The sequence below is a fragment of the Marinobacter sp. MBR-99 genome, assembly GCF_040547575.1.
Lineage (GTDB): Bacteria > Pseudomonadota > Gammaproteobacteria > Pseudomonadales > Oleiphilaceae > Marinobacter.
Genome location: NZ_JBEPPY010000017.1, coordinates 1 through 102,665, shown reverse-complemented (window position 1 = coordinate 102,665; position 102,665 = coordinate 1). Strand labels below are relative to the sequence as shown.

The 102,665-nt window shown below is 57.1% G+C and carries 95 protein-coding genes and 3 tRNA genes; 61 read left to right on the top strand and 37 right to left on the bottom strand.

From position 1 onward, the window contains the following. Nucleotides 1-171 precede the first annotated feature (171 nt). The 8 genes from ABIE59_RS14900 to ABIE59_RS14865 all read right to left on the bottom strand — a co-directional run bounded on the left by ABIE59_RS14900 (nucleotide 172) and on the right by ABIE59_RS14865 (nucleotide 11,532). Entirely contained in the window at nucleotides 172-852 is a 681-nt protein-coding gene (locus ABIE59_RS14900; protein ID WP_354448121.1) for a sensor histidine kinase, read from the bottom strand. Continuing rightward, on the bottom strand, nucleotides 849-2,492 hold the full coding sequence (locus ABIE59_RS14895; protein WP_354448119.1) for a response regulator: 1,644 nt from the start codon (nucleotides 2,490-2,492) through the stop codon (nucleotides 849-851). The genes ABIE59_RS14900 and ABIE59_RS14895 overlap by 4 nt, the downstream gene beginning before the upstream one ends. Beyond that, entirely contained in the window at nucleotides 2,489-6,007 is a 3,519-nt protein-coding gene (locus ABIE59_RS14890) for a PAS domain-containing hybrid sensor histidine kinase/response regulator (protein WP_354448117.1), read from the bottom strand. The genes ABIE59_RS14895 and ABIE59_RS14890 overlap by 4 nt, the downstream gene beginning before the upstream one ends. A gap of 27 nt (nucleotides 6,008-6,034) precedes the next feature. Then, nucleotides 6,035-6,541, bottom strand: a complete 507-nt coding sequence (locus ABIE59_RS14885) for a hypothetical protein (protein ID WP_354448115.1) — start codon at nucleotides 6,539-6,541, stop codon at nucleotides 6,035-6,037. Nucleotides 6,542-6,644: 103 nt separating this feature from the next. Next, entirely contained in the window at nucleotides 6,645-8,414 is a 1,770-nt protein-coding gene (locus ABIE59_RS14880; protein WP_354448113.1) for a sodium:solute symporter family protein, read from the bottom strand. Nucleotides 8,415-8,420: 6 nt separating this feature from the next. Then, the gene (locus ABIE59_RS14875) at nucleotides 8,421-8,684 is read right to left on the bottom strand and encodes a DUF4212 domain-containing protein (protein WP_058090360.1); all 264 of its coding nucleotides are present in this window, start codon (nucleotides 8,682-8,684) and stop codon (nucleotides 8,421-8,423) included. Nucleotides 8,685-8,894: 210 nt separating this feature from the next. Further along, on the bottom strand, nucleotides 8,895-9,602 hold the full coding sequence (locus ABIE59_RS14870; protein WP_354448111.1) for a 3'-5' exonuclease: 708 nt from the start codon (nucleotides 9,600-9,602) through the stop codon (nucleotides 8,895-8,897). Between the two features lie 13 nt (nucleotides 9,603-9,615). Further along, the gene (locus ABIE59_RS14865) at nucleotides 9,616-11,532 is read right to left on the bottom strand and encodes a putative nucleotidyltransferase substrate binding domain-containing protein (protein ID WP_354448109.1); all 1,917 of its coding nucleotides are present in this window, start codon (nucleotides 11,530-11,532) and stop codon (nucleotides 9,616-9,618) included. Between the two features lie 197 nt (nucleotides 11,533-11,729). On the opposite strand from ABIE59_RS14865, the gene smrA reads away from it, so the two are divergent. From smrA to ABIE59_RS14825, 8 genes are all read left to right on the top strand, one after another. Continuing rightward, nucleotides 11,730-12,311 (top strand): DNA endonuclease SmrA, encoded by a 582-nt coding sequence (gene smrA / locus ABIE59_RS14860; protein ID WP_354448107.1) that lies wholly within the window; start codon nucleotides 11,730-11,732, stop codon nucleotides 12,309-12,311. Nucleotides 12,312-12,356: 45 nt separating this feature from the next. Then, entirely contained in the window at nucleotides 12,357-12,560 is a 204-nt protein-coding gene (locus ABIE59_RS14855) for a hypothetical protein (RefSeq protein WP_354448105.1), read from the top strand. A 56-nt stretch (nucleotides 12,561-12,616) separates the two neighbouring features. Further along, on the top strand, nucleotides 12,617-13,105 hold the full coding sequence (locus tag ABIE59_RS14850; RefSeq protein ID WP_354448103.1) for a (2Fe-2S)-binding protein: 489 nt from the start codon (nucleotides 12,617-12,619) through the stop codon (nucleotides 13,103-13,105). A gap of 1 nt (nucleotide 13,106) precedes the next feature. Next, nucleotides 13,107-15,305, top strand: coding sequence for a xanthine dehydrogenase family protein molybdopterin-binding subunit (locus ABIE59_RS14845; protein WP_354448101.1), 2,199 nt, complete (start codon nucleotides 13,107-13,109; stop codon nucleotides 15,303-15,305). Nucleotides 15,306-15,393: 88 nt separating this feature from the next. After that, nucleotides 15,394-16,020, top strand: coding sequence for a methylthioribulose 1-phosphate dehydratase (locus ABIE59_RS14840; protein ID WP_354448099.1), 627 nt, complete (start codon nucleotides 15,394-15,396; stop codon nucleotides 16,018-16,020). Further along, nucleotides 16,017-16,577, top strand: coding sequence for a 1,2-dihydroxy-3-keto-5-methylthiopentene dioxygenase (locus ABIE59_RS14835; protein WP_354448097.1), 561 nt, complete (start codon nucleotides 16,017-16,019; stop codon nucleotides 16,575-16,577). Before ABIE59_RS14840 ends, ABIE59_RS14835 begins: the two co-directional genes overlap by 4 nt. Continuing rightward, nucleotides 16,574-17,266 carry an acireductone synthase gene (gene mtnC / locus ABIE59_RS14830; protein ID WP_354448095.1) on the top strand — a complete coding sequence of 231 codons (693 nt, stop codon included), beginning with the start codon at nucleotides 16,574-16,576 and terminating at the stop codon, nucleotides 17,264-17,266. Before ABIE59_RS14835 ends, mtnC begins: the two co-directional genes overlap by 4 nt. Nucleotides 17,267-17,277: 11 nt before the next feature. Further along, on the top strand, nucleotides 17,278-18,339 hold the full coding sequence (locus ABIE59_RS14825) for a DUF3080 domain-containing protein (RefSeq protein ID WP_354448093.1): 1,062 nt from the start codon (nucleotides 17,278-17,280) through the stop codon (nucleotides 18,337-18,339). Nucleotides 18,340-18,346: 7 nt separating this feature from the next. On the opposite strand, the gene tfpB is transcribed toward ABIE59_RS14825, so the two are convergent. Genes tfpB through arsC form a run of 4 tightly spaced genes read right to left on the bottom strand, consistent with a single transcriptional unit; the run spans nucleotide 18,347 to nucleotide 21,560 of the window. Beyond that, entirely contained in the window at nucleotides 18,347-20,140 is a 1,794-nt protein-coding gene (gene tfpB, locus ABIE59_RS14820) for a type IV pilus assembly ATPase TfpB (protein WP_502915374.1), read from the bottom strand. Nucleotides 20,141-20,180: 40 nt separating this feature from the next. Then, nucleotides 20,181-20,540: a DUF2069 domain-containing protein gene (locus tag ABIE59_RS14815; protein ID WP_152438420.1), complete on the bottom strand. Its 360-nt coding sequence runs from the start codon at nucleotides 20,538-20,540 to the stop codon at nucleotides 20,181-20,183. A gap of 41 nt (nucleotides 20,541-20,581) precedes the next feature. Then, the gene (wrbA, locus tag ABIE59_RS14810) at nucleotides 20,582-21,187 is read right to left on the bottom strand and encodes an NAD(P)H:quinone oxidoreductase (protein WP_354448091.1); all 606 of its coding nucleotides are present in this window, start codon (nucleotides 21,185-21,187) and stop codon (nucleotides 20,582-20,584) included. Between the two features lie 19 nt (nucleotides 21,188-21,206). Further along, on the bottom strand, nucleotides 21,207-21,560 hold the full coding sequence (gene arsC, locus ABIE59_RS14805) for an arsenate reductase (glutaredoxin) (protein ID WP_354448089.1): 354 nt from the start codon (nucleotides 21,558-21,560) through the stop codon (nucleotides 21,207-21,209). Between the two features lie 69 nt (nucleotides 21,561-21,629). Here arsC and ABIE59_RS14800 point away from each other — a divergent pair, with 69 nt between their 5' ends. The 17 genes from ABIE59_RS14800 to ABIE59_RS14720 all read left to right on the top strand — a co-directional run bounded on the left by ABIE59_RS14800 (nucleotide 21,630) and on the right by ABIE59_RS14720 (nucleotide 40,425). Next, nucleotides 21,630-22,121, top strand: a complete 492-nt coding sequence (locus ABIE59_RS14800; protein WP_502915372.1) for a TlpA family protein disulfide reductase — start codon at nucleotides 21,630-21,632, stop codon at nucleotides 22,119-22,121. A gap of 2 nt (nucleotides 22,122-22,123) precedes the next feature. Beyond that, complete coding sequence (gene dnaE / locus ABIE59_RS14795; RefSeq protein WP_354448087.1) at nucleotides 22,124-25,606, top strand: DNA polymerase III subunit alpha; 3,483 nt, start codon at nucleotides 22,124-22,126, stop codon at nucleotides 25,604-25,606. Nucleotides 25,607-25,708: 102 nt separating this feature from the next. Then, the gene (accA, locus tag ABIE59_RS14790; protein ID WP_354448085.1) at nucleotides 25,709-26,662 is read left to right on the top strand and encodes an acetyl-CoA carboxylase carboxyl transferase subunit alpha; all 954 of its coding nucleotides are present in this window, start codon (nucleotides 25,709-25,711) and stop codon (nucleotides 26,660-26,662) included. Next, a complete protein-coding gene (gene tilS, locus ABIE59_RS14785; protein WP_354448083.1) occupies nucleotides 26,646-27,983 on the top strand; it encodes a tRNA lysidine(34) synthetase TilS in 1,338 nt (445 codons plus the stop codon). The genes accA and tilS overlap by 17 nt, the downstream gene beginning before the upstream one ends. A gap of 88 nt (nucleotides 27,984-28,071) precedes the next feature. Then, complete coding sequence (pyrG, locus tag ABIE59_RS14780) at nucleotides 28,072-29,700, top strand: CTP synthase (protein ID WP_319635261.1); 1,629 nt, start codon at nucleotides 28,072-28,074, stop codon at nucleotides 29,698-29,700. 2 nt (nucleotides 29,701-29,702) lie between these two features. Next, nucleotides 29,703-30,548 (top strand): 3-deoxy-8-phosphooctulonate synthase, encoded by an 846-nt coding sequence (kdsA, locus tag ABIE59_RS14775; protein ID WP_354448081.1) that lies wholly within the window; start codon nucleotides 29,703-29,705, stop codon nucleotides 30,546-30,548. A 227-nt stretch (nucleotides 30,549-30,775) separates the two neighbouring features. Next, nucleotides 30,776-32,071: a phosphopyruvate hydratase gene (gene eno, locus ABIE59_RS14770; RefSeq protein WP_354448079.1), complete on the top strand. Its 1,296-nt coding sequence runs from the start codon at nucleotides 30,776-30,778 to the stop codon at nucleotides 32,069-32,071. A gap of 199 nt (nucleotides 32,072-32,270) precedes the next feature. Further along, a complete protein-coding gene (locus ABIE59_RS14765) occupies nucleotides 32,271-32,543 on the top strand; it encodes a septum formation initiator family protein (protein ID WP_022990067.1) in 273 nt (90 codons plus the stop codon). A 154-nt stretch (nucleotides 32,544-32,697) separates the two neighbouring features. After that, nucleotides 32,698-33,396 (top strand): 2-C-methyl-D-erythritol 4-phosphate cytidylyltransferase, encoded by a 699-nt coding sequence (ispD, locus tag ABIE59_RS14760; RefSeq protein WP_354448076.1) that lies wholly within the window; start codon nucleotides 32,698-32,700, stop codon nucleotides 33,394-33,396. A gap of 45 nt (nucleotides 33,397-33,441) precedes the next feature. Beyond that, a complete protein-coding gene (gene ispF / locus ABIE59_RS14755) occupies nucleotides 33,442-33,921 on the top strand; it encodes a 2-C-methyl-D-erythritol 2,4-cyclodiphosphate synthase (protein ID WP_354448125.1) in 480 nt (159 codons plus the stop codon). Next, nucleotides 33,918-34,985 carry a tRNA pseudouridine(13) synthase TruD gene (gene truD / locus ABIE59_RS14750; RefSeq protein WP_354448074.1) on the top strand — a complete coding sequence of 356 codons (1,068 nt, stop codon included), beginning with the start codon at nucleotides 33,918-33,920 and terminating at the stop codon, nucleotides 34,983-34,985. The genes ispF and truD overlap by 4 nt, the downstream gene beginning before the upstream one ends. 11 nt (nucleotides 34,986-34,996) lie before the next feature. After that, nucleotides 34,997-35,767, top strand: a complete 771-nt coding sequence (gene surE / locus ABIE59_RS14745; RefSeq protein ID WP_354448072.1) for a 5'/3'-nucleotidase SurE — start codon at nucleotides 34,997-34,999, stop codon at nucleotides 35,765-35,767. After that, complete coding sequence (locus ABIE59_RS14740; protein WP_354448070.1) at nucleotides 35,764-36,420, top strand: protein-L-isoaspartate(D-aspartate) O-methyltransferase; 657 nt, start codon at nucleotides 35,764-35,766, stop codon at nucleotides 36,418-36,420. Before surE ends, ABIE59_RS14740 begins: the two co-directional genes overlap by 4 nt. After that, nucleotides 36,420-37,397, top strand: coding sequence for a DUF368 domain-containing protein (locus tag ABIE59_RS14735; protein WP_354448068.1), 978 nt, complete (start codon nucleotides 36,420-36,422; stop codon nucleotides 37,395-37,397). The genes ABIE59_RS14740 and ABIE59_RS14735 overlap by 1 nt, the downstream gene beginning before the upstream one ends. A gap of 300 nt (nucleotides 37,398-37,697) precedes the next feature. Then, entirely contained in the window at nucleotides 37,698-38,462 is a 765-nt protein-coding gene (locus ABIE59_RS14730; RefSeq protein WP_354448123.1) for a peptidoglycan DD-metalloendopeptidase family protein, read from the top strand. A 192-nt stretch (nucleotides 38,463-38,654) separates the two neighbouring features. After that, the gene (gene rpoS, locus ABIE59_RS14725) at nucleotides 38,655-39,653 is read left to right on the top strand and encodes an RNA polymerase sigma factor RpoS (protein WP_354448066.1); all 999 of its coding nucleotides are present in this window, start codon (nucleotides 38,655-38,657) and stop codon (nucleotides 39,651-39,653) included. Between the two features lie 196 nt (nucleotides 39,654-39,849). Continuing rightward, nucleotides 39,850-40,425: a chalcone isomerase family protein gene (locus ABIE59_RS14720; RefSeq protein WP_354448064.1), complete on the top strand. Its 576-nt coding sequence runs from the start codon at nucleotides 39,850-39,852 to the stop codon at nucleotides 40,423-40,425. Between the two features lie 55 nt (nucleotides 40,426-40,480). Here the strand turns inward: ABIE59_RS14720 and nth are convergent, their stop codons facing one another. From nth to metG, 8 genes are read right to left on the bottom strand one after another with little or no spacing between them, the layout of a single operon-like run. Next, nucleotides 40,481-41,119, bottom strand: coding sequence for an endonuclease III (gene nth, locus ABIE59_RS14715; protein ID WP_354448062.1), 639 nt, complete (start codon nucleotides 41,117-41,119; stop codon nucleotides 40,481-40,483). A gap of 20 nt (nucleotides 41,120-41,139) precedes the next feature. Further along, on the bottom strand, nucleotides 41,140-41,856 hold the full coding sequence (locus ABIE59_RS14710; RefSeq protein ID WP_354448060.1) for an electron transport complex subunit E: 717 nt from the start codon (nucleotides 41,854-41,856) through the stop codon (nucleotides 41,140-41,142). Between the two features lie 2 nt (nucleotides 41,857-41,858). Next, nucleotides 41,859-42,560, bottom strand: coding sequence for an electron transport complex subunit RsxG (rsxG, locus tag ABIE59_RS14705; protein WP_354448058.1), 702 nt, complete (start codon nucleotides 42,558-42,560; stop codon nucleotides 41,859-41,861). Nucleotides 42,561-42,563: 3 nt separating this feature from the next. Then, complete coding sequence (gene rsxD, locus ABIE59_RS14700; protein ID WP_354448056.1) at nucleotides 42,564-43,616, bottom strand: electron transport complex subunit RsxD; 1,053 nt, start codon at nucleotides 43,614-43,616, stop codon at nucleotides 42,564-42,566. 21 nt (nucleotides 43,617-43,637) lie between these two features. After that, complete coding sequence (rsxC, locus tag ABIE59_RS14695; RefSeq protein ID WP_354448054.1) at nucleotides 43,638-45,455, bottom strand: electron transport complex subunit RsxC; 1,818 nt, start codon at nucleotides 45,453-45,455, stop codon at nucleotides 43,638-43,640. Next, nucleotides 45,455-46,033 carry an electron transport complex subunit RsxB gene (rsxB, locus tag ABIE59_RS14690; RefSeq protein ID WP_354448052.1) on the bottom strand — a complete coding sequence of 193 codons (579 nt, stop codon included), beginning with the start codon at nucleotides 46,031-46,033 and terminating at the stop codon, nucleotides 45,455-45,457. Before rsxB ends, rsxC begins: the two co-directional genes overlap by 1 nt. A gap of 15 nt (nucleotides 46,034-46,048) precedes the next feature. After that, nucleotides 46,049-46,630 (bottom strand): electron transport complex subunit RsxA, encoded by a 582-nt coding sequence (gene rsxA / locus ABIE59_RS14685; RefSeq protein WP_354448050.1) that lies wholly within the window; start codon nucleotides 46,628-46,630, stop codon nucleotides 46,049-46,051. A 24-nt stretch (nucleotides 46,631-46,654) separates the two neighbouring features. Continuing rightward, complete coding sequence (metG, locus tag ABIE59_RS14680) at nucleotides 46,655-48,691, bottom strand: methionine--tRNA ligase (RefSeq protein ID WP_354448048.1); 2,037 nt, start codon at nucleotides 48,689-48,691, stop codon at nucleotides 46,655-46,657. Nucleotides 48,692-48,871: 180 nt separating this feature from the next. On the opposite strand from metG, the gene apbC reads away from it, so the two are divergent. The 4 genes from apbC (at nucleotide 48,872) to ABIE59_RS14660 (ending at nucleotide 52,787) form a co-directional block, all read left to right on the top strand. Next, nucleotides 48,872-49,972 (top strand): iron-sulfur cluster carrier protein ApbC, encoded by a 1,101-nt coding sequence (gene apbC / locus ABIE59_RS14675; RefSeq protein WP_354448046.1) that lies wholly within the window; start codon nucleotides 48,872-48,874, stop codon nucleotides 49,970-49,972. A 315-nt stretch (nucleotides 49,973-50,287) separates the two neighbouring features. Beyond that, complete coding sequence (dcd, locus tag ABIE59_RS14670; protein WP_022990087.1) at nucleotides 50,288-50,854, top strand: dCTP deaminase; 567 nt, start codon at nucleotides 50,288-50,290, stop codon at nucleotides 50,852-50,854. Continuing rightward, nucleotides 50,851-51,450 carry a YjaG family protein gene (locus ABIE59_RS14665; RefSeq protein ID WP_354448043.1) on the top strand — a complete coding sequence of 200 codons (600 nt, stop codon included), beginning with the start codon at nucleotides 50,851-50,853 and terminating at the stop codon, nucleotides 51,448-51,450. The genes dcd and ABIE59_RS14665 overlap by 4 nt, the downstream gene beginning before the upstream one ends. 65 nt (nucleotides 51,451-51,515) lie before the next feature. Next, a complete protein-coding gene (locus ABIE59_RS14660) occupies nucleotides 51,516-52,787 on the top strand; it encodes a valine--pyruvate transaminase (RefSeq protein ID WP_354448041.1) in 1,272 nt (423 codons plus the stop codon). 23 nt (nucleotides 52,788-52,810) lie between these two features. Here the strand turns inward: ABIE59_RS14660 and ABIE59_RS14655 are convergent, their stop codons facing one another. The 3 genes from ABIE59_RS14655 to purM form a co-directional block, all read right to left on the bottom strand. Next, on the bottom strand, nucleotides 52,811-53,560 hold the full coding sequence (locus ABIE59_RS14655) for a DUF3108 domain-containing protein (protein ID WP_354448039.1): 750 nt from the start codon (nucleotides 53,558-53,560) through the stop codon (nucleotides 52,811-52,813). A 72-nt stretch (nucleotides 53,561-53,632) separates the two neighbouring features. After that, the gene (purN, locus tag ABIE59_RS14650) at nucleotides 53,633-54,295 is read right to left on the bottom strand and encodes a phosphoribosylglycinamide formyltransferase (protein WP_354448037.1); all 663 of its coding nucleotides are present in this window, start codon (nucleotides 54,293-54,295) and stop codon (nucleotides 53,633-53,635) included. Further along, nucleotides 54,292-55,356, bottom strand: a complete 1,065-nt coding sequence (gene purM, locus ABIE59_RS14645) for a phosphoribosylformylglycinamidine cyclo-ligase (protein WP_354448035.1) — start codon at nucleotides 55,354-55,356, stop codon at nucleotides 54,292-54,294. Before purM ends, purN begins: the two co-directional genes overlap by 4 nt. 191 nt (nucleotides 55,357-55,547) lie before the next feature. Between purM and ABIE59_RS14640 the strand changes: the two genes are divergently transcribed. Genes ABIE59_RS14640 through ABIE59_RS14620 form a run of 5 tightly spaced genes read left to right on the top strand, consistent with a single transcriptional unit; the run spans nucleotide 55,548 to nucleotide 59,305 of the window. Beyond that, entirely contained in the window at nucleotides 55,548-56,846 is a 1,299-nt protein-coding gene (locus ABIE59_RS14640) for a DUF8605 domain-containing protein (RefSeq protein ID WP_354448033.1), read from the top strand. Nucleotides 56,847-56,866: 20 nt separating this feature from the next. Continuing rightward, a complete protein-coding gene (locus ABIE59_RS14635) occupies nucleotides 56,867-57,427 on the top strand; it encodes a CDP-alcohol phosphatidyltransferase family protein (protein ID WP_354448031.1) in 561 nt (186 codons plus the stop codon). Further along, nucleotides 57,424-58,122, top strand: coding sequence for a DnaA regulatory inactivator Hda (gene hda, locus ABIE59_RS14630; RefSeq protein ID WP_354448029.1), 699 nt, complete (start codon nucleotides 57,424-57,426; stop codon nucleotides 58,120-58,122). Before ABIE59_RS14635 ends, hda begins: the two co-directional genes overlap by 4 nt. A 39-nt stretch (nucleotides 58,123-58,161) precedes the next feature. Next, nucleotides 58,162-58,959: a ParA family protein gene (locus tag ABIE59_RS14625; protein WP_354448027.1), complete on the top strand. Its 798-nt coding sequence runs from the start codon at nucleotides 58,162-58,164 to the stop codon at nucleotides 58,957-58,959. A gap of 10 nt (nucleotides 58,960-58,969) precedes the next feature. Further along, entirely contained in the window at nucleotides 58,970-59,305 is a 336-nt protein-coding gene (locus tag ABIE59_RS14620; RefSeq protein WP_354448025.1) for a YqcC family protein, read from the top strand. Nucleotides 59,306-59,323: 18 nt separating this feature from the next. Here the strand turns inward: ABIE59_RS14620 and nadC are convergent, their stop codons facing one another. Further along, nucleotides 59,324-60,163, bottom strand: coding sequence for a carboxylating nicotinate-nucleotide diphosphorylase (gene nadC / locus ABIE59_RS14615; RefSeq protein WP_354448023.1), 840 nt, complete (start codon nucleotides 60,161-60,163; stop codon nucleotides 59,324-59,326). A gap of 224 nt (nucleotides 60,164-60,387) precedes the next feature. Here nadC and ABIE59_RS14610 point away from each other — a divergent pair, with 224 nt between their 5' ends. From ABIE59_RS14610 to ABIE59_RS14595, 4 genes are all read left to right on the top strand, one after another. Continuing rightward, a complete protein-coding gene (locus ABIE59_RS14610; protein ID WP_354448021.1) occupies nucleotides 60,388-62,721 on the top strand; it encodes a DUF1631 domain-containing protein in 2,334 nt (777 codons plus the stop codon). 96 nt (nucleotides 62,722-62,817) lie between these two features. Beyond that, entirely contained in the window at nucleotides 62,818-63,438 is a 621-nt protein-coding gene (gene ampD / locus ABIE59_RS14605) for a 1,6-anhydro-N-acetylmuramyl-L-alanine amidase AmpD (RefSeq protein WP_502915373.1), read from the top strand. Continuing rightward, complete coding sequence (gene ampE / locus ABIE59_RS14600) at nucleotides 63,439-64,326, top strand: regulatory signaling modulator protein AmpE (RefSeq protein ID WP_354448019.1); 888 nt, start codon at nucleotides 63,439-63,441, stop codon at nucleotides 64,324-64,326. 115 nt (nucleotides 64,327-64,441) lie between these two features. After that, a complete protein-coding gene (locus tag ABIE59_RS14595; RefSeq protein WP_354448017.1) occupies nucleotides 64,442-66,472 on the top strand; it encodes a methyl-accepting chemotaxis protein in 2,031 nt (676 codons plus the stop codon). A 32-nt stretch (nucleotides 66,473-66,504) separates the two neighbouring features. Here ABIE59_RS14595 and ABIE59_RS14590 read toward each other — a convergent pair whose 3' ends face one another. From ABIE59_RS14590 to ABIE59_RS14570, 5 genes are all read right to left on the bottom strand, one after another. Then, on the bottom strand, nucleotides 66,505-67,062 hold the full coding sequence (locus ABIE59_RS14590) for a cob(I)yrinic acid a,c-diamide adenosyltransferase (protein WP_061332692.1): 558 nt from the start codon (nucleotides 67,060-67,062) through the stop codon (nucleotides 66,505-66,507). A gap of 23 nt (nucleotides 67,063-67,085) precedes the next feature. Then, nucleotides 67,086-67,970, bottom strand: a complete 885-nt coding sequence (locus tag ABIE59_RS14585) for a ketopantoate reductase family protein (protein WP_354448015.1) — start codon at nucleotides 67,968-67,970, stop codon at nucleotides 67,086-67,088. Nucleotides 67,971-67,974: 4 nt separating this feature from the next. Then, nucleotides 67,975-70,827 carry a valine--tRNA ligase gene (locus ABIE59_RS14580; protein WP_354448013.1) on the bottom strand — a complete coding sequence of 951 codons (2,853 nt, stop codon included), beginning with the start codon at nucleotides 70,825-70,827 and terminating at the stop codon, nucleotides 67,975-67,977. 377 nt (nucleotides 70,828-71,204) lie between these two features. Beyond that, nucleotides 71,205-71,714 carry a DNA polymerase III subunit chi gene (locus tag ABIE59_RS14575; protein ID WP_354448011.1) on the bottom strand — a complete coding sequence of 170 codons (510 nt, stop codon included), beginning with the start codon at nucleotides 71,712-71,714 and terminating at the stop codon, nucleotides 71,205-71,207. Further along, nucleotides 71,704-73,194 carry a leucyl aminopeptidase gene (locus tag ABIE59_RS14570; protein ID WP_354448009.1) on the bottom strand — a complete coding sequence of 497 codons (1,491 nt, stop codon included), beginning with the start codon at nucleotides 73,192-73,194 and terminating at the stop codon, nucleotides 71,704-71,706. The genes ABIE59_RS14575 and ABIE59_RS14570 overlap by 11 nt, the downstream gene beginning before the upstream one ends. A 225-nt stretch (nucleotides 73,195-73,419) precedes the next feature. Here ABIE59_RS14570 and lptF point away from each other — a divergent pair, with 225 nt between their 5' ends. Continuing rightward, nucleotides 73,420-74,523: an LPS export ABC transporter permease LptF gene (gene lptF / locus ABIE59_RS14565; RefSeq protein ID WP_354448007.1), complete on the top strand. Its 1,104-nt coding sequence runs from the start codon at nucleotides 73,420-73,422 to the stop codon at nucleotides 74,521-74,523. Then, nucleotides 74,516-75,577 carry an LPS export ABC transporter permease LptG gene (gene lptG / locus ABIE59_RS14560; RefSeq protein ID WP_354448005.1) on the top strand — a complete coding sequence of 354 codons (1,062 nt, stop codon included), beginning with the start codon at nucleotides 74,516-74,518 and terminating at the stop codon, nucleotides 75,575-75,577. The genes lptF and lptG overlap by 8 nt, the downstream gene beginning before the upstream one ends. 19 nt (nucleotides 75,578-75,596) lie before the next feature. Here lptG and ABIE59_RS14555 read toward each other — a convergent pair whose 3' ends face one another. After that, the gene (locus tag ABIE59_RS14555) at nucleotides 75,597-76,154 is read right to left on the bottom strand and encodes an RDD family protein (protein WP_354448003.1); all 558 of its coding nucleotides are present in this window, start codon (nucleotides 76,152-76,154) and stop codon (nucleotides 75,597-75,599) included. A gap of 159 nt (nucleotides 76,155-76,313) precedes the next feature. Here ABIE59_RS14555 and alaS point away from each other — a divergent pair, with 159 nt between their 5' ends. The 7 genes from alaS (at nucleotide 76,314) to ABIE59_RS14520 (ending at nucleotide 81,488) form a co-directional block, all read left to right on the top strand. Continuing rightward, the gene (gene alaS, locus ABIE59_RS14550; RefSeq protein WP_354448001.1) at nucleotides 76,314-78,944 is read left to right on the top strand and encodes an alanine--tRNA ligase; all 2,631 of its coding nucleotides are present in this window, start codon (nucleotides 76,314-76,316) and stop codon (nucleotides 78,942-78,944) included. 107 nt (nucleotides 78,945-79,051) lie between these two features. Then, nucleotides 79,052-80,290, top strand: a complete 1,239-nt coding sequence (locus ABIE59_RS14545) for an aspartate kinase (protein ID WP_138435531.1) — start codon at nucleotides 79,052-79,054, stop codon at nucleotides 80,288-80,290. A 172-nt stretch (nucleotides 80,291-80,462) separates the two neighbouring features. After that, nucleotides 80,463-80,660, top strand: coding sequence for a carbon storage regulator CsrA (csrA, locus tag ABIE59_RS14540; RefSeq protein WP_354447999.1), 198 nt, complete (start codon nucleotides 80,463-80,465; stop codon nucleotides 80,658-80,660). Nucleotides 80,661-80,784: 124 nt separating this feature from the next. Then, nucleotides 80,785-80,874, top strand: a tRNA-Ser gene (locus ABIE59_RS14535). A 58-nt stretch (nucleotides 80,875-80,932) separates the two neighbouring features. Then, nucleotides 80,933-81,009: transfer RNA gene (locus ABIE59_RS14530), tRNA-Arg, on the top strand. Nucleotides 81,010-81,029: 20 nt separating this feature from the next. After that, nucleotides 81,030-81,106: transfer RNA gene (locus ABIE59_RS14525), tRNA-Arg, on the top strand. A 190-nt stretch (nucleotides 81,107-81,296) separates the two neighbouring features. Next, complete coding sequence (locus ABIE59_RS14520) at nucleotides 81,297-81,488, top strand: hypothetical protein (RefSeq protein ID WP_354447997.1); 192 nt, start codon at nucleotides 81,297-81,299, stop codon at nucleotides 81,486-81,488. An 84-nt stretch (nucleotides 81,489-81,572) separates the two neighbouring features. Here ABIE59_RS14520 and ABIE59_RS14515 read toward each other — a convergent pair whose 3' ends face one another. Next, complete coding sequence (locus tag ABIE59_RS14515; protein ID WP_354447995.1) at nucleotides 81,573-82,109, bottom strand: DUF2058 domain-containing protein; 537 nt, start codon at nucleotides 82,107-82,109, stop codon at nucleotides 81,573-81,575. A gap of 104 nt (nucleotides 82,110-82,213) precedes the next feature. Between ABIE59_RS14515 and dbpA the strand changes: the two genes are divergently transcribed. From dbpA to ABIE59_RS14495, 4 genes are all read left to right on the top strand, one after another. Next, nucleotides 82,214-83,587, top strand: coding sequence for an ATP-dependent RNA helicase DbpA (gene dbpA / locus ABIE59_RS14510; protein ID WP_354447993.1), 1,374 nt, complete (start codon nucleotides 82,214-82,216; stop codon nucleotides 83,585-83,587). A 223-nt stretch (nucleotides 83,588-83,810) separates the two neighbouring features. Then, nucleotides 83,811-84,062, top strand: coding sequence for an OadG family protein (locus ABIE59_RS14505; protein WP_138435533.1), 252 nt, complete (start codon nucleotides 83,811-83,813; stop codon nucleotides 84,060-84,062). Nucleotides 84,063-84,103: 41 nt separating this feature from the next. Next, the gene (gene oadA, locus ABIE59_RS14500) at nucleotides 84,104-85,885 is read left to right on the top strand and encodes a sodium-extruding oxaloacetate decarboxylase subunit alpha (protein WP_354447991.1); all 1,782 of its coding nucleotides are present in this window, start codon (nucleotides 84,104-84,106) and stop codon (nucleotides 85,883-85,885) included. A 13-nt stretch (nucleotides 85,886-85,898) separates the two neighbouring features. Next, nucleotides 85,899-87,221, top strand: coding sequence for a sodium ion-translocating decarboxylase subunit beta (locus tag ABIE59_RS14495; RefSeq protein ID WP_354447989.1), 1,323 nt, complete (start codon nucleotides 85,899-85,901; stop codon nucleotides 87,219-87,221). Nucleotides 87,222-87,459: 238 nt separating this feature from the next. On the opposite strand, the gene ABIE59_RS14490 is transcribed toward ABIE59_RS14495, so the two are convergent. The 3 genes from ABIE59_RS14490 to imuA are packed head-to-tail and all read right to left on the bottom strand — an operon-like array spanning nucleotide 87,460 to nucleotide 92,689. Next, complete coding sequence (locus ABIE59_RS14490; RefSeq protein WP_354447987.1) at nucleotides 87,460-90,576, bottom strand: error-prone DNA polymerase; 3,117 nt, start codon at nucleotides 90,574-90,576, stop codon at nucleotides 87,460-87,462. After that, nucleotides 90,576-91,994 carry a Y-family DNA polymerase gene (locus tag ABIE59_RS14485; protein WP_354447985.1) on the bottom strand — a complete coding sequence of 473 codons (1,419 nt, stop codon included), beginning with the start codon at nucleotides 91,992-91,994 and terminating at the stop codon, nucleotides 90,576-90,578. Before ABIE59_RS14485 ends, ABIE59_RS14490 begins: the two co-directional genes overlap by 1 nt. 5 nt (nucleotides 91,995-91,999) lie before the next feature. Continuing rightward, nucleotides 92,000-92,689, bottom strand: a complete 690-nt coding sequence (imuA, locus tag ABIE59_RS14480) for a translesion DNA synthesis-associated protein ImuA (RefSeq protein ID WP_354447983.1) — start codon at nucleotides 92,687-92,689, stop codon at nucleotides 92,000-92,002. Between the two features lie 126 nt (nucleotides 92,690-92,815). Here imuA and ABIE59_RS14475 point away from each other — a divergent pair, with 126 nt between their 5' ends. Continuing rightward, nucleotides 92,816-93,151 (top strand): 4a-hydroxytetrahydrobiopterin dehydratase, encoded by a 336-nt coding sequence (locus ABIE59_RS14475; RefSeq protein ID WP_061332708.1) that lies wholly within the window; start codon nucleotides 92,816-92,818, stop codon nucleotides 93,149-93,151. Here the strand turns inward: ABIE59_RS14475 and ABIE59_RS14470 are convergent. Then, a complete protein-coding gene (locus tag ABIE59_RS14470) occupies nucleotides 93,148-94,134 on the bottom strand; it encodes an integron integrase (RefSeq protein ID WP_354447980.1) in 987 nt (328 codons plus the stop codon). The genes ABIE59_RS14475 and ABIE59_RS14470 overlap by 4 nt on opposite strands. 705 nt (nucleotides 94,135-94,839) lie before the next feature. Here ABIE59_RS14470 and ABIE59_RS14465 point away from each other — a divergent pair. From ABIE59_RS14465 to ABIE59_RS14450, 4 genes are all read left to right on the top strand, one after another. Next, on the top strand, nucleotides 94,840-95,328 hold the full coding sequence (locus ABIE59_RS14465; protein WP_354447979.1) for a hypothetical protein: 489 nt from the start codon (nucleotides 94,840-94,842) through the stop codon (nucleotides 95,326-95,328). Between the two features lie 547 nt (nucleotides 95,329-95,875). Beyond that, nucleotides 95,876-96,493: a LysE family translocator gene (locus tag ABIE59_RS14460; RefSeq protein WP_022993460.1), complete on the top strand. Its 618-nt coding sequence runs from the start codon at nucleotides 95,876-95,878 to the stop codon at nucleotides 96,491-96,493. A 90-nt stretch (nucleotides 96,494-96,583) separates the two neighbouring features. Next, nucleotides 96,584-97,207 (top strand): SagB/ThcOx family dehydrogenase, encoded by a 624-nt coding sequence (locus tag ABIE59_RS14455; RefSeq protein ID WP_031211402.1) that lies wholly within the window; start codon nucleotides 96,584-96,586, stop codon nucleotides 97,205-97,207. 492 nt (nucleotides 97,208-97,699) lie between these two features. Then, nucleotides 97,700-98,080: a hypothetical protein gene (locus ABIE59_RS14450; RefSeq protein WP_354447977.1), complete on the top strand. Its 381-nt coding sequence runs from the start codon at nucleotides 97,700-97,702 to the stop codon at nucleotides 98,078-98,080. Nucleotides 98,081-98,725: 645 nt separating this feature from the next. Here the strand turns inward: ABIE59_RS14450 and ABIE59_RS14445 are convergent. Next, nucleotides 98,726-99,019: a type II toxin-antitoxin system RelE/ParE family toxin gene (locus ABIE59_RS14445; protein ID WP_354447975.1), complete on the bottom strand. Its 294-nt coding sequence runs from the start codon at nucleotides 99,017-99,019 to the stop codon at nucleotides 98,726-98,728. Continuing rightward, entirely contained in the window at nucleotides 99,019-99,258 is a 240-nt protein-coding gene (locus ABIE59_RS14440; protein ID WP_354447973.1) for a type II toxin-antitoxin system ParD family antitoxin, read from the bottom strand. Before ABIE59_RS14440 ends, ABIE59_RS14445 begins: the two co-directional genes overlap by 1 nt. Before the next feature lie 508 nt (nucleotides 99,259-99,766). Here ABIE59_RS14440 and ABIE59_RS14435 point away from each other — a divergent pair. From ABIE59_RS14435 to ABIE59_RS14415, 5 genes are all read left to right on the top strand, one after another. Further along, entirely contained in the window at nucleotides 99,767-100,078 is a 312-nt protein-coding gene (locus ABIE59_RS14435) for a CPCC family cysteine-rich protein (protein ID WP_354447971.1), read from the top strand. A gap of 91 nt (nucleotides 100,079-100,169) precedes the next feature. Beyond that, entirely contained in the window at nucleotides 100,170-100,526 is a 357-nt protein-coding gene (locus ABIE59_RS14430; RefSeq protein ID WP_354447969.1) for a hypothetical protein, read from the top strand. Between the two features lie 91 nt (nucleotides 100,527-100,617). Continuing rightward, entirely contained in the window at nucleotides 100,618-101,010 is a 393-nt protein-coding gene (locus tag ABIE59_RS14425) for a hypothetical protein (RefSeq protein ID WP_354447967.1), read from the top strand. Between the two features lie 123 nt (nucleotides 101,011-101,133). After that, on the top strand, nucleotides 101,134-101,547 hold the full coding sequence (locus ABIE59_RS14420; RefSeq protein ID WP_354447965.1) for a GNAT family N-acetyltransferase: 414 nt from the start codon (nucleotides 101,134-101,136) through the stop codon (nucleotides 101,545-101,547). Nucleotides 101,548-102,093: 546 nt separating this feature from the next. After that, complete coding sequence (locus ABIE59_RS14415; RefSeq protein ID WP_354447963.1) at nucleotides 102,094-102,513, top strand: GFA family protein; 420 nt, start codon at nucleotides 102,094-102,096, stop codon at nucleotides 102,511-102,513. The last annotated feature ends 152 nt before the right edge of the window (nucleotides 102,514-102,665 follow it).

The window sequence follows — 102,665 nt, the reverse complement described above, 5'->3', positions numbered from 1 at the left end:
TGGTAGTGTGGTTCGCCCATGTGAGAGTAGGTCATCGTCAGGCTCCTAATACCGAAAGCCCCAGCATCTTTGATGCCGGGGCTTTTTTATTTGTGTTTTTGAAAGAGCATGTCTGGATGTTGAAAACAGCAGGCTGTCTTTACAGAAGGCTGTCGTTACAGGTAGAGGTATTCAGGGGAGCCAGATCTCAAAGACACCGCCGCCGTACTTCCCACCATTGTGCAGTTTTATTGAGCCGGTTCGATCGCCTTCTGTATGCAACCTGGCAACGGACGAGGCAAAGAAAAGGCCAAGGCTTGTGCTGCCACTCTTGAAGTCAAGGGATTTGAAGCTGAGGGTTCCGGTGTGCTGCATGCTCTCGGGATAGCCTTTGCCGTCATCCTCTACACCGACTATCAGATAACCGTCTTGCTCACGAGCGGTCAGTCGGATTCTGCTTTTGGTATAGCGGATGGCATTATTGATGGTGTTGTTAAGCACCCCGGTAAGCAGATCATCATCGAAGAAACCATTTATGTCTTCCGCTTCGATGGCGTACTCGATGCCCAGTCCATCAAGCAGTGGCACATGTCGTGCCATATGCTCGGAGAGAAAATCCGGAACAAAGTGTTCGTCAATGTGCGCTGACAGGTTGTTCTCACCCAGCCGATAGATACCCAGTAGTTGCACAAGGTCATTGTGCATCCGTTCGGCTTCGTACTGCAGCATATTGAACTTGCTTGAGCCGGCTAGCGTGCTCTCGTGCTCGGTACGGAGTTCATCGACGGTGTTCAGCAGCATGCCTAGAGAATTCTTCATGTCATGCACGGCGGACGCCAGTACCATTGAAAAGTCGATATTGTGGTCAGTCATGCATTCAGTCCTTTCAGTTTTCTGGCCAGTGCGGTGTACCGGCGGTACTGTCTGTGTTGCTCGGGCAAGCCTTCAAGCCGTTTCAGTCGCTCCTGGCAGGTGGCAATAAGGTTAAAGTCGGAGGGTGCCTGATCGTGTTTTCGCAGTAACACCTGAATCAGGTTGAGGTTCAGGGCTGCATGGTCTGGAACGATCGTCAGTGCATGATTGAAAGCCTCTACCGCGCCATCCAGGTCGCCAGATTCGAACGCTTTGATGCCTTCCCGGTTGTATCCGCGGGCCTCTATTTTCTGGCGGAAGCCGACGGGTTCATCAAGGAGGTTTTCGATTTTCTGAAGGGTGTCGGGATTATCGCCATAACGGGCAGCGAGATCGGAAAGCAGGGTCTTTGCCTCTTCATCCCGTCCCAATCTGAACAGGGTCTTGGCGTAATCAAGGCCAAGATCTGAGGGGATTTCCTCGAGCGTTTCCAATTCTGCCTTTAAACCGGTTAGTAGCTTTTCAGCGGCTTTCTGTTCACCCTGTCCGGCATGCACCCGGCACTGTACGATACGACTTTTCAGGGTGATGCCGTCTTCGTTCGAGAAGCGCTTTTCCATTTTTGAAAGGACACTCAGCGCCTCTGCCGCTTGTTCCGCACCTTCTGCTTCCGGGTGCCCTTCACTGAGATCGGAGAGGCTTTGGGCCAGGGACAAGTAATGCTCAGAGTTGTCGTGGATCGAGTAGGTTCCCAGTGTTACGGTCTGGCGCCAGGCCTGTGAAGCGGTATCGATGTCCTGATTGGTGCTGGCCAGTTGCGCCAGGTGTTTCTGGCGGAGTAGGGCGTTTGGTGAGTGTTCTGCCGCCTTTTCCAGGATTTGTTGTGCCTGTACGGATTTGCCTTGCTTTTCCAGCCCTTCGGCGAGCAGATCGTAGGCCTCCATATAATCAGGGTGTTTGGCGATCAGTGCTTTGAGGCCTTCCACAGACTCATCAAAATTTCGGTTGCCAAGCAGCACCTTGCAGCGGCCAAGTCGAGCCCAAGAAAGCTCCCGCTGCGCAAGTACCTCGTCATAAACTTTCAGAGCGTGTGAGAGGTCGCCGACGATGAAATACAGTTCGCCCAGGGTTTTCATCAGCCAGGTTTTGTACCTTGGTTGTTTGGGCAAAAGCTGCAGGCATTGCGAGATGGCCTCAGGGTAGTTCTCCCGGTCGATCTCACGGGTGATCGGTAGCAAAGCATTACGTTGCTGAACGAGTGCACCAAGGCGCTTCTCCAGCATGGCACGGTTCAGCGGCTTGGTCAGGTAAGCATCCGGCTGGTATTCACGGGCACCCATGACCATCTCTTTGGAGGTTTCAGCGGTCACCATCAAGAACAGCGATGAGCGGCTTAGCAGCTTCTTGTGACGGAGTTCTTCAAGGATATGCTGGCCGTTTTTGCCCTCCCCCAGGTTGTAATCACACAGGACAACGTCCACATGGTTGTAGGTGCAATACTGGATCGCCGGGGTAGCGTGGGCAACCAGTTCGATTCTATCGGCGCCACAGCTTCTGAGCATCTGGCGCATCGATAGACGGAAGTTCTCGAAATCATCAACCACCAGAAAGGTGAGTTTTCCAAAGGGGTTGATCGCGTCTTTCCTCTCGGTCTGGTTCATGCGCGCTTCTGTTTAAGTAGTTTGTTGACGAGCGCTCTCAGTGCGGCCGGTTTGACCGGCTTGTAGAGAACCTGATAGCCACGGTTTCCGGCGTCCTCGCGTACCTCTGGCGCCATATACCCGGTAATCAGGATGCCCGGTATGTCATGGTCAAGTTTTTCTCTGAGGCTGTCCATGGCATCCAGTCCATTACGATTGTCATCAAGCTGATAATCCGCAAGTATAATATCCGGTAGACGGTCTGCCAGTTTTTCCAGGGCATCTTCCAGGCTGATAGCTGCTGTTACATCGCATTTCCAGTTGCTCAGTAGTGCCGTCATGCCCTGCAGGATGGCCGGGTCATTGTCAATGCACAACACATGTAACCCACCCAGGCTAGAAACCCGCCGTGCGCTGGCACTGGGCTTGCTCGCATCGGCGCGGCTAAGATCCGGTGGCGCGAGTGGCACAGTAATACCAAAAACACTGCCTTTGCCTTGAACCGAGTGCACGGTGACCGGGTGGTTCAGCATGCCGCTGATCCGGTCGACGATGGCCAGCCCAAGTCCCAGCCCCTTCTTGTCTCGGCCATGCTGGAAGCGGCGGAACTCTTCGAAAACGTGGGTGAGCTGGTCCTCGGACATCCCGGGGCCGGTGTCCCAGATTTCAATGCGAAGGTAGCCTTTGAGTCTTCGGCAGCCCATCAGTATCTTGCCACTGGCGGTGTAGCGAATGGCGTTTGACAGGAAGTTCTGCACGACCCGGCGCAATAACTTGGCGTCAGATCGCACCCAGGCGCTGCTTGGAACAACGTGCAGGTCCAGCTCCTGGTCCTTGGCGATGGCAGAGAATTCCGTTGCCAGGTGGCGGAGCAGTTCGTTGACCGGGAACACACCGATATCCGGCTCCAATGCACCGGCGTCCAGTTTGGAGATGTCGAGCAAGGTGCTGATAATTTCCTCAGCCGCTCCCAATGAGCTGTCGATGTGCTCTACCAGTTCACGGGTATCACCTTCAATAACCTTGCCTGATAGGGCTGAGGTAAACAGTCGTGCTGCATTCAGTGGTTGAAGCAGGTCATGACTGGCCGAGGCAAGAAACCGGGTTTTGCTCTGGTTGGCCTGCTCGGCAACAGATTTGGCTTTCAGCATCTGTTCGTTGATCACCTGCAACTCCTGGGTTCGCTCCCGAACCCGTTGCTCCAGGTAGATATTGGTCTCCTTCAGTGCCTGCTCAGTGCGACGCATGGCTGTGATGTCCTGGAAGGTGGTGACATAGCCACCCCCGGGGATAGGGCTGCCATCCACCCGAACAACGGTGCCGTCCGGTCGCTGTCGTTCATAAGACATGGGCTTGCCGTCGCGCATACTGTTGCAACGGTTGTCGATGATGTCGTCTATACGCCTGGCTGAAAGGTTGGCGTTGGTCAGGTTGTAGCGCATGAGGTCTTCAACTGGTCGGCCAACCCGGACAAATCCTTTGGGATAATTGAACAGCTCGAGGTAGCGATGGTTCCACACCACCAGCTGTTGCTGATGGTTAACTACCGATACGCCCAGGCTGATGTTCTCAATGGCCGATTGCAGCAGTTCCCGGCTGAAGGTCATGGCCTGGGAGGCTTCGTCAACGATGCTGACCACATCTTCGATCTGCATATCCCGCCCGGTCAGAGTCGACTCCAGGACCACCCGGGCGGTGGAAGCGCCAATCACCGAGGCCAATTGGCGTTCGATGTATTTCATCAAGTGGGTGGAGGCAGGCCGGTGCGGGTATAGCCTGATGGCGTTGCGGCGCTCGTAATTACGGAAGACGCTCTCGGAGCGTTCCTCACCCATGAATCGATCGGTCAGGGCCTGGAGATCAGAGGTCAGAACCTCGCCCTGCCAGCTTTGATGCTGTGCACTTTCGGGTTTGGGCTGTGCCTCATGGAAGAAGGCGGCAATCTGGATCCGTTCACGGATGCGTTGTCGGGTCACCAGTGACAGCAGGATGTAGGTACCGGTGTTAATGCCAAGGCTCCAGAGAATGCCATGGCTGATCTGGTCCAGGTCAGAGCCGAACAGGGCGGTCGGGCGAGTCCAGTTGAGGCCGAACAGACCGTGTTCGATCAGGGTGTCTGAAATCCAGCCAGTGGACACGAGGGCCGGCAGCAGCAGGGTGTAGCACCACATCAGGAAGCCAAGACCAAGTCCCCAGGCGGCCCCGGTAAAATTGCCGCGGCGCCAGATAATGCCGCCCACGAGGGCGGGCCCGAATTGGGCCGCTGCGGCGAACGAGAGCAGGCCGAAGGCGGTAAGGCTGTATTCTGCTCCGGCCATTCGGTAGAAACCATAAGCGGTAAACAGCACCACAAAGATTGCTACCCGGCGAATGGTAAGCAGCAGAAAACTGAGGTCCGCTCTTCGGTTCATGCCCGGTCGGAAGAACCGTAATAGGCCGGGCATTATGATTTCGTTGCTGACCATGGTGGCAATGGCGACAGAGCACACAATAACCATGGCTGCCGCAGCCGAACCACCACCGAGGAAGGCGAGCACTGCCAACCACTGTTCACCCGCTACGATGGGCAGTTGCAATATGATGATATCGGGGTCGCCACCAGCCAGGCTGGAGTTGAGCAGCCCGGCCGCGGCAATGGGCAGTACGAACGCGCTGGCGATGACGAGATAGATCGGCATGGCCCAGCGCGCTGTCTCGAAATCCCGGGGGTCCGCGTTTTCTACCACCATGACGTGGAATTGCCTGGGAAGACAGACAATGGCCAGCATGGCGACCAGGGTTTGGGTAAGAAACGCCGGTGTCTCAAGAGAATTTGTGGTCAGGGTGCCGACCAGGTCGGCCTCTTTTACCCGGCTGAAGAGGTCGCCAAAACCGTTATAGAGACCGTAACCGACAAACAGTCCAACCGCGACGAAGGCGACCAGCTTGATCAGGGACTCAAAGGCAACAGCCTGAATCATGCCGCGATGGTGCTCGGTCGACTCGAGGTGCCGGGTGCCGAACAGCACGGTGAAAACGGCCAGGGCGAGGGTGATGTACCAGGCGGAATCGTTCCAGGCGGCGGTACTCAATTCCTGATAACTGACACCGCCCTCCGTCAGCACGTTAAAACCCAGCGCAATGGCTTTGAGTTGCAGGGCAATATAGGGAACGCTGCCAACAAGGGCAAAAATGGCCACCATGGCAGCCAGTACTTGGGACTTACCGTAACGGGAGGCGATAAAGTCAGCAATGGAAGTGCTGTTGTTGCGTTTGCTGATAAAAATGATACGTCGCAATAGCGGCGCAAAGAACAAAAATACCAGCAGGGGCCCCAGATAGATGGGCAGGAAGGCGAAGCCTTCCTGGGTCGCCCGCCCGACCGCGCCGTAGAATGTCCAGGAGGTAAAGTAGACCGCCAGTGACAGGCCGTAAATATGCGTTCGCGCCAGCCTGCGGCGATACAGCCCCGGATGCCGGTCGCCGGCCCAAGCGATGACGAACAGCAGGGAAATGTAGCTAATGGATATAAATATCAGCAGCCAGGCGCTAATCATGCTTTGTTGTTATCCGTTTATCCGATATCAGTTTCCACACACTGTTCTGTACAGACGGTCGTTAGCGGTCAGCAACTTCATATTGTCTACTCGTGGAACACCATCTGAACCAAGAGGCACCAGTTCCCGGCTCTGGCAATGGATCAGGTGAGCCCGATGTGACACTGAGTCTGTCACGGTTTGCTCAAAACGATAGAGGGTGAAGCGAACAATATCGTTGTCGTTGGTATCCCGACGGAAATCACTGGTGTCGACGGTGGAGAAGGCGGTGACATAGGGAAATACGAAGGTCCAGGGACGGAAGAAAATCTTCTCCTGCTCAGTCGCCACGATAACCGCTTCATCAGGGAGCAGTGATCGCTTGTGGTCGTACCAAGTGTATTCGCCATAAACAAGGTAGCCGAGCATGCCGGCACCTGCAAAGACTGGAATGATCCATCGGGGGGCGCGCTTTGCGGTGGCAGCGCGGATGCCCATGGCGATGCCTGCAGCCCCGAGACCGCAAACAATAGTGGCAACAAAAGTCCAGAACATTGGGTTTGATTCCTTAATTCAAAAAAGAACGGGCTCCCTCAGTGAGGAAGCCCGTTCGGTCTCAACCCGTCATTAGGATCAATGAATCAGGCTGTCTTTCAGCTTAGTGGTCTTGAGCGCTACCGGCACCGCGAGGGTAACGTACGCTTTCAACCAGCTCCTGGATTTCAACAGGCGGCTCGGCAGTCACTTTCGATACCCCGAAGGCTACCGCAAAGTTGACCAGAGCACCAACCGCACCGATGGACAGCGGGGAAATGCCCAGCACCCAGAACTCAGCGGTATCCGGCAGGTTGTTGGTTCCCGGAATGAAGAACCAGCCCTTGTAGATGAAGATGTAGACCAGTGTGAAGATCAGGCCAGACAGCATACCCAGAGTTGCGCCAACGTTGTTCACCCGCTTGGAGAAAATACCCATCATCAGTGCGGGGAACAGGGAAGCCGCAGCGATACCGAAGGCCAATGCCACAACCTGGGCCGCAAAGCCTGGAGGGTTGGCGCCTAGCCACGTCGCTACCACGATGGCAACAGCCATGGAGATCCGTGCCGCCAACAACTCGCCTTTATCGGTAATATTGGGGTTGATTCGGCCTTTGATCAGGTCGTGACTGACCGCCGAGGAAATAGCCAGCAACAGACCTGCTGCAGTGGACAGAGCCGCAGCCAGACCGCCGGCGGCAATCAGACCAATGACCCAGCCGGGCAGGTTGGCGATTTCCGGGTTGGCCAGTACCAGGATGTCGTTGTTAACAGACAGCTCGTTGCCTTCCCAGCCCCGCTCAGCCGCAGTGGCTGCGAAATCGGCATTGCCGTCGTTATACACCTGGATGCGGCCATCGTTGTTCTTGTCCTCGAACTTGATCAGACCGGTTTCTTCCCAGGTGGCAATCCAGCCAGGACGCGCATCATATTCGATGGGCTGGGCTGCGGTGCCTTCCGGGTAGATGGTGGTCATCAGGTTCAGACGCGCCATGGAGGCAACAGCCGGAGCGGTCAGGTAGAGCAGGGCGATGAAGACCAGGGCCCAGCCGCCGGACCAGCGAGCGTCAGCTACCTTGGGAACGGTGAAGAAGCGGATGATAACGTGGGGCAGACCCGCTGTACCGATCATCAGCGACAGGGTGAACAGAACCATGTTCAGTTTGTTGTCGATGTCTGCGGTGTACTCTCTGAAACCAAGGTCGGTAACCACCATGTTCAGTTTTTCAAGCAGTGGCAGACCGGATTCGGTGTGGGTAGAGAACATACCGAACATCGGAATCGGGTTGCCAGTCAGTTGCAGGGAGATAAACACCGCAGGAATGGTGTAGGCAATGATCAGAACGCAGTACTGGGCCACCTGAGTGTAGGTGATGCCCTTCATGCCGCCGAGTACGGCGTAGATAAAGACCACAACCGCGGCAATCATAAGGCCGTTGGTGGCGTCTACTTCCAGGAAGCGGGAGAAGGCAACACCGGCACCGGCCATCTGGCCGATAACGTAGGTGACGGACGCAACGATCAGGCAGATAACGGCGACCAGACGCGCGTTGGCGCTGTAGTAACGGTCACCAATGAACTCTGGAACCGTGAACTTGCCAAACTTACGCAGGTAAGGCGCCAGCAACATGGCCAGCAAGACGTAGCCGCCGGTCCAGCCCATCAGGAAGGTGGAATTGGCATAACCACCGGCAGCAATGAGGCCCGCCATGGAAATGAAGGATGCCGCAGACATCCAGTCCGCACCGATGGCCATACCGTTAGTGACCGGGTGAACGCCGCCGCCGGCAACGTAAAAATCACTGGTGCTGCCGGCCTTTGCCCAGACAGCAATCAGGATGTACAGGAGGAACGAGCCCCCAACGAAAAGCAGGTTGATTGCAAATTGGCTCATGGTGTCTTACTCCTCATGTACGCCGAATTGCTCGTCGATCTTGTTCATGCGCCAGGCGTAGAAGAAGATCAGGGCAATGAAAGTAAGAATCGAGCCTTGCTGGGCGAACCAGAAACCCAGATCGGTGCCACCGACCGGAATCCCCGCCAGCATGGGACGTAGAAGAATTGCGAAGCCATAAGATACCAGGGCCCAGATGATCAGGCTCCCGAATATCAGGCGGAGGTTCGCCTTCCAGTAGTTTTCAGCGTCGTAGCTATGACCTGACATACACATCACTCCTGTATTGTTGTTGTGGAGGTTGGGTGGATTGCTTGTGGGATGTTTCGGATAGAGAATTTATTATTCATGTAGTACTTCTCCGACTTGTTGTCCTCTCCGACTTTACTGGTCAATGGAATTATGGATATTGGCAAATGGTCTAACTCTCAGTGACTTGCCTTGTAATTGGTCAAGGACATCAGGCGCCGGAATGGGTTGTCAGTAGCGGTGCATGTTCTGTAAACGGCGCTGATAATGCAGCTTTTCAGCGAGTTCCTTCAGGTTCTTGACGCCATTTTTTTGTGCTCTGTTCAGCGCCATGATCGTCAGTTCAGCGGTCACCATGGCATCCGCAGCAGCGTGATGCCGTTCACTAACCTCGAGTTTGAAGTAGTCCGACCAGTGGTCGAGGCTTCGGCCTTTAATGTCTGCTTTGGGGAAGATTGCCGGTAGCAGCTCGGCGACGTCCATCCAGACGTGGCTGGCGGTATACCCGAGCTGGGCTTTCAGGGTTTTCTCCAGGAACTTCTGGTCGAATGCAGAGTGGTAGGCGAGGATCGGGTCGCCGTTCATCCATTCCAGAAGGTAGAGCAGGGCATCTTCGGTTTCATGGCCCTGGGTCAGGGCCTCCGGCCCGATACCATGGATCAGCACGGTTTCCCGGATATCGAGCTCCGGTCGGCGCAGGATCAGATCAAACTGATCATTGAGGTGAATAACCCCGCCCTCAATAGCCACAGCGCCGATGGCGATAACTTCATCTTTTGAGGCATTCAGTCCGGTGGTTTCGAGATCCAGTACAATCAGACGGCATCGGGACAGTGGCTGATCGCTCACTGTTTTCGGTGTGGGCAGATTGTCGGGGTCGTGATTGCCAACGGCGCCGCCCCTGCGCTGTGCCAGCCATTGCTTGATGTAGTCGAGCATGGTGATTCGTGACCTAGAGTTGGTAAGTGACTTCCAGCTTTTGCTGGAGCCTTTGAGCCTGGCGGAAAGACTCCCGCAAGATGCGTCGGTCGAGCGGGTTCAGGTCGTCCGGATCAATGTAGTTGGTCAGCTCTTCACCCCTGTCGAGCATTTCCTGGTGGGCCCTCATGCGGATGGCTTGAATCAGGCTGTACGCCTCTTTCCATGCGTTTGCGTCTTTGGCATCGAAAACGCCTTTGCGGGACAAGGCGTCCATTCGCTCCAGAGTATTGGCGGCTTCAACACCGTGGGCCAGGGCGAACACCCGGACAGATTCGACAAACGGCGCCAGGCCTTGCCGTTTCAGGTCCAGAGAATGCTTTTTCTCGTCATTCAGATAGCGAAAGTTCCTGAACATGGTGAGTGGTGGTTTGCGTTGCAGCGCATTGCCCGCCAGCATCTTCTGGAACAAGGCGTTCTTGCGAATCCTGTCCAGAACTTTCTCCAGCAATCGGTGCAATGGCTCCGTTGGCCCGAATACTGAGCGCATATCCAGGAAGATGGATGAGTACACCAGATTCTGGGGGGTGGAGGCGTCTATAAACCGAACGAACCAGTCATCCCACTCACGGTCGCTCAGACACAGCTTGGGATTGCTGGCCATGATGTTGCCTTTACACAGGGTAAAGCCACACTCGGCCAATTCATCATTCACCTTGCGCGCGAACGGCAGCAGTTTTTCCCTAACCTGCTCCTCGGTCATGCCCTCGGGCGTCTCGAACAGGATACCGTTGTCCTGGTCGGTCAGCAGTGTTTGCTCCTGCCGGCCTTCGCTGCCAAAGGTCAGCCAGGTAAACGGAATGCCCGGGTCGTTCTTTTTCAGGTTCAGTTCCAGCACCCTGCGGACGGTCACGTCGTTCAGGGTGGTGATGATCTTGACCACCTGCCCGGAGTCGGCACCGTGGGCCAGCATCGAATCCACCAGGCGGGAAACGTCGGTGCGCAGGCTCACCAGCGTGCGCAGGTGGGTAGCTGTACCGATAGTCCGGGCCAGGTTGACCAGGTCCACGCGCTGGAGGGAGAACAGGTCCCGCTCGGAGACCACCCCAATCAGATGATTTTCCTCATCGACCACGCACAGATGTGCAAAGTGGTGCTCGGCCATCAACATGGCCGCTTCAAAGGCATCGGCCGTTGAGGGCAAGCAGCAGGGATCGGCAGTCATGACCTGCCGGATCGGGGTGTCGAGGGGGCCTCGCTCCTCGGCAACCATGGTGCGCAAATCGCGCAACGTGAATATGCCCTTGGGATGGCGGTTGTCGTCGGTAATGATGATGCTGCCGACATTGTTTTCATGCATGCGGGCCACCGCCTTGCGCACCGGCAGGTCTGGCGAGCAAACGATGGGGTTGCGCAGTGCGTAACGTTCCAGGGGGGTGTCCAGGCTGTTGCTGGAGCCGATAGACGCCATGGCCTTGGACTGGATGCGCTGGTTGACCTGGTCCAGCAGGCTGCTGACACCGCGCAGGCAGAAGTCACGGAAAGGTTCGCTTTCGGAGAACAGGGTGATGAACGCCTTTTGTTCAATGCTCAGGCAGAAGGTATCTCCGGAGGCCCGGTGCAGGGTGCGGGTGGGGCGCTCGCCAATCAGGGCGGCCAGGGGAAAGCACTCGCCCTGGCTGATTTCAAACGTGGTTTCGGCCCGATCTTCTTTTTCGTTATGGCGTTCGCCCCGGATACGACCCTGTTTGACGATATAGAATCGCTTGACCACACCATCGTCCGGGGATAGCACCACATCATCATCGGCGTAGAATCTCAGGGTGGCATGCTCGGCGAAATGGGCCAAGTGGGTGTCATCCATGCTGGAGAAGGGTGCATGCTCCCGCAGAAATGTCATGATGGCTCGGGTGTTCTGGGGGCGGGATGTGTCCTGGTTCGCTGCTGCCATATCGCAATCCGTCGTGGGTCGGAGTTGGTCGGCCTTCGCCGCTGTTCCGTAGTTATTGGTGTCCGCTTGCAGTGTAGTTCAGCGGAGCCAAATTGTGCCCTACGATTTTGGTCGCAAAGTGTCTCAGGGCTTTTCTTTATGGTAGCCCGGCACGGTGGTAGAGTTCTGATACTCGTCAATCCAGAAACAGATAGCTCATGACCAGTAAAGATGAACGCCTGGCGTTTCTAGAGGAAATGAAGGATGTCCGGCGCATTCGGAAACCCAATCGGGCCGAAGTATCGACCCCCAGGGAACTGACGCCCGGGCATCTGGAACGGCAGAAAGCGGCCGTTGAAAAGCCGGTTCGTGATCTGAACCCGCTGACCTCTGACATGGTTGAGCCCCTGACGGCCCACGACGTGCTCAGTTGGATGCGCCCCGGAATACAGCACGGCGTATTCCGCAAACTCCGGCTCGGTCAATACCCGATAGAGGCCAGGCTGGATCTGCACCGAATGACCGTTGAAGAGGCCCGCCGGGAGGTGTTTGCTTTTATCAACGATTGCGTGCGCTATGGCTTGCGTTCGGTGATCATTCTGCACGGTAAGGGTGAGCGCAATCCCGATGGCGTTGCCCAACTGAAAAGCTACCTGGCGAAGTGGTTGCCGGAACTGGACAGTGTGCTGGCGTTTCATTCGGCCCAGAAACACCATGGTGGAACCGGCGCGGTCTATGTCATGGTTCGCAAGAGTGACAGAGACAAACAGAATAATCGGGAACTGCATGGTCGCCGGTGAACAAGGTATCACCGGCGGCACTTCAAACAGCTGATGAGGTTATCAATGATGAACAAGGGTTCTCTGTTAGTGATTGTTCTGGCCGGCCTGTTTACTCTGGTGGGTTGCAAAGACCGGGTGATCTGGGACGACAACGGTAAAGTGGAGAGTGCCACCGAAGATCGGGAAATCTGGGATTCCAAAGGGAAAATGAACACCGGTGATCGCAAGATCTGGGTAGACAAGGATGGCAAAGAAGTCATCAAGTAAACGAATTCGTCTTCAGCAAATAACTTTGTTTTCAGCAAATAAAAAAGGAAAGGCCCATGGCATTCAGCCTCACGATTAACGGCCAAAGGCACACAGTTGATGTTGATTCCGATACGCCTCTGTTGTGGGTCATTCGGGATGAAGCAGGGCTTAAAGGCACCAAGTTTGGTTGCGGCGCCGGCTTGTGCGGCGCTTGCACGGTTCATGTTAACGGTCAGCCAGCGCGCTCCTGCTCAACGCCGGTGGCCTCGATAGACGGCGCCATCGTGACCACCATCGAAGGTTTGTCAGAAGACGGCCAGCTGCACCCGTTGCAGCAGGCCTGGATTGATCAGGGCGTTCCCCAGTGTGGTTACTGCCAGTCAGGCCAGATCATGACCGCGGCCCACCTGCTGAACAACAATCCGTCGCCATCCCGACAGGACATTGTGACCGCCATGACCGGAAACCTGTGCCGATGTGGTACCTATTCTCGCATTGTGTCCGCTGTTGAGGCGGTTGCCGGTGCTGTTGGCCATTACGAGCCCGCCGGGGAGGATGCCTGACATGACCATGAATCGCCGTGATTTTCTGAAAGTCAGCACGGGTGCTTCAGGCAGCTTGATACTGGCGGTATCCATTCCGGGGTGTGCCACGGTACAGACCGGGTTTCAGCCCGAAACCGGTGAGTGGAAGCCGGATATCTGGCTGGAATTGACCCGTGATGACGACATCCTTTTTACCCTGGCTCGGGTTGAAATGGGGCAGGGTACCTACACTGGGTTGACCACATTGGTGGCCGAAGAGCTGGATGTGGAGCCCGGCAGGATCAAAGTCAAATTTGCCCCGGTGGCGCCGGAATACCGAAACCCCCTGTTTGGTTTGCAGCTAACCGGCGCAAGTACCAGTCTGGCCACAAGCTGGGAACCATTGAGGGTAGCCGGGGCGCAGGCCCGACAGATGCTGGTTATGGCGGCTGCCCGGGTATGGGAAGTAGACGCGGAACAGTGCAAGACCCAGGATGGTCGGGTAGTGCATCCTAACGGCCTTGATTCGTTGCGTTACGGCCAATTGGTGGAGTTGGCGGACCGGGAGGTTATCCGCGGTGAGGTACCTCTCAAGCCTCGCTCTGAATGGAAGTACATCGGCCGCATGGGCAGCAGGCTGGATGCCCGGGCCAAGGCAACGGGTACCGCCGTCTACGGAATGGACGTTGAGCTCCCCGGTATGGTCTATGCCGTTATGACTCGCAGTCCCAGGTATGGCGGCAAGGCCCGCAGCTTCAACCGCGATGACGTCATCGGCATGCCAGGTGTAACCGATGCGTTCATCACAGAACGGGGAGTGGCCCTGGTGGCTCAGCGTTATTGGCAGGCAAGAAAGGCCCAGCAGCAATTGCAGGTGGAGTGGGATTTCTCGGAAGCGCTGGATACCAGTACGGAAGCTGTTTTTGAAGGCTACCGACAGGCCGCCAGTAAAGATCCCGGAGCGAAAGAACGCAGTGACGGCAATGTTGATAGGGCGGCTGCGCGGGCCAAACAGGTGGTAGAAGCCGAGTATGAGCAGCCCTATCTGGCCCACGCCACCATGGAGCCCATGAACGCGACAGCCTGGTACCACGATGGCGGCATGGATGTGTGGGCGCCGACCCAGGCACCAGATCTGGGGCGTATTGCCGCGGCGCGGCATACCGATCTGTCACCCGGTAAGGTCAACATCCACACCACATTCCTTGGCGGCGGTTTCGGCCGGCGCCTGACTCAGGACTATATTGAAGAAGCTGCCGCGGTGGCCTACCAACTGAAGGTTCCGGTCAAGCTGATCTGGTCCCGGGAAGAGGATACGCGTCACGGCTTCCTGCGCCCTGCTATGTTGCACCGTATGAAGGGCAGCCTGAACGACGGTGAGCTGACCGGCTGGCATCATCAGATCGTTGGCCCGCAAATTCTGGATTGGTATGTGCGCAACGCCGCACCGGCACAGTATCCCTGGGCGCCCAAGTTCCTGTACGACACCCTGGGGCGGGTAGGGCTGATGGCGGAGGGCATTGCTACGCCAAAAGATATTTCGGCCATTGAGGGCGCGACTGAGTACCCATACAAAGTGCCGAATGTGAGTGTTCGTCATACCCATACCGACCCTGGCGTACCCATTACCTGGTGGCGCTCGGTGGGCTATTCTCACAACGGGTTTGCGGTGGAAACCTTTATGGATGAGCTGGCCCATGAGTCTGGTGAGGATCCACTGCAATTCCGCCTGAAAATGCTGGATGCCGAGCCGCGTCACCGCGAGGTGCTTGAGCGCGCAGCCAGGCTGGCGGATTGGGGGCAGCCCGCACCGGAAGGTCGGGCCCGCGGACTGGCCCTGTTCAAGAGTTTTGGCACCTACGTGGCGCAGGTGGTTGAAGCTGGAGTCGAGAGCGGTGAAATCCGGGTGTACAAAGTAACCTGCGCCGTGGATTGCGGCCAGGTGGTTAACCCCCGGATTGTGGAAGACCAGATTGAGGGGGGTATCCTCTTTGGCCTGACCGCCGCGCTCTATGGCGAAATCAACTTCGATAACGGCGAGATCCGGCAGAGCAATTTCCACGATTATCGCCTGATGCAGATGCATCAGAAACCGGAAGTGGTGGTGGATATTGTCGACAGCGAGGCAGACCCGACGGGTGTGGGCGAGCCGGGCGTGCCCCCTGTCATTTCCGCCCTGGGCAATGCCCTGTTTGCCCTGACTGGAAAGCGCCAGCGCCGCCTGCCGTTGACGGCCTGAGCCAAAGCGGTTTTCCGGGAGCGATGGCCGTCCTATAATGGCGGCCAACGCGTGCCCGGAAGGGCGCGTTTCAACCGGGAGAATGCGTGTGTTTGATGTAGCCCAATACGCCACAGCGGCCCAGTCTATCGTGGACGCAGGTCAGTTCCTGTATGGCCGTGGCTGGTCGCCTGCCACCAGCAGCAATTATTCTGCGCGGATAGACAGTGACCACGTGGCGATTACAGTGTCTGGCCGCCACAAGGGCCAGCTGACCACCGCAGACGTCATGGTGGTTGATCTTGACGGCCGGCCGGTCCAAAGCCAGTGTAAATCCTCCGCAGAAACCCTGCTGCATACCGTGCTTTATCAGGTGTTCCCGGAGGCCGGCGCGGTGTTGCACACCCATTCTGTAAAGGCCACGGTGTTAAGCCGTTTGATTGCTGCCGGTCAGCCGCTGGAGCTCGAAGGCTACGAATTGCAGAAGGCGTTTTCCGGCGTCGAGACTCATGAGGGTGCGCTGAGCATTCCGGTATTCGACAATACTCAGGATATTGCGGCACTGGCTGAGGATACCCGGGCCTGGTTCCTGGCCCATCCGGAACAACCGGGTTACCTGATTCGCGGCCACGGCCTGTATACCTGGGGCAAGACCATGGCGGATTGCCTGCGCCATGTGGAAGCCTTCGAATTTCTCTTTGAATGTGAACTTGAAACCATGAGGGTCCGCCCATGACTACCCTGAGCATATTCCACCAGAGCCAGCCGGACGAGGCCCATACCGTGATGACCGACCCAGGGGCTATCGGTGACGCCCTGGCCCGTCACGGTGTTCGTTTCGAACGGTGGCCAACCCGTGATTTGCCGGCGGATGCCAGCCAGGAACAGATCCTGGAGGCCTACAGTGAGGAGGTTGAGCACCTGAAACAGGAATGCGGGTTCCAGACCGCCGATGTGGTCAGCCTGAACCCGGACAACCCGCAAAAGGAGGCGTTTCGTCAGAAATTTCTGGACGAGCATACCCACAGCGAAGATGAAGTGCGTTTCTTCGTGCGGGGCCAGGGCCTGTTTTATCTGCACTTTGGTGACCAGGTGTATGCCCTTTTGTGCCAGAAGAATGACTTGATCAGTGTGCCGGATGGCACGCGCCACTGGTTTGATATGGGCCCAGAGCCGCAATTCACCTGCATTCGGTTGTTCACCAATCCGGAAGGCTGGGTTGCGAGCTTTACCGGAGAAGATATTGCCAGTCGGCTGCCCCGCTACGAAGGGCTCGCGGGAGTGGCAGGATGATTCGGGTGGTTCTGACCGATATCGAGGGCACCACCAGCTCGATCTCGTTCGTGCACGATGTGCTGTTTCCCTACGCCAGCAAACACTTGCCCGATTTTATCCGTGCAAACCATCACACCACACCAGCGGTGGCTGAGCAGGTGGCCCTGGTTGCTGAAAAAAGTGGTGTGGACCGCAAAGATGTGGAGGGCCTGATTGAGGTCCTCCAGACCTGGATAACCGAAGATCGCAAAGAAGGCCCACTCAAGGCACTGCAGGGCATGATCTGGGAGCAGGGCTACCACAGCGGAGAGCTGAAGGGTGATATCTACCCGGATGCGGCGGATTATCTTCAGCGCTGGCATGATCGGGGGCTGAGGCTGTTCGTATATTCCTCTGGTTCCGTGAAGGCCCAGAAACTGATCTTCGGTTTCAGCAATGAAGGTGACTTCACGCCGTTTTTCTCCGGATACTTTGATACCGGTGTGGGCGGTAAAAAAGAAGCGCAGTCGTACCGCAATATTCTTGCGGAGCTGGGTGTAGAGCCTGCTACCGTTTTGTTCCTGTCGGATGTGGAAGCCGAGCTTGCAGCGGCTGAGGAAGTGGGCCTGAAAACTGTCTGGTTAGTGCGTGACGGAGATCTTCCGGACACTGGCCGGCCTGTTGCCCGTGATTTCGCGGAGGTAGACGCGCTATTGCGTAAACGTTAGGAGGTGGTCGAATGCCCGGTAGTGCATGTCTGAAATGGCTGGTTCCGGGTATCAGTGCCTTGTTTCTCGCTGGCTGTAATCCGTTCTCCGAAGCCGAACCGATGATGGAAGAGTACCTGGAGCGTCTGGGCCGGGTACTGGATACGCCGTCGGTAGCGGTTCCCTCTGATCTCCCCCCCGCCTCTACGGTTCCCCGCCGCCGGGACCGTGTGCTTGATATGCCTGAGCTGGATCTGGGCATCTTGGACTTTCTGTCGCTGTACGGGTGTGAACTGCAGTATGTGGTGGGCGAGCGAAATTCGGTGATGGGCCGGGTGATGCAGCCACTGAACCGGTTACGTTACGAAGTTCGGTTTATTCGCGCCGCGGAAGACTGCGTGGAAGAGATCGACGACGAGCGCCTTGAGAAGGCCTTGCAAGACGCCATCGAGAGCAAGCGGGCATCGCTGCCGGTGGCAATATGGAATGCTACCTGGGGCACGGAAGAGATCGAGCGCTTGCTGACCCTGTCCAAGGGGTTTTATCCGGTGGCGGCGGAGGGCAACCCGGTGTCTGATCTGGTACGGGACCTGAGCCAGTTAAACCAGGCTGTGTCGGATTTGTCGGACCAGCGGCTCGATGTTCCCCTCGATACCCTTGGCGGAGTGCACCAACGGTGGCAGTCGGAGTTTCGTGCCGGACAAGTGATCAACAGTGCCCGACTATTAATTGCAACTCTTAACGCGGGGTCGGAGACCCTGAGAGCGCGCCTTGACGGGCGCCCTCTGTGCTTGAATGGCCGGCCGAACAATCAGTCGGAAATCGTCAGGAATTTTTTCTTCAATGTCTACATCGGTGAGGTCCAGCCCTACATGAGTGATGTCAGCCGGGCCCGGGATTCGCTGATCGGGGCTCTGGCCGAGCTGGCGGATCAGCAAACCACCGTTATGCCGAAGAGCTTCCAGGACTGGTACCAGCGCCATTTGTCAGCCGATGCTGAAGTCAGCCTCTGGCGTGAGCTGGACCAGGCGATGATGCAGCACACCCGCCACTGGCAGGAACTGCTGGAGCAGTGCGGTCTGCGCCCGGGTTGACGCGGGTTTAGCGCTGGCTTTCGGGGGTCACCCGCAGGATTTCTTCCACGGTGGTCTGGCCGGCGGCCACTTTCTGTGCACCACTCAGGCGCAGGGATTTCATGCCTTCCTTGTAAGCGTCCAACCTTAACTGCTCAAGTTCGCAACGGTCGTTGATCTGGCGGGTCAGGTTTTCGGAAAGTGTCATGATTTCATAGACACCGGCTCGGCCCATATAGCCGGTATTGCGGCATTCCAGGCACCCTACCGGATGATAAAACTGGCGCGGTACCGGGGCTTTCCAGGGGCGAGTCAGTGTTTGCCAGGCCTGCTCGTCGGCCTCTCCCGGAGCCTTGCAGTGCGGGCAAAGTGTGCGGGCCAGGCGCTGGGCCATCACCCCCAGCACCGTCGCGCGAATCAGGTAGGGCGGAATGCCCAGTTCCATCAGTCGGGTAATGGCGCTCGGGGCGTCATTGGTGTGCAGGGTGGAGAGCACCAGGTGGCCGGTTAACGCTGCCTGTACCGCCATCTCCGCGGTTTCCAGGTCGCGGATTTCACCAATCATGATGATGTCCGGGTCTTGTCGTAACAGGGCCCGAACGCCGTGGGCGAACGTCAGGTCGATATTGGTCTGCACCTGCATCTGGTTGAACGCTGGCTCCACCATTTCGATGGGGTCTTCAATGGTGCAGATATTCAGTTCCGGCGACGCCAGCTGTTTGAGGGTGGAGTACAGGGTGGTGGTCTTGCCGGAGCCTGTGGGCCCGGTCACCAGTACGATACCGTGAGGGCGGGCGGTCATGGTTTGCCAGCGTTCCCGGTCTTCCTTGCCAAAGCCCAGTTGCTCGAAAGATTTCAGCAACACCTCCGGATCGAAAATCCGCATCACCATCTTTTCCCCAAAAGCGGTGGGCATGGTGGCCAGGCGCAACTCCACCTCGCTGTTGTCCGGTTTCCGGGTTTTGATCCGGCCGTCCTGAGGTCGGCGTTTTTCTGCCACATTCAGGCGCCCCAGAATCTTCAGCCGGCTGGTGACAGCCACTCCGACATGTTCAGGAAACTCGTAGACGTTGTGTAGCACACCATCAATGCGGAAGCGCACCTGAGTGACCGCCCGGCGTGGTTCAATGTGAATGTCTGATGCCCGCTGGTCAAAGGCATACTGCAACAGCCAGTCGACAATCTTGACCACGTGCTGGTCATTGGCATCCGGGTTCTCATTGGAACCTATGTCCAGCAGTTGCTCGAAGTTCTGGTTGCTGGCGGCACCCGGGGCCTGGCTGCCGCTGGCCTTGCTCACGGAATTGGCGAGCTGGTAAAACTCCACCGTGTAGCGCCGGATATCCTCCGGGTTGGCAACGACACGGCGAATGTCCTTGCGAATGGCCTGCCGAAGGTTGCTTTCCCATTCGGTTTTGAAAGGTTCTGTACTGGCAACCAGGACCTCATTCTGGCGTATCTCTACCGCCAGAATGCCGTGGCGCTGGGCAAAGGCGTAGGACATTACCCGGGCGATGGCCGGCGTGTCGATCTTGAGCGGGTCGATGTGGTAGTAGTCCTGGCCCGCCCATCGGGCCAGCCAGTTCGTCAGCCGATCAAGATCCAGGGTTCGGCCATCCCTGAGGCTGGTAATGCCAGCAATGGCAACCAGTTCCAGGGGGTGTCGCGGAGAAGTTCGTCCGTCCTGGGTAGCGGCCCCGAGGTTGGCCGTGAGCACCTTTTCAGCATCCTGCTGGCTGATTTCGCCGCTTTCCACCAGGGCAGAGCATATGTCCCTCAGGGTGAGGGTGTGCCGATGAGGTGGCGCTGGCATGGGGGGCATTTGATCAGCCATTGTTGCACTCTCCGGGTGTTGTGGGCACTCAGTTGGCAACCGGCCGGTTTACTTTCAGGTGAACCATGGCGACGGTGAACAGCAGAAATGTAAGCACTGTGAGAATCATCGGGCCCGGCGCTCCTTCGCTCAGCCAGGCGGAGACCACGGCCTGGGTGAAGTAGAAAATCACCACAAAGGCCATCCAGATGTACCCGCGATTGTGGCCCCGGAACACCGGTACGGCAAACGCCAGCAGGGGCAGCAGTTTGACGGTCAGCATCAGGGGAATGGAAACGCCTTCCACCGGCGCTGGGTAGAACGTCGTCACCAGCAAGGTAGCCAATACCGCGAGGTACAGGGCAATGGTCAGGCGCGCCGTGGTTTTTGCTTTTTCATTCTTGATCATAGAGGGTTCCGGGTGGTTGAAAATTCGGGAGTCGCTGGCGACTAACTGGCGAGTTTGAGCGCCAGCCGGGCGATGCGCTCGCCAAAGGCCTGGCACAGGGCCTTTTCATGGTCACTCAGCGCCTGTTGTGCACCCGTGCCTGCCCAGTGGGTGGGGCCGTAAGGGGTGCCGCCGGTCGAGGTTTCATTCAGGGCGCTTTCGGAGTAAGGCAGCCCGCACAGTACCATGCCGTGGTGCAGCAACGGCATCATCATGGTCAGCAAGGTGGTTTCCTGACCGCCATGCAGGCTGCCGGTAGAGGTGAAGGCGCCGGCAGGCTTGCCCACCAGTTTGCCGTTAAGCCACAAATCGCCGGTACCATCAAGGAAGTGTTTCAGCGGGGCCGCCATATTGCCAAACCGGGTAGGGCTGCCCAGAGCCAGCCCGGCGCAGTTGGCGAGGTCTTCACGGGTGACGTAAGGGGCGCCACTGTCCGGCACCGGGGGCAGGCTGGCACTGGTGTCTGGTGATACTGGCGGGACCGTGCGGATTTTCGCCTCGATGCCCTCCGCTCTCGCAACACCGCGGCCAATCTGGTTGGCCATTTCTGCGGTCTGGCCGTTGCGGCTGTAGTAAAGCACAAGAACGTACGGTGTTGCGTTGCTCATGTCTGCTCCCGTGGTTGCCTCAAAGAATGTCCAGTACGTTCTCTGGTGGCCGCCCGAGGGCTGCCTTGCCATTGGCCAGAACGATGGGGCGTTCGATCAGTTTAGGGGTATTTACCATGGCCTTGACCAGGTCTTCCCGTGTCAGTTCCGGGGCGTTCAGGCCAAGTTCTTTGTACTCGGATTCCTTGGTGCGCATCAGTTCGCGCGGTTCGCAACCCAGAAGATCAAGAATGTGTAACAGTTCCTGCTCTGTCGGTGGTGTCTCGAGGTAGCGTATAATCTCCGGCTCGATACCCTTTTGCTGAAGCAGCTCAAGGGTCTGGCGTGATTTTGAACACCGTGGGTTATGGAAAATACGGGTTGGTTCTGTCATGGTCATGCCCGGTTAACAGTGATGAATACGGTCTTTAATGAGGGCCGTAGTCTAACAGGAGGATTTACCTTGCAGTACCCTCGGTACCCGTCCGTTCCCCGTTCAGCGATTTCAGATTGGCCCAGGCGCCTGCTGCTGTTTCTCACGGCTATTATGGTGCTGGCCCTGGCCGGTTGCGAGAGAACGGAGCTGCAACGGGCCGATGGTGTGGCGGTAGACTGGGACAGTTACCGTGGCCAGTGGGTGCTGGTGAACTACTGGGCGGAATGGTGCAAGCCTTGCCTAGAGGAGATTCCTGAATTGAATCACCTCGACAAGTCACCGAGGATTTCGGTACTTGGCGTTAATTTTGACGGTGTTGAAGGCGCTGCCCTTGTGGATCTGGGCCAGAAAATGGGCATCGAATTCACCATGCTGGGCCAGGACCCGGGCCCTGACTTTGGCTGGAGGACGCCGATGGCACTACCCGCCACTTTCGTGGTGGACCCGGCGGGAAAACTGATAGAAACACGCTTTGGTCCCCAAACCGAAGAAGATCTGATGCAACTGATCGGTAGCTGACCATGGCACAGACGTTCGTACATCTTCGCGTACACTCCGAATACTCCATGGTGGATGGCCTGGTAAGGGTCAAGCCGCTGATTAGTCGGGTGGCCGAGTTGGGCATGCCCGCCGTGGGTCTCACCGAACAATCCAATATGTGCTCGCTGGTGCGTTTCTACAAGGCGGCCATGGGTGCTGGTGTGAAGCCGATTATCGGTGCCGATCTCTGGCTGGAGAACCCGGATGAGCCGGAAAATCCGTTCAGACTGACTCTGCTGGCGCGGGATGAAAAAGGCTACCTGCACCTGACCGAAATCATTTCGCTGGGGTATACCGAGGGCCAACGTTACGGCAAGCCGATTGTCCGGAAATCCTGGCTGGAAGCCCGTGCGGCCGGACTGATTGCGCTTTCCGGTGCCAAAATGGGTGACGTGGGCAAGGCCCTGCTGGCAGGCAAGCCGGAACTGGCCAGGGAGCGTGCTCAGTACTGGAAGAATCTGTATCCGGGAAGCTACTACCTGGAACTTCAGCGTACCGAGCGGGCAGGTGATGAGGATTGTCTGCACCTGAGCGTCGAGCTGGCGGCTGAATTGGGCCTGCCGGTGGTGGCCACCAACGATGTGCACTTCCTGACGGCGGACGATTTTGAGGCCCACGAGGCCCGGGTCTGTATCGGTGAGAGCCGCACACTGGATGACCCCCGCCGGGACCGTCGATTCAGCGACCAGCAATATCTTCGCAGTGCAGAAGAGATGATTGAGCTGTTCTCGGACATTCCTGAGGCCGTGGAGAACACCGTCGAGATTGCCCGCCGCTGTTCGGTCAAGGTCCGGATGGGCGAATACTTCCTGCCGAACTACCCGATTCCTGATGGCATGACCATGGACGAATACTTCCGGCATGTGTCGGAAGAAGGTCTGGAGATGCGCCTGGAAACCATTCTCAGCAAGGATGACCCCGAGTATGATCAGAAGAGGGAAGAGTACTACAAGCGCCTGAAGTTCGAGCTGGACATCATCATTCAGATGGGTTTTCCCGGCTACTTCCTGATCGTTATGGACTTTATCAAGTGGGCCAAGAATAACGGCGTGCCGGTAGGCCCCGGCCGGGGTTCCGGTGCCGGGTCACTGGTGGCCTACGCGCTGCTGATTACGGATCTTGACCCACTGGAATACGACCTGCTGTTCGAACGGTTCCTGAACCCGGAACGGGTTTCCATGCCTGACTTTGACGTCGATTTCTGCATGGAAGGCCGGGACCGGGTGATTGAATACACCGCTGAGAAATACGGTCGGGAAGCGGTTTCACAGATCATTACCTTCGGTACCATGGCGGCCAAGGCGGTGGTGCGGGACGTGGCGCGGGTGCAGGGCAAGTCCTACGGCCTGGCAGACAAACTGTCCAAGCTGATTCCGTTTGAAGTGGGTATGACGCTCAATAAAGCCATCGAGCAGGAGCCCCAGCTCAAGGAATTCCTCGAGCAGGACGAAGAAGCCCAGGAAATCTGGGAAATGGCCCTCAAGCTCGAGGGTGTGTGCCGTAACGCCGGCAAGCACGCCGGTGGCGTGGTAATTGCGCCCACCAAGATTACCGATTTCTCGCCCCTTTACTGTGATGACGAAGGCGGCAGCCTGGTCACCCAGTTTGACAAAGGCGATGTGGAAGACGCGGGCCTGGTGAAGTTTGACTTCCTGGGGCTGCGGACCTTGACCATCATCAAGTGGGCCTTGCACATGATTAACCCGCGCCGGCAGGCGCAGGGTGAATCAGAACTGGACATTGCCACCATTCCACTGGATGACAAGCGCTCCTTCGAGTTGCTCAAAAAGGCGGAAACCACCGCCGTCTTCCAGTTGGAATCCCGCGGCATGAAAGACCTGATCCGGCGCCTGCAGCCGGATTCCCTGGAAGACATGATCGCCCTGGTGGCTCTGTTCCGTCCGGGGCCGCTGCAGTCGGGCATGGTGGATGACTTCATCGACCGTAAGCATGGCCGGCAGCCGTTGTCTTATCCACACCCTGATTATCAATATGAAGGCCTGAAGCCGGTATTGGAGCCCACTTACGGGGTTATCCTCTACCAGGAGCAGGTCATGCAGATTGCCCAGGTGATGGCAGGCTACACCCTCGGTAACGCCGACATGCTGCGCCGGGCCATGGGTAAGAAAAAGCCCGAAGAGATGGCCAAGCAGAAAGCTTTCTTTCTGGAAGGTTGTGCCAACAACGGCATCGACAAGACCCTGGCCGAGAATATCTTCGACCTGGTAGAAAAATTCGCCGGCTACGGCTTCAATAAATCCCACTCCGCCGCCTACGCGCTGGTGTCGTACCAGACCCTGTGGCTCAAGGCCCATTACCCGGCCGAGTTCATGGCTGCCGTTCTTACCGCCGATATGCAGAACACCGACAAGGTGGTCACGCTGGTGGAAGAGTGCCGGAACATGAAGCTGGACCTGCTGGTGCCGGATGTCAGCCGTTCCGCATACACCTTTACCGTTAATGACGACGGGCAGATTGTATACGGTCTCGGCGCCATCAAAGGGCTGGGCGAGGGCCCGATTGATAGCATTGTGGAGGCCTCCAAAGACGGCCCGTTCCAGGATATTTTCGATTTCTGCCGCCGGGTGGATCTGAAGAAGGTCAACAAGCGTGCCATGGAGGCGCTGATTCGGGCTGGAGCTATGGACAAACTGGGTGCTGGCCGCGCGCAACTGATGGCCAGTATCGACAAGGCCGTGCAGCAGGCAGACCAGCAATCCCGCAACGATGCCGCCGGCATGATGGATATGTTTGGCGAAATGCTGGAGAGCAGTGGCGAGGGTGAAGACCCCTACGCCGACGTGGCCAACGTGCGGGAATGGCCAGAGAAAGAACGCCTCAAGGGCGAGAAAGATACCCTCGGTATCTACCTCACAGGCCACCCGTTCGATGAATACGAGCGGGAAGTCCGGCGGTTTGTCCGTAATGCCATCGCTGACCTGAAGCCCAACAAGTCGCCCCAGCGGGTGGCTGGCCTGGTAGTTGCGCAGCGCACTATGAAAACCCGCACGGGTTCCACCATGTGCTTTATAACCCTGGATGACCGCAGTGCCCGGATAGAGGCCACCCTGTTCTCCGAGGCGTTCTTCGAGAACCGGGAGCTGCTGCAGTCAGATCAGGTGATCGTTGTTGAGGGGCAGGTCAGCCACGATGACTATTCCGGACAAATGAAAATGCGCGTCAGTTCAGTGATGGACGTGGCCACTGCCCGGCAGCAGTTCAGCCGTGGCATCCGGTTGGCGCTGCACGCTGAACAGCTGCAGAACGGCCTGCTGGACAAATTGGATGACACCCTTCGCCCGTTCCGCAACGAAGGCAGTCCGGTGTGGATTGAATACAGCAGTGCCGAGGCCAGAACCCGTATTGAGCTGGGTGAGTCCTGGCGTGTGCAGCCGGATGACAACCTGCTGTTCGAGCTCAGGCACCTGGTAGGCGAGAAGTCCGTGGAACTGGTCTATGATTAATACCAATGTCCGCTTTAGCTGTGCCGGTTGCACTGCTATCTTTGTCCCAAATTCTGGTTTTGGCAGGGTGAAACCTGCCTGGCAATCAAATGATGGAACATCATGAACCCTAATTACCTTGATTTCGAACAGCCGATCGCCGACCTGGAAGCCAAGATTGAAGAGCTTCGCATGGTGGGCAACGACACCGACATCAATATCACCGATGAAATCAGTCGGTTGAAGAAGAAGAGTGTCAGCCTGACAGAGACCATCTTTTCTGATTTGCAGCCCTGGGATGTTGCCCGCTTGGCACGGCACCCGCGCCGACCCTACACTCAGGATTACATTGATCTTATTTTTGATGATTTCGATGAGCTGCACGGCGATCGCCGCTACGCCGACGATTTGTCCATTGTTGGAGGCACCGCTCGGCTGGACAACAAGCCGGTCATGGTGATCGGCCACCAGAAAGGCCGCGAGGTGCGCGATAAGGTCAAGCGCAACTTCGGCATGCCGCGCCCGGAAGGTTACCGCAAGGCCCTGCGCCTGATGGAAATGGCCGAGCGTTTCAAGATGCCGATTCTCACCTTTATCGACACGCCCGGCGCCTATCCCGGCATCGGCGCTGAAGAGCGCGGCCAGAGTGAGGCCATTGCCTTCAACCTGGCGGTGATGTCCCGGTTGAAGACACCGATTATCTCAACGGTAATCGGGGAGGGTGGTTCCGGTGGTGCACTGGCCATTGGTGTGTGCGACCAGTTGAACATGCTGCAGTACTCCACTTATGCGGTTATTTCGCCGGAAGGTTGTGCTTCTATCCTCTGGAAAAGCGCCGAGTACGCGGCTCAGGCCGCTGAAGCCATGGGCGTTACCGCCCAGCGCCTGAAGGAACTGGGCGTTGCCGACAATGTGATTGATGAGCCTCTGGGCGGTGCTCACCGTAACCCGGAGAAAATGGCGGAAACCCTGAAGGCCAGGCTGGCCAAGGGTGTCGCAGAACTGAGCCGGTTACCTCTGGACGAACTGGTGTCCCGCCGGTACGAGCGCCTTACCAAATATGAAAGCGGGCGGTAACACCGCCCGGGAATCTGACTGGCCGCAGGACCTGAGCGGGCCGGTCAGCGCACTTCCTGATTATTCCCGTATCCTGGTCGCCCTCAGCGGTGGCCTGGATTCTGTTTTGTTGTTGCATGTGGCGGCAGCCTGCCACTGCAATGTCTCTGCCCTGCACATCAATCATCAACTGCAGCCTAATCATCAGCAGACAGAGCAGTTCTGTCGGTCACTGTGCGAGCGGCTGGCTGTTCCCCTTGTCGTTGAGCGCGTGCAGGTGGCGGTGGGCGAATCCGGCACCGGTGGCCTGGAAGAAGCGGCCAGAACGGCCCGATATGATGCGTTCCGTGGCGTGCTTGGCGCTGGCGATCTGCTGCTGATGGCCCACCACGCAGACGACCAGGTTGAGACGGTGCTGTTTCGGTTGCTCCGTGGAACCGGCGTGACGGGTCTGGCGGGCATGCCTGAAAGCCGGCCCCTTGGCCGGGGAGCCCTGTTTCGGCCCTGGCTGACGGTAAGCCGTGACCGGCTGGCGCAGGTGGCCCGGGGCGCCAACCTGTCATGGGTGGAGGACCCGAGCAATGCCAGCCTGACGTTTGATCGCAATTACCTGCGCCATGCTGTCCTGCCGGAGCTCAAGGAACGCTGGCCGGGCCTGCTGAAACGGGTGGGTCACAGTGCCCGGGCCTGTGCCGAAAGCGATGCGCTCAATCATCGGTTGGCGGAATTGCAGTGGCAGGCTTGTTCCGATGCGGGTCAGGTTCGGCTGACGGCGATTCAGGCCTTGAGCCCTCTGGAGCAGCGCAATCTGGTTCGGTGGTGGATACATCAGCAGGGGTGGACGATGCCAGCCCTGGCAGATTGGGACCAGTCGCTGGCGCAGCTGATCCAGGCCGGCGAAGACCGCGCGCCGGAAATTCGCGGTGATGGTTTCAGTTTGCGCCGGTATCGGGGGTACCTGTACCTGGTGCCAAACGTGGAAGTGCCGACGCGCTCAGTCAGCCTGGAACTTGGTCGCCCGCTGCACTGGGGTCCCTGGACACTGAGGCTCGTGCCTGCAGCCATTACACCGGAAACAGTGCCCCCGCCAATACGAGTATCTACGAGGCAGGGCGGCGAACGGCTCCGCTTTGGCGCTGACGGACACTCGCGATCGTTGAAAACCTGGTTGCAGGAGCAAGGAGTGCCACCTTGGGAGAGGGCTTTACTGCCGCTGGTTTACCACGAAACACCCGGTGCCAGTGAGCTGATTGCCGTTGGCGATTTATGGTGTTCTGGACAATACTCGGGAAGCGCCCCTGCCACTGGCTGGCGGCTGATTGTGGAGAGGGATTGTGATTGAGTACAGGGGGGCTTTCTGGTAGTCTGGCGACCCATCTTGAGATGAACAATCTCCCTCCTTCACCGAACCAGATAATCACGGAATCTGCATGACGCGTTATATTTTCGTCACCGGCGGTGTCGTGTCCTCCTTAGGCAAAGGTATTGCGTCTGCCTCACTGGCAGCCATCCTCGAGGCACGCGGCCTGAAGGTCACTATTCTCAAGCTGGACCCGTACATCAACGTGGACCCCGGCACCATGAGCCCGTTCCAGCACGGTGAGGTATTTGTCACCGAAGACGGCGCGGAAACCGACCTCGACCTGGGCCATTACGAGCGCTTTATTCGTACTCCCATGAGCAAGCGCAATAACTTCACCACCGGCCGGGTGTACGAAGAGGTTATCCGCAAAGAGCGTCGTGGCGACTATCTCGGCGGTACCGTGCAGGTAATTCCTCACATTACTGACGAAATCAAGCGGCGCGTGGTTGAGGGTGCGGCCGGTTCAGACGTAGCCCTGATTGAAGTGGGCGGCACTGTAGGTGATATCGAATCACTGCCGTTCCTGGAGGCCTGTCGCCAGCTGAAGGTGGAAGTAGGTTCACAGCGAGCACTGTTTATGCACCTGACACTGGTGCCTTACATCGCGACCGCTGGCGAAATCAAAACCAAACCAACCCAGCATTCCGTGAAAGAAATGCGCTCCATCGGCCTGCAGCCGGATATCCTGCTGTGCCGTTCAGAGCACGAAGTGGATGCCAGCTCCCGTCGCAAGATCGCTCTGTTCACCAACGTAGAGGAGCGAGCGGTTATTCCGATGCAGGACGCCAAGTCCATCTATGCCATTCCGCGCATGCTGCACGAATACGGCCTGGACCAGCTGGTGATCGAACGCTTTGGCCTGGATGCCCGTGAAGCAGACCTGAGCGAATGGGACGACGTTGTGGAATCCTTGATGAATCCGCAACAGGAAGTCACCATTGCCATGGTCGGCAAGTACATGGAGCTGCTGGACGCCTACAAGTCCCTGATCGAATCCTTGTTGCACGCTGGCATCAAGACCCGCACCAAGGTCAATATCAACTACATTGACTCCGAAGACATCGAGCGTGATGGCACCCGTGTGCTGGAATCCGCCGATGCCATCCTGGTGCCGGGCGGCTTTGGCGAACGGGGTGTGGAGGGCAAGATCCGCACCGTTCAGTACGCCCGTGAAAACAAGGTCCCTTACCTGGGTATCTGTTTGGGTATGCAAGTGGCGGTTATCGAATACGCCCGCAACGTGGCCGGCCTGAAAGACGCTCACAGTACCGAATTCCGTGAGCACACCCCGGAGCCGGTGGTTGGTCTGATCACCGAATGGCTGGACGCCAGTGGCGCGACCGAAGCGCGCACCGAAGCCTCTGATCTTGGTGGCACCATGCGCCTGGGTGCGCAGGATTGCATACTGACCGACGGCTCCACGATTGCTGCCTGCTATGGCAAGAAAACCATTCGCGAGCGCCATCGCCACCGCTATGAAGTCAACAACCACTTCCTGCCCAGCCTTGAGGAAGCCGGTCTGAAAATCTCCGGCCGCTCTGCCGATGGCAAACTGGTGGAAGTCGTTGAGGCGCCGGAGCATCCGTGGTTCGTGGCCTGTCAGTTCCACCCGGAATTCACCTCAACGCCTCGCGACGGCCACCCGCTGTTCAAAGGCTTTGTTGAGGCGGCACTGGCCAACCGGAAAGGATCCTGAGCATGGCGCAGAGCAAGGTAAACGTCTCGGGCATTGAGGTTGCCAACGACAACCCGTTCGTATTATTCGGTGGTATGAACGTGCTTGAATCCCGTGAACTTGCCTTTGAGGTTGCTGAAAAGTACGTGGATGTCTGCGGTCGTCTTGGCATCCCGTACGTTTTCAAAGCCTCCTTCGACAAGGCCAACCGCTCGTCCATCAACTCCTTCCGGGGCCCTGGCCTCGAGAAGGGGTTGCAGATCCTGGCGGACATCAAAAGCAAGTTTGGTGTTCCGATCATTTCTGACGTGCACGAGCCGGAGCAGGCTGCGCCGGCGGCGGAAGTCTGTGACATTATTCAGTTACCGGCGTTTCTGAGCCGCCAGACAGACTTGGTCGTGGCCATGGCCAAAACCGGCTCTGTCATCAACATCAAGAAAGCCCAGTTCCTGGCGCCCCAGGAAATGAAGCACATCATCACCAAGTGCGAAGAAGCCGGCAACGACAAGGTTATCCTTTGCGAGCGCGGTAGCAGCTTCGGCTACAACAACCTGGTGGTCGACATGCTGGGCTTTGGCATCATGAAATCGATGAACGTACCGGTGATGTTCGATGTGACTCATTCGTTGCAAATGCCGGGCGGACGAGCAGACTCCGCCGGCGGTCGCAGGGCCCAGGTTACTGACCTGGCACTGGCGGGCATGTCTCAAGGCCTGGCTGGCTTGTTCCTTGAAGCCCACCCGGACCCGGATCAGGCTATGTGCGACGGCCCCTGCGCCTTGCGCCTGAGCCAGTTGGAGCCGTTCCTGCAGCGGGTGAAAGCTGTAGACGACCTGGTAAAAAGTTTTACACCTATCGACACCGCCTGATTGGCGGTGTTGGCTATTTGAAAGGCCGCATATTCCTGAAGTTGCCAAACCTGACGGCATACTGCGGACTACGAGAGCGAATGACTGGAAAGCTTTGGCGAAAATTTCGAAGGCCAAGGATGACCTGAGAGAAGCGCACATGGATGTGCTCGTAGCGGTTTTCGCCAAGGCTTTCCAGTTGTTCGCTCCGGCACCAAATTAAAAGTTAAGACTGGAGAAACAACCGAATGACCAAGATTGCCAACATCAAAGCCCGTGAGGTTCTGGATTCCCGCGGTAACCCTACAGTAGAAGCCGACGTTATTCTGGAAGACGGCACCATCGGCACCGCTTGTGCGCCTTCTGGTGCTTCCACCGGTTCCCGTGAGGCATTGGAGTTGCGTGATGGTGATGCTTCTCGTTATCTGGGTAAGGGCGTCCTGAAAGCGGTTGATGCGGTAAACAGCAAGATTCGTGAGGCATTGGTCGGTAAAGATTCTGCGGATCAGCGTGGTCTGGACCAGATTATGCTGGATCTGGACGGCACCGAGAACAAGGCAAACCTGGGCGCCAATGCCATCCTGGCGGTTTCCCTGGCTGCCGCGAAGGCCGCTGCGACTTCTCTGGGCAAGCCTTTGTATGAGCACATCGCCGATGTAAACGGCACCTCCGGAGAATTCTCCATGCCGGTACCGATGATGAACATTCTGAACGGTGGTGAGCACGCGGATAACAACGTGGATATCCAGGAGTTCATGGTTCAGCCGGTTGCGGTGAAGAGCTTTGCAGAGGCTCTGCGTGTAGGCGCCGAGATCTTCCACAGCTTGAAGAAAGTGTTGAAGTCTCAGGGTTTGAACACCGCTGTAGGCGACGAAGGTGGTTTTGCGCCGAACCTGCCGTCCAACGAAGCGGCCCTGGCTGCGATCAAGCAAGCTGTTGAAGACGCTGGCTATGAGCTGGGTAAAGACGTAACCCTGGCGCTGGATTGTGCCTCTTCCGAATTCTATAGAGACGGTCAGTATCAGCTGTCTGGTGAAGGCAAGAGCTTTGATTCCGAAGGCTTCGCCGATTACCTGGCTGGCCTGTGTGAGCGTTATCCGATTGTGTCCATCGAGGATGGCATGGACGAAAGCGATTGGGATGGCTGGAAGATCCTGACTGACAAGCTGGGCAGCAAGGTGCAGCTGGTGGGTGATGATCTGTTTGTCACCAACACCAAGATCCTGAAGCAGGGCATCGAGAAGGGTGTGGGCAATTCCATTCTGATCAAGTTCAACCAGATTGGTAGCCTGTCCGAGACTCTGGATGCCATCAAGATGGCTCAGGATGCCGGCTATACGGCGGTGATTTCTCACCGTTCCGGTGAAACTGAAGACACCACCATTGCGGACCTGGCGGTTGCGACCTGCGCCGGCCAGATCAAGACGGGTTCTCTGTGCCGCTCAGACCGGGTTGCCAAGTACAACCAGCTGCTGCGTATTGAAGAGGCGCTGGAAGGTAAGGCTCCTTACCGTGGCCTGAGCGAGATCAAGGGTCAGGGTTAAGACCTGCGACATTTTTGAGTCTGCCAGCGCTCGCTGGTAAGTAACAAAATGTTAAGGCCATCGCGTTCCGGATGAAAATTCGGACACGATGGCCTTTTTGTACAGTGACTTACAAGAATTTGTTGCTAATCTACTATAAGGTCTATACTTGACCTTCGACTCTTTCGATAAATCTGGTTATTTTCTGAGCTGATTTGGCATGAAAACGCTTTGGGCCATTCTGGTAGTGCTGATTCTCCTGCTGCAGGTTCGCCTGTGGGTTGGGGAGGGCAGCTTTGCGCAGGTTTGGTCGTTGGAGAAGGCGATTGCTGAGCAGCGGGCTGAGAATGCCGGGTTGGCGGGGCGTAATGACCGGCTTTATGCGGAGGTGCGGAATCTTCGTAACGAGCAGGGAGCGGTGGAAGAGCGTGCCCGCATGAATCTTGGGCTTATTCGTGAAGACGAGACGTTTTTTCTCGTGGTCGAGAACTGATTTCGGCTTTGGGTGTTCCGAGCACCGGGGAGTGTCTCTCCGGGAACCGCTACGAGCACATCCATGTGCGCTTCTCTCAGGCCATCCATGGCCTTCGAAATTCCCGGAGAGACACTCCCCGGCGCTCTCCTGACATAGTGCGGGCTTTCCGATTATGAAACCTCAACTTTGGCTTGTTGTTCCTGCTGCTGGTATCGGCCAGCGCATGAAAGCTGAATGTCCCAAGCAGTACCTCAAGATCAATAACCGTTTTATCCTCGATATCACGCTCTCCCGTTTGTTGGATAACGCGCCGTTCAAGGGTTGTATGGTGCCGTTGAATCCGGCAGATCACTGGTGGCCGGATAGTGAGTCGTCTCAGGATGATCGTATCCAGAGTTGTACCGGGGGCAAGGAGCGGGCGGATTCGGTGCTTTCGGCGTTGCATGCGCTGGCGGAGCAGGCGGATGAGTCGGATTGGGTGCTGGTGCACGATGCGGCGCGGCCTTGTTTGCATGCCGACGATCTTTCCAATCTGATTGATACCCTTTCTGAGCACCCGGTTGGCGGACTGCTGGCGGCGCCGGTGGCGGATACGTTGAAGCTGGCGGATGACGGTATTCCGCCAGAGGTGGCGCAGACGGTGGATCGGAGTCGGTTGTGGCGGGCGTTGACGCCGCAGATGTTTCGGTTTGGTGCGCTCAGGGCGGCCCTTGAGTCTTGTCTCGAAAATAACCAGCCGGTTACCGATGAGTCCTCTGCGATGGAGTTTTCCGGTAAGATGCCTGTTCTGGTGGAAGGGCGGCCGGATAACTTGAAGATTACGGTGCCGTCGGACCTTGCGCTGGCCGAGTTTATTCTGGGTCGGCTGTAGGGTTTTCCCGCCTCTTGTTTATATCTGTTTTTCTCGGAGACGATGATGCGCATTGGTCAGGGCTTTGATGTCCATGCCTTTGGTGAGGGCAGTTCTGTCATTCTGGGTGGTGTTGAGATTCCCCATAGTCATGGCCTGAAAGCCCATTCCGATGGCGATGTGTTGTTGCATGCGCTGGCGGATGCACTGCTTGGTGCGCTGGCGCTGGGGGACATCGGGCATTTTTTTCCGGACACCAGCGACGAGTGGGCTGGGGCCGATAGCCGGGATCTACTGCGGCGGGTAATGCAGCGGGTATTGGATGAGGGCTTTGCGGTGGTGAATGTCGACACCACGATTATTGCCCAGGCGCCAAAGATGGCACCTCATGTGGAGGCCATGCGCCTGAATATTGCTGAGGATCTGGGGGTGCCGGTGAATCGGGTGAGCGTGAAAGCCACCACCACGGAGAAGCTTGGCTTTACCGGGCGCGGTGAGGGCATTGCCTGCCAGGCAGTGTGTCTGCTCGAACCGGTGGCCATGTGAGTCAGGATAACGGTGCGCCCCGCTGGCGGCTTGAATGGCCCACGTCTTCGGGGAAGCGCCCGGGTAAGGCGCAGTTAAAGTCGGTTCCTGAGGATTTCCGGGTTACAGAGAGGCTCTGGCCAGATTCTGAATTGCCAGGCTCCACTCATGAAGGGGCTGGTGAGCACTTGTGCGTGCGTATCGAGAAGTCTGGCGACAATACCGAGTTTGTTGCTCGCGAGCTGGCAACCATGGCGAGTTGCAAGGCGTTCGAGGTGGGCTTTTGTGGCCTGAAGGATCGCCATGCGGTTACTGTGCAATGGTTCAGTCTCTACTGCCCGGGCCGGGAATCCGGGGATACCGCGCTGCTGCAAACCATAGGTGCCCGGTGGCCTGTGCTGGCGAGTGGCCGCCATGCCCGCAAGCTTCGCCGTGGCGAGCATCTGGGTAATGAATTTGACCTGGTGTTGCGACGAGTCAACGGCAATAGAGTGGACATTGAACAGGCGCTGACCTTGCTCGGCGAGCGGGGAGCCCCGAACTATTTCGGGCCACAGCGGTTTGGTATTGGCGGCGGTAATCTGGAGCGGGCGGTGAATCTTGACCCCACCCGTTTGAACCGGAAGAGGGGCAGCCGTCGCGGTGGCGGTGGCGGAAGTGGTTCGAAAAACGTATTGTACTTTTCGGCGGCACGTTCCTGGCTGTTCAACGAAGTTCTGGCGGCCCGGGTTGAAGCGGGCGCCTGGTTTACCGGCATGCCCGGCGAGCCCTCTGAGGATGGTCATCCCACCGGGCCGTTGTGGGGCGATGGTGGCACTCTGGCAACCGGAGCGCTGGCTGAGCTTGAGCGCGCAGTGGTTGCGGAATACCCGGAGTTTGAGCGGTTGTTCTTTACCACCCGCATGAAACCGGAACGCCGGAACCTGGTAAGCCGGCCTCAGCAATTGAGCTGGCAGTGGCTGGATGACAATGCCCTGCGGTTACAGTTTTTCCTGCCACCGGGGCAGTATGCCACCACGGTGCTGGGTGATATTTTTGAGCTGCAGGACATGAGCCTCAGCCGTGATAATAAGCAAGAAAGCTAGCGGAGAACACTGTGCGTATTTTGTTGTCCAATGATGATGGCGTGCATTCGCCGGGCCTTGTGGCCCTGTATGAAGGCCTTGGCGGTCTGGGTGTGCTGGAAGTGGTTGCACCGGACCGTGATCACAGCGGGGCCAGTAATGCGTTGACGCTGAGCCGCCCGCTGACTGTCGAAGAGCATCCCAACGGGTTTCATTCGGTTGATGGCACGCCCACCGATTGCGTACATCTGGCGGTGAACGGTCTGTTCGATCAACCCTTCGACCGGGTGGTTTCTGGGATTAACACCCATGCCAACCTGGGCGACGATATTATCTATTCCGGAACCGTGGCCGCGGCCACCGAGGGGCGTCATCTAGGGCTGCCGGCGATTGCTGTGTCGCTGGTTAACAACGGTCATTTCCATTATGACACCGCCGCGCGTGTGGTTCGGTTGCTGCTTGAAGACAAGCGTGCACTGGCGTTGGGGCCGCGTTCCATTCTGAATGTAAACGTTCCGGATCTGCCCTGGCACGAACTCTCCGGCATTCAGGTTACTCGCCTGGGCCATCGGGAGAGGGCAGAAGGGGCGGTTCCCATGACTTGCCCCCGAGGCAAGCAGCGCTACTGGATTGGTGCCGCAGGCCGCGGCGGCGATGCCGGGCCTGGCACGGATTTCCATGCGGTACGTGAGGGTTATGTTTCCATTACCCCTGTCCACGTTGATATGACCCGTTACGAAGCACTGCCAGAGCTGCGGGACTGGGTAGATGGTTTGGAAGGTGCCAGGAGGGCGACATCGTGATCGCTCAACTTGAAGGGATCGGTATGACGTCCAGGCGCACCCGCCTGCGACTGGTGCAGCGGTTACGGGAAGCTGGCATTGAATCAGATCGGGTATTGGAGGTGATTGGTCAGGTACCCCGGCACATCTTTCTGGACGAAGCTCTTGCCCATCGCGCCTATGAGGATACCTCCCTACCTATCGGTTATGGCCAGACCCTGTCCCAGCCCTACATCGTCGCGCGCATGACCGAGTTATTGCTGGCGCATCAACCGGCCCGCGTGCTGGAGCTGGGTACTGGTTCCGGGTATCAGACCACAGTGTTGTCGCAGCTGTTTGCCGATATCTTCAGTGTTGAACGCATTCGGCCACTGCAGGAGCGGGCCCGGGACCGTCTTCGGCAACTCAATATCCGCAATGTCATGCTCAAGCACGCCGACGGTGGCATGGGCTGGCCCGAACGGGGGCCTTTTGACGGCATTATCGTGACCGCTGCGCCGGTAGACGTACCACAGGAATTGCTCGATCAGTTAGCCGATGGTGGTGTACTGATCGCTCCGGTTGGCGAGCACCAGCAGGTTCTGGTGGAGATCATTCGCCGTGGGGAACGTTTTGAGCGGCGCGAACTGGAGCCTGTTCATTTTGTACCCTTGCTGGGCGGGGTTGTTCGCTGATGCAGCCGCCATCCGATCGCGAAACGAGCCGTGAGCACCACCTGGCAGGAGTATTCCTGCGGGGCATGGCCATGGGGGCAGCGGATATCGTACCAGGGGTGTCTGGTGGGACCATTGCGTTTATAACCGGAATCTATTTTCGCCTGCTCGAAGCGATCAGCGCCACTCCGGTGGCCTTCGTTAGGCAACTGCTCAGAGGCGACGTGGCCGGATTTTGGCGCTCGGTGGATGGCACCTTCCTGATGTGCCTGATGGCCGGTGTGTTAAGCAGTATCGTGAGTCTGGCGTCGCTGATTACCTGGCTCCTGGACACCCATCCGGTGTTAATCTGGAGTTTCTTTTTCGGCTTGATTGTTGCCTCTGTCTGGCATGTAGGGCAGCAGGTTCGTCGTGCAACGGCGGTATTGCTGGTCCCACTGGCCTGCGGCATCGTTTTTGCCTGGTGGGTAACCACACTGCCTGCCAGCGAACTGGCACCAACAGGCCTTGCATTTGTGGGGGCGGGGGCGCTGGCCATTTGTGCGATGATTCTGCCCGGTATCTCCGGCAGTTTTCTGTTGTTGATCATCGGCATGTATGCACCGGTTCTGGCCGCTATAAAATCCGTGGAGCTGGCTCATCTCGGGCTGTTTGTTTCAGGGTGCGTGATCGGCCTTCTGTCTGTTGCCCGGATAATCACCCTGGCATTCCGGCATTTTCACGACACGGTATTGGCGCTATTGACGGGCTTTATGGTGGGTGCTCTGAGCAAGGTTTGGCCATGGCAGCAAACCCTGAGTTGGCGCACTAACAGTGCTGGTGAGCAGGTGGCCGTAAGCCAGTCACCGGTAGGCCCGGAAACCTGGGCCAGCCTGTATGGCCAGGACCCGCAGGTAATGTTGGCCATTGCCATGGCCATTGCAGGTTTGGTGGTCGTGCTGGCGCTGGAATGGTTCGGGAGGATATCTGCCCGACGGCACCAGAATGTGGCGCCGTGACCGGTCAAAGTGTTACCTGACGCACAAAGTGTCGTTCCGGACGGTAACAAACCTGTGCACAGAGTAACTTGGATTTGATTATAAATTGTGCAATATATTAGTAAGTTAGTCCTGAAACATGAGAAATTGCATCGAAAGTGAACAGTTTCTTAGATAGATTTATCATAATCAGGCGTTTGTTATTACGTGACTCTTTTTAGCCGGCACACCCAAGCTGTTGTTCCGACCAGGCGTCTGCCTGCTACGGAGACGTCCGGCCGGCGGCATACCAGCCCTCCGGCTGCGGTCGCCGCCCTCCTGATGCTGTTGGCGGCGGTTGGTCTTTCCGGTTGCAATACCAACGCCATCTACGGCGATGATCTATACAACCCGCCAGTATACTGGGGCAGCCATGTTGTCAAACCCGGGGAAACACTCTACGGCATTGCCTGGCGTTATGGCCGGGACTATCGGGAACTCGGTGATGCCAACGGCCTCGCACCACCCTGGAACATCAAAGCCGGGCAGGTGTTGCGGCTAGACAGGAAGGGCACCATTCGCCAGACCGCCCAGGCATCCTCTCCACCCAGACAATCAGCCCCCGCTCCCCGGCCCACTGCCAGCACCAGGGCTACAGCCCCCCCAGCATCGAGAACTGCTCCCAAAGCATCGGCTCCGGCGTCTCAGACTCGTTCGGTTAGCCAGGTGGCTTCAGACATTCGCTGGAACTGGCCGCACTCTGGCACCGTTATTGCAAACTTTTCAGAGTCGGGAAAAGTCAATAAAGGTATTGATATTGCCGGGAATCCCGGTGATGCTGTGAAGGCGGCGGCTAATGGAAGTGTGGTGTATGCCGGTAACGGGTTGCTGGGTTACGGAAACCTGATTATCGTAAATCACAACGAGCATTACCTTAGCGCATACGCCCACAACCGGAAGATTTTGGTGCAGGAAGGGGAGGAGGTAAAAGCCGGACAGGTAATCGCGGAACTGGGTAGTTCTGGTACCGACAAACCGATGTTGCATTTCGAGATTCGCAGAAACGGCAACCCGGTTGACCCGGCCAGATATCTGCCAAGACGTTGATCGATCAGAAAGCTGGACGTTTCTGAGGTGATTGCCAGTAAGGCCTGACAGAAAACCGCAAAGTAAAATAAAAAACGGCAACTGTGATTGCCAGCCAACAAGCTAATGTCCTGAAGAAAACCACAACCGGAACTAGCCCGCAATAACAAGAAGTATTGGGCGAAACAGGATTATTGAGAGGCGGGGTAAACCATGTCAGCAGAGCAAGAAGACATCATTATCGATCGTGTTGCAGATCTGGAAGAAGCAGACGATCATTTGTTAGCGGAAGAAAAGCCCGAAAAGTCATCGGCAGAAGACGCGATGGCAGAATCGGAAGACGACTTTCCCGCGCAGGGGAAGTATTTTACCAGCCAGAAGCAGCTCGATGCCACGCAGCTGTACCTTAATGAAATTGGTTTCTCGCCACTGCTTACGCCCGAGGAAGAAGTCTACTTCGCGCGGCTTGCCCGCAATGGCGAGGAGTCAGGCCGCAAGCGTATGATTGAAAGCAACCTGAGACTGGTTGTAAAAATCGCCCGGCGCTATGTGAACCGTGGGCTCACCCTGTTGGATCTGATTGAAGAGGGCAACCTCGGACTGATTCGCGCCGTCGAGAAATTCGACCCGGAACGTGGCTTCCGGTTCTCAACCTACGCCACCTGGTGGATTCGCCAGACCATTGAGCGGGCGATCATGAACCAGACTCGCACCATCCGTCTGCCCATCCACGTGGTCAAGGAGCTGAACCTTTATCTGCGGGCAGCCCGGGAGTTGACCCAGAAGCTGGATCACGAGCCTACCGCCGAGGAAATCGCACGGATGGTGGACAAGCCTGTGGCCGATGTAAAGCGCATGCTCGGCCTGAATGAGCGCGTGGCCTCGATGGATACGCCGATTGGTGCGGGTAGCGACAAATCCCTGTTAGACACGGTCGCCGACGAAGGCGCTCTGGACCCGGCGGATCTGCTGCAGGACAACAACATGTGTTCCTGCCTGGAAAAATGGATTGACCAGTTGAGCGACAAGCAGCAGGAGGTGCTCTCCCGCCGCTTCGGTTTGCGTGGTTACCCCATCAGTACCCTCGAAGAGGTGGGCCAGGAAATCGGGTTGACCCGTGAGCGGGTTCGCCAGATCCAGGTAGAGGCGTTACGGCGTCTCAGGGAAATTCTGGAAAAAGAAGGTTTATCCGGAAGCTTGCTGTTCAAATAGCCCCGGAGCCGGTCAAAATGAAAAAGCCAGCCATGGCAACATGGCTGGCTTTTTTGTCAGATGTGGCAGCAATTGAGAACCAGGTGGCGATAGGCCTCTGATCTTCATTGTTAGAATGTTGTCTCCCGGCGGGAATAGGGTGTCGAACCCGGGGACGAATGAAACATTCAATAATAATGATCGAAAGGAAAGGACTATGAATAAGACGCTTATCACGGGTTGCGCATCCTTGCTGCTGACGGGCGTTCTGGCCACGCCGGTTTACGCCCTGAACGTTGGCGGTGTCGATGTGCCGGACACATACTCCGCGATGGGGCAGGAATTACAGCTCAATGGCGCTGGAACGCGCTCCAAGTGGTTTATGAATCTGTATGTTGGTGGACTCTATGTGCCCGAGAAAGTGGCGGATGCCGAAGCGGTTATTGCCGCCGATGAGCCGCAGGCCATTACCTTGCATATTACGTCCGGTATGATCACCAGCGAGCGGATGACAGAAGCCACCATGGAGGGATTCCAGGCGTCCACCGGTGGTGACCTGTCTGGCATTCAGGCTGAGGTGGACCAGTTTATGGCGGTATTCCAGGAAGAGATCAAAGAAGGTGATGTCTTTGATCTGGTCTATGTGCCGGAACAAGGCGTTCAGGTGCTTAAAAACGGTGAGCAGCGCGACACCGTAGGCGACCTGGCGTTCAAGAAGGCTTTGTTCGGTATCTGGTTGTCTGACAAGCCGGCCCAGAAAGATCTGAAAGAAAAGATGCTGGGCAAGCGCTGAGCAACTCGTTCTGGCCACAAAAAAGCCGGCGATTGCCGGCTTTTTTGTGGGCGGGTTACTGGTAGTCCCTTTTCTGTTTGAATTCGCACAGATCTTCAATCAAACAGGCGCCACACTTGGGCTTGCGTGCGGTGCAGGTGTAACGGCCGTGCAGGATCAGCCAGTGGTGGGCATCCATCAGAAATTCTTTTGGCACCAGCCGCATCAGTCGTTTCTCAACCTCGACCACATTTTTGCCGGGCGCGATACCGGTGCGGTTGGAAACCCGAAAAATATGGGTGTCGACCGCCATGGCAGGCTGGCGGAACGCGGTATTGAGCACGACGTTGGCGGTTTTACGGCCAACGCCAGGCAAGGCTTCAAGGGCTTCACGATTGTCGGGTACCTGGCTGCCATGTTGCTCAATCAGAATCTTGCAGGTTTTGATGACATTCTCGGCCTTGCTGTTAAACAGACCGATGGTTTTGATGTATTCCTTGAGGCCGTCCACGCCCAGAGCGTAGATGGCTTCTGGTGTATTGGCGACAGGGTATAGCTTATCCGTAGCCTTGTTGACCCCCACGTCGGTTGCCTGCGCAGACAGAATCACGGCGATCAGCAGCTCAAACGGCGTGCTGTAGTTCAGCTCGGTGGTGGGATTGGGGTCCTCGTCCCGTAGCCGGGTGAAAATCTCAATACGCTTCTGTTTGTTCATCGCAGGTCAAAATTCACTGTTCAGGAAATGGTGCCGGTTACCCGTACCCGCTTACTGCCTGTGCTAGTGCTTGCGGGCTCTGCCGCCTTCCGGCGCTCTTTGAGCTGGTGATCAATGCCGTTCTTGAGTGCAATCAGCAGACCGAGACCGACGAATGCCCCAGGCGGCAGCACCATAAACAGCATATCCGGGTAGTGTTCAAACGGGCGGACCACCCAATCACTCGCCATCGGGCCTAGCAGCAAATGCATATCTGCGAACAGGGTGCCCTGGCCTAAGAGCTCCCGCATTCCACCCAGTACCACCAGCACCGCGAGAAACCCAAGGCCCATCATGGCGCCATCGAGCAGGGCAGGTAGTGGCGGGTTCTTGGATGCAAAGGCATCGGCACGGCCGAGAATGGCGCAGTTGGTCACGATCAGCGGAATGAAAATGCCAAGAATCTGGTACAACTCGTAAGTGAAGGCCTGCATCAGCAATTCGGCACAGGTCACAAACGAAGCGATGATCATCACGAACGCCGGCAGGCGAACGGATTCGTTGACGAAGTTGCGGATGATGGAGACCGACAGGTTGGAGCCAATCAATACCATCAGCGTGGCGATACCGAGGCCAATGGCGTTCACCACGGTGCTGGTCACGGCCAGCAGCGGGCACAAGCCAAGAACCTGAACCAGGGCAGGGTTATTGGTCCACAAGCCTTCTTTGATGATTTCAGCGGATGATTTTGTGGCCATGATCAGGAATGCTCCGCAGGAGTGGATTCACCGGCAATGGCTTCCGGAGTCAGGATTCTGTTTCTGGGCGCTGGTGGCTCGTTTAGCCGCTCCCGGATAATATCCCGGTTCTGGCGGAAATAGGCCAATGAATGCTGCACAGCCTTGACCACCGCCCGGGGCGTGATGGTGGCACCGGTAAACTGGTCAAACACACCACCGTTCTTTTTTACGTTCCACTGCTCGGCGGGCGGATTGCCCAGTGAGCGACCGTCAAAACTGTGTACCCAGTCGGATTTCCGGGTTTCAATGCGATCTCCCAGCCCCGGTGTCTCCCGATGGTTAGTGACCCGCACACCCAGTATGCGACCGTCCAGATCAATGCCCACCAGCAGGCGGATTTCACCAGAATAACCATCCGGAGCAACGGCTGGCAGAATCATGCCAATTGGCTGGCCATTGCGCCGGGCCACCCAGGCCTTGACCGGTTCGCTGCCCGGTTGGCGTGCGTCGGCGGGCAAGGTGATGACATCACGCAGCATATCGTTATCGTGCTGGTGCTCCGGGATAATCTCAAACAGTGCTCGTGCTTCGGCCCGCTCGGCCTGCTCCTTGATGCGATCTTTGGTGATGCCCTGGGTCAGCGCAATGGTGCCACCCGTAATCACGGCAAACAGTCCAAGACCGATGGCGCTGCGACGGATAGAGGTTGTAATGGCGTTCATTGCTTAACCTCCACTCTTGCTGGGCACGCCACGCCTGGCTTTGTGATGACCATAGGTTCTGGGCGGTGTGTAGTGATCGATAAACGGTACCGCGAAATTCATCAGCAACACACTGAAGGCGATCGCGTCAGGATAATTACCCCAGGTTCGAATCAGATAAACCAGCACGCCAATGCCTGCGCCGTAGATCAGCTTGCCCTGATGGCTGGTGGCGGCAGAGACCGGGTCGGTGGCGATAAAAAAAGCGCCCAACATGGTGCCACCGGCCAGCAGGTGAAGCTGCAACGGTGCATAGAGATCAGCGTTGCTGCCAAAGGCAAGACTCATTACGACGATGGCGGCCAGAAAGGCGACGGGTATATGCCAGGTGATGATTCGAAGCCAGATCAGCAACAGGCCGCCGGCCAGAAAGGCCAGGTTGACCCATTCCCAGCCACGGGCAACCAGATCGCCAAAGGTGGGATGCTGAAGCACTTCGGCTGCGGTGTGGGTGGCAATCTTGTGTTTGTATTCGTCCAGTGGCGTCGCCATGGTCCACGCATCTATGGTGGTCTGGCTGCCGGAAAAAATGGTGGTCAGGGTTTCAACCAAACCTGGCGCGCCGCCCCACAGGGTTGCCGCCCCGGCCCAGTTGGTGGTCATCGCCACCGGGAAGGAAATGAGCGCCAGGGCATAGCCCACCATGGCCGGATTGAATGGGTTGGAACCTAGCCCGCCGTATAGCTGTTTGGCCACGACAATGGCGGAAATCACGGCGATGGCCGATACCCACCAGGGCGCAAACTGAGGCAGTGACAAGCCGAGTAGCAGGCCCGTTACCGCTGCGGTGTTGTCTTTCAGGAAGAACGAAATGGGCTTGCCGCGCAGCTTCAGTATCGCCGCTTCCGAAGCCAGGGCCAGAGCGATACACCAGACTACATTGATCAGGTTACCCCAGCCAAAAAACAGGGTCTGGGCGATCAGGCCGGGTATGGCCGCCAGAATAACCCAGAGCATAACCCGGGAGGTGGGCCGGGCATTTCGGGCATGGGGTGATGACTGTTGAACTAATGCCATAAACGATAAGCCTGCAGTGGGTTACTCGGAGGACGCATCCGAGGTGTTGTTGGCCATCTGGCCCCGGGCCTCGGCCAGGGCTTCGCGGGCCCGTTCCACCCGGTCGTGATTCTTGGCCACAGCCCGCTCCAGTTTCTCCACGTTGTCGGCCTGCTGGGCACGGGCTTCATCCAGCATCCCTTGCATGGTGCTGAGTTTGGTTTCGGCCTGCATCAGCTGCTTTTCCAGCGTTTCGATGTCCGGCTGCTCAACAGCAGCGGGCGCCGGTTCTGCTGCCTGGGCAGCCTTGGCTTTCTTGCGTTCCAGGGCCTGTTGCACCAGCGCCGCCTTTGCCGCCCGCTCATCGGTGGCTTCACCTTCGGCAACCGATTGTTCCGCTTCGGCCTGTTTCTGGGCCTGTGCTTCGGCGGCCGCCTTTGCCCGTTCCTTGCGCCGCAGTTCTTTCTCCTGCTGTTCCCGCTCCAACCGGGCCTGGCGGGCCTCGAATCGCTCGCGGGCGTGGTCCGATTTCAATTGCTCCGCACGCTGTTTGCGGATTTCATCCTTGGCGTAGCGATAATACTGGACCAGTGGAATAGAGCTGGGACAAACGTAGGAGCAGGCGCCACACTCAATGCAATCAAACAGGTTCAGGTGTTCCGCTTTCTCGAATTCGGAGGCCTTCGAGTACCAGAACAACTGCTGGGGCAGCAGTTCCATCGGGCAGGCTTCGGCACACTGGCTGCAGCGGATACACGGCTGTTCCGGTGGTGGTGCGGGTAACTCGTCTGCGGTGGCGGCAATGATGCAGTTGGATGTTTTAACCAACGGAATGGCATCGGTGGTGAGGGTGTACCCCATCATGGGCCCGCCAAGCACAAGCCGGTTCAGCTGGTCCTCCTGCAGGCCGCCACTTTCCAGCAGGTAACTGACCGGTGTACCCACCAGTATTTCGAAATTGCCCGGCTCCCGAACAGCTTTGCCGGTGACAGTGACAATACGGGAAATCAGTGGCTTACCTTCGAAAATGGCCCGGGATACCGCCATTGCGGTACCGACGTTCTGGCACATCACCCCGATATCAGCGGGAATGCCGCCGCTGGGCACTTCCAGGCCAGTCAGGATCTGGACCAGCTGTTTTTCCCCGCCAGACGGATATTTGGTGGGAATCACCGCAATTTCAATCTGAGTGCCCTGAACCGCTTCCCGCATGGCGGCGATGGCTTCGGGTTTGTTGTCTTCAATACCGACCACACAGCGGGACGGTCGAAGAATCCAGGCCATCACTTTCAAGCCATTGACGACTTCTGTGGCGTGCTTCCGCATGGTCATGTCGTCGGCGGTGATGTAGGGCTCGCACTCAGCGCCATTGAGAATCAGGGTTTCGACTTTGCGATCCCTGGGCGGGCGCAGTTTGATGTCGGTAGGGAAGCCGGCGCCACCCATACCGGCGATACCCGCTTCCCGGATCAAAGTGAGCACCGTTTCCCGGTCCAGCTTGTGATAATCGCTGATGGGCTCAAGGTGACACCACTGGTCTTCACCGTCCGGTTTCAGGACCACACACCAGTCAGACATGCCGGAGGGGTGTGGCACCGGTCGCAGTTCAATGGCTTCGATAACGCCGGATGTAGACGCATGCACTGGCACGCCCATGCCGGTGGTGACATCGGCGATCTTCTGGCCCTTGAGTACACGCTCGCCGACCTGAACCATCACTTCCGCAGGTTCGCCAATGTGCTGTTGCAGTGGCAGTACCAAATGCTCCGGCATGCCTGCCTGACGAATGGGGCGGCTGGTGGATTGCTGCTTGTTTTCAGACGGATGAACGCCGCCGGAGAAATCCCAGAGTTGAGTCATCAGGCACGGGCCCCCTGGCGATCGGTGACAATAATCTCGGGTTCAGGTGGAGACCAGGTCCAGCTGCGGATATCCGGTTCAATGGTGACCATGTCAATGCAGTCCACGGGGCAGGGCTCCACGCACAGATCACAGCCGGTACATTCGCTTTCGATCACCGTATGCATGTGCTTTGCCGACCCGAGTATGGCGTCCACAGGGCAAGCCTGTATGCATTTGGTGCAGCCGATACATTCATCTTCACGAATAACGGCGACCCGCTTGGCCTGAGCCACACCGTGTTCGGCATCCAGGGGCTGTGGCTCCACATCCAGCAGATCGGCCAGGGCCTTAATGGTGGTTTCACCGCCAGGTGGGCATTTGTTGATGGCTTCGCCGTTGGCAATGGCTTCCGCGTAGGGACGGCAGCCGGGGAAGCCGCATTGGCCGCATTGGGTTTGTGGCAGCAGGGCATCGATCTGTTCGACCAGTGGGTTACCCTCGACCTTGAAGCGCTCAGAAGCAAATCCCAGCAACCCACCAAACACCAGAGCCAGGGCGAGCAACACCACAACGGCAATCAGGAAACTTGTCCACATAAATAAACCGCTCCGTCAGACCGCAACCAGGCCAGTGAAACCCAGGAATGCCAGCGCCATCAAGCCTGCGGTGATCAAGCCAATGGATGCCCCCCGGAAAGCCACCGGTACGTCCGATACGGCGATGCGTTCGCGCATGGCAGCAAACAGAACCAGCACCATGGAAAAACCGGCGGCAGCACCGAAGCCATAAAGCACGGATTCCACGAAGTTGTTGTTCTTGTTGATGTTAAGCAGGGCCACGCCCAGTACCGCACAGTTGGTAGTAATCAGCGGCAGGAAAATGCCCAGTACGCGGTAGAGCAGGGGGCTGGTCTTGCGGACTACCATTTCGGTGAACTGAACCACCACGGCAATCACCAGGATAAAGGTGATGGTTCTCAGGAACGCGAGGTCAAGGGGTTCCAGCAAATAGGTGTAAGCCAGGTAACTGCACACCGATGCCAGGGTCAGCACAAACGTGGTGGCCAGGGACATGCCCATGGCGGTTTCCAGCTTGCCGGAAACCCCCATGAACGGGCACAGCCCGAGGAACTGCACCAGCACGAAGTTGTTTACCAGAATGGTACTGACCAGTATCAGCAAATACTCTGTCATCGGAGCGTCTCTGCCTGTTGCTGCTTACATGACCCGCATGCCGGGTGTTGCACCGGAATCGGGCGACAGAATGAAAATCTCTTTACCGCCGGGGCCTGCGGCCAGAACCATGCCTTCGGACATGCCGAACTTCATCTTCCGGGGTTTCAGGTTGGCCACCATGACGGTCATACGGCCTTCCAGGTCTTCCGGTTTGTAGGCTGACTTGATACCAGCAAACACATTACGCTCGCCATGCCCCACATCAAGAGTCAGGCGAAGAAGCTTGTCGGCGCCCTCAACATGTTCGGCTTTGACAATCTTTGCCACACGAAGATCCACTTTGGCGAAATCCGGGAACTCAATTTCGTCTGCAACGGGCTCCAGATCCTGCGCAGGCTGTTTATTGGTGTCGCCCAGTGCCGCTGGCAACTCTTCTTTTGAGGCATCCAGCATTTTTTCGATCTGCGCCATATCGACCCGGTTCATCAACGGCTTGAACTTGTCGATGCCGTGATCTTCCAGAAGTTCATGGCGGCGATTCCAGTTCAGCCGGTCATTCAGGAAAGACTCGGAGGCCTGGGCCATCTTGGGCAGTACCGGTGCCAGATACGTGATCAGCAGGCGGAACATGTTGATGGCGTTGGTGCAGATGGCCTGCAGCTTGTCATCCTGGCCTTCCTGCTTGGCGATCACCCAGGGCTGCTCGTCGTTCACGTACTGGTTGGCAATGTCGGCCAACTCCATGATCCGGCGCATGGCCCGGCCGAACTCGCGGGTTTCGTAGAACTCGGCGATCTGTTCGCCAGCATCAATGAACTCTTTCAGCTTGTCCTGTTCGGTAACCTTGCCCAGCTTGCCGTCAAAGCGCTTGGTGATGAACCCGGCGCTGCGGCTGGCGATGTTCACCACCTTGCCCACCAGATCCGAGTTCACCCGGGCGGCGAAGTCTTCCAGGTTCAGGTCCATGTCATCCACGCCACCGGTCAGCTTGGCGGCGAAGTAGTAGCGCAGGTATTCCGGGTCCAGATGGTCCAGATAGGTGCGGGCCATGATGAAGGTGCCGCGGGATTTGGACATCTTCTTGCCGTTGACCGTGACAAAACCATGGGCCCAGACCGCCGTTGGCGTGCGGAAGCCGGCATCGTGCAACATGGATGGCCAGAACAGCGCGTGGAAATTAATGATGTCCTTGCCAATGAAGTGGTACACCTCGGCGGTGGAATCCTTCTTCCAGAAGTGTTCGAAATCGATGCCTTCGCGGTTACACAGGTTCTTGAAGCTCGCCAGGTAACCGATTGGTGCATCCAGCCACACATAGAAGTACTTACCGGGCGCATCCGGAATCTCGAACCCGAAATAGGGCGCGTCCCGGCTGATGTCCCACTCTTGCAGGCCCGCATCCAGCCACTCGGCCAGCTTGTTGGCCACCTGCGGCTGAAGGGCACCACTGCGGGTCCACTTGCTCAGGAAATCGTGGAACTCCGGCAGCTTGAAGAAATAGTGCTCGGACTCCTTCTCAACCGGCGTAGCGCCGGAGACCGCAGAGCGCGGATTGATCAGCTCGGCAGGGGTGTAGGTGGCGCCACAGGCTTCGCAGTTATCGCCGTACTGATCTTCCGCCTTACACTTGGGGCAAGTGCCCTTGATGAAACGATCCGCCAGGAACATCTGCTTTTCAGGATCATAGAACTGGGTGATGTTGCGGGTGGCAATATGACCATTCTGCTGAATCTGGCGGTAAATGTACTCGGAGAAAAACTGGTTCTCTTCCGAATGGGTGGAGTAGTAATTATTGAAACGGATATGGAAGCCGGCAAAGTCTTCCTGATGCTCCTGCCGAATCCGGTCAATCAGTTGCTCCGGGGTAATCCCCTCACGCTCGGCCCGCAACATGATGGCGGTGCCATGGGCATCGTCGGCGCAAACGTAGTAGCAGTTGTGGCCACGCATATTCTGATAGCGCACCCAGATATCGGTCTGAATGTATTCCAGCAGGTGCCCCAGATGAATGGGCCCGTTGGCGTAGGGCAGGGCGCTGGTAACCAGGATATCGCGCTGTTGCTTGCTCGCTTGCGTCATGGTGATGTCCGAACCTTATGTTGAGTCGGGTTGGAAAGACAAAAACGGGGTTCCTGCGACAATCGCAATTGATTGTTCCAGGTAAAGACCCCATATGGTCAGAAACGGCCACAGATGATACCTTCCAAGCCATCATTTTTCACCTGCATTCAAGGTGATTAGCTTATTCCGGAGACCCCGATGACCCAGATTTCCCAACAGGCCCTAGAAATTGCCGTCAAAGAATACCGAGACCCCTATCTCAACAAAGACCTGTACGAACTGGGTGCCGTAAAAAACCTGACCGCAGACGACAACGGCAAGGTCACTCTGATGGTGGAACTGCCGTACCCCTCTAAAGGCATCGCCGGCGGCCTGAAACAGATCGTCGCCAACGCCCTGGAATTTGTGGATGGTGTGGAAAGCGCCGAAGTCCACGTAGCCCAGAAAATCCACAGCTACAAAACCAACAAAGACCTGCCGGCCGTCCCCGGCGTGAAAAACATCATCGCAGTCGCCTCCGGCAAAGGCGGCGTCGGCAAATCCACCACTGCCGTCAACCTCGCTCTCGCCCTGCACGCCGAAGGCGCCAGGGTCGGCATCCTCGACGCCGACATCTACGGCCCCAGCATAGGCATGATGCTCGGCGTACCCGAAGGCAAACGCCCGGACGTGCGAGAAAACAAATACTTCTTCCCCATGCAGGCCCACGGCCTGCAAGCCAACTCCATGGCCTTTGTCACCACCGACAAAACCCCCATGGTCTGGCGCGGCCCTATGGTCAGCGGCGCCGTCATGCAGCTACTCCAGCAAACCCTCTGGGATGAGCTCGACTACCTTATCATCGACATGCCCCCTGGCACCGGCGACATCCAGCTCACCCTGGCCCAGAAAGTCCCGGTCACCGGCGCCATCATCGTCACCACCCCCCAGGACATCGCCCTGCTGGACGGCAAAAAAGGCATCGAAATGTTCCGCAAAGTCGACATCCCGGTACTGGGCGTGGTCGAAAACATGAGCGTCCACATCTGCTCCAACTGCGGCCATGAAGAACCCCTCTTCGGCCACGGCGGCGGCGAACGCATCGCCGAAGAATACGAAACCACCCTCCTGGGCCAGCTACCCCTGCACATGACCATCCGCGAACAAACCGACAGTGGCGCCCCGACCGTCGCGGCTGAACCGGATTCCGAAGTGGCCCGGCGCTATCTGGATATCGCCAGAAGAGTGGGGGCGGAGTTGTCTACCCGGGAGCGGAATCTTGGTGGCACTATCTCCAGTGTTTCCGTCACCGAGCACTAACGAGTTAAGCCAATAGGTAGTTTTAGTCAGGCGAGTAAGAATATACCTCGTATGTGGCGCAGCTCTGTTGGCGGCGATTCCACCAGAGTTTTGTCGGCAGGGGCAGGGATAGCTTTCCAAAAATCTCGTAGGCCATGGATGGCCGGAGCGAAGCGCACATGGATGTGCTCGTAGCGTTTTTTGGAAAGCTATCCCTGCTCCTGCCAAGCTCCAAACCAAGAAGGCTAGGAGGTCCAAGCGCCAGACCTTCGACAGGCACCAAGGTACAAGGTAAACTACGCCCCAATTTTTCCCAGCTGGAAACGAGAATTCACCATGAGCATCAAGTCCGATAAGTGGATCCGCCGGATGTCCGAACAGCACGGCATGATCGAACCCTTCGAAGCCGGGCAAGTTCGTGAAAACGAAAAAGGCCGCGTCATCTCCTACGGCACCTCAAGCTACGGCTACGACGTACGCTGCAGCAACGAATTCAAAATCTTCACCAACGTCCACAGCGCCACCGTAGACCCCAAAAACTTCGATGAAAACAGCTTCGTCAACTACACCGGCGACGTCTGCATCATTCCGCCGAATAGCTTCGCCCTGGCGCGCACCGTTGAATACTTCCGCATCCCCAGAAGCGTGCTCACCATCTGCCTGGGCAAAAGCACCTACGCCCGCTGCGGCATCATCGTCAACGTTACCCCGCTGGAACCGGAGTGGGAAGGCCAGGTCACCCTGGAATTCTCCAACACCACCAACCTGCCAGCGAAAATCTACGCCAATGAAGGTGTTGCCCAGATGCTGTTCTTCGAATCCGATGAAATCTGCGAAACCAGCTACAAAGACCGTGGCGGCAAGTACCTTGGCCAGACCGGCGTGACCCTTCCCAGGACATGAACGCCAACCAGTTTCTGAAAGCCGTCTCACAACTGCAGGGCTGGCGCGAATGCGCCTTCCTGCTGACCCTGGCCGAACGGGCCTTTCCCAACTACGCCCTGTTCGCTGATGCCGTTGGCATGAAAAGCGGTGGCAAGATGCGCCAGCTGCTGGACCTGGCCTGGGACACACTCCAGCAGGAGGCCACCGAAGCGGCCATTCCCCAACTGCTGACCAAGCTCGAAAGCCTGAGCCCCAGCGTGGACGACTACGACGCCTACGGCGTGTACCCGGCCTTCGACTTCTGCCAGTTGCTGGAACAGGCACTGCTCAACCGACTGAACCCCAATAAACACCGCGCAACCGACGCATCCCAGCTGGCCACCAGGACCATTATGGACTTTGTGGAAATGTCCGAGGGTGAAGAGCTGGATGAAGACCAGCTGGTGCGCCTGTTTGAACAGCACCCTCTGCTCAAGGAAGACAAAATCTTCCAGCGTGACACTGTACTCGCGCTCAAGCGCCAGCGTACGCCGCTGGAAGACTTTATTGCCGAACTCAAAGCGGAAGCCGCCAACGACGGCGTCAGCAATCTCGGTATTTCCCTCGATAGCTGAGCCGTTCCGGCTCACGCTACACTTATCAGCTACCTATTGAATTGCCTGTTGAACGGATAAGCGCCATGAAACTCTCTGCTTTTGGTCGTAAGTTCACCGCCGACGCCGGTATCACCTCCCTGATGGATGACCTGGGTAACGCCATGGCCTCTGGTGAGGGGATGATCATGATGGGTGGGGGCAACCCCGGACATATTCCCGAGATTCAGGAACGGGTGCAGGAAATTCTGGCGGGCATCGCGGCAGATGAGGGGCAGATGCGCCGGCTGGTCGGGATTTATGATCCCCCCCAGGGAGAGAAGCAGTTTATCGCCTCGCTGACGGAATTGCTGAACAAGGAATACAACTGGGGGCTGAAGCCCGAGAACATCGCCCTGACCAATGGCAGCCAAGCGGCTTTCTTCATGCTGTTCAACATGTTCGGCGGCGACTACGGCGATGGACACCGTAAACACATTCTGTTGCCGTTGGCACCGGAATACATTGGTTATGCCGATGCCGGTATCGAGCCCGGTCTGTTTCAGGCGGTCAGGCCCGATATTTCCTTCACCGACGCCCATGAATTCAAGTATCGGGTGGATTTTGATGCCGTGGAGGTCACCGGAGAAACCGGCGCTATCTGTGTATCCCGGCCCACCAATCCGACTGGCAATGTGATAACCGACGAGGAGTTAGCACGGCTTGAGGGCCTGGCCAGGCAGCACGATATACCGCTGATTGTGGACGGAGCCTATGGCACACCATTCCCCAGCCTGTTATTTGTGGATGCTCAGCCTACCTGGAATGAGCAAGTCATTCTGTGCCTGAGTCTGTCCAAGCTGGGGCTGCCGGCGGCTCGTACTGGCATCGTGATCGCGGCGGAGCCGATCATCAAGGCGCTGTCTGGCATCAACGCCATCATGAACCTGGCGACCGGGAGTTTTGGTGCCATGCTGGCCGAGCCTTTGGTGCGCTCTGGTGAGATCCTGTCATTGAGTCGTGATGTGGTTTGTCCGTTTTATAAAGCCAAGATGGAAAGAGCTGTGGAGGCTTTTCGTGACGCCATGGGTGAGGACAGTTGCCGCTGGTATATCCACAAACCAGAGGGTGCCATGTTCCTGTGGCTGTGGTTTCCTGATCTGCCGATTTCCAGCCTGGCGCTATATCAGCGCCTGAAGCAGAGAGGGGTGCTGGTGGTGTCTGGCCATTACTTCTTCCCGGGCTTGCCGGAAGATGACTGGCGCCACCGTCACGAGTGCCTGCGTGTCACCTACTCCCAGGACGACGCGCAGGTGGCAGAAGGGCTGAGAATTATCGCGGATGAGGTTAAAGCGGTCTGGGCGGAATCCGGCCGCTAGGGCCGGAACCGCCCGACTGTGAATCAGTCCCGAATGGTCGCGTCTTTCAGCTTCAGCTCATACTCGCTGCCATCCGGCTCTACCTGCAGTAATCTGAGCAGCAGGTGGCCCTGGTTGGGGTCTATCCACATCAGCGTCTGGCGCTTGGAATCCTCGCCGCGCACCTTTTCCACCTTCAGAGTTTGGGTTGTCTGACCATTGGTGTTGATGATGCTGTCATCGTCAACCACCGCGAAACGATCCTCGTTGTAGCGGCCCTTATCAATGATGTTGTAGGTCAGATCCCGTTTGCCGGCTTTTAAATCCTGGTGCATTTGCAGTTGGAAACCCAATGGATCCAGCGCACCGTCCTTGAGCTCCAGCTCAAAGGATTTGCCCCGGTATTTCCCTGTGGCAATGCCTGACTGCCAGTCGAAATCTATGGACTGCTCCCGGTTCCGGATCATCAGGCCCTTGAGGCTGTACCGATAACGCAGGGGAACCACGCGGTCATCTTCCCAGAGAAGGACCACCGATTCGTCGATATCGGCGATAAACGACCTCACCTGAGTGCGATAAAGCCAGACATTATTGCCCTGGTCGGTCAGGCTGCGCGTGCCGGCGCCACTGAGGCTAATGCCTTTTGACATGGATGCAGAGTAGGTGGCCTCGTGAGGGAAGAGGGCTGGGGTCGTGTCTTGAGTATCGGCTGCGGCAACCGTTAACGAGACCAGGCCGAACCAGAGTCCGGCCAGCCAGGTAGCGATGCGCAAGGATGCTCTGAGTGTCTTCATCCGGAGCCTCTTTCACTGTATGCGTTTGCAACAGTGTAGCTTTTCAAAAGCCCGAGGGGGATGACAATCTGTTCAGCTGGCGGGTAAGCGCATGGGTTGAGACAGCCGTTCGCCATCAAAGAGCACGCCGTCACTGGCCAGCTGAATCCTGCCTTCGCAAAACCAGCGTACAACGATGGGGTACAGCACGTGCTCCTGTTGCTGAACCCGCTCCGCCAGCGACTCAGGGGTGTCGTCGTGCTGAACGGGTACCTCGGCCTGGGCAATCACCGGCCCGCCATCCAGTTCCTCGGTAACAAAGTGGATGGATACTCCGTGCACCTTGTCGCCGGCTTCCAGCACTCGTTGGTGCGTGTTCAGGCCGGTGTAGGCTGGCAGCAGGGAAGGGTGAATGTTCAGCATTTTACCGCGGAAGGCCCGAACAAAGTCTTCGGTCAGAATCCGCATGAAGCCTGCCAGCACAATCAGGTCCGGATTATGGCGGCGGATCTCGGCCATCAGCGCGCCGTCGAACTCCTCCCGACTGCCGTAGTCCTTATGATTGATCACAAACGTTTTGATGTTCGCCTGGGCAGCCCGTTCGAGGGCAAAGGCCCCGGGTTTGTTGCAGCCTACTGCCACAATGTCGCCCGGGAAGTCCCGCTCCCGCGAGGCGTCGATCAACGCCTGCAGGTTGGTGCCGCTGCCTGAGGCCAGTACCAGGATGGTCGGGAGGGGGGCGGGATCAGCCTTCATGCCGTGAGTAACCCCGGTGCGTAGCGCACTTTCGGCTCGTCATCGGCTGTGCCGGCCGCCTCAATAACGCCTACCTGCCATACCTTTTCACCCATAGCGTTAAGAGCATCCATGGCCAATTCCTTCTGATCGGCAGGAACGCAGACAATCATCCCGATGCCGCAGTTAAAGGTGCGGTACATTTCCTCGCTGGCCACGCCGCCGGCGTCTTGCAGCCACTGAAACACCGGTGGAAGTTCCCAGCTCTGGGTGTCGATAGCGGCCACTGTGCCGGGTGGCAGAACCCTCGGAATATTCTCGGGCAGACCGCCGCCAGTGATATGGGACAGAGCCCGCACATCCACCTCACGAATGAGTTGCAGGATGTTTTTCACGTAGATACGGGTGGGCGCCATCAGCGCGTCAGCCAGGGTGTCTTCACCCAATGGCTGGTTGAGGTCGGCATTGCTGACTTCAATAATCTTGCGAATCAGCGAGTAACCGTTGGAGTGGGGGCCTGAAGAACCCAGGGCCAACATGACATCGCCCGGCTGAGTGCGGCTGCCATCGATGACTTCACTGCGCTCCACAACGCCCACACAGAAGCCGGCCAGGTCGTAGTCTTCGCCTTCGTACATGCCGGGCATTTCGGCGGTTTCGCCACCCACCAGTGCGCAGCCGGACAACTCGCAGCCCTTGCCAATGCCATCCACCACCTGGGCGGCAATATCCACGTTCAGTTTGCCGGTGGCATAGTAATCCAGGAAAAACAGCGGCTCCGCGCCACCGACGATCAAATCGTTCACGCACATGGCGACCAGATCAATGCCGATGCTGTCGTGTTTTTCGAGTTGCATCGCCAGGCGAAGTTTGGTGCCAACGCCGTCAGTGCCGGAAACCAGCACGGGCTCCCGATAACCGGCCGGGATGGAAACCATGGCACCGAAGCCGCCAAGCCCGCCGAGGACTTCGGGGCGGCGGGTGCGGGCTGCCGTGTTCTTGATGCGGTTGACCAGATCGTTACCTGCGTCAATATCAACGCCGGCGTCGCGATAGGTGAGGGAAGGCTTCTGTTCGCTCATGGAAATGTAACCGTTGGCCTGTGGGTCAGGCGGCGGATTTTAACAGGTGCGTCCGGGCGCTCCAACCGGAATTCGGCAAAGCGTGCAAATATTCAGAGTACATCATTGCCAACCTGCAACGGGGCCTTGCTACTCTCGTCTGTGGTGATGGTGTATCCTGTGCGCCAATCATGGGAACGGCAGGGTGTTACATGACTGGAACGGAAAAAAACGACGTTCGGGCTTTCCGGGCAATGACTTACTGGCTGGTGTTGGTCAGCGCGTTGTCCATGCTGCTGGCAGGGCCGGCTTCGGCGGTCACTGTATCGGGATTGTATAACGTTGAGGTGGCGGTGAACGGAACCTCCCAAAATGATCTCAGGACAGGTTACGCAGAGGGGCTCCGGCGGGTAATGGTCAGGGTTTCCGGTACCCGGGATGTATTACAGCTTGAGGGCGCAGACGAGGTGCTCAAGGATGCGGAATCCCTGCTGCTGGCCTATCAGGTGCGCCGCGAGGCGGGTGAGTCCAGGTTGCAGATGAGTTTTGGCGCCGTTGGTGTCAATCGCGCCCTTGCTTCGATCAACGCTCCGGTCTGGGGGGCGAACCGCCCGCTGACGTTGGTTTGGGCCGCGATTGAAGACCGTGGCGAGCGGAAGTTGCTGACAGCCGCAACGGATGAAAGTGAGGCGGGCGGCAGTGCGGTTGCAGACTGGCGCCGGGCGTTTCTGGCCGCAGCGGAAGAGCGCGGCTTGCCCATAGCCTTCCCGCCAGAGGGTGCGCAGAGCGACCGTTCGCTGCTGTCAGACCTCTGGGGTCAATTTGTTGGCCGCATCAAGGAAGCATCGTCGGATTTGTCTCACGATGCATTGGCGCTCATGCGCGTCAGTCGCTCGGGTGGTCAATGGCGAGCGGGCTGGGTGTTCGATGGTATGAGCATGGATGCCTCTGAACAATCGGTGACTGCAGCAGACCCGGAAGAGCTCGCGCGGCGTGTGGTTGGGCGTTGGGCCGATGCCTATGCCAGCCGCTATGCGGTTGCTGCTGGTGAGGTGGGCGAGTCCCCGCGAGTGGATATCGTGCTTGAGGGTGTCAATACCCTTGCGGACTACGGCAATGTCGGAAAAGCGCTGACCAGCTTTACGCCAGTGGTGTCTGTTGGTGCCTCCAGGGTTCGCAGCGAGCGTATGACAGTGCAAGTCACCTTTACCGGTGAGCTGGATCAACTGAAAGAGTACATTGCCCTGGATCCCCGCTTTGTGGTCATGGAGGGGCGTCCAGAGGAAACGGTATCTGCGCCACGAGCCGCTGCCGCATCGACCGGTGCCGAACCGCAAGGTGCTGAGGAGCCGGGCGAGCCTGGCGATCAGTATCCGGGAGATGCCATGTTCGTGTATCAGCCGCTGGATGATGGTGACGAACAGGATGCCGAACAGGCTTTCGAATCCTTGTATCAAGTGCTTTACTATCGCTGGCAGCCGGCCCCGGTTGTCCGTGGTGGCGGCAGCTAAGCGACAGCGGAGGTCTGCACGTGACTTTGCAGCGTTGGCGATGGATTCCCAATGCCCTGACATTCCTGCGGATACTGCTCATTATCCCGTTTGCCTGGGCATTGCTTGAGGGAAATTATCGCCAGTCGTTGTTTATTTTCTTTCTTGCCGCCGCAACAGACGCCCTGGATGGCTTTCTTGCGCGGCAGTTTAACTGGCGTTCCCGTCTTGGTGCCATTGCGGACCCCTTAGCAGACAAAGCGCTACTGATCACCGCTTATCTGATGCTGACCATCACCGGTATTATCCCGCTTTGGCTTTTTGTGCTGTTGCTGGGCCGGGATCTGGTCATTGTTGGCGGTGCGTTGATGTATCACTATTGTGTTGGCCGATTTGAAATGGAACCGAGTATTCCGGGAAAGATTAATACCTTTATCCAGATTCTCGTGGCGTTGGCCATTATTATTCTGATGGCTGATCTGCCGATGCAGCCCTGGGTTATGGAAATCGGGATTCTGCTGGTGGCCCTGTCCGCCATATTCAGCGGTTGTCACTACATTCTGGTTTGGGGTGCGCGCGCATGGAGAGCCAAACGCTCATGATTCCCTCACAGATGGTGCTTGGGGTGAAGCTGCGTGATGACGCACGGTTTGATAACTTCCACGGTGATCGCAATCATGATGCGGCGCACCGTTTGAGAGCGGTTTGCGCGCAACCGGCCGGAGCCCCCGTTGTGGTGATCTGTGGTGACTCCGACACCGGCAAAAGTCATCTGCTGCAAGCGGTCTGTCATTTTTCCGAGCAGCGGGGCCAAAGTGCGGTCTGTGTCAGTATCGGAGAACTGATGCCCTTTGGGCCGGAGGCGCTCGCAGGGTTGGAAGGGTATGAGGTGGTTTGCCTGGATGACCTTAACCTGATCGCGGGTGATGGTCTCTGGGAGGAAGCCGTTTTCCATTTATATAACCGGATTCTGGACCGCCAGGGGTTGCTGATGGTGACCCTGTCGGAGGTGCCGGCGGCGTTGCCGTTTGGGCTGGCCGACCTTGGTTCCCGGCTTGCGCACGGCTTGCTGGTACAGCTTGGTGTTTACCGGGATGAAGACCGGTCAAGAATTTTGATGGCCAGGGCAGAACAGCGTGGTCTGGTGATGAGCGATGATGTGGCCGGATTTATCATGCGCCGGGCTCCGCGCCGTCTTGGTCAACTGCTCGGGATTCTGGATAAACTGGATGAGAATTCCCTGCAGGCCCAGCGCAGATTAACCATTCCGTTTGTGAAGTCGGTAATGGGGTGGTAACAACGGATTTATAACGATAAAGGCCATTGGAGAGACGACATGAGACGGGTTGTATTCAATCAGAAAGGTGGTGTGGGGAAATCCAGCATCACATGTAACCTGGCTGCGATCAGCGCGGCCCGGGGCAAGCGCACCCTGGTTGTGGATCTGGATCCACAGGGTAATTCAACACACTATCTGCTCGGCAAGCCGGCGTCTGAACTGAAGGACACCGCCGCGGATCTTCTTGAACAGACCGTGGCCTTCAGTATGTTCACCCGCCGCCCGGATGAATTTGTGCATGCCTCATCTTTCGACAACTTGTTCGTTCTGCCGTCCAGCCCCGAGCTGGATTTTCTGGAGCGCAAGCTCGAGGCTAAGCACAAGATCTACAAGCTTCGTGAGTTCTTGAAAAAACTCAGCGATTCCTTCGATGAGATCTACATCGATACCGCGCCCGCCCTTAATTTCTATACACGCTCGGCCTTGATTGCGGCCCAGCGGTGTTTGATTCCTTTCGACTGTGATGATTTCTCACGCCAGGCGTTATACAACATTTTGCATGAAATCAAAGAGCTGCAGGAGGATCATAATCAGGAATTGGTGGTGGAGGGAATCATCGCCAACCAGTTCCAGCCGCGTGCCAGCCTGCCCAAGCAGTTGGTTAAAGAGCTGACAGAAGAGGGTTTGCCGGTATTGCCGGTGCGCCTGTCCAGTTCGGTGAAAATGAAAGAATCTCATCAAAGCCGGCAGCCGCTGATTCATATGGCTCCCAAGCACGCGTTGACCCGACAGTTTGAAGACCTGTATCGGGTGCTGCATGGTGAGTCAGTCGAGCTCGAACCCCTGGCCGATTGATGACGTGATCATGAGTAATCGTGCAAATCAGGTAGATCAGGTGACGGACAGTCTGTTGCGGATAGAGATAGAACTCCGGCGCCTGGAAGTGTGGGAGGACAGCCCGCCGCCGGAGCACGCGTTTCTGAGCACCCAGCCATTCTGCCTCGACACCATGGCGTTCACCCAGTGGCTGCAGTTTGTCTTCTTGCAGAAGATGAAGGTACTGGTGGAGACAGGGCAACCGCTACCGTCCGTGTCTGGTATTGCGCCTATGGCTGAGGAGCACTTCCGGGGCCGGATGCAATCTGGCCAGCGCCTGGTTCAGGCGCTGGAAGAGATGGATCGGTTGTTGTCAGATAGCTGAGCGTAGCGTCGGGCGCGCTTACTCCAGCCGCATGGAGAGATCGATGGCCCGGACATCTTTGGTCAGGGCGCCGATGGAGATGTAATCCACGCCTGTTTCCGCTATCGGAACCAGTGTCTGCGCGTTGATGCCGCCGGAGGCTTCCAGCTTTGCCTTGCCGGCGGTAATGCGCACCGCTTCAATCATGTCCTCAAGCGAAAATTCATCCAGCATAATGATGTCGGCCCCTGCGCTCAGGGCCTGATTCAGCTCGTCCATCGATTCCGTTTCCACCTCTACCGGGCGACCCGGAGCAATGCGCCTGGCCTCACGGATGGCGCTGGCAATCGAGCCGCAGGCGGCAATGTGGTTTTCCTTGATCAGGAAGGCGTCCCAAAGGCCCAGTCGGTGGTTATCGCAATCGCCACAGGTGACCGCATATTTTTGCGCCAGTCGCATGCCTGGCAGGGTTTTCCGGGTATCGAGTAGCCTTACACGGGTGTGGGAGACCTTTGCCGCATAGGCTGCGCAGCTGGTGGCAACGCCAGACAGTGTTTGCAGCCAGTTAAGGGCGGCTCGCTCTGCGGTCAGGAGTGAGCGGGCGGGCCCTGCCATCCGGAAGATCACGTCGTCGGCGGCAAGGTCGTCGCCGTCCTGAAAGAACCAGGTCAATTCGACGGCGGGGTCCACCTGGCGGAATACCTCCTCCACCCAAGCTCTGCCAGACAGGCGAGCCGGTTCACGAGTGATCACCCGGCCGGTAGCGTTTTTGTCCGCCGGAATCAGCATGGCGGTAATGTCGCCATCACCGATGTCTTCGCGAAGGCTTTGGGCAACGGATTCAATTCGGGCCTGGCGGAGCAGTTCAGGGGCAATCATGTCGGGTGTCCGGCGGTTTGGATGAGTTGAAATCTGCGAGCCCGGCAATTCTACTGCCAGGCTGCCGTTTCGCAAAATGCCCTTGGCAATAACTGCTAAAATGTGACGCAAGTCGTCTCTACACAAAAGGTGACAAATTCTGACACAAGGTGACGATGATCGGCCGTATCATGTCATTAATAGAAAATCCCAGTGATATTGCCGATCAACACCGGAGCATCTCCATGGCGCACGATAACAAGGTTGTCCGTTTATCCGGCCAGAAACCGGTGGGTCCGTTTTCGCTTCCGCCTACGCTCATTCGCTTGCGTGACGTATCTGGTCAGTCATTGAAATCGGTTCTCGGCTCGTTCTTTGAACAAGCCGATGACAGCCTGTTCGCTCTCTCAGACCGAGCCGGATCCAATCAGGATCAGGCAGCCTACTTCGATGCCATGCGTGAGCTCAGGCTTCGGCGCAAATCGATTGCGGTATCAATGCTTCAGTACGTCAGCCAGGCTTTCAATGATTTTGGTCGCTTCAAACCTCTGCGCTCAGGCTCGTCACTGGAGGAGGTTGACCAGGATTCTTTGAGCCTGGTGGACCATTCCGAGCTTGAGCAACAGGTTGCGATCGATAACCTTCTGAACAGATTGCGTAACCGCTACCAGGAGCCGGTCCAGATGTTGGCGGCTCGGGTGCGGCATTTGATGCCGGATGTCCAGTTTTCGGATGATCAGATGCCTTTGAGTCCTGAAGTGATCTGTGGGGCGATTGCAGAGGCATGTGCAGACCTCGATATTGATATTCGCGCCAAACTGGTTGTACTCAAACTCTTTGAACGGTTGTTGGTAGACAAGTTAGGGGAATTCTACGAGCAGGCTAATAAAACATTAATAGCCGAGGGGGTTCTGCCAGACATGCGTCGGGTGCCGGCAGCGGGTTCAGCCGGAGCAACGAAGAGGCGACCGGCAGGGCCGGCCGGCACGTCCGAGCCGCCTGAACATCCATCGGGCCCCCAGGCGCCGTTTACCGCTAGCGCGGGTGCTTCGAGTTTTCCAACGTTCTCCGAGTTGAGTGCACTTCTGCATCAAGGTGAGTCATCATCTTCGGGAATGAGCCTGCCTGCCGGCGCTGTTACGCTTGATACCGTTGATTTGATGGCTCGCCTCAGCAACTTGCAGAATTCTTTGCCGCCGGTTTCAGATGCCACTGTGGTGCCATTACGGCAGCAAATAGTTGCTGTGCTGCAACAGCCAGATGGGCAAAAAGCATCACTTGGGCAGGTGGATGGCGATGTTATCAACCTGGTCTCGATGTTGTTTGATTTCATACTGGAAGACCGTCAGCTTCATCCGGTTATGAAAGCATTAATCGGCCGCTTGCAGATTCCGGTTCTGAAAGTTGCCCTGAAGGATCGGAACTTCTTTAACCGTGGCGGCCACCCGGTCAGAAAGCTGCTTAATGAAATGGCGTTGTCGGCTATTGGCTGGGCTGAAAAGCGCCAGGGTATGCGAGACCCACTCCGGGAAAAGATTGAAGAAGTGGTCGATCGTGTCCTGAACGAGTTCACCGACAATGTCGGATTGTTTGATGAACTGCTGAAGGATTTCGGACACTTCATGGATCTGGATCGGCGCCGTCGTGAGCTGGTGGAGCAGCGCCTTCGGGATGCCGAGGAAGGCCGGGCTCGTCAGGAGCGCGCAAGTCAGGCCGCCAACAATCTCATTCAGGAAGAGACCGCGGGGCGGGATATTCCGGCTGCAGTGATGCAGATTCTCAGCGAGCCATGGACTCGTTATCTGCAGTGGGTGGTGCTGCGTCAGGGCGAAGCGAGCCCGCAGTGGCAATCCGCCTGTGCGGTCACCGAGCGTCTGATCTGGAGTGTGGACCCAAGGCCGGTATCGGATGAAACCCGCTCTGAGCTGCTTCGGGTAATACCGGAGGTGGTCGAGGACCTTCGCAGTGCTTTGCAGGAAATTTCCTGGGACCCGTTCTCAACCGACGCTGCCATTCGTGACCTGGAACTGGCTCATGTTGATGTTTTCCAGAAACTGGTAACGGCACCGGTCAGCGACGCCGGGAAGGCGCCAGAAGACCATGCCATGGCCGAAGAGGAGCTGGATCAGCCGGAGCAAATGCTGGCGCCTCCGGAACCTCAGGTGGATGCCGGTGCCCCAGAGCAAGTCGCGCAGCCTGAAATCGAACCGGTCGCGGCAGAGAGCGTTCAGAGTGACGCGCAGCCGGCAACGGAAGAGCCGGTGGCTGTTGAAGAAACGCCGTCTGCTCCGGTTGTTGCGGCGGAATGGCTGGCCCGGGCGGATCAGCTTCGGGTTGGCTCGTGGATCGAGATGGTGCGCGATGATACCCGTGTGCGCTGCAAGCTGGCAGCCTTCATCAAGGCAACCGGCAAGTATATTTTCGTCAATCGCAGCGGCGCCAAGGTGGCAGAGTACCATCGGGATGACCTGGCGGTAGCGCTGCAGGATGGTGGTATTACGCTGCTGGATGACGGCCTGATTTTTGACCGGGCCCTGGAATCCATCATTGATAACCTCCGCCATAGTCGAAAGGACTGAAGGCCCCGCTCCGTACCCGGCAGTCCATAGCATCCACCGTCGCTTTATGATTCAATCCATTGGACATTACTAAGCGACAGTGGGTACGCCTTGCCAATCTCTGAACAAGTTAACCAAGACCGCAAACCTGACAACAACTCACTTGCTCGTCAGGCAGAACAGTTAAGGCAGACGGGCCGCTACCCCGGAAGCCGTTGGGTGGCCTCGCCAAATTTTGGTCCAAGACCTGACGGCATGCCTATTTCCCTGCTGGTGGTTCACAGCATCAGCTTGCCTCCCGGTCAGTTTGGTGGAACAGAGATCGAAGACTTTTTCTGCAACCGGCTGGACCCGGCCGCTCATCCCTACTTTGAAACCATCGCTGCCATGAAAGTTTCGGCCCACGCACTGGTACGCCGTGACGGATCGGTGGTGCAGTTTGTCAGCTGCCTGGACCGGGCCTGGCATGCTGGCAGATCCTGCTTTGATGGCCAGAAGGAGTGCAACGATTTCTCCATCGGCATCGAGCTGGAAGGCGCAGACGATATTCCCTACACGGCTGAGCAGTACCGCACGCTCGCGAATATGGCGCGGCTGACGATGATTGCCTGGCCTGAGATAAGCGTGGAGCGCATTACCGGCCACAGTGATATTGCGCCAGGCCGAAAAACCGACCCCGGGCCAGCCTTCGACTGGCCATGCTTTGTTCAGTTGTTGGCGCATGAGGAGATCAGCTGAATGGTGTTTGTCGTTTTTCTGTTGGCATACCTGATCCGCCGCCGACTGGATGGCCGGGACCGACTTGATGGCGATGTGCTTTGGCGTGCCTGGTTTCACCGGGGTGCAACCATCCAGGCTGGAAAGGAAAGTGCCATGGCAGCAGGATTGGTATGGGTGTTAGTGCCGGCTCTGGTGCTGGCGGGTGTCGTCTTTGCGTTGGAATGGAACGGGTTAAGGCTGGCAGCTTATCCGCTGGAGCTGATCCTGCTGGTACTGCTGATGGGCGCGCCTGGTTGGCGGCAGCAGCTCCATGACTATTCGGATGCCTGGAGCCGGGGCGACATGCAAGCCGCCTGGCGCCATATCCAGAACCGATTACCACCGGAAGAGCGGGGCGCAGCGCTTTCGCCAGAGGCCATGCATCTGTCGCTTTCCAAGGCACTGGTGGTCGGGGTTTTCGAGCGGTTCTTCCTGGTGGCTTTCTGGTATGTGGTCGGCGGCATTGGCGCTGCATTGGTTGCCCGGGGCCTGGTGGCGTTAGCTGAACAGTGGCCACAGCAGGCAGCCCGGGCCCGTTTCCGGACACTGGCCAACCTTGTCAGCTGGATTCCGGCCCGTTTACTTTCATGCACCCTGGGGCTGGCCGGAGATTTCGCTGGCTGGTCGAAGGAGGCGAAGAAAGTGTTGCCCGGTTTTGGAAGAAAAACCTCGGAGGTCCTCATGATTTCCGCAAACGGGTCGTTAACCAGGTATGCGCTTGATCCAGCCCAGTTTGCGCGGTTGCACCCGGATGAGTGGACAGGGTTTGGCAGGAGTAGCCTTGCAGCTATAAGAGGGCTGCTTAACCGGAGCATGTTGGTTTGGATCTGTGCTGCCGCGTTGTTAGTGATTGCTGGCGTGGTCTGAGCAGTGTCATAAAACATTACAGAATAACACTTAAAGGTGATTAAGTTTTTCCGACCTTGGGCGATAATCAAACAAAGAATAAAGATTCAGTTATTAGAATCAGCGAGAGGGCACCGTGAAATATTTGATCAATCCAGCTGTTAGCCTGATGAATCGGTTGCCCATGGTCTACAAGTTCAGCCTAATAAGCATCTTGTTCCTGGGCCCGATCATTGTCCTGTCGTGGTTGGTTATTTCCAGCCTCAATCAATCCGTTCAAACCATGACCCGCGGTATCGAAGGCCTTGCCGAGCTTCGCAAGGTAGATCAGTTGCTGTCGGCGTCCATGACCTATCGTGATTATCAGGCGCCGGGTATTCTCAAGGATGAAGGTGAACTCCTGGGTAAGGCAGGCGCTGCTGCGGAGCAGATTGATGGCCTGCTGTCAGACCTTGCGGGAAACAACCGCTCGTTCGACTCTTCCGGTTCCTGGAGGGATCAGGTTCTGGCCTTGCAGGCGGAGTGGGAGCAACTCAAACAGGACGACAACTACCAGGGCAACATGGACCCTCAATTCAAGTATTACCACGAGTTTGTCCAGAAAGTGCTGGCCCTCCTGCCGGCCACCATTGAAATTTCCGGCCTTGGACAGGATGCTTCTCGGGAAAATCTGTTGCTGCTCGGGCTTGTCCGCAATGCGCTTCCTGAGGCGAGAACCGTTGTCGGCAGGGCTCGCTCGTACGGCATCTTTGCCCTGGTGGATGGCCAGGTGGGTTACAACCTGAGTGAAATTCTGAATGAAATCTATGACCAACTGACCAACCGCAGTTCCCTGTTGTCGCCTGCGTTGTCTATTGCTGTTGAAACCTCGCCCAAACTGGCGAGCAGGGCCGGGGGTGCCTTGACGCGGGTTGACGAAAGCCTGATGGCTCTGCGCGAACAGCTGGACCTGAACATCATCACGCCAATGCGCCTGGAGCAGCCCTGGCAGGAATTTGATGCCGCTGTTGCCACGCAGCTCGGCTACTACGACTCACTCAATGACAGCATTTTCGACGTGGTGTCATTGAATCTGGAGCGACGGCTGCAGAACGAGACCGCTCAACGCCGGCTGATCATTGGTGCGCTGATTGGGGTGATGCTCCTGGTGGTGTACCTGTACGTTGGCTTCTTCATGTCGGTGAGAACCGCCATCAATCGGTTCAGCGAGGCGGCTCGCAGCGTCGCGGCTGGTGATATGACCACACACATACAGCTTAATAATCGTGATGAGCTGGGCGAGCTTACAACCGAGTTCAACAACATGACCGACCGGATTGCTGAACTGATCCGTTCTGTTAGTGGCACCACGAGTGACGTTGATAGCCAGGCCGTGAGGGTCAACGATACCGCTGCAGCCAACAGCGAAGCGGTTGCCCGCCAGATGGAAGAAACCGGCCAGATCAACGAAGCCATGGGGCAGATGGTAGAGGCCGTCAACGAAGTGACCGAAAGTGCTCACCGGGTAGCGGACAGCGCCGGTAGCGCAGAACGTGATACCGAAAAGGGCCGCCAGGTTGTGGCGGCTACCGTGCAAACCATTAACCGTCTTGCGGCAGAAATCGCCGGTGCGGTAGAGGTAATCAATCGGGTCAGTTCAGACAGCGACAACATCAGCCAGGTGTTGGTGGAGATCAAGGCCATCGCCGAGCAGACCAACCTGTTGGCGCTGAACGCTGCCATTGAAGCGGCCCGGGCCGGTGAACAGGGGCGCGGTTTTGCGGTGGTGGCTGATGAGGTGCGCTCACTGTCTCAGCGCACCCACAAATCGACCGAAGAGATTGAAGGCATGATCTCCCGCCTGCAGGGTGGCGTTAAGGAAGCGGTCTCGGCCATGACCTCCAGCCACGATGCCACGGAGCAAACGGTTCAGAAATCCGGTGAGGTGACAGAAGCGCTGGACCGCATTGCTTCGGGCATCTCTGAGATTGTGGATATGAGCCACCAGATTGCCCAGGCTGCAGAAGAGCAGTCTGCGGTGGCCAAGAACGTCAACGCCAACGTGGAGCGTATCGGCGAGTTGGGGCAGAGCACCGCGTCCAACGCCGAGGAGACGCTGGCGTCGTCCCGCCAGATGTCTGAGCTGACGGCATCGCTTCAGCGGCTGGTAGAGGCGTTCAAGGTATAAGGCAGGTGCCTTTGATCAGAAAAATCCGGCCCTCAGAGGCCGGATTTTTTTTGTTCCCAGAGAATTTCCTGGCTGCCATCCCGGCGGGCCAGCACGCGGGCAATGACAAACAGCAGGTCAGACAGCCGGTTCAGATAGTGGCGGGACGCAGTATTGATAGAATCTTCGTGGCCCAGCGCTACCACCACGCGCTCTGCGCGACGGCAAACCGCCCGGGCCAGATGGCATTGTGCGGCGGCAGGGCAACCTCCGGGCAGAATGAAGTTCTTCAATGGCGGTAAGTCGGCATTATGCTCATCCAGGGTCTGTTCCAGCCAATCAATGTGGTCGTCGCTGATGACCTTGCTGCCAGGAATTGCGAACTCGCCGCCAAGATCAAACAGGTGGTGCTGAATCCGCCGGAACGTCTCGATCAGGCCGTCACCGGCTGGTAGCGTTTCAATCAACACTCCGATGTGACAGTTGAGTTCATCCGCCATGCCCATGGCTTCCACGCGCTGGGCATTCTTGGCGATGCGGTTGCCATCGGCCAGCCCGGTAGAGCCGTCGTCACCGGTGCGAGTGTAGATTTTCGACAGGCGGTTGCCCATGTGTTTGCTCCCTGAATAAGTGATCAGTCCAGTTGTTGTACCCGTTCGGTGAGCATTTGGTTCACCGGTGTTGTAATGCCGTGCTGCTGGCCAAGCCTGGCGAGGTAACCGTTGATGAAGTCGATTTCCGTGGGGCGACCTGCCAGCATATCCGCGCGCATGGAGGAGGTGTTGGTGGCGGTTCTGCGGGCGACCGCCTCAATGCCGTCGCGCAGGGCTTCCGGGGCTTGCTTCGGTTGCGCTGCGGCGCCCAGCAGGCGGCTGATTTCTTCGCACAAGGGATCAATCCATTGCTGGTAGAACGGCTGCTTCAGTATCTCGCCGTTGGGGCAATCGAGAATGGCAGTAAAGGCGTTGATACCGGCGTTGATTACCAGTTTCTGCCAGAGGCGGCCGAGGATGTCCTGTTCAGGGTGAACCTCAAGGCGGCTTTCGGCAAGCTGCTGCGCAACCCGGTTCACCAGGGGTTGCCCGGTAGGGTTTAAAGCACCTACCCAGGTAGCGCCGCAGCCCGCGTGAACGGTCAGGCCTTGCTCGGGCCGGTTGGCGCCTTCGGTGGTGGAGGCTGCCAGCACCGGGCGTTGCGGCCAGGTTGCGGCAACCTGCTGTTGGCTGCCCAGGCCGTTCTGGAACAACACAATGGGTGTCGAACTGGCAATAGAGGGCAGGGCAGCTTTGAGGGCTTCGAGGGTATCGCCGGCTTTGGTGGTCACCAGTAACAATTCAGGTGACTGGCCGGGCTGTAGCCAGGGAATGGTAACGCCGAAGGATTCACCTTCGATGGGCTGAAAGCGGTAACAGATGGGATCGGGCGCCTGGCCCGGGCGGGGCACAAACGCTACCTGCCCGGCAGGTAGCGTTGCGGCCCAGAGCCGGCCCAGAGAGCCGGCGCCGAGGATGGCAATCATGGCCTTACATGGCCTCGATTTCAGCCCGTTGTGCGCTGAGCCGTTGCAGGCTGCCTTGCGCATCCTTCAGCTTCTCCTGCTCTTTCTCGACCACTTCGGCCGGGGCCTTGGCGGTAAACTTCTCGTTGTTCAGCTTGCCTTCCAGGCGGCCGATTTCCTTGTTCAGGCGTTCCAGTTCCTTGTCCAGGCGCTTGAGTTCGGCATCCTTGTCGATCAGGCCGGCCATGGGCACCAGCACTTCCATTTCGCCCACCAGCTGGGTGGCGCTCATGGGGGCCTTGTCGCCTTCAAACCATTCCAGTTTCTCCAGCTTGGCCAGGGACATCAGGAATTGGCGGTTGTCGTTCAGGCGGCGCTCGTCATCAGCATTGCCGCCTTTCAGCAGCACCGGAACCTGTTTGGCCGGGGAGATGTTCATCTCGCCACGGATGTTGCGTACGGCCACGATCACGCCCTTGAGCCATTCGATATCGGCGGCCACGGCGGCATCCTGCTTGCTGGCATCCGGCTGCGGGTATGGCTGGAGCATGATGCTGTCACCCTGTTTGCCGGCGAGCGGGGCAATGCGTTGCCAGATTTCCTCGGTGATGAATGGCATCATCGGGTGTGCCAGGCGCAGTACGGCTTCCAGCACCCGAACCAGGGTGCGACGGGTGCCGCGCTTGGCCTCGGCACTGGCGTTGTCGTCGCCCAGGGCTGGCTTGGACAGTTCCAGGTACCAGTCGCAGTATTCGTTCCAGATGAACTCGTACAGGGCATAGGCGGCCAGGTCAAAGCGGTACTGGTCCAGGTGGCGGATGACCTCCTGCTCGCAGTTCTGTAGTTCGCTGATGATCCAGCGGTCGGCCAGGGACAGTTCCACCGGCTCGTCGTTGACGCCACAGTCTTCACCCTCGGTGTTCATCAGCACGTAGCGGGCGGCGTTCCACAGCTTGTTGCAGAAGTTGCGGTAGCCTTCCAGGCGCTTCATGTCCCAGTTGATGTCACGGCCGGTGGTGGCCATGGCGGCCAGGGTAAAGCGCAGGGCGTCGGTGCCGTGGGCGGCGATGCCTTCCGGGAATTCCTTTTCGGTGCGCTTGCCGATTTTCTCAGCCAGCTTGGGCTGCATCAGGTTGCCGGTACGTTTTTCCAGAAGGTCCGGCAGGCTGATGCCATCGATCATGTCCAGCGGGTCGATCACGTTACCCTTGGACTTGGACATCTTGTCGCCGTGCTCGTCCCGGATCAGGCCGGTGACATACACAGTATGGAAGGGCACCTGGGGAGTGCCGTCTTCGTTTTTCATGAAGTGCATGGTCATCATGATCATCCGGGCGACCCAAAAGAAAATGATGTCGAAACCGGTCACCAGTACGTCGGTGGGGTGGAACGTCTTCAGGCGTTCGGTGATTTCCGGCCAGCCCAGGGTGCCGAAAGTCCACAGGGCGGAGCTGAACCAGGTGTCCAGTACATCGTCGTCCTGCTTGAGTTCCAATGTGTCTGAGAGCTGGTGTTTACTGCGCACTTCAGCCTCGCTCCGGCCGACATAGATGTTGCCGTCTGCATCGTACCAGGCGGGAATCCGGTGGCCCCACCAGAGCTGACGGGAGATACACCAGTCCTGGATGTCGCGCATCCAGGCGAAGTACATGTTTTCGTACTGTTTGGGCACGAACTGGATACGACCGTCTTCTACCGCTTCAATAGCCGGCTTGGCCAGGGTCTTGGCATCGGCAAACCACTGGTCTGTAAGCATCGGCTCGATGATCAGGCCGGAGCGGTCGCCACGGGGCACGCTCAGAACATGATCCTCGATTTTTTCGACCAGGCCCGCCAATTCCATGTCGGCGACAATCTGCTTGCGGGCCGCTTCCCGGCTCAGGCCGGCATAAGCGGCTGGCAGGGCGCTGTTAATCTCGGAATTCTCGGTGCCGTCCGCGTTGAAGACCTCGGCTACATCGCGAATATTGGCGTCCTGTGTCATGACGTTGATCATGGGCAGGTTGTTGCGCTTGCCCACGGCGTAGTCGTTGAAGTCGTGGGCGGGGGTGATCTTCACACAGCCGGAGCCCTTTTCAGGGTCAGCGTGGTGGTCGGCCACGATGGGAATACGGCGGTTTACCAGTGGCAGCAGGACGTGCTGGCCAATCAGATGCTGGTAGCGTTCGTCGTCCGGGTGGACGGCCACGGCGGTGTCGCCCAGCATGGTTTCCGGGCGGGTGGTGGCGACGATCACGTAGTCTTTACCATCCTGGGTCTTCTGGCCATCGGCCAGAGGGTAGCGCAGGTGCCAGAAATAGCCTTTCTCTTCCTTGTTCTCGACTTCAAGGTCAGAGATGGCGGTGTGCAGTTTCGGGTCCCAGTTCACCAGCCGTTTGCCGCGGTATACCAGGCCGTCTTCGTACAGGCGGATAAACACTTCCTGCACGGCTTTGTAGAAGCCTTCGTCCATGGTGAAGCGTTCGTTGCTCCAGTCCACGGAGTTGCCGAGGCGGCGCATCTGGCGGGTGATGGTGCCACCGGAGTGTTCTTTCCAGTCCCAGATGCGCTTGATGAATTCTTCCCGGCCCAGGTCGTGGCGGGTTTTGTCTTCTTCGGCGGCCAGTTTGCGTTCCACCACCATCTGGGTGGCGATGCCGGCGTGGTCTGTGCCGACGGTCCACAATGCGTTACGGCCTTGCATGCGCTTGAAGCGGGTGAGGGTGTCCATGATGGTGTGCTGGAACGCATGGCCCATGTGCAGGCTGCCGGTCACGTTGGGTGGCGGGATGGCGATGCTGTAGGAGTCGCCCTCGCCGCTGGGGCGGAAATAGCCTTTGGATTCCCAGTTTTCGTACCACTGGCGCTCGATGTTTTCTGGCTGGTAGGTTTTTTCCATGGGATTATGCAGTGACCGTTTTGGTTGATTCACATAGGGAAATTCTGAGTGGGCCGATTATACATGGTCGCTTTGGTTGCGGCGAACCTTCGAGGCTCGTCGGGGCTTCGGTTTCGGTAGCCTGCTAGGTTGGTGCTTTGTGGGGTTGAGGGTAGGCTTTCCAAAAAACGCTACGAGCACATCCATGTGCGCTTCGCTCCGGCCATCCATGGCCTACGAGATTTTTGGAAAGCCTACCCCCAACCCCACAGATTTGACTTTGTGCTGTTCGCTGGTGAGTTTAGCTTTTCGTTTTTTGTCCGTTTCGGTCCGTGAGCGTCCGTGGCAAAAATCTTTTTCCTTTCGTGTCCTTTCGTGGATTTAGTGGCAAAAAACAATCACCGCCGCCGCATATCATGCACCCGCGCCTCAATCCCCATCGTCCGCAGCTGCTTGTAATGCCCCCGAGCCTGGTTTAGCACCGCCGGATCATTGTGGGCAACCAAGGCCAGCCGCCTGTAGTGGTCAGCATCTTCCGGCAGTGTCGAGGACAGCACGATAACGGTATCCCAGTCCGTGGCGGCCGGCGGGTAAAGCAGGATGCCTACCGGGTCGGGGCAGGGGGTGGTTGGGTCTTGGGCGATGCTGTGGGGGATGAAGGCATCGGGCGCGAGGTTCCACAGCAGGTCGTCGAGTTCTTTGGCCTGGTCTTCGGTGTCGCAGAGGATGCAAACGCGGTCGCCCTGCTGCCAGGCTTTGTCCACGAGTTTGGCGGCGTGGAGGTTGCGGGCTACGGGGGTGTTTTGGGCTAGGATGTGGAACCAGTAGCGCTGGTTCTGGTCGTCCCGGCCGGAGGGGGCGGCAGCGGTGCTGCCGGCCTCCGGTGGGTTTGGCTGATTATCCTGCATGGGACATCAGGTAGTCGACCAGCAGGGGAACCGGGCGGCCGGTGGATCCTTTGGCTTTGCCGGAGTTCCAGGCGGTGCCGGCGATGTCCAGGTGGGCCCAGCGGTAGTCTTTTGCGAATCGGCTCAGGAAGCAGGCGGCGGTGATGGTGCCAGCGGGGCGGCCACCGATGTTGGCCATGTCGGCGAAGTTGCTGTCGAGCTGGCTCTGGTATTCATCCCATAGCGGCAGGCGCCAGGCGCGGTCGCCGGTGCGTTCGCCGGCGGCCAGCAATTCGTTGGCCAGTTCGTCGTTGTTGGACAGCAGGCCGGTGGCCTGGTTACCCAAAGCAATGATGCAGGCACCGGTGAGGGTGGCCATGTCGACCACGGCTTCCGGGTCGAACTTCTTGACGTAAGTGAGGGCGTCGCAAAGTACCAGGCGGCCTTCGGCGTCGGTGTTGAGGATTTCAACGGTCATGCCGCTCAGGGTGGTGACAATGTCTCCGGGGCGGGACGCGCCGCCATCCGGCATGTTTTCGGCAGCGGCGATGACGGCAACCACGTTGATCTTGGGTTTGGTTTCGGCCAGCACTTTCATGGTGCCGAACACGCTGGCGGAACCGCCCATGTCGTATTTCATTTCGTCCATGCCTTCGCCGGGCTTGAGGCTGATGCCACCGGTGTCGAAGGTGATGCCTTTACCCACCAGTACGTAGGGTTTGTCTTTGGCTTTGCCACCACGGTATTCCATCACAATCAGTCGCGGGGGCTGTTTGGAGCCTTTGCCCACGGCCAGGATGGTGTTCATGCCAAGCTTTTCCATCTGTTTTTCATCAAGTACTTCGGTCTTGATGCAGTCGTGTTCCCTGGCCATGTTCTTGGCCTGCTCGGCGAGCCAGACTGGGTGGCAGATGTTGGGCGGAGTGTTGCCCAGATCTTTGGTGTAATTCATGCCCCGGCCGGTAGCCAGGCCCTGGTTAAAGGCGTCTTTCAGGGCCTTGGCGGAACCGGAGGCCTGCACCACTACCTTCTTGAGTTTACGGGCAGCTGGCTTTTCACTCTTGAACTCGGTGAAGGTGTAGAGCTGGTCTTCCAGAATGCGTCCGATCAGGTTCAGGCGGGCTTCTTCGGAGCTGACTGCGTCCTCGCCCTGCAGGCTGGTGTCGGCCAGGCAGATCAGTGCGCTCTTGGATGGGCCGTCTTTCAGGACGCCCATCATGGCGATCAGTGCCTTGCGAAAGTTGGCTGACGTGCGGTCGCTGTCTTTGCCGGTGCCGACCACAACCACGCGCTGCCATGGTTGGTCGACCAGGGGCAGCGTGTTTACAGATGCGTTCTTGCCAGTCAGGTCGCCTGCTTTTTCAAGTTGCTTGATCAGCCCCCCCAGTGCTTCGTCTGCTACTTTTGTGGTTTCCGGCCACTCGCCCTTCTCAGGCACCGCGATAACCAGGCAATCGGTTTTGGTGGCGGTAATGGCTTTGCTGCTCAGGCTGAAATTCATGGCAACTCCCGTTGTAAGCTTGTGCTTATTGAATGTGGTAGGCGTTATTAATCCGATGCCAATAGGATTGGGGCAAAAGCTCTATTAATCAAGCGGCAGGCTTGTATCGTTACGATGGCTTTATCGTATTGGGCTTGTGCTGTTATTCATCGCCAAGGTTACATAGAATACCCGCAGTTTCCGTTATCGACCATCTCCCGCTTCGGCGCTGCCAGAGAGACTGATTTGAACATCGTTTTCCGTTACATCATTCGCCAGATTATGGTCAGCATGGTTGCTGTTTCCGGCATCCTGCTGCTGGTGTTTATGAGTGGGCGCTTTATCAAGTACCTGGGCAATGCGGCCGAGGGCGAGATTCCCGCCGGCGTTCTGTTCTCCATCATGGCGTACCGCTTTCCGGGATTTCTTGAGCTGATTCTGCCCCTTGGATTGTTTATCGGCATTCTGCTGGCATACGGGCGGATGTATCTTGAAAGTGAAATGACGGTGTTGTTTGCCTGCGGTGTCAGCGACAGGCAGTTGCTGGCGAAAACCCTGCTTGGCTGTGTTCCGGTGATGCTGGTGGTAGCTGGCATGAGCCTGTACGTGTCGCCATGGGGTATGAAACAGGTGGAGGCAATTTTCAACGAGGCGCGCACCGCCACAGAGTTTGAGATGCTGGCGCCCGGGCGTTTTCAGGACTTTACATCCGGTAGCCGGGTTACCTACACAGAGGCTTTGAGCGATGACAAACGACAGCTTCAGGGTGTGTTTATTGCAGAATACAATCTTAACGGCGAAGGGGTGACGCTGATTACTGCCGAGTCTGGTTCCCAGCTGATCGATCAGGAAACCGGCAGTCGTTTTCTGATACTTGAGAACGGCGGGCGTTTTCAGGGGCGCCCGGGCAACCTGGATTACAACGTTACCCGCTTTGAGGCTTATGGCCTGAAAATCATGGGGGGTGAGGCTGGTAACCGCGAGCTTGAGGAAGGCATCAGTACCATGGCGCTCTGGCAATCGGATAAGCCGGAGGATCGGGCGCTGTTGCACTGGCGCTTTTCACTGCCGTTGATTGTGCCCATCGTGACCTTGCTGGCGGTTAGGCTGAGCCGGGTTAACCCACGCCAGGGCCGGTTCTTTCACCTGTTGCCGGCGATGCTGGTTTATATCACCTATCTGGGATTGCTGATTGTTGCGAGGGACGCCCTGGCTGATGGGAAGGTGCCTGAGTGGATCGGCATGTTGTGGGTGCATGTGATATTCCTGGCGCTGGGGTTGTGGTTGCAGTTCGGGCCAGCCTGGTTGTACCGGCGCCGCCTGGAAAAGGAGGCCCGCGCCCATGCGTAGAATCGATGGCTACGTTATGCGCACCGTGGGCGGTGCCATGTTCCTGGTAATGATGGTGGTGTTGTCACTGGATGTGATTTTCGCCTTTATTGCCGAGCTGGATGATACCCGCAACGATTACCAGACCCTTCAGGCGCTCTGGTATGTGTTTCTGACCTTGCCAAGGCGGATCTATGACTACCTGCCGTTGGGTGCTTTCATGGGGTGTCTTGTTGGGCTGGGTGCCATGGCCAGCTCCTCTGAGCTGACGGTAATCCGGGCCGCTGGGGTTTCCATCCGCCGCATCGTCTGGTCAGCCATGAAGCCGGCCCTTGTGGTGGTGTTGCTTGGTCTTGCCATTGGTGAGTACGTTGCGCCAACAACAGAGCGCATGGCGCAGAGCGACAAGGCGGTGGCCCTGGGGGCGAGTAGAAATGTGGCTTCGGCCCATGGTGTCTGGCACAGGGAAGGGAACACCTTTATGCACCTGAATGCGGTTCAGCCGAATGGCGTATTGCACGGTGTGTCTTTGTTCCGCTTTGGCGACGACCGGCAACTGGAGGTGTCCAGTTTTGCTGAGAGAGCGATTTTCCAGGGTGATCATTGGTTGCTGGAGAAGGTCGTCTCCACGCGGATTGAGGAAGATCGTACTTTGCGCAACGAGCATGCTGTTTTGCGCTGGGAAACCGGCTTGTCACCCGAAGTGCTGAGTGTGCTGATTGTTAAACCGGAAAATCTTTCCATGGCAGGTCTGTACACCTATGCCAATTACCTGGGTGAGCAGGGGCTGACGGCGTCCCGATACTGGCTGGCATTCTGGAAGAAAGCGCTGATGCCGCTGGGTACGGCGGTGATGGTGTTGGTGGCAATTTCCTTTATCTTCGGCCCGTTGCGCTCCGTGACCATGGGCTTCCGGGTATTTACCGGGCTGCTGGTGGGCCTGTTGTTCAAGTACATGCAGGATCTGTTGGGGCCAATGAGCATGGTCTACGGTTTTAACCCGCTTCTGGCAGTACTGGCACCGATTCTGGTGAACGCAGTGGTGGGTGCTGTTTTGATGCGGCGGGCCGGCTGAGATGGCCGGCCCGGGCGCATTATTTTTTGTTTTTGGCGGTTTTTGATTTGTTTGGTGCGGGCACGGCCACAACCACGCTGTTGGATGCGCGATCGGTCAGCGACAGGCCGTTGATCGGGTAGAACAGGGCGATCACAGCGGGCACCGTGAGCAGGAGTGTCAGGGAACCAACGTAATAAGCGGCGATCATGGTTACTACGATCACTGCCGCTGCACTGCCATAACGCAGCAAGGCCTGGGTCCAGCTGACAGACGTGCCATCCAGGTTCTCAATGCGAATGCGCCATACCTGCATGCCCAGAGTTTGGCCGATGCGTGTCCAGAAGTAGGCAAAGAACAGGTAGAGCACAAGGAACAGGGTAAAGGTAAGCCCGGGGCCGCCTTCGAGTTCGCCAGCTTCGGCCATCTGCTCATACTGTTCCCAACCGGTAAGCCAGCCGGCGGCCATGGTGTAAGCCCAGGTGGCCACCAGCAGCACGGCAATGCTGATCAACCCATCGTAGATGATGGCCAGGGCCCGCTTGAGTGCGGTTGCGGGCGGTAAAAGTTCCTCGGCGTTATGAAAGCGTCGGGGCATGGAATCTCCTGTGAGGTTTCACGTTTTTCCTGTTCTCGGCGTGTGCTAGAGTAGCGGATTTGCACACACATGTAAGTATTCGTATTTCAATCGCGGACTTGCCGGCTATTCCGGCGGGTTTCAGGCAAGGTGTTTAAGGTCGAAAGGTATCAAAGGTCTATGAAAACCGCAGAGTTGCGACAGGCGTTTCTGGAATATTTCAAACAGCAGGGGCACACCATTGTGCCGAGCAGTTCACTGGTGCCGGCAGACGACCCCACACTGCTGTTTACGAACGCTGGCATGAACCAGTTCAAGGATACCTTCCTTGGCCGGGAAGAACGCGTCTACACCCGGGCGACCTCATCCCAGAAGTGTGTGCGCGCCGGTGGTAAACACAACGACCTGGAAAACGTTGGCTACACCGCCCGCCACCACACGTTGTTCGAAATGCTGGGTAACTTCAGCTTTGGCGATTACTTCAAGCGTGAAGCCATCAATTTTGCCTGGACCTTCCTGACCGGTAAGCAGCACCTGAACCTGCCCCAGGAAAAGCTCTGGGTAACCGTGTACGCGGAAGACGACGAAGCCTTTGATATCTGGAACAAAGAAGTAGGTGTTCCGGCTGAGCGGATTATCCGGATTGGCGACAATAAAGGTGGTCGCTACGCTTCCGATAACTTCTGGCAGATGGGCGACACCGGCCCCTGTGGCCCCTGCACCGAAATTTTCTACGACCACGGCCCGGATGTGGCGGGCGGACCTCCCGGAAGCCCCGAAGAAGATGGCGACCGGTACATCGAGATCTGGAACGTGGTGTTCATGCAGTACAACCGCACCGCCGATGGCGAGATGCTGAACCTGCCCAAGCCTTCGGTGGACACCGGTATGGGGCTGGAGCGGATTGCGGCGGTGCTGCAAGGTGTTCACAGCAATTATGAGATTGACCTGTTCCAGGATTTGCTCAAGGCGGCTTCCGAGATTCTGGGTGGTGCGGCGACCACCGAAGCCTCTCTGCGAGTGGTGGCAGACCATATCCGCTCCTGCGCCTTCCTGATTGCCGATGGTGTGATGCCGTCAAACGAAGGTCGTGGCTTTGTGCTGCGCCGGATCATCCGCCGTGCAGCCCGCCACGGTAACAAGCTGGGCGCAACCCAGCCGTTCTTCTACAAACTGACCGGCGCCCTGGTGGAGTTGATGGGCGAGGCCTACCCGCAACTGGTCAGCAGCCGCAAACAGATTGAGAAGGTGCTGTTGCAGGAAGAAGAGCAATTCGCCAAGACCCTGGACAAAGGTCTGCGACTGCTTGAGCAGGATATCGCTGAACTGAAGGGTACGGAAATTCCCGGCGAAACCGTATTTACCCTGTATGACACCTACGGCTTCCCGGTGGATTTGACCAACGACATCGCCCGGGAACGGGGCCTGACCCTGGACTACGAAGGCTACGAAAAGGCTATGGATGCCCAACGTGACCGTGCCCGTGCGGCCAGCAAGTTCGGCATTGATTACAACGCCGCCGGCATCACCATTGAGGGCAGGACCGAGTTCACCGGATATGACCACATTGACGGCCATGAACGCATTCGCACCGTTCTGGTGAATGGTGAAGAGAAGACCGCCGAGGCTGGCGATGAGTGCGTGGTGGTGCTGGAGCGTACGCCGTTTTATGCGGAATCCGGCGGCCAGGTTGGTGATACCGGCCTGCTAACCTGGAGCGGTGGTCGCTTCCAGGTAACCGATACCCGTAAGGAAGGCGACAACCACCTGCACGTGGGCACATTGGTAGAGGGCGAGTTGTTCCCGGGCCTGGAAGTGGATGCCCGTATTGATCACGCCCGTCGTGAGCGAACCAAGCGCAATCATTCCGCCACGCACCTGTTGCATGCTGCACTGCGCAAGGTGCTGGGGGAGCATGTCACTCAGAAAGGCTCGCTGGTAGATCCGGACAAACTACGCTTCGATTTCTCTCATTTTGAAGCGGTCACTCCGGAGCAGTTGAAAGAAATCGAGCGTCAGGTAAACGAACAGATCCTGGAAAATACGCCTGTTCAGGTCGATGTGACCGACATGGAGACGGCCAAAGAGAAAGGCGCCATGGCTCTGTTCGGTGAGAAGTACGGTGATGTGGTCCGGGTGTTAAGTATGGGGACTGAGAGTTATTCCGTGGAGCTTTGTGGTGGCACCCACGTGTCTCGCACCGGTGATATTGGCCTTTTCAGGATTACCTCGGAAAGCGGTATTTCCTCCGGTGTTCGCCGTATCGAGGCGGTGACCGGGTTCGGTGCCCTGGAGTGGCTGGACGCCACTGAACGCACCCTGCGCGAAACGGCCCGCCTGGTTAAAGGTACCCGTGAGACTGTAGTGGATAAAGTCCAGCAGGTTCTCGACCGTAACCGCCAGCTGGAAAAAGATGTCGACGCACTGAAAGCCAAGCTAGCCAGCTCGGCAGGCAGTGACCTTGCAGGTAATGCAGTAGAGGTGGCCGGGCTCAAAGTGGTCGCGGCAGAGCTGGAAGGCGCTGACCGCAAGGCGCTGATGGAAACCGCCGACCAGTTGAAGAATAAACTGGGCGAGGGTGTGGTGGTTCTGGCCACCGTGGACGACGGCAAGGTTACACTGGTTGCCGGCGTTACCAAGTCTGCTACAGGCCGCATCAAAGCCGGCGACCTGATGAAGCACCTGGCGGCGCAAGTGGACGGTAAGGGTGGCGGACGCCCTGACATGGCCCAGGGTGGCGGTAACGATCCGTCCAAGCTGGCGGATGCGCTGGCAGGCGTTCCGGCCTGGGTTGAACAAAATATCGGTTAAGCAACTGTTTTTGGACGCGGGCGGAGGTTTATAATTCCGCCCGCTTTATTTGATGGGCGGGCAATCGGTGCTCCGCCTCGAGTCCCCGGTTCGGAGTTTGGCAAAACATGGCTCTGTTGGTTCAGAAATTTGGTGGTACGTCCGTTGGTACAACCGAGCGGATTGAGGCGGTGGCTGACAAGGTGTGTCAGTTCCGTAAAGACGGGCACGATGTGGTGGTTGTGGTCTCGGCCATGAGCGGAGAAACCAACCGGCTGATCGCCCTTGCCAACGACATTATGGAAGATCCGGTACCCCGGGAAATGGACGTACTGGTATCGACCGGTGAGCAGGTCACCATAGCGCTGTTGTCAATGGCGCTGCAGAAGCGCGGTTGTGATGCCCGCTCCTACACTGGTCCACAGGTACGTATCCTGACGGACAGCAGCCACACCAAGGCGCGCATCAAACAGATTGATGAGCAGCGCATGCGTGAAGACCTGGACGCCGGGCGGGTAGTGGTTGTTGCAGGCTTCCAGGGTATTGATGAACACGGCAACATCACCACGCTTGGACGCGGCGGTTCAGACACCACGGCTGTGGCCCTGGCGGCTGCCCTGAAGGCTGATGAATGCCAGATCTACACCGACGTGGATGGCGTTTACACGACCGACCCGCGAGTTGTAGACAGCGCCCGCCGGCTGGATCGTATTACATTTGAAGAAATGCTCGAGATGGCCAGCCTGGGCTCGAAAGTGCTCCAGATTCGTGCCGTCGAATTTGCAGGTAAATATAATGTTCCATTAAGAGTGCTTTCCAGCTTCCAGGAAGGTGAAGGCACCCTGATTACTTTTGAGGATGAGAACGCCATGGAACAACCGGTTGTTTCCGGCATTGCTTTCAATCGTGATGAAGCCAAACTGACCATTTCCGGCGTGCCTGATACCCCGGGTAGCGCCCTGCGGATTCTGAAGCCGGTCAGTGATGCCAATATCGAAGTGGACATGATCGTCCAGAACGTGGGTGAGGATAACAAAACTGCGTTCACCTTCACTGTTCACCGTAACGATTTTAAACGTGCTCAGGAAGTTCTGCGTGGCATCACCAGTGAACTGGGTGCCGGCGAAGTAGGTGGTGACAGTAAGATTGCCAAAGTAAGCATTGTGGGTGTGGGTATGCGTTCGCACGCCGGTGTGGCAACCAAAATGTTTGAGGCACTTTCCAAAGAAGGTATTAATATTCAGATGATCTCCACCTCAGAAATCAAGATTTCGGTGGTGATCGATGAGAAGTATCTCGAACTGGCGGTTCGTGCACTGCACAGTGCGTTTGAACTGGATCAGGCCGGGGTGGACGAGGGCGCTTAACAGCAGGATGCTCGCAAGCGTGCCTTTTTGAGGTCATTGATAATAGCTATGGAGATGCGAAGGGGTATAAGTATTATTGCGTCTTTAGTATGATCAGTGATCTCTTTATAAAAGCTATAAGTACAACATTTTGTTGTCGGAACAGGTTGGTTTGGAATAGGGAGAAAGGGATATGTTGATTTTAACTCGCCGTGTTGGCGAAACTCTGATGATCGGTGACGAGATTACCGTTACCGTTCTGGGGGTGAAGGGGAATCAGGTACGTATCGGTGTTAACGCGCCGAAAGACGTCGCGGTTCACCGTGAAGAAATCTATCAGCGGATTCAGTCCGAAAAAGGCTCAGACGAGCCGGAACCGGGCAATAGCTGATCAATAGAAGCCGCTCACGGGAAACCTGAGCGGCTTTTTTGATGGTGGGGGAAATCGGGAAGAAAAAACTCGTGTCAACCCTATGAAAACAGAAAAATTATGGTAGTATACGCCCCGTTCTCAAGGAGAGGTGGGTGAGTGGCTGAAACCAGTTCCCTGCTAAGGAACCGTACGAGCAATCGTACCGAGGGTTCGAATCCCTCCCTCTCCGCCATTTCTTTTCGGGGAAACGAGAGCAGGTTGAAGTAGCATTCAACCATTGCGAAAGATGTGCGGCTGTAGCTCAGCTGGATAGAGTACCTGGCTACGAACCAGGCGGTCGGAGGTTCGAATCCTCCCAGCCGCGCCACTATCGCAAACCTGTTTTAAGCGGCTGTAGCTCAGCTGGATAGAGTACCTGGCTACGAACCAGGCGGTCGGAGGTTCGAATCCTCCCAGCCGCGCCATATTAAAGTCAACGCGCCTCAGCTTGTGCAGCCCACAGGTTGAGGCGTTTTGCGTTGTACAGCTGGGAGAATTTGAACCGATAGAGGTTCGGTTCAAATGAATCTTCGTACTGGTTAAAAGTTGTACAATCCCGCCTCTTCCTCCTATTCTTTCTGGTGACACCCAATCATTTGCCAGGGAGTGCTAGCTATGAACAAAACAATGAATGGCGGTTACGATAGCCACGATCAGGCCAAAAATACCTGGGACGATCTTATTGCCACGGGTATTCCGAGAGATAACGTTTATATCGATGAGGAAAACAAACTGGTTAAAGTTATCGTGCCGGAGGAAGCGGAGCGGGAAGTAAAGGAGATTTTTGACAGGCACCGGCTCCACTGACGAGGTTCAGCGTCTTCATTACAGGGGAGAGAAAGTCGGTAGCCGAGTGGTGTAGGTGCTACCGACTTTAGCTGAAGCGTTTGCTTACCACATCAGATCATCAGGAATTTCGTATCCGGCATAAGGGTCGTCATCACCCTTATCATCCTGGCCGCGGTCGTGCAGTACAATGACTGCCAGCTCATCCCGCTCCATGATCTTGCGGGCGACACCCTCGGCAACTACTTCATATTCGCCGTTAACAAACACCACGGCCAGGCGGCCGCGGGACAGTTGATCCACCATGGTGTCGTCAACAAAGATCTTTTTGATCTTCTTGTCGTGCACGAACTGGTAGGAGGTTTCTGCGCGGCTGCGATTCAGCTTGTTAGTCTCGACCAGTTGGCGAATCTGGGCCTGGATAGCTCTTTTCTCAGCTTCTTTCTGGCGCTCAAGATTCAGTTGCCGGTCGCGCTCGGCTTTTTCAAGCCGAGCCTGGCGAGCGCGCTCCTCGGTTTCATTTACCTGTACTGCGCCCTTGGGTTGCTGTTTGCGTTGTTTGCGCTTTTCGTTTCGGATGCTTTTGGCTTTTTTTTCATCAGCAAGCCCGGCCTTGAGTAATTGTTCCTGCAAAGACGCCATCAGTGACTCCGTGGATTCGTGATAAACTGCATATTATGAACCTCTAGTATACGCCGACGTTATTCCCGCAATAACCCACAAACCTTTACCTCGTGGATTTTTCTATGTCTTCTTTTAAAGAGCTGGGGCTTTCTCAGGCCATGCAGGCAAATCTGCAGCGGTTGGGTTTTGAGCAGCCAACTGGCATACAGATCAAGGCATTGCCGCCAGCCCTGGCCGGCAAAGATGTGATTGCCATGGCGCAGACAGGCAGTGGCAAGACGGCTGCTTTCGGCATTCCACTGGTGGAGCGCCTGAAGCCCAAGCAGTTTGCGGTGCAGGCGCTGGTGTTGTGCCCGACCCGGGAGCTGGCGGACCAGGTGTCCAAGGCTCTGAGAGAACTGGCGCGGGCAAAAGACAACGTTAAAGTGCTCACCCTGTGTGGTGGTGTTCCTGTAGGGCCGCAGATTGGCTCGCTCAGTCATGGTGCCCATATCGTGGTGGGCACGCCGGGCAGGGTTGATGACCACCTGCGCAAGGGCACGCTGACCCTGGACCGCGTGAACACTCTGGTGCTGGATGAAGCAGACCGAATGCTGGATATGGGGTTTGAAGAGGTGGTGTTGTCCATTCTTGAGCAAACACCGAAAGCCCGGCAAACCCTCCTGTTTTCCGCAACCTGGCCAGAGCCGATCCGGGCCATGAGCGAGCGCTTCCAGGTTGAGCCAGTGGATGTCAGGATCGAGGCAGAAGAGGCTACCAGCAGTATTTCAGAGGTGTTCTACGAAATATCGCCAGACCAGAAAGTTCGGGCAGTGGCAGCCTTGTTGTCTGAGTATCAGCCAGTATCTTCTCTGGTTTTCTGCACGACCAAGCGGGATTGCGACGAGCTGGCGCAGGCGCTTGAGGCGCTCGGCTTTGCTGCTATGTCACTGCATGGGGATCTCGAGCAGAAAGACAGGGACAGCACGTTGGTCAAATTCGCCAATCAGAGCTGCACGGTCATGGTCGCCACCGACGTGGCCGCTCGTGGTCTGGATATCAAAGCGTTGCCCCTGGTGATCAATGCAGAGCCGGCCCGCGACCCGGAAGTACACACCCATCGCATTGGCCGTACCGGGCGTGCCGGTGAACAGGGGCACGCGATTACTCTGTGCGCGCCCAGCCAGGGCCATAAAGTCTCGCGGCTTGAATCAGCTCGGGGGGAGTCTGTTGTCTGGGGTGATTCCGAAAGCCTGCTGGCGCAAGCATTACGCCCGGTGCGCCCGGCCATGAAAACCCTGTGCCTGGCCGGTGGCCGAAAAGACAAAGTGCGCCCGGGCGACGTGCTGGGCGCTTTGACGGGGGATGCGGGTATTCCGGGTACGGCAGTGGGAAAAATAGATTTGTTCGATTTCCAGTGTTTTGTGGCTGTTGACGAAGCCTGGGCAGATAAAGCTTTGGCCCGGCTTGAGAAAGGTAAGGTCAAAGGCCGCAAAATCAGGGTTCGTTATGCTTGATTCCGGTTGCTGAGGATCAGTAGGTTGAGTGTCAGATCAGGCCAGGAAGCTCGGAAAGTCCCTATAGAAATGTTTACTTCAGGTTGCTCCTGATCAATGAAAACGGTAAATTACGCAGGATTTTGCCTCCCGATTTGTTTGTTCCGGCCATTAGACTTTGGTCTGACGGCTGAAGGCGGCAAAGCGGGGAAATCATACAAATCAATACAGGTAGCTATTCGATATGAATGAGCTGATGTCACAAGCCGTCGAGTTGATGATTGCTGGTATGGGCTTTGTGTTTGCGTTCCTGGTTATCCTGGTTTTCGCGACACTGCTCATGTCCAAACTCATTGGACGGTTTGCGCCGCCAGAGCCGGCAACCCCGGCCAAAACGCCACGTGCCAAGCCGAAGGCGCCCGCGTCGGTTGATCCTGACACCGCCGAGGCCATCAAGAAGGCGATTGCACAATATCGGGCACGCCACAAGAAGTGACCCGTTGCACGATTAGAACCTTTTAACAGAAGGCTGACACGATGACTGATACCAAGAAACCGCTGGGGATTACGGACGTAATTCTGCGTGACGCCCACCAATCCCTGCTTGCCACCCGTATGCGGCTTGATGACATGCTGCCCATTGCCGAGAAACTCGACAAAGTCGGTTTCTGGTCTCTGGAATCCTGGGGTGGTGCTACCTTTGATTCCTGTATCCGTTACCTTGGCGAAGACCCATGGGAACGCATCCGCGAGCTGAAAAAAGCCATGCCCAACACCCAGCAGCAGATGCTGTTGCGTGGTCAGAACCTGTTGGGCTATCGCCATTACGCGGATGATGTGGTTGACCGTTTCTGTGAGCGTGCCGCCGAGAATGGCGTTGACGTGTTCCGTATTTTCGACGCGATGAACGATCCTCGCAACATGGACCGTGCCATCAAGGCTGTGCGTAAAACCGGCAAGCATGCCCAGGGCACCATTGCCTACACCACCAGCCCCGTGCACACCATCGACATGTGGGTTGAGCTGGCAAAAGAAGTCGCCGACATGGGTGCCGACTCGATCGCCATCAAAGACATGGCGGGCATTCTCAAGCCTTATGTAGCGTATGAGTTGGTCAGTCGTCTGAAGAAAGAGCTGGATATTCCGATCCACATGCAGTGCCACGCCACCACGGGCATGTCTACCGCTACGGCCATCAAGGCTGCGGAAGCGGGAATTGATAACGTGGATACCGCTATTTCCTCCATGAGTATGACTTACGGCCACTCGCCCACTGAGGCAGTCGTGGCCATTCTGGAAGGTACCGATCGTGATACCGGCCTGGACCTGAACCTGCTGGAAGAAATAGCTGCTTATTTCCGCGAAGTGCGTAAGAAATACGCCAAGTTTGAAGGCAGCCTCCGTGGAACCGATTCCCGCATCCTGATTGCCCAGGTGCCGGGTGGCATGCTGACCAACATGGAAAACCAGTTGCGTGAGCAGAACGCCAGCGACAAGTTTGACCAGGTTCTGGAAGAGATTCCCAAGGTTCGCGAAGACCTGGGCTTTATTCCGCTGGTAACGCCGACCTCCCAGATCGTGGGTACCCAGGCGGTATTGAATGTTCTGACCGGTGAGCGTTACAAGTCTATCTCCAAGGAAACGGCTGCCATCCTGAAGGGTGAGTACGGCGCAGCGCCGGCCCCCATGAACAAAGAACTGCAGGATCGTGTTCTGGATGGCAAGGAAGTGATGACCTGCCGTCCGGCGGATGTGCTTGAACCGGAAATGGACAAACTGACTGCGGAACTGAAGGACATCGCCAAAGAGAAGGGTATCAAGCTGGCAGAGCAGGAAGTTGATGACGTTCTGACCTACGCCCTGTTCCCGCAGATTGGCCTGAAGTTCCTGGAAAACCGTGACAACCCGGATGCGTTCGAACCGGTACCGAGTGCCGACGACGTTGCCCCCGCCAGGAAGGCCGCTGGCCCCGAGACCTACACCGTGGAAGTTAACGGCAAGAAGTACGTGGTTGCTGTTAACGAAGGTGGTGAGATCAGCCAGATTGAAGGCCAGGGTGGTGCCTCTGCGCCTGCTGCGGCAACACCAGCTCCGGCGGCCGGTGAGGGCGAACCTGTGGTAGCGCCTCTGGGCGGTAACATCTGGAAGGTTCACGTTTCTCCGGGTGACACCGTGGAAGAGGGCGATGTGCTGATTATCCTCGAAGCCATGAAAATGGAAACCGAGGTTCGCGCACCCAAGGCCGGTACCATCGGTGAAGTCTTCATCAAGGAGGGGGATGCCGTCTCCGTTGATGATGAAATGCTGACAATCGCATAAGGGCCAGCATTCCATGGAAAAGTTATTGACGTTGTGGACAGGTAGTGGCCTGTTCAACATAGAGCCGGGCCAGGTGGTGATGATCATCGTCGGCCTCGTGCTTCTCTATCTTGCGATCAACAAGAAGTTTGAGCCGCTGCTGCTGGTACCCATCGGGTTCGGTGGCATTCTGGCGAATATTCCGGAGGCAGGGCTTGCCCTGTCTGCGGCCGAGAACGCCATCCATTTCGCGAAGCCTGAGGTGTATGCGGCTTTGGCGAGCACTCTGGATGTGGCCTATCAGGCTGGCCAGACAGTCACGCCCGAGGTGAAGTCGGCCTTCAAGGAAGCCTATGAATCGGCAGGCTACGGCACGGTGAGCGCTGCGAACTCCATCGCTCAAAGTCTTGGTTACAGCCACGGCATGCTGCACAGCTTCTACATGGTAATTATCGGTTCTACCGTCGGCCCGCTGCTGATCTTCATGGGCGTTGGCGCGATGACCGATTTCGGCCCGCTGCTGGCTAACCCGAAGACACTGCTGCTTGGCGCTGCTGCGCAGTTCGGTATCTTTGGTACCGTGATTGGTGCAGCGCTGCTGGACTGGACCGGTGTTCTTGAGTTCACCATTCTTGAGGCTGCGGCTATTGGTATTATCGGTGGCGCGGATGGGCCGACGTCTATCTACGTATCAAGCGTTCTGGCTCCGCATCTGCTGGGTGCCATCGCGGTCTCCGCCTACGCCTACATGGCGCTGGTGCCGATGATTCAGCCGCCGATCATGAAGGCTTTGACTACTCAGAAAGAGCGCGCCATCAAGATGTCGCAGCTGCGCCCGGTGAGCAAGAAAGAGAAAATCATCTTTCCGATCGTGGTACTGATCGCGGTGGTTCTGTTCCTGCCGGATGCGGCTCCGCTGCTGGGTATGTTCTGCTTTGGCAACCTGATGCGTGAGTGTGGCGTGGTTGAGCGTTTGAGCGACACTGCCCAGAACGCGCTGATCAACATTGTGACCATCTTCCTGGGTCTGTCTGTCGGCGCCAAGCTGGTGGCAGACAAGTTCCTGGATGGCCAGACTCTGGGTATCCTGGTGCTGGGCATGGTGGCCTTTGCGGTTGGTACAGCGGCCGGTATCCTGATGGCCAAGTTGATGAACAAGGTGACCAAGGAAGCGATCAACCCGTTGATTGGTTCTGCCGGGGTGTCTGCGGTGCCGATGGCGGCGCGGGTATCCAACAAGGTTGGCCTGGAGGCGAACCCGCAGAACTTCCTGCTGATGCACGCGATGGGCCCGAACGTGGCTGGTGTTATCGGCTCTGCGGTGGCAGCGGGTGTGATGATCAAGCTGCTTGGCTGATTGTTGTTCACTGCTGTATTGAGAGAACCCTGCTTCGGCGGGGTTTTCTTTTTTTTAGCTTTGGAGTTTGTGTCTAGTAGCCTGAGAGTTTTGGGGGCGGCACCAGTGTGGGACTGCTTTCCAAAAAACGCTACGAGCACATCCATGTGCGCTTCGCTCCGGCCATCCATGGCCTCCGAGATTTTTGGAAAGCAGTCCCACACTGGTGCTTTGCACTTAGGAGAAATATCTTTCAAATTTAGTGAAAATCTCTGGAGCTGACTGGCAACGCGTTAATCAGGTGACTAAGGTCAGACAGTTTTCCTGCCATGATATGAACGATATCCCCCTCTTTTTCGATAATCCCCTTTACGTGTAACAACCGGGCGGTGAGTAACGGTTTGCGTTGGCGGCGGGCGGTGTCTAGCCAGACGACGACGTTGACGTTGCCGGTTTCGTCCTCGAGGGTGACGAAGGTGACGCCGGAGGCGGTGCCGGGGCGTTGGCGGCCGGTGACCAGGCCGGCTACTTGTACGGGGATGCCGGGGCGGGTGGTTTTGAGTTGGTCGGCGGTGAGGCAGTAGCGCAGGTGGCCTTGTTCGCGGAGCAGGGCGAGGGGGTGTCTTTGTAGTGTTAAGCCTTGGCTGCTGTAGTCGGCCAGTACGTTCTGGCCTTCGGTGGGCGCGGGGAGCAGGTGGCAGGGCTCCGGGGTGTAATCGGCCATGGTGTCGTTGGCGAAGAGTTCTGCCGGTTCTTCGTGTTCGAGTAACTGCCAGTAAGCCTGGTGGCGGTTGCTGGTGAAGCTGGGCATGGCGTTGGCGCCGGCGAGGAGTTCCATGTCGCGCTGGTTGAGGCCGGCGCGGGTGCGCAGTTCGGCGGCGCTTTGGTAGCCGTTTGCGGGGCGGTTCTGGTGGATGCGTTCGGCACCGCTGGAAGACAGGCCCTGTATGATTCTGAGGCCGAGGCGCAGGTGTTTTTCCTTGCCTTGCAGGGTATGTTCCCAGGCGCTGTGGTTCACATCCGGTGGCAGCACGGTTACCTGGTGGCGCTGGGCATCCTGTACCAACTGGCTTGGGGTGTAGAACCCCATGGGCTGGCTGTTGAGTAGGGCGCAGTAGAAGGCGGCTGGGTGGTGGCGTTTGATCCAGGCGGAGACGTACACCAGCAAGGCGAAGCTGGCGGCATGGGATTCCGGAAAGCCGTAGCCGCCGAAACCGCAGATTTGCTGGTATAACCGCTCGGCAAAATCCGGGTCGTGCCCCCGTTCCAGCATGCCGCTGATCAGTTTGTCCCGGAACGGGGTGAGGTCGCCGTGGGATTTCCAGGCGGCCATGGCGCGGCGCAGTTTATCGGCTTCGCCGGCACTGAAGCCTGCCGCCACCATGGCCAGTTTGATCACCTGTTCCTGAAAGATCGGCACGCCAAGGGTACGTTCCAGTACCTGGCGGACGGCGTCGTTCGGGTAGTCCACCGCTTCCAGGCCGTGTTTTCGGCGTAGGTAGGGGTGCACCATGTCGCCCTGAATAGGGCCGGGGCGGACGATGGCTACTTCGATCACCAGGTCGTAATAGGTCTCTGGTTTCAGGCGAGGGAGCATGTTGATCTGGGCCCGGGACTCCACCTGGAACACGCCGATGCTATCGCCTTGTTGCAGCATGGCGTAGGTGGCCGGATCTTCCTGGGGAACATCCTGCATGGTGAAGGTTTGGCCCTTTTCCTCGCTGATTAACTCAAGCGCCTTGCGGATGGCGGTGAGCATGCCCAGGGCCAGTACATCCACCTTCATTAACCCCAGACTTTCCAGGTCGTCTTTGTCCCACTGAATCACGGTGCGGCCTTCCATGGCGGCATTTTCCACCGGCACCAGTTCAGCCAATGGTCCGGCACTGATCACAAAGCCGCCCACATGCTGGGACAGATGCCGGGGGAAACCCAGTATCGTGTTGACCAGGGTGAAGAACTGATCTGCCACTTTCGGGTTTCGGGTGAGCCCCTTGTCCAGGATCTGCTGGCGCCAGTTGCTGGCCTTGTCGCGCCAGTCGATGCCATCCAGCAGTTTTTCCACCAGTGCGGCGTCGAAGTCCAGTGCCTTACCGACATCGCGGATGGCGCTGCGGGGCCGATAGCGAATAACCGTCGCTGCCAGGGCCGCCCGTTCCCGCCCATAGCGTTGGTATATGTACTGGATAACTTCTTCCCTGCGCTGGTGTTCGAAGTCCACATCGATATCCGGCGGTTCGTCCCGGTCTTTCGAGATGAAACGCTCGAACAGCAGCTCGACCTTGGCGGGGTTCACTTCGGTGATGCCCAGGCAGTAACAGACGGCTGAGTTGGCGGCCGATCCTCGCCCCTGGCATAAAATACCTCGGCTGCGGGCAAAGGCCACGATGTCGTGGATGGTAAGGAAATAGTGCTCGTAGTTGAGCTCCGAGATCAGCCCCAGCTCTTTACGGATTAATGCCTGCACCTTCATAGGCGTGCCCTCAGGGTAGCGGCGGCGTTCGCCTTCACGGGTCAGGCGTTTGAGGTAGGCCGCCGGGGTTTCGCCCTTCGGTACAAGGTCAGGCGGGTATTCATAGCGCAGGCTGCCGGGCTCGAAACGGCAGCTGTTGGCAATGTTTAGGGTTTCCTGAAGCCAGGCCTGGGGGAACAGGCGTTGCAGTACCGGGAGCGGCCGCAGGTAACGCTCGCCGTTCTGGAACAGGCAGTGGCCAGCGTTTTCGACCGTGGAGTGATGGCGCAGGGCAGTGAGTACATCTTGCAGGGGCTGGCGCTCCCTGGCGTGCATGTGTACTTCGCCGGTTGCGGCAATGGCAAGTTTGAGCTGATCGGCCAGCTTGCGTACACGAGCCAGCTGTTGCTCTTCGCCCGCTTCCAGGGTGCGGGTGGCGCCAATGCGCAGGCGTTGCTCAAACAACCGTTGCAACCACTCACCACAAGCCAGGGCCTGTTCGTAGCTGGCCCCTGCCGTGGCAGGTGGTAGCCACAGGCACAGGCAGTGATCCAGCTCGTGGGTTTCGATATCCCGGGCAAACAGCTGGTATTGGCCTTTCTCAGCCCGGCGCCGGCCGGTGGTGATCAACTGGCACAGCTGGCCGTAGCCCTTGCGGGACTGGGCCAGCAGGATGAAGTGGGGCGTAGCCGCACCGGCTGGGGCATCTTCCAGCTCAAACCAGCTGCCGGTAATCAGCTTTACCGGGCTGTCTTTCAGAGCAGCCCAGGCTCTGGGAATGCCGGCAACGGAGCAGGCATCGGTGATGGCGATAGCGTTGTAGCCCAGCTCCAGGGCACGTTCGGCCAGCTCGTGGGGGTGTGAAGCCCCGGTCAGAAAAGTGAAATTGCTGAAGCAGAACAACTCTGCGTAGCCGGTAGTCATCAGCCAAACCATCCGTGTATGAACCAGCCACCCTGAACGTCCCGGAACACCCAGGCCAGTTCGCCGCCCGGCAACTGGGCGATGTAGTAATCCCGGTGAACCCGCTGGCCATCCCACCAGCCACCGCTGATGCGCTCCGGGCCGGAATGCCAGGTCTCCGGGGGCTGAGCCAGAGGCCGGGGAGCCTTCAGGAGCCACAAGGGGCGTCGGGGCAGGGTCACTGAAGCCTGTGGCCGGGGTTTACCGGGTTTGCCTGGATTGCTGGCAGACCAGGCACACTCGGGCCGGTGATCAGCCCTGGCCGCAAGCCGTTTCAGGGACTGTTCGCCCAGGCGTGCCTGCAGGCGGCTGATCAGCGTGTGCCAGGCTTCGTCCAGGTCTTCCGTTTCGCCCAACAGATCCCGGCCTACGGGGGCTTCCCGGCCGGTGAAGCGTTTGACTGCCAGAATCAGGCCGGTGACGGGTGCGCTCAGGGGGTGTTGGTCCAGCTTCAGGCGTATCAGTTTCAGAAACATCTCGGCCCGGTGTTCTGGCCCGGTGGTGCGAATGCGTAAACGGGTGGCTTGCTGATGCCGGTGTTGCAGAATCAGTAACAGGGTATCCGTGTCTTGCTGGCGCCAGCACAGGTCTTCTTCCAGTTCTGACAGAATCCGCTGTAGTGAGAACAGCAGCCCCTCGGTGTGCTCCACTTCGTGAATGAAGTCGGCTTTTTGCCGGAAGCTGTAGGGGGGTTGCCAGGGGGCTTTTGGGTCTGGCCGGGTACCCTGGATTTTCTGGACCATGGCCAGCAGTTCTGGTGACAGTCGCCGGGCCAGCTCTGTGGGGGGCAGGGCAAACACTTCTGCCAGGGTGTTCAGCCCCAGGCGTTGTAAACGGGTGCAGGATTTTTCATCAAACCCTGCGGCTGGCAAGGGCAGGCTTCCCACCGTTGTAAGAATGTGGCGTTTGTCTGCCGTGCATTCCCCTTTGCCGGCCCGGGCCAGTAATTGTGCGGCCAGGGGCGTATGGCCAATGGCGACCCAGGCGTTCAGTTTACGTTCGGCCAGCGCCTGCTCCACGGTTTGCCAGATAGAAGGCAAACCGCCATACAGTTTCTGCAGGCTGCTGACTTCTGCCCAGATACCGTCTGGCGGTGAGAGGGTAATGTGTGCTGCATAGCGATATAGCCAGCGCGCCTGGTCTTCCAAAAGCCAGGCTTCCTGCCTGGCTTCGGTACGCATGATACTCAGTTCTGGTGCCAGGCCCAGGGCAGTCTTCAGGCGCATACCGGCTTCAATACCAAGATCCCTGGCGTTTGGGCAGGCCTGAACCACGGTATGCCCGGCACCGTCCACAATCGCCAGGGCTCCTGTGGATGGCTGATTCCGGTGGATGTGGTCAAGCAGCAAATGCGGGAAGTGCAGGTAAAGCCAGAGCATGCAGCTTACCCTTGCGAGCGGGGCCATGGCCCCTGAACCACACGGGATGAATCCTGAGTGGTGATGTCTGCCCGGTGCCCTAACGCCAGGGAACAACGCTGGCCAGGCCAGCTGCCACGGCGCTTGATGATGTTTACTTTGAGGTCCTGGTGATCCCCTGGCACCAGTTCCAGGCGCAAAGCCGCAGGTGAGTTTTGATCCGCCTGCCGGCGGCTACGGAACAGCACGCACACATTGCAGCCGGCTTCTGATGCCAGCTGTAGCCGCCGGATATCCCGGCTGGCAAGCTTGCCAGGCCAGGCGAGCACCAACCCGGTTACCGGTGAACGCAGGCAGTTTTCAAGTGTCCACAGGAAATCGCCCTGATCGTCTGTGCTGATCACCACCAGATGGTCCAGATTCACGCCTTCCCGGGCCAGGGCAGGGGCATAGGGCGTGTGTGGCGGGTTCAGCCAGAAAACGGTCTTGCCCTGCTCAGACAAGCGCTGCATTAATGGCAAAACAAGGTGCAACTCACCAATGCCGAGGGCATCCAGCAGGCATTCGCTCAACGCGCCCCGGGGCCAACCCAGGCCACCCAGTTGATTATCCAGAACCTGATAGCCTGTCGGCTCTGCTGGCTGCGTAGTTTTTCTATGCTTGTGGCCCTGCCATACGCGGGCATCCTGCAGAAGACTGCTGAGAAGGTCACTCATGGGGAAATCTCTGAATACTGTTTATATATACAGTATTATTGTGAGGGCGGAATTTCAACTACCCACTTGATAAAACCGCTCACGCCACCCACGCTGGACACAGTAATCAGGAGAGGAGAAATAGCCATGACAAAACTAAGCCAACATGCCTGTGAAGCCTGCCGTTCAGACGCACCGAAAGTGACCGGCCAGGAGAAGCAGGAACTGCTGAGCGTGATCCCGGACTGGGAAGATGTGATGGTAGACGGCGAGGAGCAGCTACGCCGGGTCTTCACCTTCAAGAACTTTGTGGAAGCGCAAGCCTTCACCAACAAAGTGGCGGACCTGGCGGAAGCTGAAAACCATCACCCCGCGATTTTGCTGGAGTGGGGCAAAGCCACCGTGCGCTGGTGGACCCACAAAATCGGCGGTTTGCACAAAAATGATTTCATCATGGCCGCCAGAACAGACGAGCTTTATTAAAAGGCTTCGTCTACCGGGCTGCGCACACCAAAGCCGCCTTTGCGGACAACATGGGTGTAGATTTCGGTGGTACGGACATCGGAATGGCCGAGTAGCTTTTGAATGGTGCGTAAATCGTAGCCCGCTTCCAGGAGCCGCGTAGCAAAACTGTGCCTGAAGGTGTGGCTCCCGGCGGGCTTGTGAATGCCCGCAGCGCGAATGGCGATCTTGAAGTGCTTCTGTACCGTTCGGTCAAGCATGTGGTGGCGCCGCCGTATTCCAGAACGCGGATCAATAGAAAGATCCGGTGCCGGAAATACGTACTGCCAGTCTGGTTCCTGGCTGGCACTGGGGTATTTTCTTGCCAGGCCAGCCGGCATATACACCGAGCCACAGCCGCGGGCGATATCTACCTTGTGCTGCAGCAGGGCTGAGTGGATCTGCTTCTGGAGAGGCTCAATCAGCCGGTCTGGAAGCAGTGTGATTCTGTCTTTACCGCCTTTGCCTTCGCGGATAATTAACTGCTGCATCCCGAAATCAATGTCTTTTATCCGGAGCCGAAGCGCTTCACTTATCCGTAAACCAGAACCGTAAAGTAGCATGGCGATCAGTTTATAGTCGCCTTCCAGGTTGGCAATGACCCGCCGGGCCTCGTCCGGACTGAAGACAACGGGCAGCTTCTTGGGTTTTCTGGCTGCCTCATACTGAAGCTCTTCCAGGGGTGTACCCAGAAACTCCCGGTACAGGAAAATCAGGGCATTCAGTGCGACTCGCTGGGTAGCCACGCTGACATTTGCCTGCAGTACCAGATGTGACAAAAATGCCTCTACCTCCGCAGCGCCCATCGTTCCTGGGTGTTTTCGGCCATGGAACCGGATAAAGCGTTTAATCCAGAAAACGTAGGTTATCTCGGTTTTATAGGCCAGGCCCCGTAGCCGGATAAAGTTCCTGAGTTGATCAAGAAAGCGGGTAGATTGCGGTGAAATAGGGATGCGGATATCCATATCCTGAACTCTCTCTTTTTATGTATGGATATACAGTATATTGGTGTAGGGATTTGTCAATCCCTGATGGAGCCGTAGTTATACGAACGCGTTCGCAAAACTCCGGAAAAATGGATAGGAAATGTTTGTAACCTTCTGATATGGTTAGAAACTAGGATTTTTAGGGGTGGAGTTATACGCCCCTATGTTGGGGCTGGGGTGGCTCGAAAGAGGGCGTATAACTCCGGCGGTAGCCGTGGTGACTTCTGTTAACCTTCTGTTCTTGTTAGGAAAAGTATGAAATTTTGGGCGCGTTTTGGGTGGAGTTATACGAACGCGGGATATACGAACGTGTTCGTATAATTCACTGTTATGTGTAAGGGCGGTGAAGTGTTTCACCAATATGATGTTGTGCGAATTATAGCTCTCTATGAACAATTCAGAGGTCCGACTGTCTGGCTTGGGTCAGAGGCGCCTACTGTCGGTGACGAGGCCACAATAATCGACGTACATGAAAAGCCGTCACTTGCGTACGATTTGGAATCCGTCGCTTTGGATGGAAGTACCAAATGGGCGGCCACCTTCAAATCCGGAGATGCAGACCTTGAGCTGGTTAGCAAAATCACATAACCAGTGCAGGCACGCGACGCCTACTGCATTGCGGCTTTGCCTCCATTCCGTAGGCGCGCATGCTGCAAGCGTTAAAACGTAAATACAGGAGGTTACATGCAACGGATCGCATCACAAATTACTCTGGGGGTTAATCTGTTCTTCCTATCCTTGATCCCTAGCATTGCCCTTGCCGAAAACTCGGCCCCTGAAGACTATCTCGCCAATAAACCGCTGGTGTTGGAGGTTCGGTATTGTGAGTGTCAGGCCACAAAACCGGATAGCTTACCCTCTGATTTATTGCCAAGTTTTCTGGAGGAATCGGGATTTTTAAGGGTTAGCGTATCGATCAAGGATAAAGGCTTTGCCTCTTCCAGTGAGTTGTCCATAGGTTATGAACTCAAGCCAATCATGGGCTCGTCCGACCAATTTCAGTTCAACTATGCTGGCAATTACACTACAAGCAATGGGAGCAGTGCTGGTAACGGGGAGTTGCTGTTGGTTCAGGGGCAGTGGGTCAACCTTTTCGGCTCACAGCATGAGAATGAAACTGGATCGCAACACAACAACGTTGCGGTGCGGTTGGCTAAACCCGGTGGTTCCTGATGGTAGGTTTTAACCAGTGCAGGCACGGCGACGCCTACTACATTGCGCCTTCGGCTCCATTCCGCAGGCGCGCATGCTGCAGGCGTTATTGGCCCGGCATTCGTGAGTTTTTGGCAGGTGGGGTGCAAAGGCCTTGGCACCGGGATTGGTTGTAAGCCCGCTCACTCTGGTGATCGCCAAGGCCGGAAAATGCGCTGTCTGGTTTGGTTGCCACAATGGCCAGCAGTGTTGGTATTCATGACGTGCCCCAGTCGTGGGGCCGTCCGTCTCAAATGGTAATCGGTCGGGTAGCGTTTGCGTTCTGGTTCCTTTCTCCATCCGTCGAGTTGGTGCAAGCTTTCCGGGAGAGGGCATGCGGTCTGGGTTTCCAGGCTCAACCACGGTGGTGAACGGCCATTAACCAGGCGGTCAACCGGACGCCAAAAGCGTACCGCTTTGGGTTCCCTCCGCTGCGCTTCGGCGCCGGTTACCTCAGCGTTATGCGCTTGCAGTCTGGCCGGTTATCTCAGTCATGTAGTCAAAACGAATAGACTCTTCAGGAGAATACATGAACATCACTACTTCGATTTGGTTTTTCATCGTACCTTTTGCAATTGCAGCCGCGATCCCTGGCCCCGCACAAGGTGTGTTGATCTGTCAGGTTCTCTCGCGGGGCGGGCGCGCCAGTGTTTCTTTCATCGTCGGCATGGTGCTGGGAAATGCTGTTTGGTTGGTTGTTGCGATGCTCGGGCTTGCCGCGCTAGCTTTACGCTTTGAGGCTGTTTTTATCACGGTAAAATGGCTCGGCATTGCCTACATTTTGTTCGTCGCTTGGAAGCTCTGGACTCGGGACACCTTGCGGGGACAGCTCACATCCGCGTCCGCGTTTTCCGTTGGGCGCGGCATCCTGGCCGGATCATTCCTGACGCTCAGCAATCCCAAGGCGGTGATCTTCTTTGGGGCTGTGCTGCCCCACGCCTTCGACATGACGGCACTGTCGCTGTCTGAGGTCGGGCTGATCCTAGCTTTGGGACTCGGGATCGACCTTGCGGTCCAATTCGCTTATCTGGCGGCGGCTTTAAAGGTTCGTCGTGCAGCTAGCTCCCCGAAGGTGATGAAGCGGGTGAATAGAACCTCTGCCGGCTTGATGGCTGGTTGTGCGGGCTGGCTGGCGCTCTCCCGGTAGGTTGCATAACTCCTCGGTTCTGATGCAAAAGTTACCGGGAAAGACAGTGATGGCGCATAATTCAGTCGTTATGCATAGGGGGGTAAGTGCATGGTCATCGAGCTACCAACGCCCGAATTACAAGGCTCTGAGCCATTGGTTGAGTGTATTGAGTCTCGGCGCAGCGTAAGAGAATATACGCAGGCACCGCTACCTTTAGGTGTTTTGTCCCAATTGCTTTGGTCGGCCCAAGGCGTAACCGGTGCCGATCAAAAAAGATCAACTCCATCAGCAGGTGGGTTATACCCGCTGTATCTACAAATTGTGGTGCAGCGGGTATCGGAACTTGAGCCCGGTACCTATGAGTATAAGGCTGAAAGCCATTCGCTGGAGCTAGTCGGTAGCTGTATTCCGGAAGGGGCGATGCACGAGCTAGGGATTGGCGATCAACCATGGTTGAAAGAGGCAGCTATCGTCATCGGGGTTTCAGCGAAACTCGGAGTTGCGGTTCGGCACTTTGAATCTCAGCCACCCGAGGGAGAGCGAGGTGCTCGCTATGTATATATGGAAACTGGGGCTTTAGCACAAAATGTTCATCTCCAGAGTACGGCTCTCGGACTTGGTTGTGTTCTGGTGGCAGGGTTTGATGATGCAAGGGTCAAGGAAGCATTGAGGTTACCCTCAAACTTGGAACCAACTGCACTGCTGTGTATCGGGCAACGGCGGGAGATTTAACAGTGCATAACAATACGCGTCACGCGGATGTCCTTTACGCCGCTTCGCTCTGTAAAGGCCACCGGTGCGCTCAGCGTTATTGGCCCGGCATTCGTGAGTTTTTAGCAGGTGGGGTGCAAAGGCCTTGGCACCGGGATTGGTTGCAAGCCCGCTCACTCTGGTGATCGCCAAGGCCGGAAAGTTCGCTGTCTGGTTTGGTTGCCACAATGGCCAGCGGTGTTTGGTATTCATGGTGTGCCCCAGTCGTGGGGCCGTCCGTCTTAAACGGTAATCGGGCCGGTAGCCTTTGCGTTCTGGTTCCTTTCGCCATCCGTCGAGTTGGTGCAAGTTGTCCGGGAGAGGGCATGCGGCCTTTGATTCCAGACTCAACCACGGTGGTGAACGGCCATTAACCAGGCGGTCAACCGGACGCCAAAAGCGTACCGCTTTTGGTTCCCTCCGCTATCGCTCCGGCGCCGGTTACCTCAGCGTTAGGCCCACAAGGAGATAGCGATGTTTGGGTGGTTGAAGAAAAACAAGACGGGTCCAGATTACTCTGGCGTCGATTCAAGAGAGAAAGCTGAGGCGCTAGTCCAGAAGGGAGAGCTTCAAAAGCTACTGCTTCTACCTTTCGAATTCGGTGGCGAAGATGTCCCACCGAACGTCGTGTATGTGCCAGCTTTCGCAGTTGAACTTAAAGCGAGTACCGATCAAAACGTCATTTTACCTCTTGCCCAGGAGGGTAAGGTAACTCGTTACAACGCAGCTCCAGAGTATGAGGGTAATAGTTTTATCCCAGCGGCAATCAACATCGAGGCTAGCGACCCCGGCTCCTTTACGTACAGAGTAGCAATTTGGGGCAAGGCGCTGAGTGAGTCCAATGCAACGGCCTAACCAAACGGTCAACCGGACGCCAAAAGCGAGGCGCTTTTGGTTCCCTCCGCTGGCGCTCCGGCGCCGGTTACCTCAGCGTTATGCACTAAAACTGACAAGGATCGTGAGTTGCGAGTAAAAGTATCAACTACCTTTAGTTCATCCGCCGACAAGGTTTGGGCTCTGGTCAGAAAGAGCGACACTTTGTTATTCGTCACACGTGGATTTCTTGGGTTTTCGGGGTCACACCGGTTTCCGACGGAGTGGCGAGAGGGCTCCACTGAAAATACTCGTCTGATGTTCTTCGGGCTCATTCCAGCGTGGAAGCACTCAATAACCTTCCAAGAGATCGACGACAGTAGGCGGGTGCTTTTTACCAAGGAGGGCGGTGGCTTGGTTCCGGTATGGAATCACCTCATTCAAGTAACTCCTGAGCAAAATGAAACCTGCAGCTACACTGATGATGTGGAGGTCAAGGCGGGTGTCCTGACGCTTTTGGTGTGGCTGTATGCAAATATTTTTTACCGCTATCGGCAATTTCGGTGGCGTCTTCTCCTTCGGAGAACGCCTCAACATGCATAACAAGGCAATTAAATTCGTTCCGGCCCAATGGGCCTCCACCGGACGTCCCTGTCGGGCCGCCGTTTATTGCTGGCGTTATGGGTTTTAGAGGTGCTGCTCTACATCCATGCTGTTGTGGAGTATGCGGATCACAACAATCTTGGATTCAGTGCCGGTTCGGTAAAAAATGATGTGGCTACCTTGGCTAAACTTTTTGTACCCTGGTTTTATATCTTCTGCATCGCGGCCAATCTCCGGCTGTCGAGCAAGGAGCCTGAAAGCATCGTCAAGTTGCTTGAGGTATTTGTCGCGCTGACGTCTTCCCCACTTCTCAGTGGTAAAGCGGCCAATATCAATTACGTCTTTTCGGGCGGCAGAGGTGAGCAAGAATGGAGGCATTAGTGAGCTTCGTTATCCAGTTCTGCAATAACACCTTGAAGCGAATACTCTGCTATCCCGCTTTGCTCGCCTTCATCCAAGAGCCGCCGGAGTCTTTCAAGTTTACTCTCAGTCTCTTCAAGCAAGCGCAATCCTGCTCGTACCACTTCGCTTGCCGAGCCATAGCGGCCATTTTCAAGCTGTTCAGCAATGAACTCGTCAAAGTGGGGGCCAAGGGTAATGCTGGTGTTTCTGGCCATTGGGTGTCTCCTGTACCAAATATTGGTACATTCTGCCAAGATGCCCATAACAAGGCAAGGCAGCGGACGCAAAATGCGCGCCGCTGCTCGCAGCGTTAATGGCCTAGGCTGTCTTCATTTTTGGCGGGCTCAGTGCAAAGGCCTTGGCACCTGGTTTGGCTGCAAAGCCGCTTATGGTGATGATGGCCAAGGCCGGAAAAGTTGCTATCGGGGTTGGTTGCCAAAGCCACCAGCAGCATGGTTATTCATGGCGTGCCCTAGTCGCGGGGCCGTCCAGTTCAAACAGTAATCGGGTTGGTGCGGTTTGCGTTCTGGTTCCTTTCGCCATCCGTTGGGTTGGTGCAAGCTGTTCGGGAGAGGGCATGCAGCGCTGGGTGCCAAGGGAGACCTTGGTGGTGACCGGCCACTAACCAGGCGGTCAACCGGACGCCAAAAGCTTACAGCTTTTGGTTCCCTCCGCTGCGCTCCGGCGCCGGTTACCTCAGCGTTATGCATCATGGAGAGACCGGTGAAATATACCTGCCCTTGTTGCGGCTACAAGACTTTCGATGAGCCTGTCAAAGGTACATACGATATTTGTGAGCTCTGCGGCTGGGAAGATGATTTGGTGCAAAATGAAGACCCAGATTACGAAGGTGGCGCCAACGGGATCTGTCTTCGTGAGGCTCAGCATGAGTTCTTAAATGACACCCAAGATACCGAGGATTACTTAAAAGATCCCGGCTGGCAGTTATTGGAACCTCCATCAAAAGAGTCACGTTTAAGAAATTCAAAAACAGACTTTGTCGTTACAAAGAACGGCGAGGCCAAAAATGCATAACAAGTGCAGGCACGGCGACGCCCACTACATTGCGCCTTCGGCTCCATTCCATGGGCGCGCATGCTGCAGGCGTTAAACACAAGGGTTGATCATGGAGCTTGAGAAAGAAATCCAGCGGTATTCGAAGCTTAATGGTTACCCAATGGATGCGTATGAGCCGCTTGTTTGTTCTTGTGGTTGCCGGGAGCTTCAACTGTTTTCAGATGATGATGAGGGCGGGGCCTTCGGGATCTGTACTAAGTGCGAAGCTGAGATCGACATCGAAAACAGCAAAGGCTTCATGGAAGATACGGTTCAGAATCTCTGCCGATGTGACAATGACAGACTCGAATTGGGCGTAGGGAGGGCATATTACCCGGACACTAGCGATGCTAGGTGGGTCTACGTTGGTGCTCGATGCGGGAAATGTAATCTCCTTGGGGTTTACGTTGACTGGAAGGAGTCCTGAGGCAGTGTTTAACAAGTGGCTGTTGTCGGACGCACCTACGCTAGCGCTCCGGTGCGCCGCAAAGCCAAGGCGTTAGGCAAGAGGGGAAAGCATGCCAAAAACTCAGAAAACCGTCCCTCAAGAATTCTTTGATTATGCTAATCGGCTTAATGATCTTGATGATGAAGGTTTTGCCGAAGAGGTCATAAGTGCCGAGACGGTTATCGAATCTTTCCTGGATTCGATACACAGGAATAGTGGTGATCTGCCATCTCGGAATGAGCTGGCAAAAGCCTGCGTATGTCTCGCTTTTTCAACCCGGCAGCAGGATATTGTTGAGGGGTCTTGGGATATTGTCTGGAAGCTATCAAATGATGATGTCGGTGTCTCATTTTACGAAATTGCTTCGACAATCGAAGAAATGCATAAAGCGGCTGTCTTCTCTTGGGAGCATCTCGCCAAGCAAAATGTAGAACCGTCTGGTAATGATGACGTGCCGTTTTGACCAGGACTATTCCGGGTTGCTGCCTAACCAGTGCAGGCACGGCGACGCCCACTACATTGCGCCTTCGGCTCCATTCCGTGGACGCGCATGCTGCAAGCGTTATAAATCAGGGAGTAGCAGTCGATGGAATGGCGCAAGGACGATTACCTAATCACTGACGACACATCCAAGGTGCAACTAGATGTCGTCCACCGCTTGCTTACTGCAACCTATTGGGGTGGCCGCCGCCCCAGAGAAATTGTAGAGCGCATGGTTGCCGGCTCCATCTGCTTCAGTCTTTACCGTGGTCCCACACAGATTGGTTTTGGTCGGGCAGTCACCGATAGTGCTACGTTTACCTGGGTAGCGGATATTGTGGTTGAGCCCGAGTATCGGGGTACCGGCTTGGGGCAGTGGATCATGGAATGCTTGGTTACGCACCCGGCCATACAGGGGACTCAAATGGTGTTGCAAACCCGTGATGCTCAAGGGTTGTACGAGAAGTTCGGGTTCTCTGGAAACAGTGCTCTCATGAGCACCAAAGTCACTGATTTATAACAAGTCGCAGCAGTACGCGGCCGATGGCCGCCGGACGTCCTTTCCGTGGCTCCTTCGTCGCCACTCCAAGGCCGCCGCTGTGCTTCGGCGTTAGTGGCTATGGCTTCGGTCCTTTTGGGCTGCGGTGTGCCAGGGGCCTTGGTGCCGTGCTTGGTTGCCAAACCCGCGTAATTTGGTGAGCACCAAGGCCGTCAGAATCCGTGTTCGGTTTGGTTGCATCAGCAAGCAAGAGTCTTGGCGGGAAATTCAGTGCTCACCGTTTGGGGCCGTCCGCCGAAAATTGGGTCTGGATCTGCTACCTTTGGGTTCAGGTTCATTCACCGCATCATTGGCGGTGTTTCAAACAGAGTGCATCGGCTCATGTCGGTGCCGGGTTACGGAGTAGGCCGTCAAGGTCAGTGCCAGGGAGCCGGCAGTGTCATTACCTGCCACTAACCAGTCGCTGTAGTACGCGGCCGATGGCCGCCGGACGCCCTTTCCATTGCGGCTTCGCCTCCATTACAAGGGCGCCGCTAAGCTTCGCGTTAAGTGTCAAAGGATTGATCGATGAAAGGTGAATGTCTCTGCGGAAACGTGAAGTTCGAAATTGAAGGGGAGATTCGAAACCTCTATCAATGTCATTGTTCGTTGTGCCGCAAAGCCACTGGAGCGGCAGCTAATGCTGCTACGTTTGTGCAGGCCGCTGCTTTTCGCTGGGTGTCGGGCGAGAGTGAGATTAGGTCCTACAACAAGCCCAGCGGTTTCCGAAGCGATTTTTGTTCGGTGTGTGGGAGTCCGGTTCCCAATAGCCTGAGAGACAGCGGAATGGTTTGGATTCCTGCCGGCTTGCTTGATGAACCAGTCGCTTCGAGGATATCTGTTCATCTCCATACAATGTCTGCTGCCGCTTGGGAGCAAGAGTCTGCCGAGTGTGTTCGACTGGACGGTGGGCCTGACAGCCTGGAATCACTTAACAAGTTGTTGTAGTTCGTTCCGGCCTACGGCCTCCACCGGACGCCCCTGTCGGGGCGCCGCTAAACAAAAGCGTTGAGGCTGTAGAAAAACCCCGAAATCCCTCTCGGTTTTGGTAGCATCAGGCAAACGGACAAGGAGTGGTCAGATGCCCCGCTTCAAGCATT

Coding starts and splice junctions, on each gene's coding strand:
- ABIE59_RS14900 (WP_354448121.1), bottom strand. CDS start 852: ATGACTGACCACAATATCGACTTTTCAATGGTACTGGCGTCCGCCGTG.
- ABIE59_RS14895 (WP_354448119.1), bottom strand. CDS start 2,492: ATGAACCAGACCGAGAGGAAAGACGCGATCAACCCCTTTGGAAAACTC.
- ABIE59_RS14890 (WP_354448117.1), bottom strand. CDS start 6,007: ATGATTAGCGCCTGGCTGCTGATATTTATATCCATTAGCTACATTTCC.
- ABIE59_RS14885 (WP_354448115.1), bottom strand. CDS start 6,541: ATGTTCTGGACTTTTGTTGCCACTATTGTTTGCGGTCTCGGGGCTGCA.
- ABIE59_RS14880 (WP_354448113.1), bottom strand. CDS start 8,414: ATGAGCCAATTTGCAATCAACCTGCTTTTCGTTGGGGGCTCGTTCCTC.
- ABIE59_RS14875 (WP_058090360.1), bottom strand. CDS start 8,684: ATGTCAGGTCATAGCTACGACGCTGAAAACTACTGGAAGGCGAACCTC.
- ABIE59_RS14870 (WP_354448111.1), bottom strand. CDS start 9,602: ATGCTCGACTACATCAAGCAATGGCTGGCACAGCGCAGGGGCGGCGCC.
- ABIE59_RS14865 (WP_354448109.1), bottom strand. CDS start 11,532: ATGGCAGCAGCGAACCAGGACACATCCCGCCCCCAGAACACCCGAGCC.
- smrA (WP_354448107.1), top strand. CDS start 11,730: ATGACCAGTAAAGATGAACGCCTGGCGTTTCTAGAGGAAATGAAGGAT.
- ABIE59_RS14855 (WP_354448105.1), top strand. CDS start 12,357: ATGATGAACAAGGGTTCTCTGTTAGTGATTGTTCTGGCCGGCCTGTTT.
- ABIE59_RS14850 (WP_354448103.1), top strand. CDS start 12,617: ATGGCATTCAGCCTCACGATTAACGGCCAAAGGCACACAGTTGATGTT.
- ABIE59_RS14845 (WP_354448101.1), top strand. CDS start 13,107: ATGACCATGAATCGCCGTGATTTTCTGAAAGTCAGCACGGGTGCTTCA.
- ABIE59_RS14835 (WP_354448097.1), top strand. CDS start 16,017: ATGACTACCCTGAGCATATTCCACCAGAGCCAGCCGGACGAGGCCCAT.
- mtnC (WP_354448095.1), top strand. CDS start 16,574: ATGATTCGGGTGGTTCTGACCGATATCGAGGGCACCACCAGCTCGATC.
- ABIE59_RS14825 (WP_354448093.1), top strand. CDS start 17,278: ATGCCCGGTAGTGCATGTCTGAAATGGCTGGTTCCGGGTATCAGTGCC.
- tfpB (WP_502915374.1), bottom strand. CDS start 20,140: ATGCCCCCCATGCCAGCGCCACCTCATCGGCACACCCTCACCCTGAGG.
- ABIE59_RS14815 (WP_152438420.1), bottom strand. CDS start 20,540: ATGATCAAGAATGAAAAAGCAAAAACCACGGCGCGCCTGACCATTGCC.
- wrbA (WP_354448091.1), bottom strand. CDS start 21,187: ATGAGCAACGCAACACCGTACGTTCTTGTGCTTTACTACAGCCGCAAC.
- arsC (WP_354448089.1), bottom strand. CDS start 21,560: ATGACAGAACCAACCCGTATTTTCCATAACCCACGGTGTTCAAAATCA.
- dnaE (WP_354448087.1), top strand. CDS start 22,124: ATGGCACAGACGTTCGTACATCTTCGCGTACACTCCGAATACTCCATG.
- accA (WP_354448085.1), top strand. CDS start 25,709: ATGAACCCTAATTACCTTGATTTCGAACAGCCGATCGCCGACCTGGAA.
- tilS (WP_354448083.1), top strand. CDS start 26,646: ATGAAAGCGGGCGGTAACACCGCCCGGGAATCTGACTGGCCGCAGGAC.
- pyrG (WP_319635261.1), top strand. CDS start 28,072: ATGACGCGTTATATTTTCGTCACCGGCGGTGTCGTGTCCTCCTTAGGC.
- kdsA (WP_354448081.1), top strand. CDS start 29,703: ATGGCGCAGAGCAAGGTAAACGTCTCGGGCATTGAGGTTGCCAACGAC.
- eno (WP_354448079.1), top strand. CDS start 30,776: ATGACCAAGATTGCCAACATCAAAGCCCGTGAGGTTCTGGATTCCCGC.
- ABIE59_RS14765 (WP_022990067.1), top strand. CDS start 32,271: ATGAAAACGCTTTGGGCCATTCTGGTAGTGCTGATTCTCCTGCTGCAG.
- ispD (WP_354448076.1), top strand. CDS start 32,698: ATGAAACCTCAACTTTGGCTTGTTGTTCCTGCTGCTGGTATCGGCCAG.
- ispF (WP_354448125.1), top strand. CDS start 33,442: ATGCGCATTGGTCAGGGCTTTGATGTCCATGCCTTTGGTGAGGGCAGT.
- ABIE59_RS14735 (WP_354448068.1), top strand. CDS start 36,420: ATGCAGCCGCCATCCGATCGCGAAACGAGCCGTGAGCACCACCTGGCA.
- ABIE59_RS14730 (WP_354448123.1), top strand. CDS start 37,698: ATGCTGTTGGCGGCGGTTGGTCTTTCCGGTTGCAATACCAACGCCATC.
- rpoS (WP_354448066.1), top strand. CDS start 38,655: ATGTCAGCAGAGCAAGAAGACATCATTATCGATCGTGTTGCAGATCTG.
- ABIE59_RS14720 (WP_354448064.1), top strand. CDS start 39,850: ATGAATAAGACGCTTATCACGGGTTGCGCATCCTTGCTGCTGACGGGC.
- nth (WP_354448062.1), bottom strand. CDS start 41,119: ATGAACAAACAGAAGCGTATTGAGATTTTCACCCGGCTACGGGACGAG.
- ABIE59_RS14710 (WP_354448060.1), bottom strand. CDS start 41,856: ATGGCCACAAAATCATCCGCTGAAATCATCAAAGAAGGCTTGTGGACC.
- rsxG (WP_354448058.1), bottom strand. CDS start 42,560: ATGAACGCCATTACAACCTCTATCCGTCGCAGCGCCATCGGTCTTGGA.
- rsxD (WP_354448056.1), bottom strand. CDS start 43,616: ATGGCATTAGTTCAACAGTCATCACCCCATGCCCGAAATGCCCGGCCC.
- rsxC (WP_354448054.1), bottom strand. CDS start 45,455: ATGACTCAACTCTGGGATTTCTCCGGCGGCGTTCATCCGTCTGAAAAC.
- rsxB (WP_354448052.1), bottom strand. CDS start 46,033: ATGTGGACAAGTTTCCTGATTGCCGTTGTGGTGTTGCTCGCCCTGGCT.
- rsxA (WP_354448050.1), bottom strand. CDS start 46,630: ATGACAGAGTATTTGCTGATACTGGTCAGTACCATTCTGGTAAACAAC.
- metG (WP_354448048.1), bottom strand. CDS start 48,691: ATGACGCAAGCGAGCAAGCAACAGCGCGATATCCTGGTTACCAGCGCC.
- apbC (WP_354448046.1), top strand. CDS start 48,872: ATGACCCAGATTTCCCAACAGGCCCTAGAAATTGCCGTCAAAGAATAC.
- dcd (WP_022990087.1), top strand. CDS start 50,288: ATGAGCATCAAGTCCGATAAGTGGATCCGCCGGATGTCCGAACAGCAC.
- ABIE59_RS14665 (WP_354448043.1), top strand. CDS start 50,851: ATGAACGCCAACCAGTTTCTGAAAGCCGTCTCACAACTGCAGGGCTGG.
- ABIE59_RS14660 (WP_354448041.1), top strand. CDS start 51,516: ATGAAACTCTCTGCTTTTGGTCGTAAGTTCACCGCCGACGCCGGTATC.
- ABIE59_RS14655 (WP_354448039.1), bottom strand. CDS start 53,560: ATGAAGACACTCAGAGCATCCTTGCGCATCGCTACCTGGCTGGCCGGA.
- purN (WP_354448037.1), bottom strand. CDS start 54,295: ATGAAGGCTGATCCCGCCCCCCTCCCGACCATCCTGGTACTGGCCTCA.
- purM (WP_354448035.1), bottom strand. CDS start 55,356: ATGAGCGAACAGAAGCCTTCCCTCACCTATCGCGACGCCGGCGTTGAT.
- ABIE59_RS14640 (WP_354448033.1), top strand. CDS start 55,548: ATGACTGGAACGGAAAAAAACGACGTTCGGGCTTTCCGGGCAATGACT.
- hda (WP_354448029.1), top strand. CDS start 57,424: ATGATTCCCTCACAGATGGTGCTTGGGGTGAAGCTGCGTGATGACGCA.
- ABIE59_RS14625 (WP_354448027.1), top strand. CDS start 58,162: ATGAGACGGGTTGTATTCAATCAGAAAGGTGGTGTGGGGAAATCCAGC.
- ABIE59_RS14620 (WP_354448025.1), top strand. CDS start 58,970: ATGAGTAATCGTGCAAATCAGGTAGATCAGGTGACGGACAGTCTGTTG.
- nadC (WP_354448023.1), bottom strand. CDS start 60,163: ATGATTGCCCCTGAACTGCTCCGCCAGGCCCGAATTGAATCCGTTGCC.
- ABIE59_RS14610 (WP_354448021.1), top strand. CDS start 60,388: ATGGCGCACGATAACAAGGTTGTCCGTTTATCCGGCCAGAAACCGGTG.
- ampE (WP_354448019.1), top strand. CDS start 63,439: ATGGTGTTTGTCGTTTTTCTGTTGGCATACCTGATCCGCCGCCGACTG.
- ABIE59_RS14590 (WP_061332692.1), bottom strand. CDS start 67,062: ATGGGCAACCGCCTGTCGAAAATCTACACTCGCACCGGTGACGACGGC.
- ABIE59_RS14585 (WP_354448015.1), bottom strand. CDS start 67,970: ATGATTGCCATCCTCGGCGCCGGCTCTCTGGGCCGGCTCTGGGCCGCA.
- ABIE59_RS14580 (WP_354448013.1), bottom strand. CDS start 70,827: ATGGAAAAAACCTACCAGCCAGAAAACATCGAGCGCCAGTGGTACGAA.
- ABIE59_RS14575 (WP_354448011.1), bottom strand. CDS start 71,714: ATGCAGGATAATCAGCCAAACCCACCGGAGGCCGGCAGCACCGCTGCC.
- ABIE59_RS14570 (WP_354448009.1), bottom strand. CDS start 73,194: ATGAATTTCAGCCTGAGCAGCAAAGCCATTACCGCCACCAAAACCGAT.
- lptG (WP_354448005.1), top strand. CDS start 74,516: ATGCGTAGAATCGATGGCTACGTTATGCGCACCGTGGGCGGTGCCATG.
- ABIE59_RS14555 (WP_354448003.1), bottom strand. CDS start 76,154: ATGCCCCGACGCTTTCATAACGCCGAGGAACTTTTACCGCCCGCAACC.
- alaS (WP_354448001.1), top strand. CDS start 76,314: ATGAAAACCGCAGAGTTGCGACAGGCGTTTCTGGAATATTTCAAACAG.
- ABIE59_RS14545 (WP_138435531.1), top strand. CDS start 79,052: ATGGCTCTGTTGGTTCAGAAATTTGGTGGTACGTCCGTTGGTACAACC.
- csrA (WP_354447999.1), top strand. CDS start 80,463: ATGTTGATTTTAACTCGCCGTGTTGGCGAAACTCTGATGATCGGTGAC.
- ABIE59_RS14520 (WP_354447997.1), top strand. CDS start 81,297: ATGAACAAAACAATGAATGGCGGTTACGATAGCCACGATCAGGCCAAA.
- ABIE59_RS14515 (WP_354447995.1), bottom strand. CDS start 82,109: ATGGCGTCTTTGCAGGAACAATTACTCAAGGCCGGGCTTGCTGATGAA.
- dbpA (WP_354447993.1), top strand. CDS start 82,214: ATGTCTTCTTTTAAAGAGCTGGGGCTTTCTCAGGCCATGCAGGCAAAT.
- ABIE59_RS14505 (WP_138435533.1), top strand. CDS start 83,811: ATGAATGAGCTGATGTCACAAGCCGTCGAGTTGATGATTGCTGGTATG.
- oadA (WP_354447991.1), top strand. CDS start 84,104: ATGACTGATACCAAGAAACCGCTGGGGATTACGGACGTAATTCTGCGT.
- ABIE59_RS14495 (WP_354447989.1), top strand. CDS start 85,899: ATGGAAAAGTTATTGACGTTGTGGACAGGTAGTGGCCTGTTCAACATA.
- ABIE59_RS14490 (WP_354447987.1), bottom strand. CDS start 90,576: ATGACTACCGGCTACGCAGAGTTGTTCTGCTTCAGCAATTTCACTTTT.
- ABIE59_RS14485 (WP_354447985.1), bottom strand. CDS start 91,994: ATGCTCTGGCTTTACCTGCACTTCCCGCATTTGCTGCTTGACCACATC.
- imuA (WP_354447983.1), bottom strand. CDS start 92,689: ATGAGTGACCTTCTCAGCAGTCTTCTGCAGGATGCCCGCGTATGGCAG.
- ABIE59_RS14475 (WP_061332708.1), top strand. CDS start 92,816: ATGACAAAACTAAGCCAACATGCCTGTGAAGCCTGCCGTTCAGACGCA.
- ABIE59_RS14470 (WP_354447980.1), bottom strand. CDS start 94,134: ATGGATATCCGCATCCCTATTTCACCGCAATCTACCCGCTTTCTTGAT.
- ABIE59_RS14465 (WP_354447979.1), top strand. CDS start 94,840: ATGCAACGGATCGCATCACAAATTACTCTGGGGGTTAATCTGTTCTTC.
- ABIE59_RS14460 (WP_022993460.1), top strand. CDS start 95,876: ATGAACATCACTACTTCGATTTGGTTTTTCATCGTACCTTTTGCAATT.
- ABIE59_RS14455 (WP_031211402.1), top strand. CDS start 96,584: ATGGTCATCGAGCTACCAACGCCCGAATTACAAGGCTCTGAGCCATTG.
- ABIE59_RS14450 (WP_354447977.1), top strand. CDS start 97,700: ATGTTTGGGTGGTTGAAGAAAAACAAGACGGGTCCAGATTACTCTGGC.
- ABIE59_RS14445 (WP_354447975.1), bottom strand. CDS start 99,019: ATGCCTCCATTCTTGCTCACCTCTGCCGCCCGAAAAGACGTAATTGAT.
- ABIE59_RS14440 (WP_354447973.1), bottom strand. CDS start 99,258: ATGGCCAGAAACACCAGCATTACCCTTGGCCCCCACTTTGACGAGTTC.
- ABIE59_RS14430 (WP_354447969.1), top strand. CDS start 100,170: ATGGAGCTTGAGAAAGAAATCCAGCGGTATTCGAAGCTTAATGGTTAC.
- ABIE59_RS14425 (WP_354447967.1), top strand. CDS start 100,618: ATGCCAAAAACTCAGAAAACCGTCCCTCAAGAATTCTTTGATTATGCT.
- ABIE59_RS14420 (WP_354447965.1), top strand. CDS start 101,134: ATGGAATGGCGCAAGGACGATTACCTAATCACTGACGACACATCCAAG.
- ABIE59_RS14415 (WP_354447963.1), top strand. CDS start 102,094: ATGAAAGGTGAATGTCTCTGCGGAAACGTGAAGTTCGAAATTGAAGGG.